At 64.5% G+C, this 115,343-nt stretch carries 91 protein-coding genes, 2 tRNA genes and 3 pseudogenes (2 of these 96 cut by a window edge); 58 read left to right on the top strand and 38 right to left on the bottom strand.

Annotation, left to right across the window (positions count from 1 at the left end; genetic code table 11):
• The 15 genes from J8F10_RS06470 to J8F10_RS06400 form a co-directional block, all read right to left on the bottom strand.
• Positions 1-728, bottom strand: partial view of a hypothetical protein gene (locus J8F10_RS06470; RefSeq protein ID WP_210653032.1) — the 5' portion only. Its footprint begins 589 nt before the window's first position; the window shows 728 of its 1,317 coding nt (coding positions 1-728); the start codon lies at positions 726-728; its stop codon lies off the left edge, out of view.
• 25 nt (positions 729-753) lie between these two features.
• Positions 754-1,695 (bottom strand): hypothetical protein, encoded by a 942-nt coding sequence (locus tag J8F10_RS06465; protein ID WP_210653031.1) that lies wholly within the window; start codon positions 1,693-1,695, stop codon positions 754-756.
• 11 nt (positions 1,696-1,706) lie between these two features.
• Positions 1,707-3,050, bottom strand: a complete 1,344-nt coding sequence (locus J8F10_RS06460; protein ID WP_210653030.1) for a hypothetical protein — start codon at positions 3,048-3,050, stop codon at positions 1,707-1,709.
• 297 nt (positions 3,051-3,347) lie between these two features.
• Complete coding sequence (locus J8F10_RS06455) at positions 3,348-3,713, bottom strand: hypothetical protein (protein ID WP_210653029.1); 366 nt, start codon at positions 3,711-3,713, stop codon at positions 3,348-3,350.
• A complete protein-coding gene (locus J8F10_RS40665; RefSeq protein ID WP_390891098.1) occupies positions 3,710-3,955 on the bottom strand; it encodes a hypothetical protein in 246 nt (81 codons plus the stop codon). Before J8F10_RS40665 ends, J8F10_RS06455 begins: the two co-directional genes overlap by 4 nt.
• 197 nt (positions 3,956-4,152) lie before the next feature.
• Entirely contained in the window at positions 4,153-4,563 is a 411-nt protein-coding gene (locus J8F10_RS06445; protein ID WP_210653027.1) for an HK97-gp10 family putative phage morphogenesis protein, read from the bottom strand.
• Positions 4,564-4,618: 55 nt separating this feature from the next.
• Positions 4,619-5,059 (bottom strand): head-tail adaptor protein, encoded by a 441-nt coding sequence (locus tag J8F10_RS06440; protein WP_210653026.1) that lies wholly within the window; start codon positions 5,057-5,059, stop codon positions 4,619-4,621.
• Entirely contained in the window at positions 5,059-5,655 is a 597-nt protein-coding gene (locus tag J8F10_RS06435) for a head-tail connector protein (protein WP_210653025.1), read from the bottom strand. Before J8F10_RS06435 ends, J8F10_RS06440 begins: the two co-directional genes overlap by 1 nt.
• Before the next feature lie 117 nt (positions 5,656-5,772).
• Positions 5,773-7,077: a phage major capsid protein gene (locus J8F10_RS06430; protein ID WP_210653024.1), complete on the bottom strand. Its 1,305-nt coding sequence runs from the start codon at positions 7,075-7,077 to the stop codon at positions 5,773-5,775.
• Between the two features lie 14 nt (positions 7,078-7,091).
• Complete coding sequence (locus tag J8F10_RS06425) at positions 7,092-7,652, bottom strand: HK97 family phage prohead protease (RefSeq protein ID WP_210653023.1); 561 nt, start codon at positions 7,650-7,652, stop codon at positions 7,092-7,094.
• On the bottom strand, positions 7,649-8,875 hold the full coding sequence (locus J8F10_RS06420) for a phage portal protein (protein ID WP_210653022.1): 1,227 nt from the start codon (positions 8,873-8,875) through the stop codon (positions 7,649-7,651). Before J8F10_RS06420 ends, J8F10_RS06425 begins: the two co-directional genes overlap by 4 nt.
• Positions 8,876-8,893: 18 nt before the next feature.
• Positions 8,894-10,477: a terminase TerL endonuclease subunit gene (locus tag J8F10_RS06415; protein ID WP_210653021.1), complete on the bottom strand. Its 1,584-nt coding sequence runs from the start codon at positions 10,475-10,477 to the stop codon at positions 8,894-8,896.
• Between the two features lie 243 nt (positions 10,478-10,720).
• Positions 10,721-11,044, bottom strand: coding sequence for a hypothetical protein (locus tag J8F10_RS06410; protein WP_210653020.1), 324 nt, complete (start codon positions 11,042-11,044; stop codon positions 10,721-10,723).
• Between the two features lie 120 nt (positions 11,045-11,164).
• Positions 11,165-11,668 carry a tail completion protein gp17 gene (gp17, locus tag J8F10_RS06405; RefSeq protein WP_210653019.1) on the bottom strand — a complete coding sequence of 168 codons (504 nt, stop codon included), beginning with the start codon at positions 11,666-11,668 and terminating at the stop codon, positions 11,165-11,167.
• Positions 11,669-11,685: 17 nt separating this feature from the next.
• A complete protein-coding gene (locus J8F10_RS06400) occupies positions 11,686-12,321 on the bottom strand; it encodes a helix-turn-helix transcriptional regulator (RefSeq protein WP_210653018.1) in 636 nt (211 codons plus the stop codon).
• A 220-nt stretch (positions 12,322-12,541) separates the two neighbouring features.
• Here J8F10_RS06400 and J8F10_RS06395 point away from each other — a divergent pair, with 220 nt between their 5' ends.
• The gene (locus tag J8F10_RS06395) at positions 12,542-12,724 is read left to right on the top strand and encodes a hypothetical protein (RefSeq protein ID WP_210653017.1); all 183 of its coding nucleotides are present in this window, start codon (positions 12,542-12,544) and stop codon (positions 12,722-12,724) included.
• A gap of 305 nt (positions 12,725-13,029) precedes the next feature.
• On the opposite strand, the gene J8F10_RS06390 is transcribed toward J8F10_RS06395, so the two are convergent.
• The 5 genes from J8F10_RS06390 to J8F10_RS06370 form a co-directional block, all read right to left on the bottom strand.
• Positions 13,030-13,242 carry a hypothetical protein gene (locus tag J8F10_RS06390; RefSeq protein ID WP_210653016.1) on the bottom strand — a complete coding sequence of 71 codons (213 nt, stop codon included), beginning with the start codon at positions 13,240-13,242 and terminating at the stop codon, positions 13,030-13,032.
• A 154-nt stretch (positions 13,243-13,396) separates the two neighbouring features.
• Positions 13,397-13,669 carry a hypothetical protein gene (locus J8F10_RS06385; protein ID WP_210653015.1) on the bottom strand — a complete coding sequence of 91 codons (273 nt, stop codon included), beginning with the start codon at positions 13,667-13,669 and terminating at the stop codon, positions 13,397-13,399.
• A 180-nt stretch (positions 13,670-13,849) separates the two neighbouring features.
• Entirely contained in the window at positions 13,850-14,116 is a 267-nt protein-coding gene (locus J8F10_RS06380; RefSeq protein ID WP_210653014.1) for a hypothetical protein, read from the bottom strand.
• 176 nt (positions 14,117-14,292) lie between these two features.
• Positions 14,293-14,481, bottom strand: a complete 189-nt coding sequence (locus J8F10_RS06375; protein WP_210653013.1) for a hypothetical protein — start codon at positions 14,479-14,481, stop codon at positions 14,293-14,295.
• A gap of 851 nt (positions 14,482-15,332) precedes the next feature.
• Positions 15,333-15,405, bottom strand: a tRNA-Phe gene (locus J8F10_RS06370).
• 484 nt (positions 15,406-15,889) lie between these two features.
• On the opposite strand from J8F10_RS06370, the pseudogene J8F10_RS40660 reads away from it, so the two are divergent.
• Positions 15,890-16,072: pseudogene (locus J8F10_RS40660) on the top strand (transposase); the annotation flags it as partial.
• 7 nt (positions 16,073-16,079) lie between these two features.
• Here J8F10_RS40660 and J8F10_RS38505 read toward each other — a convergent pair.
• Complete coding sequence (locus J8F10_RS38505) at positions 16,080-16,247, bottom strand: hypothetical protein (protein ID WP_246522967.1); 168 nt, start codon at positions 16,245-16,247, stop codon at positions 16,080-16,082.
• On the bottom strand, positions 16,244-16,594 hold the full coding sequence (locus J8F10_RS06360; protein WP_210653011.1) for a transposase: 351 nt from the start codon (positions 16,592-16,594) through the stop codon (positions 16,244-16,246). Before J8F10_RS06360 ends, J8F10_RS38505 begins: the two co-directional genes overlap by 4 nt.
• Positions 16,595-16,751: 157 nt before the next feature.
• On the opposite strand from J8F10_RS06360, the pseudogene J8F10_RS40655 reads away from it, so the two are divergent.
• The 3 genes and pseudogenes from J8F10_RS40655 (at position 16,752) to J8F10_RS38495 (ending at position 17,567) form a co-directional block, all read left to right on the top strand.
• Positions 16,752-17,064: pseudogene (locus J8F10_RS40655) on the top strand (transposase).
• Positions 16,962-17,213 (top strand): annotated as a pseudogene (locus tag J8F10_RS40650) (transposase); the annotation flags it as partial. The pseudogenes J8F10_RS40655 and J8F10_RS40650, both read left to right, overlap by 103 nt.
• Before the next feature lie 159 nt (positions 17,214-17,372).
• Positions 17,373-17,567 carry a transposase gene (locus J8F10_RS38495; RefSeq protein ID WP_246522963.1) on the top strand — a complete coding sequence of 65 codons (195 nt, stop codon included), beginning with the start codon at positions 17,373-17,375 and terminating at the stop codon, positions 17,565-17,567.
• Positions 17,568-17,762: 195 nt separating this feature from the next.
• On the opposite strand, the gene J8F10_RS06350 is transcribed toward J8F10_RS38495, so the two are convergent.
• Positions 17,763-18,116 (bottom strand): helix-turn-helix domain-containing protein, encoded by a 354-nt coding sequence (locus J8F10_RS06350; protein WP_210653010.1) that lies wholly within the window; start codon positions 18,114-18,116, stop codon positions 17,763-17,765.
• 689 nt (positions 18,117-18,805) lie between these two features.
• Between J8F10_RS06350 and J8F10_RS06345 the strand changes: the two genes are divergently transcribed.
• The 10 genes from J8F10_RS06345 to J8F10_RS06300 all read left to right on the top strand — a co-directional run bounded on the left by J8F10_RS06345 (position 18,806) and on the right by J8F10_RS06300 (position 31,424).
• Positions 18,806-18,877, top strand: a tRNA-Asn gene (locus J8F10_RS06345).
• Between the two features lie 111 nt (positions 18,878-18,988).
• Positions 18,989-20,344, top strand: coding sequence for a tyrosine-type recombinase/integrase (locus J8F10_RS06340; protein WP_210653009.1), 1,356 nt, complete (start codon positions 18,989-18,991; stop codon positions 20,342-20,344).
• A gap of 384 nt (positions 20,345-20,728) precedes the next feature.
• On the top strand, positions 20,729-21,031 hold the full coding sequence (locus J8F10_RS06335) for a DUF1580 domain-containing protein (protein ID WP_210653008.1): 303 nt from the start codon (positions 20,729-20,731) through the stop codon (positions 21,029-21,031).
• Positions 21,032-21,120: 89 nt separating this feature from the next.
• Positions 21,121-21,360 carry a hypothetical protein gene (locus J8F10_RS06330; RefSeq protein WP_210653007.1) on the top strand — a complete coding sequence of 80 codons (240 nt, stop codon included), beginning with the start codon at positions 21,121-21,123 and terminating at the stop codon, positions 21,358-21,360.
• A complete protein-coding gene (locus tag J8F10_RS06325) occupies positions 21,360-22,340 on the top strand; it encodes a hypothetical protein (protein WP_210653006.1) in 981 nt (326 codons plus the stop codon). The genes J8F10_RS06330 and J8F10_RS06325 overlap by 1 nt, the downstream gene beginning before the upstream one ends.
• An 83-nt stretch (positions 22,341-22,423) precedes the next feature.
• Complete coding sequence (locus tag J8F10_RS06320) at positions 22,424-22,747, top strand: hypothetical protein (RefSeq protein ID WP_210653005.1); 324 nt, start codon at positions 22,424-22,426, stop codon at positions 22,745-22,747.
• Between the two features lie 268 nt (positions 22,748-23,015).
• On the top strand, positions 23,016-23,549 hold the full coding sequence (locus J8F10_RS06315; RefSeq protein ID WP_210653004.1) for a P27 family phage terminase small subunit: 534 nt from the start codon (positions 23,016-23,018) through the stop codon (positions 23,547-23,549).
• A 755-nt stretch (positions 23,550-24,304) separates the two neighbouring features.
• On the top strand, positions 24,305-25,492 hold the full coding sequence (locus tag J8F10_RS06310) for an AAA family ATPase (RefSeq protein ID WP_210653003.1): 1,188 nt from the start codon (positions 24,305-24,307) through the stop codon (positions 25,490-25,492).
• Positions 25,492-27,906, top strand: coding sequence for a tetratricopeptide repeat protein (locus J8F10_RS06305; RefSeq protein ID WP_210653002.1), 2,415 nt, complete (start codon positions 25,492-25,494; stop codon positions 27,904-27,906). The genes J8F10_RS06310 and J8F10_RS06305 overlap by 1 nt, the downstream gene beginning before the upstream one ends.
• Before the next feature lie 1,037 nt (positions 27,907-28,943).
• Positions 28,944-31,424 (top strand): HEAT repeat domain-containing protein, encoded by a 2,481-nt coding sequence (locus J8F10_RS06300; RefSeq protein WP_210653001.1) that lies wholly within the window; start codon positions 28,944-28,946, stop codon positions 31,422-31,424.
• A gap of 419 nt (positions 31,425-31,843) precedes the next feature.
• Here J8F10_RS06300 and J8F10_RS39740 read toward each other — a convergent pair whose 3' ends face one another.
• On the bottom strand, positions 31,844-31,972 hold the full coding sequence (locus tag J8F10_RS39740) for a hypothetical protein (protein ID WP_261363047.1): 129 nt from the start codon (positions 31,970-31,972) through the stop codon (positions 31,844-31,846).
• A gap of 889 nt (positions 31,973-32,861) precedes the next feature.
• On the opposite strand from J8F10_RS39740, the gene J8F10_RS06290 reads away from it, so the two are divergent.
• A complete protein-coding gene (locus J8F10_RS06290; protein ID WP_210652999.1) occupies positions 32,862-35,831 on the top strand; it encodes a sigma-70 family RNA polymerase sigma factor in 2,970 nt (989 codons plus the stop codon).
• Positions 35,832-36,043: 212 nt separating this feature from the next.
• Complete coding sequence (locus tag J8F10_RS06285) at positions 36,044-39,127, top strand: RNA polymerase sigma factor (protein WP_210652998.1); 3,084 nt, start codon at positions 36,044-36,046, stop codon at positions 39,125-39,127.
• Between the two features lie 303 nt (positions 39,128-39,430).
• Here the strand turns inward: J8F10_RS06285 and J8F10_RS06280 are convergent, their stop codons facing one another.
• From J8F10_RS06280 to J8F10_RS06235, 10 genes are all read right to left on the bottom strand, one after another.
• Entirely contained in the window at positions 39,431-39,751 is a 321-nt protein-coding gene (locus tag J8F10_RS06280; protein WP_246522961.1) for a hypothetical protein, read from the bottom strand.
• A gap of 733 nt (positions 39,752-40,484) precedes the next feature.
• Positions 40,485-41,819: an IS701 family transposase gene (locus tag J8F10_RS06275; RefSeq protein WP_210652997.1), complete on the bottom strand. Its 1,335-nt coding sequence runs from the start codon at positions 41,817-41,819 to the stop codon at positions 40,485-40,487.
• Between the two features lie 1,136 nt (positions 41,820-42,955).
• On the bottom strand, positions 42,956-44,533 hold the full coding sequence (locus J8F10_RS06270; RefSeq protein WP_210652996.1) for an MFS transporter: 1,578 nt from the start codon (positions 44,531-44,533) through the stop codon (positions 42,956-42,958).
• Positions 44,534-44,556: 23 nt separating this feature from the next.
• On the bottom strand, positions 44,557-45,951 hold the full coding sequence (locus J8F10_RS06265; protein ID WP_210652995.1) for an HlyD family secretion protein: 1,395 nt from the start codon (positions 45,949-45,951) through the stop codon (positions 44,557-44,559).
• Positions 45,952-45,981: 30 nt separating this feature from the next.
• Positions 45,982-47,547, bottom strand: a complete 1,566-nt coding sequence (locus J8F10_RS06260; RefSeq protein WP_210652994.1) for a TolC family protein — start codon at positions 47,545-47,547, stop codon at positions 45,982-45,984.
• Positions 47,548-47,682: 135 nt separating this feature from the next.
• Positions 47,683-49,215, bottom strand: coding sequence for a CoA transferase (locus J8F10_RS06255; RefSeq protein ID WP_210652993.1), 1,533 nt, complete (start codon positions 49,213-49,215; stop codon positions 47,683-47,685).
• A gap of 85 nt (positions 49,216-49,300) precedes the next feature.
• Entirely contained in the window at positions 49,301-50,233 is a 933-nt protein-coding gene (locus J8F10_RS06250; protein WP_210652992.1) for a hypothetical protein, read from the bottom strand.
• A gap of 20 nt (positions 50,234-50,253) precedes the next feature.
• Entirely contained in the window at positions 50,254-51,204 is a 951-nt protein-coding gene (locus J8F10_RS06245; RefSeq protein ID WP_210652991.1) for a 3-hydroxyacyl-CoA dehydrogenase NAD-binding domain-containing protein, read from the bottom strand.
• A 68-nt stretch (positions 51,205-51,272) separates the two neighbouring features.
• Positions 51,273-51,761: a universal stress protein gene (locus J8F10_RS06240; protein ID WP_210652990.1), complete on the bottom strand. Its 489-nt coding sequence runs from the start codon at positions 51,759-51,761 to the stop codon at positions 51,273-51,275.
• Positions 51,762-51,771: 10 nt separating this feature from the next.
• Entirely contained in the window at positions 51,772-53,133 is a 1,362-nt protein-coding gene (locus tag J8F10_RS06235) for an NAD(P)/FAD-dependent oxidoreductase (RefSeq protein WP_210652989.1), read from the bottom strand.
• A gap of 349 nt (positions 53,134-53,482) precedes the next feature.
• Here J8F10_RS06235 and J8F10_RS06230 point away from each other — a divergent pair, with 349 nt between their 5' ends.
• The 18 genes from J8F10_RS06230 to J8F10_RS06145 all read left to right on the top strand — a co-directional run bounded on the left by J8F10_RS06230 (position 53,483) and on the right by J8F10_RS06145 (position 71,858).
• The gene (locus J8F10_RS06230) at positions 53,483-54,109 is read left to right on the top strand and encodes an RNA polymerase sigma factor (protein ID WP_210652988.1); all 627 of its coding nucleotides are present in this window, start codon (positions 53,483-53,485) and stop codon (positions 54,107-54,109) included.
• A gap of 12 nt (positions 54,110-54,121) precedes the next feature.
• On the top strand, positions 54,122-57,967 hold the full coding sequence (locus J8F10_RS06225; protein WP_210652987.1) for a serine/threonine-protein kinase: 3,846 nt from the start codon (positions 54,122-54,124) through the stop codon (positions 57,965-57,967).
• 315 nt (positions 57,968-58,282) lie between these two features.
• On the top strand, positions 58,283-58,492 hold the full coding sequence (locus tag J8F10_RS06220; protein ID WP_210652986.1) for a hypothetical protein: 210 nt from the start codon (positions 58,283-58,285) through the stop codon (positions 58,490-58,492).
• A gap of 45 nt (positions 58,493-58,537) precedes the next feature.
• Positions 58,538-59,029: a DUF2924 domain-containing protein gene (locus J8F10_RS06215; protein ID WP_210652985.1), complete on the top strand. Its 492-nt coding sequence runs from the start codon at positions 58,538-58,540 to the stop codon at positions 59,027-59,029.
• Positions 59,026-60,648, top strand: a complete 1,623-nt coding sequence (locus J8F10_RS06210) for a recombinase family protein (protein WP_246522959.1) — start codon at positions 59,026-59,028, stop codon at positions 60,646-60,648. Before J8F10_RS06215 ends, J8F10_RS06210 begins: the two co-directional genes overlap by 4 nt.
• Positions 60,645-61,106 carry a hypothetical protein gene (locus J8F10_RS06205; protein ID WP_210652984.1) on the top strand — a complete coding sequence of 154 codons (462 nt, stop codon included), beginning with the start codon at positions 60,645-60,647 and terminating at the stop codon, positions 61,104-61,106. The genes J8F10_RS06210 and J8F10_RS06205 overlap by 4 nt, the downstream gene beginning before the upstream one ends.
• A gap of 97 nt (positions 61,107-61,203) precedes the next feature.
• On the top strand, positions 61,204-61,986 hold the full coding sequence (locus tag J8F10_RS06200; RefSeq protein WP_210652983.1) for a hypothetical protein: 783 nt from the start codon (positions 61,204-61,206) through the stop codon (positions 61,984-61,986).
• Positions 61,979-63,769 (top strand): winged helix-turn-helix domain-containing protein, encoded by a 1,791-nt coding sequence (locus J8F10_RS06195; RefSeq protein ID WP_210652982.1) that lies wholly within the window; start codon positions 61,979-61,981, stop codon positions 63,767-63,769. Before J8F10_RS06200 ends, J8F10_RS06195 begins: the two co-directional genes overlap by 8 nt.
• Positions 63,770-63,871: 102 nt before the next feature.
• Positions 63,872-64,216: a hypothetical protein gene (locus J8F10_RS06190; protein WP_210652981.1), complete on the top strand. Its 345-nt coding sequence runs from the start codon at positions 63,872-63,874 to the stop codon at positions 64,214-64,216.
• Between the two features lie 174 nt (positions 64,217-64,390).
• Entirely contained in the window at positions 64,391-64,909 is a 519-nt protein-coding gene (locus J8F10_RS06185; RefSeq protein ID WP_210652980.1) for a hypothetical protein, read from the top strand.
• Positions 64,910-65,083: 174 nt separating this feature from the next.
• On the top strand, positions 65,084-65,398 hold the full coding sequence (locus J8F10_RS06180) for a hypothetical protein (protein WP_210652979.1): 315 nt from the start codon (positions 65,084-65,086) through the stop codon (positions 65,396-65,398).
• Between the two features lie 79 nt (positions 65,399-65,477).
• The gene (locus J8F10_RS06175) at positions 65,478-68,198 is read left to right on the top strand and encodes a hypothetical protein (RefSeq protein WP_210652978.1); all 2,721 of its coding nucleotides are present in this window, start codon (positions 65,478-65,480) and stop codon (positions 68,196-68,198) included.
• Positions 68,199-69,169: 971 nt separating this feature from the next.
• Positions 69,170-70,357 (top strand): DNA modification methylase, encoded by a 1,188-nt coding sequence (locus J8F10_RS06170; protein WP_246522957.1) that lies wholly within the window; start codon positions 69,170-69,172, stop codon positions 70,355-70,357.
• Between the two features lie 40 nt (positions 70,358-70,397).
• Positions 70,398-70,673 (top strand): hypothetical protein, encoded by a 276-nt coding sequence (locus tag J8F10_RS06165; protein WP_210652977.1) that lies wholly within the window; start codon positions 70,398-70,400, stop codon positions 70,671-70,673.
• Between the two features lie 11 nt (positions 70,674-70,684).
• On the top strand, positions 70,685-71,074 hold the full coding sequence (locus tag J8F10_RS06160) for a hypothetical protein (RefSeq protein ID WP_210652976.1): 390 nt from the start codon (positions 70,685-70,687) through the stop codon (positions 71,072-71,074).
• Positions 71,071-71,397, top strand: a complete 327-nt coding sequence (locus tag J8F10_RS06155) for a hypothetical protein (RefSeq protein ID WP_210652975.1) — start codon at positions 71,071-71,073, stop codon at positions 71,395-71,397. Before J8F10_RS06160 ends, J8F10_RS06155 begins: the two co-directional genes overlap by 4 nt.
• 12 nt (positions 71,398-71,409) lie before the next feature.
• A complete protein-coding gene (locus tag J8F10_RS06150; RefSeq protein ID WP_210652974.1) occupies positions 71,410-71,613 on the top strand; it encodes a hypothetical protein in 204 nt (67 codons plus the stop codon).
• Positions 71,610-71,858 (top strand): hypothetical protein, encoded by a 249-nt coding sequence (locus J8F10_RS06145; RefSeq protein ID WP_210652973.1) that lies wholly within the window; start codon positions 71,610-71,612, stop codon positions 71,856-71,858. Before J8F10_RS06150 ends, J8F10_RS06145 begins: the two co-directional genes overlap by 4 nt.
• 165 nt (positions 71,859-72,023) lie before the next feature.
• Here the strand turns inward: J8F10_RS06145 and J8F10_RS06140 are convergent, their stop codons facing one another.
• Complete coding sequence (locus J8F10_RS06140; RefSeq protein WP_210652972.1) at positions 72,024-76,085, bottom strand: PAS domain S-box protein; 4,062 nt, start codon at positions 76,083-76,085, stop codon at positions 72,024-72,026.
• Positions 76,086-77,185: 1,100 nt separating this feature from the next.
• On the opposite strand from J8F10_RS06140, the gene J8F10_RS06135 reads away from it, so the two are divergent.
• The 11 genes from J8F10_RS06135 to J8F10_RS06085 all read left to right on the top strand — a co-directional run bounded on the left by J8F10_RS06135 (position 77,186) and on the right by J8F10_RS06085 (position 97,971).
• Positions 77,186-79,423 (top strand): PAS domain S-box protein, encoded by a 2,238-nt coding sequence (locus tag J8F10_RS06135; RefSeq protein WP_210652971.1) that lies wholly within the window; start codon positions 77,186-77,188, stop codon positions 79,421-79,423.
• A gap of 10 nt (positions 79,424-79,433) precedes the next feature.
• Positions 79,434-79,874: a response regulator gene (locus tag J8F10_RS06130; RefSeq protein ID WP_210652970.1), complete on the top strand. Its 441-nt coding sequence runs from the start codon at positions 79,434-79,436 to the stop codon at positions 79,872-79,874.
• Positions 79,875-79,917: 43 nt separating this feature from the next.
• The gene (locus tag J8F10_RS06125) at positions 79,918-81,876 is read left to right on the top strand and encodes a response regulator (RefSeq protein WP_210652969.1); all 1,959 of its coding nucleotides are present in this window, start codon (positions 79,918-79,920) and stop codon (positions 81,874-81,876) included.
• The gene (locus tag J8F10_RS06120; RefSeq protein ID WP_210652968.1) at positions 81,873-83,801 is read left to right on the top strand and encodes a hybrid sensor histidine kinase/response regulator; all 1,929 of its coding nucleotides are present in this window, start codon (positions 81,873-81,875) and stop codon (positions 83,799-83,801) included. Before J8F10_RS06125 ends, J8F10_RS06120 begins: the two co-directional genes overlap by 4 nt.
• Before the next feature lie 704 nt (positions 83,802-84,505).
• Positions 84,506-84,664: a hypothetical protein gene (locus J8F10_RS06115; protein ID WP_210652967.1), complete on the top strand. Its 159-nt coding sequence runs from the start codon at positions 84,506-84,508 to the stop codon at positions 84,662-84,664.
• A gap of 781 nt (positions 84,665-85,445) precedes the next feature.
• Positions 85,446-89,729: a response regulator gene (locus J8F10_RS06110; RefSeq protein WP_210652966.1), complete on the top strand. Its 4,284-nt coding sequence runs from the start codon at positions 85,446-85,448 to the stop codon at positions 89,727-89,729.
• Between the two features lie 32 nt (positions 89,730-89,761).
• Complete coding sequence (locus J8F10_RS06105; protein WP_210652965.1) at positions 89,762-90,673, top strand: response regulator; 912 nt, start codon at positions 89,762-89,764, stop codon at positions 90,671-90,673.
• Positions 90,674-90,921: 248 nt separating this feature from the next.
• A complete protein-coding gene (locus tag J8F10_RS06100; RefSeq protein WP_210652964.1) occupies positions 90,922-92,121 on the top strand; it encodes a hypothetical protein in 1,200 nt (399 codons plus the stop codon).
• 840 nt (positions 92,122-92,961) lie between these two features.
• Entirely contained in the window at positions 92,962-95,034 is a 2,073-nt protein-coding gene (locus tag J8F10_RS38485; RefSeq protein ID WP_246522955.1) for a S1C family serine protease, read from the top strand.
• Positions 95,035-95,359: 325 nt separating this feature from the next.
• A complete protein-coding gene (locus tag J8F10_RS06090) occupies positions 95,360-97,276 on the top strand; it encodes an Hsp70 family protein (protein ID WP_210652963.1) in 1,917 nt (638 codons plus the stop codon).
• An 11-nt stretch (positions 97,277-97,287) separates the two neighbouring features.
• Positions 97,288-97,971, top strand: coding sequence for a J domain-containing protein (locus J8F10_RS06085; RefSeq protein WP_210652962.1), 684 nt, complete (start codon positions 97,288-97,290; stop codon positions 97,969-97,971).
• 681 nt (positions 97,972-98,652) lie between these two features.
• Here J8F10_RS06085 and J8F10_RS06080 read toward each other — a convergent pair.
• Entirely contained in the window at positions 98,653-101,202 is a 2,550-nt protein-coding gene (locus J8F10_RS06080) for a WD40 repeat domain-containing protein (protein ID WP_210652961.1), read from the bottom strand.
• A gap of 760 nt (positions 101,203-101,962) precedes the next feature.
• Between J8F10_RS06080 and J8F10_RS06075 the strand changes: the two genes are divergently transcribed.
• The 12 genes from J8F10_RS06075 (at position 101,963) to J8F10_RS06020 (ending at position 113,385) form a co-directional block, all read left to right on the top strand.
• Positions 101,963-102,454: a DUF2924 domain-containing protein gene (locus J8F10_RS06075; RefSeq protein WP_210652960.1), complete on the top strand. Its 492-nt coding sequence runs from the start codon at positions 101,963-101,965 to the stop codon at positions 102,452-102,454.
• Complete coding sequence (locus tag J8F10_RS06070; RefSeq protein WP_210652959.1) at positions 102,451-104,061, top strand: recombinase family protein; 1,611 nt, start codon at positions 102,451-102,453, stop codon at positions 104,059-104,061. The genes J8F10_RS06075 and J8F10_RS06070 overlap by 4 nt, the downstream gene beginning before the upstream one ends.
• Complete coding sequence (locus tag J8F10_RS06065; RefSeq protein WP_210652958.1) at positions 104,058-104,486, top strand: hypothetical protein; 429 nt, start codon at positions 104,058-104,060, stop codon at positions 104,484-104,486. The genes J8F10_RS06070 and J8F10_RS06065 overlap by 4 nt, the downstream gene beginning before the upstream one ends.
• 110 nt (positions 104,487-104,596) lie before the next feature.
• Complete coding sequence (locus tag J8F10_RS06060; protein ID WP_210652957.1) at positions 104,597-105,778, top strand: hypothetical protein; 1,182 nt, start codon at positions 104,597-104,599, stop codon at positions 105,776-105,778.
• Positions 105,747-106,703, top strand: coding sequence for a hypothetical protein (locus J8F10_RS06055; protein WP_210652956.1), 957 nt, complete (start codon positions 105,747-105,749; stop codon positions 106,701-106,703). The genes J8F10_RS06060 and J8F10_RS06055 overlap by 32 nt, the downstream gene beginning before the upstream one ends.
• Positions 106,704-106,876: 173 nt before the next feature.
• The gene (locus J8F10_RS06050) at positions 106,877-107,521 is read left to right on the top strand and encodes a sigma-70 family RNA polymerase sigma factor (protein ID WP_210652955.1); all 645 of its coding nucleotides are present in this window, start codon (positions 106,877-106,879) and stop codon (positions 107,519-107,521) included.
• A complete protein-coding gene (locus J8F10_RS06045; RefSeq protein ID WP_210652954.1) occupies positions 107,511-107,828 on the top strand; it encodes a hypothetical protein in 318 nt (105 codons plus the stop codon). Before J8F10_RS06050 ends, J8F10_RS06045 begins: the two co-directional genes overlap by 11 nt.
• A gap of 79 nt (positions 107,829-107,907) precedes the next feature.
• Positions 107,908-108,078 (top strand): hypothetical protein, encoded by a 171-nt coding sequence (locus J8F10_RS06040; RefSeq protein WP_210652953.1) that lies wholly within the window; start codon positions 107,908-107,910, stop codon positions 108,076-108,078.
• The gene (locus J8F10_RS06035; protein WP_210652952.1) at positions 108,075-110,909 is read left to right on the top strand and encodes a DUF3987 domain-containing protein; all 2,835 of its coding nucleotides are present in this window, start codon (positions 108,075-108,077) and stop codon (positions 110,907-110,909) included. The genes J8F10_RS06040 and J8F10_RS06035 overlap by 4 nt, the downstream gene beginning before the upstream one ends.
• Positions 110,906-111,385: a hypothetical protein gene (locus J8F10_RS06030; RefSeq protein ID WP_210652951.1), complete on the top strand. Its 480-nt coding sequence runs from the start codon at positions 110,906-110,908 to the stop codon at positions 111,383-111,385. The genes J8F10_RS06035 and J8F10_RS06030 overlap by 4 nt, the downstream gene beginning before the upstream one ends.
• Complete coding sequence (locus J8F10_RS06025; RefSeq protein WP_210652950.1) at positions 111,382-111,735, top strand: hypothetical protein; 354 nt, start codon at positions 111,382-111,384, stop codon at positions 111,733-111,735. Before J8F10_RS06030 ends, J8F10_RS06025 begins: the two co-directional genes overlap by 4 nt.
• Before the next feature lie 6 nt (positions 111,736-111,741).
• Complete coding sequence (locus J8F10_RS06020) at positions 111,742-113,385, top strand: DNA polymerase (protein WP_315854228.1); 1,644 nt, start codon at positions 111,742-111,744, stop codon at positions 113,383-113,385.
• Between the two features lie 243 nt (positions 113,386-113,628).
• Here J8F10_RS06020 and J8F10_RS06015 read toward each other — a convergent pair whose 3' ends face one another.
• Positions 113,629-114,951 (bottom strand): DUF1501 domain-containing protein, encoded by a 1,323-nt coding sequence (locus J8F10_RS06015; RefSeq protein ID WP_210652948.1) that lies wholly within the window; start codon positions 114,949-114,951, stop codon positions 113,629-113,631.
• A 213-nt stretch (positions 114,952-115,164) separates the two neighbouring features.
• On the bottom strand, positions 115,165-115,343 hold the 3' portion of the coding sequence (locus J8F10_RS06010; protein WP_210652947.1) for a DUF1553 domain-containing protein. The gene runs 1,330 nt beyond the window's last position; 179 of the gene's 1,509 nt are visible here — the last part of the coding sequence; its start codon lies off the right edge, out of view; it ends in the stop codon at positions 115,165-115,167.

The raw sequence follows: 115,343 nt of genomic DNA, 5'->3' as shown, positions 1-115,343 counted from the left end.
AACCAAAGCGTGTTCGTGTTCAATGTGCCCAGGCGAACGGGAACGAGAGCGCCAACGAAATCGGTTGCCGAATCCATGTCGGATCGGCGCGTCAGAACCCAAGGCGTGCTCACGCTGCCCAGGTCGGTGATTTTGTACACGCCGTTCCGCGAAGCGGTCGCTTCGGCAGTTATCAGTATTTCGTCGTTCAAGTTGGTGCTGAAGCCATCGGTGAAGGGAAAAGCCCCGTTGCTCGTGGCGGTCAGAGTAGCACCCACTCCAGAACTTCCATTGCTATAAGAATTCGCGGGAAGGGCTGCCGTAACGACCAGCCGAACCGAGTCCTTCAGGTTGTTCACGGCTGGAGCGCTGCCGCCCGCTTCGCTCTCTTGCACTACGAACACTTGATTCACAACGCTGCCACTACCCGAACCGCTTCCGCTGCCGCCCTCGGACACATCGTTGATACCCACATGCTGCGCGAGGTAACGCTTCCCGTCTTCGAGGGGCAAGTCATTGCAATCGAAGGCGACCGAAGTGCCCGTGAACTCCTCGAAAGTGCCACTAACCGTGTTGAACGCGATCGCTTTGCACGGGTAGAACCCGCTGTGAATCTCGTCGCCGGTCACCTCGATGAAGGTGATGAGGCGCTGAGTGGTGTTCGTGGTCGGTGATGCCAGAAGGGGAGCACCCTTTTGGAGCAGTGCCTTCAGTTTCTGTGCGGTTTTTTTCGATAACTCGTAACCCAAATTCCCTTCTTTGTTTTCAGAAAACTCAACTAAAGATCGTGCTAAAGTCTTGGCTCGGATGGGGATAGAACTCTAACTGGTACGGCGGAAAGCCGTCGGCTAGCGGAAGACCACCGCCGTTAAGGAATTTCACGGTGTCCAATGGAGCACCGGTTGCTTGATCCAAAAATTTCCGGTACACCTGCCGTCCGAGCACATCGAACTCACCTACTGCCTTAAAGGTGTAGCCAACATCGAGAAGTTTCCGCGTCCAGGTCGCTGGGTTGTATTCAAATTCAACCTCGCACGCTGTGAACCACGCCCCTTCTTCGTACTGGATCGTTCCGCTAAAAGCGTTGACTCTGAGGGTGTAAGCGGGGTACGCGCCAAAAAGCGGGGCTAATACGAAGGAGGCATCATTACAAGTTCCCAGGTACATCTGTTGTTTCGCTGAAATGTCTGTCACATTGCGATTAAACGAAATCGTAATTATCGATGTGTACTGCGTGCGAGTCTCGCCCTCGAAAGGTACATGACAACTGTTTGCGACCTTCTTCGCGCCGGACGGATCGTAGTCCAAAACGAAGGGCACTTCCGTCGAGTTGGAACTGAATTTTATTGTCGGTGGGCGTAGTAGGGGGTTCGGCTGAACGCTCGGGTCTGACTGACCCGGTTCAAGTGGACTGCCGCCAGCACCGCCAGTTTCGACATCTGCTGCCGTGCCGGAGTCCCACGGGTGCGAGGTGTAGGAGTAGGTTACATCGAAAATTCCGAGTTCGCTGTTAACCGGTGCGGACGAAACACCCACCGCCAACGCGCCAGAATCCGACGGAAAAGCGGAGAACCGGAGGATCGGTATCGTTGCGATACCAAATTCTGCACGGGAATCGGGCGCGAGTCCGTAAACACGAAAGACACGAGTGTAAAGACGGATGCCGTCGGCTGCGGTCGATGCTGTCCCTTCTGGTAACTCTACATAAGTTGCCACCTTCCCCCTTCTTAGATTTCAGGCGCGGAGCGATCCAACGCCCCTAACCCAATCACGATCTGTTGAAGTTTCTGAACCATTTCTTTGAGCAATTTTTCCTGGTTCATTCCGAACCGCCGATCTTCCTCGAATTTAATCTTGTTCTGCAGTGAAAACGCATCGGCTGAACCCGCCTGAATCGCCTTCAAGGGCTGGTAGGGCGTGTCCAATTCTTTCTTGTACGCAATCAGTTGCTTGATTCGCGCGATATGCTTTTCATCAATGCCTTTCTCTATCAGGTCTTGCAGTTGGATCTCTTCGCTTGATTTCTTGTAGAAACCCTTTATCAGCCCCAAGTCTTCTTCAAGGGAACGGGCGAAGCGCTGGGCTTCACGGTCGTTTTTGGCGAAAATTGCATCCTGCCCTTTCTGAATTTGCTCCGCAGTTAACTTGTGCTGTTCGGCGAGTTCGGTAAGTTTCTGCACGTCTGAATTCACATCCGAAGCGTACTGCGATGTGACGAATTTATCTAGTTCGTCGTTCGCTATCGCCATTTCTTTGTTGATTGCGGCGAGTCGGGCAGCACCGATATCAGCATTTGAAAACCCGAAAGCGTCCTTCAATTTCTCCAACTTCATAATGTCGGAATTCTCGGTCAAGCCTTTAACGGCATCGTCCATTTCGACAATGAATTTGCGGAGCGCGTTCGTGGCTTCGATCGATTGGGTCGGGTCTGCGATCTCTAACAGCCCCTTTCGCAACTCCTGCGCCCGCTCGAATCGCTGCTTGTAAACCGTTTCGATCTCGTCGAGTTTCTTCTGCGCTTTCAGAGCGAAGTCTTCTTTGCTGCCGATGAGAAACGCTTGCATCACGCCAGTGTCTTTTTGCCACACCGATTGCCAGCGCTCCACTTCTTCGCGTGCCTTTTTGAGTTGCGGGGCAGTGCTCGCTAACTGGTCGTCAAGAGTTTTGAGTTGCCGCTTTTGCGCTTCGATGCCTTGAGAAGTCCCAAGGATGTCCGCCATTGCTTCGAGTTCTTTGCGGCTTCGCTCGATGCCCTTGGCTACGACTTCACTCCAAGCAGCAGCGAGTTTTCCGCCCCTTTCGAGTTCGTTGTGAAACATCTGCGAGCGTGTAACCAACCCGCCCATGTTTTTCGCTAACTCGATCCCGCCAGCCACGAGCAGCCCGATAGCACCCGCCTTTCCGCCTAATTCCAAGAAATTCCCCAGGCTGCCGCCCACACTCGCGGTCATTTCCTTGGCTTGCTTCGAGAACTCGCTGAGCTTGGCGTTCGCCTGCTTCAACCCCGTAACGAGTCCGGTGCTGTTGGCGGTAAGAACAAGTGCCCCTTCACCGATCGAACTACCTGCCATCTGCCTTCCTTTGCTGACTCGCCGTTGCCCACGCCTTCAAAGCCGATGCTCCCTCTCGCCCGTTCAAAGTCTTCGCTTCACCGAAGTGCGGAATTAACTGCTTCACACTCACCTTCGCCCCGTGAACCTGACAGTTCGCAGCACCGCTCAGGGCAACGGCTGCTTCGATCCGCGTTTCCGGCAATCCTTCCCGACGCATGTACTCGCCCCAGAGTGGAATCTCGTCGTAAGGGAAGCACTCGCGGAAGTGCTTGAGCGACTGGTAACCCAGAGCCAAACACAACCGCATTTCGAGCATTACCCAGGGTTCTTCTTCGAGGATTTTTTTGCTTCGGAATCCCCCTTCAACCCGGCGAACACGCTGGCGTTGCTGGCGATCCAACTGAGCGTTGCGCCGTTCTTCTCCGCAAGTATCGGGAAGTCGTCGTCACTGAATACCCGTGTGCCGTCCGGCTCGGACAAGCAGTACAGGCAAATCCAGATGTTCGCATCGAGTCCGCGCGACTGCTTTTCGCACTCGACGATTTTGAGAAGGACCGAAGTCCATTCCTTGCCCTTCAGCGAACGTAAGTGCAGTCCCTTTCCCGCTTCTTCCCACTCGGGGACGGGGAAGGGCTTGACTTTGACATCGTTCAGGCTGGCTAGTTTTTGTTTGGTACTCATGCGATGGATACATCTCCGGACGGGGTAATTTCCAGCGAGATCATTACCTCTTCATCTGGCGCAAATGGTGTATCGATTTTTGTGATGAAACCTGAGAAGGTGACTACGGCTGGTTCGTCGGCGGGACATGTGATGCGCCAATCAACCATGTCGCGGAGCATACCGTGAAGTGTGGTGAAAGCGGATTCCGAGAATTCTAGTGACACACTAATTGCAGCGTTCGTTATCATGCCGGGCATCATCGTCTTCTGGTAAGAAGTCAGCCCAAGGTGCGAAGTGTCTATGCTAGTTACAGAAATCGAAGGCAGCGCGAGAGTCTTAACCCCCGCGAGTGCTACATAACTTGACCCGACAGCATATTCGATTTTGCTTGTTACTCCGAGTACTGGCAATGATCCCCCTAGTTTCGATTCTTGAAACTATATATGGGGGCTGTCTCTCACTTTCGTTTCGGGAGCAACAATTCGACTTGTCGCCTAAGTTCCAGAATCATGTCACGGCGGAAGAGTCGGCTGTAACTTTTGCGTATGAAGTGCCTGCCTCGGATGTGCCTTGTGCCCTGGTCAACCAAGTGCGAGTAGTTCGCGGGGCGGTGGTTCTTCGGCTGTCCCTTCTTCTTTCCGCGTTTGAACTTCCCTTTCTTCCTCACGAAACTCCGTGACGGACCAATGACCGAAACCCACACGCTTTTATTTTGATAGTTGGCTAAACGAATTTTCATCGATTTGCGAAGAAAACCGAAACGGTTCGGGGCTGCTGCTACGATCTTCGCTTTGACGGGTGAACTCGCCTTGTTGAGCGCAATGCGCATTGCCTTGTTTCGCAAGCCCTTGCTGAGTTTCTCCAGCACGGTCTTCGGGTCAGTTATCCACGTAAATGAAATCCCAATCGTTCCCCCTCTTGCTTCACAAAACTAGTAAGAGTGTTGCGGAATAATCGTCCGAAGAACCAAGAGGCGCACCGATGGTGAGATGTTGCCGCATCCGTGAAATCCCTACGATATGCGCAGCAATGCTAACATCCGTAGTGAGTTTGTCGTTACGGTACGCCTGCAGCGACAACTCGTTGTTTGCGCCGTAAATAGATTCGATGCGGTAGACCGTCCCCGATTCGTCTCGCAACAAATCGTCCGTGCTGACTGGCGGTGCATCCTTGACCAGTATTGTCACATCCGCACCGGGCTGCTTCGCCCCGTAGTCTGCAGTATTTCGACCGTTCGTTTCTTCCACCGACGCCCAAAGGTAGCCGTTCTCTTGAGCAGTGAGAACCTGTTGTCCCTGTTCGTCAACGGTTCGGTAGCCTTTTAGCCACTGGAGACGGCAATTATAAATTCCAGATTTCTGCATTAGACACCACCCAATCCTGTGAGATATTTGTTGCAAATGCGGGTGAACCCCATCGGCAGTTCCTTCAGCGTGTCGGTGGTGTGGCTTTCGCGGTTTGCGTAGTAATGTGCTGCAAGTTGGAGCACAGCGACACGCACCTCTGCCGGCAAGTAATCCACTCCGACCCAGCCCGCAGTGAACTCCACGCAAACCGGTCGCGGTCGTGTGAGGGACAGCGCGGGGAAAACTCCATCCGGGAAATAGGCGAGATCGGGGAAATTGACCAGTGCCGGTATACTCGTGAAGTCGGCATACCAGCCGTCTATTTCAAACTCGTCTTCGTTCTCGTCGAAGTAACTCACGGCTGCGACATTCGTAACCTTCCCGCGTGCGAGTTCCAGGCACTTTGCCCAACACGGGAAGTACTGTTTGAAAGTTGTCGAGAGTACAATGCGTCCGTCGGTTTCGTGCTCGAATGCGGACATGGCTGCATCAAGGAATACTTGGAGTTCACTGTCTTCGGAAGTGCCGTTATTGCTTTTGATGTGGGCTTTTAAGGCTTCCACGAGCGAGATCGATTCGCCCGGTTCAATAATTTCAAGTGAGTAATGGTGCATACCGTATTTAGGGTTCTTCTCTGCAAACTATGAAAACACGCAACCGGGGAAACCAAACCCGGTTGCGTGTAACCACTCCTGAGCACTGAATTCAGGAAGTGGTATTTCAGAAAGCTATTAGGATGTGAGCGCAATTGACTTGCATGCCCCGGTCGGGAAGTTCCCCATGCAGCCGAAATCCATCAAGCCGCAGTAGCCGAGCAACGGGTAAAATTTCTCTTTCAATACATCGAAGGATTGGGTGTCCTTGGTGCGAACAACGAAATAGTTCGGGTCGAAGCCCAGCACCATTCCGTCACTCATGTACTTCGACACGAAGATTTTCTTGCCGAAGAAGGTCGTGTACTCCTGATCGTTTTGAATGTTAATGTCGAAATATGAACGTTCATTTTCATCGACCAAGTCGGCTGCCATTTCTGCGTAAGTGGCTTCACTGACCAGAAGCACAATGTCGGCGCGGTAGCGGGTATCGAAACCAACAATGAAGTTCTTTAAGCCCGCGTAAGTCCATGCCCCGCCGCTGATCGGCGTTACGGTCGTATCGCAGGATAGTAACCCTTCCCGACCCGTCTCCCCGTTGCCATTTCCGAGAACGATATCCCGTTCGAGTTTGAGCGCGTGACGGGTTGCGCTCCATCGCTGGAAGTCACCTTCCAGCTTGACATAAGAATCGGAAAGTTCTTGTCGGGTCACCTTTTGGTAACCGCTGGTTATGGTAAAAATTCCACATTTCTTTTTGCCATCAGAGACATCCTTATCGGGGATCGTGGGCGAAAGTTCGCTACCACCCGAAGCGGTGATGTCCGTACTCTCATTTGCGGAGTCGTCGAGGGTGAAGTACGTGGTCGGGTTACCGTTGTCGGTCGATTCGATGTTGAGCACGGACAACAACGGCGACTGGAGCGCCATGATTTCCACGACATTGTTGCTGTAGTTCTCGAAAACCAAGTCGTTGCCGGGGTTTGCGCCCTTCGACAGTGTGCGGTACTGTTTGCGTTTCTTGGAATTAATCAGGCTGAAGTCAGTCTTAAATGTCACATTTGAGCCGATGTCGTAACCGGCGCGCTTCATTCGGTACTGGGTTTCGTTGTCGATGGGATCTCGGAAGCCGTGCCGTAGGGCACTGTGAAACAGTTCGCCCGGTGTCAGCACCTTTTTGGCTTGTGCGGGAACGGTGAACTTCGGAGCGGGGCGGCTCGGTTCTTCTTGACTCGCCCGAAACTTCTGAAGGCGCTCTTCGGCGGTCGCCAACTGCTGCTCCTGTGCCAGTGTTTCCAACTGGCTCACCAGTTCGTTCATCTTGCTGACATCTTCGGGAGTCGGCTCAGCGGAATCCCACTTGGATTTGATTGCGTCTACTTGTCCCTGGACTTGTGCGATTAGTGCGGAAACCTCTTCGCTCGCCCGAAATTGTTTTGCCATTTGTCTCCTGACTGTTAACGGTTAAATGTATGTAGCCGACTGATATTAAATTTCACAAGCCTCAATCTCGCGAGCAACGCATCGACCCGCGTGTGGGTTCGGAGATTCACTTCTGTGCCCGCGTAAGCCGGCTGCCCCGTCATCACGACGCAAACATCGAACAGCCGACCACTGCGCCACTGAACAACACCCGAATCGGTCGTGCTGTTCTCCCCACCTTCCCAACCGCACGAACAGCCCCAAATCGTTCCCTCTTTTACCCCGCTCAGCACCGCATCGCCCAACGGCGTTTCTGGCAACCAAAGGGATGCGAACACCCCGTGCGGGTCATTGGTTAGGAGCAGTTCCCCGCTGGTTCTTTTGGCGAGCACTTTTTCCGGGTCGTGATCTACCGTTGCAACGACTTCGTTCCTCGGATCGGCGAGCGATGCGGCGAACATTCCGGGCAGCAGCATTTCGCGGTAACTGCCGTTGCGCTGAAAAATCGTCGTCTCCTGATTCCAAACCACCGGATAGAAGGTAATCCGCCGGTTGTCGCTCAGTTCAAATTCCGTCCGCCGCTGGTGCTGGTTCATGGCTGGATTCCTCCGGGTGGTGTTTGTTCCAGTGGCATGGCATCCGCCGCACCCGTGACTACGGCTTGGTTCACTGGTCGGAGCGGTACGTCCGTACCTTCGACGAACGGTAAGTCGAGTTGTTCGCGAACCTCGGAGATGAGCATTACCCCGGACTGCACGTACCCGTTGAAAATGGCTTGCTGCTGGTCGGGCGAACCTCGGAGAATCGCCGAAGCCAAGAATTCGCAGTAGACATCCGGTTCGGAAGGGAACAATTTGGAACGCAGTTCGCTCTCTACTTTCACCAGGAGCGGGCGCAATGAGCGTTGGTAAAAGGCTTCGTTGTCCGCCGCGAGGTTTGAGTACGTGCCCCTCGTGAGGTCGGAGAGGAGCAGGGGCGAGACGCCGAACCAGCGCGAGCAATCGGCGACACTGCTCGAAAGCATCTCGATGACGCGGCTTTCTTCGGCGGTCGTGTTCGGGAACGCAACGATATCGGTGTTGAGCGATACGAATGGGGCTTTACCGCTGTTGCCCACTCCCGCGTACTTCTCGTTAAATTTCCGTTCAAATTCGGCGCGGGCTTCCGCAGTCCCCCATTCGCCTTTCACATACACGCTCGGCTTCGTAGCGTGTTTGTAAAACGCATTTGCCGATTGTTGAACTTGCCGGTGAAGTGACAGGTTGGACGCGGCAAAATCGATGATCGATCGCCCCCGCAGCCCGTCTTCCGTGTCTTTGATGATGTGAACAATTTCGCCGTCCGCGAACTCTTTCGTTCCGTCCGCCATTCGGATTTCGTAAACCTTCCGCCAGTTCTCGTCCCGTGTCACCTTCAACACGGTGTCGTTCGGTATCGGGTAGATCGCGAGCAATTCGCCGCTGTTCCTCGTTTGGACGAGCCCGAAGAACTCGCCGTAAAGGAAGTAGGCGTCAATCAGAATTTCAAAGAAGGTGATCGGCGACATCCCCGCGTTAATGCGGTCGTGGAGTACCGGGTAGGCAGGATGATTCCTTGCCCGCTCGCGCCCTTTTTCGCTTCGCCGGTAGGTCACCAGCGGGAGCGTGGACATGCTCCGCTTGTAGAGGTCGAGTGCCGCGTAAACGGGCGAAAGGGTGCGTGCGGTGTCGGGGCAAGTCACCCCGTATTGGTTCGGCTCTTCCCAGGACGAACCGGGCGGGCGCTCAACCGTCTTCCACCAGAGCCACTTCGCCAGCGTATTTCGGAACTGCTTTAACATCACCCGTATCTAGGGGCGTCAGTTCCAAATAATTTGGCTCTGCTCAACCGGCTTCTTCGACATGATTCCCAGGAGCGAGAGCAGTTGCGAGATTGCGCCGTCGATTTTGTCCACCGATCGTTTCCGAACGGGGTACACTTCGCCATACCGGTTCAGTTCCACACGCACATTTTGAAGGCAGAACTTGAGCCAACTGCTTCCGTCGTGCGAGTAGCGTTTTTCATCGATTGCCTTCCGTAACTCCACCATTGCCGGATTAAAAAATCGCGCTGAAGCCGGAACACGTTCGCACTTTACCCCTTCCTCGGACAGCCGATTCGCCATTACATAAGCCAATCTCGGATCGAAGTTGCAAACTTTGACATCATAATTTTTCGCGAGTGCGACGAGGTGAGCGAGAATCACCCGCTCGTCAATCATGTCGCCCTTCGTGATGCACATCTCCGGGAACTCGCGGTAGTGGCTCAGGTTGGATTTTTCCCTTTCGACCACTGCCTTTTCAGCAACCCAGCACCACGAGCGCGAGTAGTAACGTCCGGGCGAAAGTTCCCATGTGATCGTTACGGAAGTCGGGTCGGTCGTTTCGGAGAGGTCAACACCGATCGCAGCCGGTGCGTACTTCAGTTCTGCCTCGGTGGGTTCTGCCTTCAACTCATCGAACTTATTCACCTCGAAGTACGCCATTTCGTCGGGCTTCAACCAGCGCCCCAACCGCAACCGCTGGAAGTTCAGCCATTCACCCAACCCCGCTGACTTCGCCGCTTCCAAATCTCGACGGAACTGATCGGTAGGACACCACGGTGAACCGAGTAACGGGTTAGCCAGTTTCCATTGAGACGGGTCTTCCGGGTTTCCGTCCGCGTCCATCTCGTGGACGACGGCTAAGTGCGTGATGTCGAGGTCTTCGCCCGACAGAATACGCTTCGATTTGCTGTAAATTCGCTTGTGATACCAGTGTTCTTGCTGATCGCTCGCCGTGCTTATGACAACTATAAGCCCGTTCGGTCGGGCTGCCGGAGCGTAGCGGAGGGCATCGAACGCATCCGCGCTGCGTGTCCAGCCTGCTTCGTCCACGATTACGGTCGAACAGTTGAACCCGTGCAGCCTTTTCCCGTCACTCGAAACCGATCGGAACTTTGCGTTCAGGTCTTTGACTTCGATCTCTTTCGTGTGCCGTCGGCAATCGGTGAACGGGTCGAACGGTGAGTGCTCAACCGCGAATTTCAACTCATCGAAAACTTGCGAAGCGTTGGAGATCGATGCCGCGCAACTCACCACGAACGGACTGGGTTCACCAGAGCCGAATGTCTCGAAGTACGCGATTATTGAAACTAAAAGTGTCTTCCCGAATGACTTCTTCGGCACATGCAAATTGGCGAAGCGAAACCGCCTGTTACCGTTCGGCAGTCGCCAACCGTACAACCGCTGCAGGAACTGGGCTTGCTCGGGTGCGAGCGTGACTTGCCCGCGAATGAACTGACTGCGGAAGAATGTTCGCGTGAATTTTAAAATGGAATTTGCGTGCGGTTCACTCCAGTAACACCCTTCTTCGAGTGCCAGCCGATCGGCTGCGGTGACCACTGCCCAGTCTGGCGGGTTCACCGATCCTGCTTCGCGTGCAACCGTCCGTGACAGGTGGCGCACAACGCTCGGTAGTCTTCGAGGCTCAACGCGGGGTAACGCAAGTGGTGAGCGTGAGCAGAGAATTCGGTCTGGTTGCAGCAGCCGTGCCCGCATCCTTCGCACTGGCACACGGGATGAGTGGCGAGCAGTTCACGCCGCAAGTCCTGGTGTCTGCGATCGTAACCCCGCAACCACGAATTCGGTCGTTCTCGCTTCACCGGGTTAATTGGCTTCGCGCGGTTCATCTTGTCCGGCATTGAGTCCTTCTCGAATAATCGCTGCGAGGTCGCGGGGCTTCTCCACCAATTTCTTTGCGGTGATCCCGAACGCCATTCCTTGCCGCTCGAAGTTTTTGCACAACGCCACCCACTTGATTACCCCCGTCCGCTCGTCGGCTTCCGGGTCGAACTGGAGAAGGGCGTAAGTTCTACACAACAGCACGAAGGCATCCAGGGTGGCTTCATTCAACAGCCCCGCGTTTTCGCAGCGCCGCGCATGCCTGTCCCAGAACTTCGCCGCTTCCTTGCTCAAAACTGGTCGTTTCATTCTAATAGCCCTTATCAAATAATCTGTTTGAAGAAAGATCGCGTGCCGGTGGGGTTTCTTGGCTCTACGTTCTGAACATCGTTAGGGTATCCCCCTCCCGTCACGACATTCTGTCAAATATTAAAATATTGCGAGGTACTGCGAGTTAAACGGTTCGCTGAAATCTAATCGAGGTGCGCCGCCGGTAATGGTTGGCGTCCCGAACGCCTCGCCGCTCTCGATTCCAGCATCAACACGAACGCGCACGGTCTGTTCGTACCAAACGGTGAACTCGGAGACTGCGGAATACCGCTCTGAGTCCTCGTCCTTTTCAGTTGCCGAGTTGCCCCACATCGACCACTTGACTTGACCTTCGCTCCAACCGCTCAGCGTGCTCCGCAACGCACTCAGGATCTGCGTTACTTGAGTGTGCTTGTTGCCCCACACATCGAACAGAATGCCAGTCTTTTCCAGTGAAGACGGGCTGCCGTCGAGTCTGTAGCTGTTCTCGCTGCTGGTAATGGTGAACGCGACATAGGGAATTTGAGTGCCGTCCGTGCCGATGGCGGGTGTAATCCTACCGCCCACCAACGCATTCACAGGACTGTTTGTTAGTTTCGCGACTAATATTTCTGGCAAGCCCATGCCAGTATTTAGTGCTGCTAATGCAATTTATCTGCGAAAGCCCGTTCGCAGTCGAAGTTGTGCTTTTTGAGCCGGTAAGTGACGGTGTTTATCGCGATGCCGAACCGCTCAGCGAGTTGGGCGATTGTCACGGGCTGCCCCTGTAGCACGAACGTTTTGGGCTGAGATCCCGTTTTTCGGTTCGGGGTGGTGAACGCTTTGTTTGCGTCCCAACCGTACCGCGTCAGTCGTTCTGAAACCGTTCGTCGCGGCATGTTGAGGTGTTGCGCCAGTTGGGTCACAGTGAATTGCTTGCCTCGGTACTCTGTCGTCGTGATTCCCCCGTGCAATCGTTCCTTCTTGGGTTGCGGTGCTCGTAGTGGCTTCGGCTTCGATGCTCGTTGCGGTTTTGGTGGTTCGGTTGTGGGCGTTGGTGGTGCTGGAAGTGGTGCGATGATGGTGAGAACGGGGTTGCTGCGTTTCCACTCGATGAGTTGCCGAAGCCGTTCGGCGTCCTTGTCGCTCCACACGAGCCAACTGCCCTGCCTGCGCGTGGGCAGGGTGAAAAGGTCGGCTCTCACGAGCTTATTCAGCGTTTCGGGCAGGATGCCGAGTTCGAGGCATACGGTTGCGGTGTTGCGTTCGGGGACTTCGGGCTTCGGGGCGTAGTGCATGCACTATTTAGTTTCCAGGAAACGAAAAACCCCGCCAATTGGGGCGGAGTTTCAGTCTTCGTTGATAGGCGGGTTAGTCCTTCTTGCTTTAACGAATCTTAACTTGCGCATTTCTTCCAAGGTTCGCTCTATATTTATGCAATCGCAGACATGCACTGTCTCTAACTGCCCATCAATCTCTTTAGCGAGCGGCTGCGGCTCGTTGCCGCAGTCATCGCAAATGAAATTCCCAAAGAGATTCATTCGAGTGCTCACCGGGCTGGAGCGAAAGGAAAGCCCGGCTGCTACCCTAGCGATGCGCCGTCTGAGCCGCACTTTTATTGCAGCAGCCGAGCTAGACGGTAAAAGTACCGCACCCGCTTCGGTCGTGCGAGAGCTTTTTGAAAAAGTTTTAAAGAAATGATAGCAATGTGATTAAGAAAAAGCTCGACTGCCGCGAACTTGAGGTGTCGCCCAATTCACACTCAAGCTTCGGCAGTCGAGCCACTGGATATCGTACACGCTGAATTTTTATCAATCAAATCAATTCTTAAAAAACTCGACGATTATCTGAATGTATTTCAAAGATAAACCCCGCTGTGAAGCGGGGCGAGGTGTTCAGTGAAAAGTCCGACTGCCGCCCTCTTGTCGTGTCGCCCAAAGCACCACAAGGAACGGCAGCCGGACAGGTCGTCTTTTACCCGTCTTCGTCAGAGAGGGCAAGCCCACTCAGGTTGGCGTTTTGACGGCTTCGCCGATGAGGGTTATTTGTTCGTAATTGAGCAGGCTTTCTTCCTTGCCGCTGTCCCACCTGACGGTGTAGGTCAGGTCAGCGAATTCCAGACCGATATATCGATCGGCGCTGATGACCTTCCCGGTCTTGTTGCTGCGGTTGTGTCGGACGCGCTGTTCCGGCTTGAGTTCCGCGTTGGTGTTAAACATGTTGTCTCCCGTCCCGTTGGGATTGTGGGCGACGAGCGATTTTACGCTTGTTTTATTGTTTCAGATTGTGCGTCAGACTCCAGCCCAAACGCTCCAGAATCGCACAAGGCATCCGGCTCAACGGTGTTGCAGCGAAAAGTGATAGTGGTGATAGTTACTTCCGAATTCCGAATTGCTTCCGCACCCGGTCGTGATCCTGTTCCATCAGCCTCATTTCCTGTTCGTGCAGTTCCCGCGAGCGTTCCGTTTCGCGCTGAATCGCTCGGCTTTGAATCCCGTGAAGGGCGTTCACCACGACGAACAGCACCACGCAGCACACGCACACTGCGTAAATCTTCAGCCACTTCAGCCCCGTGCGTTTCCGCTTCCGGGGCTGCACGAGTTCGACATCGATCTCGTCGTCTTCGTAGTCGCGGTGGTTGCGCACGGTCGATACTCCCCTTGTGCGTTGGGTCGGATAATTGTTGATCCAACGATATTGAGATTAACGCGGGGTGGGGGCGGTGCCAAGCATGGTCGTTACAATCGGAAAATTGGGATGAATGGACAAAATAAAACACCGCCCATTAAGGCGGTGTTTTCAGCGCGGTGCTGGCGCTAGTGCTTTTTACGCTTGCTTCTGAGCATTTTGCCGTATCCACATTTTTGCGGACTCTAGCACGCTCTCGCGACTACCGTCAGCCGTTGGGTCGCTGATGACCTTGACCAGTTCGCCGTCTTTGAACATTTCTGCTCGAAACCGGGTAATCAGTACCTGTGAGGGCATACATTCCGGTGTGCGCGTCCACTCATCAAATACCTCGATCCTGAACCCTTCAAATTCCAGAGCTTTGCCCCTGGGCGTTGTCCCGAACTCTTCCGCTTCCTGCAACATGGCAGCCTCTCGCCTGAACGTGAGTTTATCCCCGACAAAGTTACCGGGGCACTCAGTTGTACTGGACCTATTGGCACTGCTTTCAATCATTTGTTCATAAATGGCAATTTGTTCACAATTCCACGGGCGCGCGAGGGGATTTTGGGGGGAAATAGTTTCCAGAAAGTCGAACACCGCTAACGGCGTTTCGGCTTTCGCTTTGCCGCTTTCTTTGGGTCTTCCGGGGGCGGGGTGTCACGAAAGGTGATCTGCAGCCCGAACCACTTCACCATGACGAAAGGCTTCGGCAGAACGATCTTTACCAGCCAAATGGCTGCGATGGCGAGAACGACGAGTGAGAGCAACCCGTAAAGCGTGGTGAACATGGGGCTTCCTCTGAGCGCAATTCGCCCTAAATGGGAAGCCCTGAAAACAATCTCCTTGCTGCCAGTCAGAGTGTCAAGACCGGTCGGAACATTCCGATGTTAAAATGTAGCGATTAAATCGAACGAACCGAATAATTCCGTCTGTGCGGGACAATCGAATGGTACGAACCAGCTTCATTGGCATGAGATTTACAAAATGGGATACTTGGGTAATTTGGGAGGCATCCTTTTTCGGGTGGTGCCCGGTTAATGTTGTAGAGGTTCGCGCTAAGCAAAGGTCGTGGGAATTGAGAAGTGAAGTGGGTCGTGTCGCGGTCGGTACTCGAAGGCGGCGGTCTTAACCAGCCATACGGCTTCAGAGCATGACCGGACTAGGGTTCTGAACAGATCGCCCGTTTACTCGACCGGAGCGGAAATCAACAAGTCGAGTTCACCGCGATCGACTCCGCGCTGGCACTGCTTTGGGTCACCGTTCCAGTGAACCGTGTACGTGAACCCGTGTCCGACTGTGCCTAAAGGTGTTGGGAAAACCTCGGCAACCACACCGATCAAGTCCGTGCCCGTGGCACGAACCTGATCACCGACTCGAAGTGGCTCATCCATCGCGTATCTCCAGAAACGAGAGGGTGATACGTTCACCACTCCCACCACGATTTTAACAGTTTGGCGATTGTTACACAAGCGAACCGATCTGCAATTCAGGCGGTCGCAAAAGGTTCACCCGTGTTCCGATTCGTGCCCCCGTGTTCCCGGTTAGTGGGGGAATAGTGGGGGATTTTGGCTTAGTGGGGGCGGAATTGAGAGTGGGTGGAAATGACACAACCCCTGGAATTTCCAGGGGTTGTGTTAAGTGGGCAGTCCCGGGGTTGAACCGGGGACCTAGCGATTTTCAGTCGCTCGCTCTACCAACTGAGCTAACTGCCCCAAGTGTTTGAATGTGAAGTTTATTTATAAAGCCGCAACGGATAAGCGTCAACTCCGCGCCCGCGCTTCTTGCAATTATTGGCGGTCACGCCACGGTTTGTGTGGTAACTTGCGTTGTTGGCTTACGAGGCCGTCGGGGTGTAACTGGCCATTTCCCGTTCCGTTGTCGGGGTTCGAGTACAACCATATTCACTGGCCAATGGTTTGGAGGGCGGGAGATTGATATCCGTTCGTGGATCTGATGGACCCCGGCGCCTGTTATCAGTTCCACGTCGCATTGCTCCATCTGCACAGGTTCCATTGCCCCCGGGTGCCAACGGGACGACCTGATGGAGATTCAGGCCCGGCACCGCGAACCGGTTCTCGACTACCGGCGTGTTAACTGATCATTTGTTCATATCCGGCGCCGGGGCGCTCTGAAGTTCCCCACGAATGGTAGACAGCGGGAAAGCGGTGTAAACTCGGATCACCAGGAGATACACCGATGGCAGGTAAGCGGAAGACATGCACCGCCGAGTTCAAGCTGTTCGCCGTGAAGATGGTGACCGAGCAGAAGCTGTCGGTCCCCGAGGCGGCCCGCCGGTTGGGTGTCGGCGAGAACCTGTTGCACACCTGGAAGAAGGCCCTCGCCAGGGACGGGGCCAACGCGTTCCCCGGATCGGGGCACTTATGCTTTACGCGCCCAGGAGTGACACATTGTTCCAGGTCTGGAAGTTGTGGGCTAACAGGGTCGCGAGCTTCTCTCGATGTTTGGTCGGCAGATCCGCGAGGCACCCGTCGATGGCACTCTGGAACCTCTCGAAGTCCTGATGGTGCCGACTGTTGAGCACGTCCTTCTTCACGAACTTCCACAGCGCTCGATCAAGTTCAGGTTCGGCGAGTACGACGGCAGGAACAGCAGCTCGATCCCCAGCTGCTTGGCCGCGTCCTGCACCAACACGCACCGCTGATACCGGGCGTTGTCCAGCACCAACGTGACGGGCACCGAGCCCGCCCGCGCGATCGTGTGAAGCAACGCGCACCGACGGGCGGTAATGTACGTGGTGTTGATCTCCGTCACCCGTTCGTGCGTGACCGCGTTCAGCGCGCCCCGCACGTTGTACCGCTGCCGACCACTGGCCGCGCACGTGCAACCGCACGAAGCACCACACCCAACCCAGGAACGACGCCAATACGAAGTGCGACGCATCCACGAAGTACACCGCCCGCTTAGTGACTGTCCCATATGCCTCGAAATCGCCGTATTTTCGAGTTGTCACCCACGATTTCTCAGGCTTTTTCGCACATATGGGACAGTCACTGAGTGACTGTCCCATAAGGGGCAGTTGGGGTGGGTAAAATGGTTCATGAGAACCCAATCCTACCCGAGCGATGTAAGCGACGAGCAGTGGAGGTTAATCGAGCCTCACATCCCGGTCTATCCGGGCGGTCGGCCCCGCACGACCGACCTGCGGGATGTCGTCGATGCCGTGTTCTACATCTTGCACCGGGTGCCAGTGGCGCTACTTGCCCAAGGACTTCCCGCCCAAGTCCACGGTCTGGCGGTACTTCGACGAGTGGCGTCACAACGGTACCCTCGACACCATACACGACCTGCTCCGCAAGAAGGTCCGCACCCAGGAGAAGCCGCGCCGCGCACCACGGCGAGAGCGTCGATAGCCAGTCGGTGGACACGACCTCCGGCGGCGAGCAGCGGGGCCGACAACGCCAAGAACGTCGACGGGCGGAAGCGCCACATCGTCGTGGATTCCTTGGGGTTGCTGCTGGCCGTGCTGGTGACCGCCGCGAGCGTGGACGATGCCCAAGCCGCGCAGGAACTGTTCCCCGCTTGGAGGGACAGCCGGTCGGCAAGGTGGTGCGGATGTACGCGGACAGCAAGTACCACAACTTCGCCCTCTACGCGTGGGTCGAGGACAACGCCCGGTGGGATCTGGTCATCGTGCCGCCCGGAGGGGTCGAAGGGGTGGGTGAAGCTGCCGATCCGGTGGACCGTGGAGCGCACGTTCGCGTGGCTGGGCACGTGCCGGCGGCTCACCAAGGACCGGGAGGAAAGCGTGATGTCAGCGGAGGCGTTCATCAAACTGGCCATGATCCACCTCATGCTCAACCGACTCGAACCCAAATATGCCGACCCCGAATTCCAATATCACAAAGCCGCGTGACAACCCCTTATGGGACAGTCACTTACCGCCCGCGCCTCCGCCAACTTCGGTTCCAGGTCCGCCTTTTAAAAAGTCCGCCTGCGCGGGGCGTGTTCCTCGACCGTCTTCTTAGTGACTGTCCCATATGTGCGAAAAAGCCTGAGAAATCGTGGGTGACAACTCGAAAATACGGCGATTTCGAGGCATATGGGACAGTCACTTAGGCGGGACCGGGAGCGGTGCCACCTTCAAGCATTTCATCCCCAGGTCGTCCTTGAGGAATTTGCGCACCCGCGACACGTTTCGTCGAACAACACCCGTCAGCTCCTCGATCCGCCGCGCGGCCTCATGAGCCGTGTGCGGCGGGTGCTGACGAAATGCGTCTTCGATCGTCGCGGCGTGCGGCGTCAGGGCACGGGGTTGGCCCTTCCACCCGAACGACCGGATGCCATCGAGGCCCTCGGCCGCGTAGATCCGCAGGGTTCGCTGGACCGTGGACCGCGACACGTTGGCGAGTGCGGCGATGCGCCCGTGGGTCTCGCCCTTGCTCTTGAGCCAGAGGACCGCCATGCGCCCTGAACGCGGTCCGGGTGCTCGTACCGATCACGCGCAATCGCTTCGACCACGACCTCGGAAAACGAATACGTGGGGCGCATCATGGCCCTCCCAAATGCCGAGCGCGGATGCCCTCATTCTCCTGGACGGGGCTCTGTTCCTCAAGAACGGATTGTGTCACACCAGGGCACGCCGAGAATAGATGCGTTGACCCTGGGCTCTTGAGTGGCTTCAGATGCACCCCGAGGACGCCCAGAAGCTTATCGGCGTCCCCCAGCGTGAATAACGGAACGGCCCTGTGGACAGAACCGACCGCAGCGGGGACAGGGTTGCTCGTGGGTGAGTTTGTGGGCTCGCGGTTGGAGTGCCCCTTGGGTCGGCCCTTGCGCGGCGCCGGCGGCGATTTGCTCGAAGGTGCGGACGTCGACATCAAGACCCTGCCCGTCGCCGCCGAATGCTCGCTTGGAAACAATTTGGCCCATTGAGCAGTAAGGTTGTGGAGCTCCTCAGGCGTAAATCGTGGGGTGGTCACGGCTCGCCCTGCCTTAAAGTTACGTCGATGACGACTTCAGGACGTCCTATGCCACAACCGAATTACCGCAAGCACCTACGCAAACCGCGACGTGACCTCGAAATCTAAAGGTACCACCCATCACCTCTTGTCGTGCTCCCCTCTGCAGCTTATATTTTACGTTAGTAATTGATCCCCGATAGCTCAACGGTAGAGCGAGCGGCTGTTAACCGCTAGGTTCCTGGTTCGAATCCAGGTCGGGGAGCTGGTCCTAAGTCTTTTCCGCCGAAGCAGTTAAGCTTACCCCTCGGTGTTCGGGGGTGCGGCCGGAGCAGTCAGGTTGTGGCGTAGCATTACGCCGAATCCTGGTGAGCCCATGCCGCCGAAGAAAAAATCCGTTCCCAATTATTCTTTTCACAAGCCCACCGGTCAGGCTTACGTCCGGTTCACCACCCGTGGCACCCGCCGCACGGTGTACTTGGGTAAGCACGACTCCCCCGAGAGCCACGCCGAATACGCCCGCATTCTCGCCGAACTCCGGGCCGGTCAGACGCCCGATGCGCCGGCAGCCAGCACGTCCGTCCCAATCGCTACAGCCCCTACGGTCAACGAAGTCCTGCTCGCGTTCCTGACGTGGGCCGAAACGTACTACCGCACCCCCGACGGACGGCCCACGCACGAGATCGTGGAATTAAAACTTTCGGCCCGCCCGGTCCGCGAGTTGTACGGACACACCCCGGCCAAAGAGTTCGGCCCGAAAGCACTTACTGCGGTGCGCCAGCAGATGATCGACGCCGGGCTGTGCCGCACGCTCATCAACCGTCGCATGGAGCGGGTGCGGCGCGCGTTCCGTTGGGCCGCGAGTGAAGAACTCGTGCCCGTGACCGTGTACGACGCCCTACGCACGCTCACGGGGTTGCGGCGCGGGCGGAGCACGGCCCGGGAGAGCGAACCGGTCGGACCCGTCGAAACCGCGACCGTGGACGCGACCCTGCCCTTTCTCGACACGCACCTGCGAACGATGATCGAGTTGCAGCGCTTGACCGGGATGCGGCCGGGGGAGGTGTGTGCGCTCCGGTTCGGGGAGATCGACCGCACGCCTGACGTGTGGTTGTACCGCCCCGAGCAGCACAAGACCGCGCACCATGATCGCGAGCGGGTCATTCCGATCGGCCCGAAGGCCCGGGCCGCACTGGTCGCGTTCCTGCTCCGCCACGGCGCCCCGCCGGACGGGTTCGACATCTCCGACTATACCACGCGCCTCGTTGCGGCCGATGCGTACCAAGAGGCCGGGCGCGAGCGGGACGCCGCACTGCTCCGCGACCTGCCCCGGCCGATCGTTCTCGTGGCCGGGTGCGTAGTCGATCCACTGGCGCCCCTCTTCAGCCCGCGGGACGCGCGCGAGGAACGGTTCCGCACCGCTCGAAAGAAGCGCAGGTCGAAGGTTCCCCCGTCACAGGTGAACCGCCGGAAGGTGAAACCGACCCGCGTCCCGGGAGCCGAGTTCACGAACAAGGTGTACGGGCACCGCATTCGGAAAGCCGCGCTCAAAGCCGGTGTCGAGAACTGGCACCCGAACCAACTCCGGCACACGTTCGCGACCAAGGTGCGCCGGGTCCACGGGCTGGAAGCCGCACAGGTCTTACTCGGGCACTCGCGGGCCGACGTCACGCAGGTCTACAGCGAACGGAACCTCGCACTCGCACTCAAGGTCGCTTCAGAAATCGGGTGACCCTGACTCACCGCCGAACCCTCATTGCACGCTCCGGAACTCTTCCGGGGCGTGCTCCTTTTTGGTGTCCTACACGAACATGGCCCGAACGGAAGAGATGCTCCAAATAACGATCGTCAAGGGACCGAAGGATTTTTTCTGGAAATTATTTTTGATTCATGCCATTCAGTTCAGACCCCGGGCGTGAGCATAGAAAACGCTTGAAAAGTCTGGACAACATCACAAGTGTTCAGGAAATAGAGAAAAAATATTATATCGGCCGACTGGTATTGCCACCCAGTATTAACCGGGTAGATCCCGCAAATCGCCGACTGCATCTGTATAAAGATCCGCGGCGAACGCGCTACATATTCACGGTGCATAGCACATATACGAGATCGCGCCATGAGTGACAGAAATAAGCTACTCCCCCTCGCCAAGGCTTCTCGCAAACATGAAAAGACGACAAACAATCACCCGGCCACCATCCGGCGCTGGGCCGATGCGGGCCTAGTGCGGGACGGAAAGAGGTTTACGCTCGCCGTCGAGTTCATCGGCGGACGGCTCTTTACATCGCTCGCCGCCATTGATGAGTTCTTGGTCGCGATCAACGCGAAACCCGGGGAAACGCTGGCCCCTCGATCCCTGGCTCAACGCAACAAGGCAAGCGAGCGGGCCGAAGCGGAATTGATTCATAGAGGAGCGTGAAGAGCGATTTTGTACGGGCTGTACAAAATTGAAAGTGGGCCGCGGGCGTTACCAGCACCCGCGGCCCGAATCAAACTGAGGCAATATCGATGATAGATATTAATACTGACTACGTCAACAGTTTCCCAGGAGATGTAGCCGAAATACTTAAGCAGGAAAATACACTACACCTCATAGATGACATGGGGCCGACTCCGCAAGGTGGAAGTATTAATTTCAAGCTGGATGCACTAATCCCGCTTGAGAATCTCTACTGCGAGTTTGGTCGCCTGGGCTACTCGGTCTCGATCTCAACAACTCTCTACCTCTACAAACCGGGGGTGGAGTGATGTTCGACCCGAACCAGATTCCCGACTTGAGCGATGCCCCAACGCGCGAGCACGATTACCGGGAGGAGATCTACGTAATAAGCTGCGCCCATCCTGAAGCCGATCGTTACCCCTGGCTGCTCGACGGCGAACTCCTAGAACTCGCCGAAGACATCGGCTCGAACGGACTGCGTGAATCGATCAAGAGGCTCCCAGACGGGCGCATCCTAGATGGGCGCAACCGCGAGTTAGCGTGTCGCATCGCGTGTGTCGAGCCGAGCTACGAGGTCGTCGATCTTAAAGAGGATGAAATACTTGCTTTCGTTCGCTCACTGAACGTCCACCGTCGGCACTTGAGCGCGGAGGAGAAGCGGCAGAGAATCGAAGATGTGCTACGAACGGACCCGGAGAAGGCGAACAACGCCATCGCCGCCGATTTGGGGGTGAGCGACAAGACGGTAGGCGACGTTCGGGAGCGCTTAGAAGGAACTTCGGAGATTCCGAAGTTGGACAAGACGCGGGGCCGGGACGGGAAACTGCGCACGGCAAAGCATTCAAAGACCTGTGCTCCGAAGTCGGGGGCGAAATCCGGGGCAATACTCGATCAACGACCGAAACCGCTTGTTGAACCAATCGAACCGCCTCCTCATCCTTTTGCCGCCGAGAAATCTGCGGTCACAAACACTGCGCGCTTACTCACTCAAGCTCTCGGAAGAGGCGACGATTTCGGTCGAAAGCTCCAAGCCATTCTGACTGCCTGTGGCCTTGTCGATCACAAACCGGGCAAGTTCGAGAACGGTGAGGTGCATGAACCGAGTGCCTCGTTCCTGCCCCTCAGAGGGATTCACGCACTCATCGACCTTGCGGGGCAACCGGGACCAGTCCCAAGTGAAAAGGTGATTCGCAACGTCTGGGATAAGGCGTCGGGTGTGTTCGTTCCACCGCTTACGGCCTTGCGCCGAAGGCGGAAAAAACGACCAGCGGAGGGCGCTGAGGCATGAGCGGTTCCGCACCTCGCGGACCGCGCAAGCTGAGGCGCACGCCCCATGCCGGATTGGTCACTGCCTGGAGGCGGTGCCCACTGATGCCCGACCCGATCGGGCTGGACGCGATCCGCGGAAACAACCGGAAGCAACTGCAACTGTTGGCCAAACTGATCCATTGCCTGTGCGACGGACAACCGGACACCAGGTTCTTTCTCGGGAGCGTGTCCGCGGGAATGCTGCTCGGGAAGCCTCACCAGACGATTCAGAACTGGATGCGACAACTGACAGAACGAGGTGTGGTTCGACGAGTTTGGATCGGCCGGCCGTGCAAAAAGGACGAACGCGGGAAGCCGCTCCCCGGCGGCAGGATGACAGACCGAGCGAGCGAATACGTGTACTTAGGGCTGCCCAATGGGAACTAATACGAGGCAAAACTTTGCACCAGTGTATTAATTTTTTCAAGGCATCCAGGAGAGAAGGAAGACAGGAAAACCAGATATCAGCCCCCAGAACCGACCCGGGCAATCCCTACCCCATCGGCAGATTGCCCGGGGTGAGGCACCGGGTAGGGGGTTTTCGAGAAAGGCCCTCAACCCTGTAGACCGTCACAGCTGCTCCGCAGATTTTTTGCCAACGGCTAACGTGATTTTTGCTTCGCCCCAACCAATTTTAGCAGTGAAAGGATCGGCCATGCGAGGCGGCAACAATCGCATTCCCCCATCTGAGCACCTCGCGCGGGGGACGTACCGCGCGAACCGGCACGGCCAACTGCCGAACGACCCGATTTCACACCCGCTGCTCCCGGCCGATCCGCCGCCCGGAATGCGGCCCGACGCCGTGCGGGTGTGGAACGACCTGTACCCTCTCGTGACAGGACAGGGGATGGTCACCCTCGCAGAACGCGAGTTGTTCGCGATGTACTGCCGGGCGATGGGCGACTACCTCGAAGCCCGGGAGCACGTGAACAAGGAGGGGTTCTTTAAAAAACCGAAATGTGGCGAGTCGGGCGATGGGGTCCAATACTCCCGGTGGTACCGGCTCATGTGCGACCGCGAAACCGTGGCCGCGCGACTGGGGGCACAAATCGGCCTGACGCCCGTGGACCGCCATCGGGTCGCGAGGGCCAAAGTCTCGGACGCGGTCCGCAAGGACGTGACCAACGTGAAACCGATGACAACTTTGGACCGGCTTGGCCAGATCCGCCTGTTACCGAAGCCCAGTTGATTTTGTACGGACCGTACAAAAATGGGGCGGGGTCCGGGGCGGATATTTCGTCAACTTCCTCTTCGGGGTCGTCTTCGGAAGCGGCTCGGCGCGCATTTGGCACCGGTGCCGCGATTGGTCATGCTGGGAGCGGTTCCAAGGGGCGACCGATGACCAAAGCGGAATGGCTAGCGGCGACCAACCCGGGAACAATGATTCATTTGCTTCGCAACAGTTGAGCGATCAACAGTTTCGGCTCCTCGGTTGCGGGTGCTACCGAAACCTCTGGAACCGATCCTTGGCCGCAGAACTGTATCGGGATGCCCTCCGCATTAGTGAGGATTTTGTCGAGCAACGCATTTCGAAGAACCAATTCAAGCCCATATGCAAGAAAGATAATTGGCAGAAGGCATTACACGTGTCTGGAGAAATTTAAAGGGTGGCATGGAATTCGGCTTCGGCTTACTGCGGCGACTGACACGATTTGAACCCGCGGCACCCAGATTCCCAATCGCAGCCAGCAGCCCCAAAAAAGCTCCTAACTAACACATTTTTAGCACTTAAGTGTATCCGATTCGCGTGCGAAGGTTCAACATTTAAACGCAGAGCTTCGCATAACTTCCGTAATGGTCTTTGGAGTGGTGTAGAACCCACCCACGTATTCGCTCCTTAGCTGGACCTCTACTCGCCACCAGAAACGTAATTTTCCATTGACTTAAGTCGATTTAAATACACAATAAATATATCGTAAATCGAAACCAGCCCGGAGACGGTACGTGAAAGCTGTTCCTGGTGGCAGTGTTCCGCTCAATGAAATCTTCGGTCGCGACTTGCTCATTACCGAGTTGTGGCGAGCGCTCGAAACAAACAGTCTGCGACTCGAAGCAGAGCGGCGCATCGGCAAAACTAGCATTCTGCGCAAGATGGAATCGCAACCGGCAAACGGCTGGGAAGCGGTGTTCATGGATGTCGAAAACGTCCACTCCGCTGACGAGTTCGCTGAGCGCGTGTGCGAAAAGGTTCACGAGCGGCTCACCGGTTGGAAGAAGCAAGGCAAACGCTTCCTCGGCATGCTCGGGCTCCTCGGCGGTACACACGTCGGCCCGATCAAGTTCCCCGACAAGAAAGCCCGACCGGACGGTTACTGGAAGAAGCTCCTCGCTAGTGCCGTCGAAGATCTCGTCGAGCAACAAGCGGCCACACAGAAGCGCGTCGTGTTCTTCTTCGACGAAATGCCTTGGATGCTTTCAGCCATTGCCGACCCGAAGCGAGACGGGGAGCAGACGGCGATGGAAGTACTAGACGTACTCCGTTCGCTCCGCCAGTCCCCGACTACCGGCGCCGGGTTCCGTATGGTGCTGTGTGGCTCAATCGGATTGCACCACGTTCTCGGCGTTCTGCGCGCGGGCGGGTACCGGAATCAACCCGTGAACGACATGCAACTCGTCGAAGTACCTCCGCTCGAACCGGCCGTCGCGGCCGACCTCGCCGGCCGACTGTTGACCGGCGAGGGGCTCCAATTCGCCCCGGAAGTGCCCGCACACATCGCGACCGAAACCGGCGGGTTCCCATACTACATCCACAAGGTCGTTGCCGACCTGCGGCTCCGCGGCGCGGCGGTCACCACCGCGTCGGCCGCTGGCATGGTGCAGCAACTCCTCACACAAGAGCACGACCCGTGCAACTTCCGACACTTCCGGGACCGCATCGACGGATACTACCCGAAGCAGGATAAAGTGGCGCTCGCCCTGCTCGACCACGCCGCTGCAGCAACAGCCCCGCTCGCGCTGGCGGAGTTGCTCAATGTGGGCAAGAGCGCCGGCGCGAGCGACGACGAGCGTGTGCGCGACCTAATCCGGCTACTGTCTATCGACCACTACCTAAGCCGCGACACGAAGGGCCGGTACACGTTCCGCCACACCTTGCTTCAGCGGTGGTGGAAGATCGAGCGGGGGATCAACTGATGGCCGGGCGCGCGTTCGTCTCGCGGTTCAGTCCGAACCGCACCGACCCGAAAATTCTCGAAGCGATCTTCGTCCAGCGGCACAAACTGGCGGAGATTTGGTTCGGGCGCCTGCGCGACAGCGCCCTGACAGAAGTCAAACACCACTTACTCGCTATCGGCCCGCGCGGGTGCGGTAAAAGCCACCTCGTGGCGCTGCTCGTCGCCCGCCTCCAAAACGACCCACAGGTCGGGGAGCGGCTTCGCATCGCTTGGCTCCCCGAAGACGAAACCACGCCGTCGTTCTGGAAGTTCCTACTTCGCATTCTCCGGGCGCTGAACGCCCGGTACGGCAACGAGTTCCCCCCTCCGCCGCGCGAGGAGTTGGAGGGCGCGAGCGACGAGCACCGGTCCCGCGCGTTGACAGAGCATCTCCTGAAGGGGCTGAACGGCCACACCCTCTTAGTTGTCGTTGAGAACCTCGATGACGTGATGCGAGGGCTGAAGAGCGAGGGGCAGAAACGATGGCGGGCGTTCCTCCAAGAGCATTCGGTCGCGGCCACCCTGGCGACTTCGCAACAACTCACCGAGGACGTGTCCGAGCGCGACCGCCCGTTCTTCAATTTCTTCCAGATCGAGCACCTTAGCCCACTCACGGCTGACGAGGCTCTATTGTTACTCCAGAAGATCGCGACGCAGAGCGCGAACACAGAGCTGTTGGCATTCCTCCAAACGCCGACCGGCCGCGCGCGCGTGCGCGCCATTCGCCACGTCGCCGGCGGCGGGCACCGGGTGTTCATCATCCTCTCGGAGTTCGCGACGCAGGAGCAGTTGGATAACTTGGTAGCCGCGTTTGAAGAACTGCTGGACGAACTGACCCCGTACTACCAGGAGCGACTCCGATGGCTGCCTGATCAGCAGCGCGAAATTGTCGAGTTCTTGTGCCGACAATCGCGAACGGTGGCCGTGAAGGAAATCGCCGCAGAGCTCTACTTATCGGAGCAAACGGCGGGGTCACAATTGAAGGGGTTGAAGGAGAAGGGTTATGTAACGGGCGCGACCGTCGGCCGGGAGTCTCGGTACGAACTCGCCGAACCGCTAATGCGGCTGTGTATCGAAGTGAAAGACCCACGGCGCGAACCGATCAAGCTGATCGTCGATTTCCTCCGCATCTGGTACGACCGGGAACAGTTCACTTCACTCTGCGAACAATTCGAGCGGGATGGCGAGTTAGGGCGATACATCGACGCCGTTTTGAAAGGTTTCGACCAAAAAGGCTGGGGGCCTGTCGACCAAGCTCTTTTCCATGATCTCAATGGGGTAGAAGAAGGTAAGGATCCGCAACACCTCGTGCGAATTGTGGAAGAAATTGTCAGCACCACGACCGTGGCAAAATTGTGTATGACCGGCGGGTTCAAACTCCTCAGCATCCAGAGGAGAGCGGAGGCATTGGGCGCGTTTAGACGCGCCTGTGAGCTGGAACCTGAAGAGTCAAATGAGTGGATGGCTCTATCGGTGGCGCTCAGTTTACTTAACTGCCGAGGTGAGTCGCTCCGAGCAATCAACCGAGCAATCCAAAGTCAACCGACAGAGAGTGTCGCTTGGGGTATAAAAGGGTACATGCTTGCGAGTTTTGACCGGTACGAAGAAGCTGTGGAAGCCTTCGACCGGGCTACCGAACTCGAGCCAAAGGGCCAATACTGGAACAATAAGGCTTTTGCGCTGAACTCGCTCGAACGATATCGAGAAGCAATTGAGGCTTGCGATCGTGCGATCGAGTTGAAATTCGAGGGAGCTTACCCTTTGTACAATCGTGGGCGGGCCAAACTTGGTCTTGGTCAGGTCCGAGAAGCTCTGGACGACCTCCGCCGTGCGGTCGAGTTGAACGGGAAGTTGGGTAACGCACGAGAGGGATTGGCTGAAGCACACATCGTTGCAGGTGATTGGGACGCAGCCGAGCGGGTGCTCGCCGAAAAGTTCGACCTTCCGCTTTCAAATGACAACGATGCTCGAGCCTGGCACCTGCCAAATGTCATCGTTGCCATCTTTAGCGGGGCGGCCGACCGCCGCGTGTGGTTGCATCGCGTTCGCCGACTGGCGGAAGTCGCGGCGGCGGAGCAAGCGCGGCGCCCCGACGGAGACACCCGCCCCAAGCCCCTCACTCAAGTTGGCTATTCGCTCGTGCAGAGCCTGACCCAATCGGCCTACGCTCGTGCTCACGCCGACGCGCTCGGTGCATGGGTGGAAATGTGGCAAGAAGCCGCGAAGGCGCACCCGGACCTGTCACTGTCGGCGCGCCTGTTTGGGGTCGGCGTGCGCTACCTTCGCACGAAGGACGAAAGGGTACTGTTAGATCTGCTCCAGGAGGAGCGAGCGATCCTCCGCGAACTATTCAAACTGGATGACGAAGTTCACAACCAAACTATAGCGGAGTAACCCGGAGCAGAGTCTCGTGCAGTTCCGGAAAGACATTTCGCTTCTGGTCGGAGCCCGAGACGTTTCGACGGCGCACAAAGCCACCGTTCGGTGGACCGCCATCGGATCGCGAGGGCCAAAGACTCGGATGTAGTCCGCAAGGATGTGACCAACGTGAAACCGCTCACGATGTTGGACCGGTTTGGAGCGATCCGGCTGTTACCAAAGTCTAGTTAATTTTGTACGGCCTGTACAAATCGGGCGTCTCACAGATCTCCAACGTTCGGGGCTGATATCTTTCGCATCTTTCTACTTCTCTCGGGGCGGTTTTGAATACGCCCGCCCCTTCACCCGGGAGGCCTTATGCTGTGGTTCGGAAGTGTCGAAAAGCCCTCGGTCCTCCTACCGCCCCCGCTACCGAAGTTGACTGACGACCCGGCATATAAGCAGGTGCTGGACCAGGGCGGGCGCACTATCTAAATGGTTGATAAACAAAGGGTTGCGGAAAACAAGAGTCGAAAATAGCCTCAATTTTAGCCTTTCAATTTCCGTAAACCCCTATGGGTTCAACACTTCGATAGTGCGCCCGCCCTGGGTGCTGGACTGGCACGACAAACTCGCCGGGATTAACGCGCCGGTAGCATAGAAAGTCCATGTTCAAGGCCGGTCGAAAGAAATCTGAACTCTCCATCAGGTATCGGGAGTTGGGTACTCACAACGTCGCGGAACTTCTTTCTGGCGACGTTCTTGTATCACACAGTGAAATTGAGGTCCGGGGAGGTGTCCGTGCGACCAAGAGTGCGCCGCGCAGAGCGTGTAGGGATTCGGAATAGATTTTAACGGGAAGCGAGCCGCCGCATGATGCGAGAACACACGCCCACGAGCCGACAATCCGGCGCGAATCTCGTTAGGTGTACTTGCGGTCGCCGTCAGGTAATAACGGGAAGGTTCACGTCGCGAGAGCACGCCACATGAAGCGGTTCAGCGTTCTACTCCTACTCCTGCTATGCGAGTTTCCAGTTTCGGCGGCTCCAGTTCCGGAGAGGGTTCTTGATCTGGTGAAGACGCTGAAGAACGGCAAGCCCGGCGAGCGGGTCATCGCCGCAGAAGCGCTCGGCGATCTCGGCCCGAAGGCTGAAATCGCGGTTCCGGCGCTGGTAGAAGTGATCTGCGACACACCGACCCCGGTTCCGATCTTATTCCCGAGCGAGGCCAAGTGGTCCCGGGAAGAGTCCGCGGCGGACTTCCTGCTCAAAGCGAGTTGGGACGCGCTCGCACGAATCGGACCAAAAGCGGTTCCCACACTCATCGACTTGCTTGCGCATCATGACGTCGAGATTCGTGGGCGCGCCACTGCGGCTCTAAAGACTATCGGGCCAGACGCCTCTGATGCAGTACCGGCGCTCATCAAGCGGTTGGGTGAGGGCGAGAACCAGTGGGTGTGCTTGAACGCGCTCGAAGCACTCGCGGCCATCGGCCCGAAGGCTGAAGTCGCGGTTCCCACGCTGATAAAAACCGTCCTCGATCCGAAGGCGACAGTTCCCAAAGGGAATCCGTTGGCACCAATCGGGTCGTATTGGATCTATCAGTTACCGTTACGCAAGGCCGCGGCGCAAGCGCTCACGGCCATTGGCCCGAAGGCGCTCTCGGCGGTTCAGAAAGATCTGTTCCCGGCGATCATTAAAGCGCTCGACGACGCCGACGACCACGGACGGTTCCTCTCCGGTTTTGGGTCGGAGCACGCGTGGTCCGTGTGGGAGCCGTTCGATGCGGACGCCGCTCCGCTCGTCCCGGCAATCGTGCGATACCTGAGCCGGCACAGCAATAGTCGGCTCGTGCTGAGCCTGCTAGAACTCGGTCCGGACGGCCAAAAGGCTTTGGCGGATCTGCTTACAAATAAAGACGAACGAATCCGCAATGAGCACTTCAACTTGCTGTGCAAACACGCCTTCGGGGTTTTCGTGTCGGAGAGCGGAGCCCACTGCTGGGCAAAAGCCGATCTCCGCCCGATCGCACCGCAACTGATTCCGTTCCTAACAGATAAGGATAACGGTGTTCGCCTCCGAGCGCTCGCGGCTATCAACCAAGGCTGTCGTCCCATACCGCCGGAGGCCGTGAAGGCCGCGCTGCCGCTCCTCGACGACCAGAAGTTCCTGAAGTATCTGGATAAATTTGACGAGAGCAACGCCGCGGGGCTCGCCATTTTTTGCCGCCCCGCGGCAGGTCCGAAGCTGCTGGAACACCTGAAGTCGGACGATACGAAGCTGCGCGAGTTCGCGGTGCGAGCGCTCAAGGAGTTTCGTGGCCCCGGCACCGAAGCGCTGCTCCCCGCACTGCGCGAACTGGCCGCGGGTCGAACGGAGCATCCCGAAATGACGCCTTTAGATGCGGTGAGATCCGCGATCCGGATCAGCTTGGACCCCAAAGACGTTGAACTGCTCGTACCGTTCTTGAAGAGCGACGACCGAAAGGTCCGGTTTGAAGCGATTCTCGAACTCCGTCGGTTGCGGCACCTCGCGCGCCCGCACCTCAAGCACCTGTTCCCACTTCTGCGCGATCCGGACGTCCGCTGGAACGCTGCGCTGGCGATCGACTCCATCGATTCGTCCGACCCCGACGTGTGCGCGGCGCTGGCCCAATGGATCATCGATTTCGGTGACCGCAAATGGCTCGAGCGCACCAGCCCGTTCGCGAAGGAAATCGCACCGGCCATTCCCGCAGTGCTCAAGAGGCTCGAGCACAGGGGCGGCGTCGATCTGGTTTGGCGGATCGGTCCACCGGCGAAGGGCGCGGTTCCGCTCCTGTTGACGTCTCTTACGCGCGCGCCCGATCCCAACAAGCCGGACGCGGACCGACGCGACCCAAAGTATATCCTTGGCGCGCTCGGCGCGATCGGACCGGCGGCGAAGGTCGCCGTGCCCACGATTCGCAAGCAATTAGCCAAAGCCGAAGACGGGGAGAAACAGTGGTACCTGCTGTGCCTCGCAGACATCGGGCCGGGCGCGAAGGACGCGGTGCCGGACCTCAAAGAGTTGCTCATCGACCCGGACCCGAAGTTGCGGTTGCTCGCGGCTTGCGCGCTCTCGAAGATCGAAGCCGATTCCGCTGCGTACTGGGCTACGTTCGCGCGTGCGATCCACGAGCGCCCGAGTTGCGCCTTTTGGGACGTGCCGTTCGTGTTCGGCCGCATCGTGACGGACTGCCCGGAGTTGGTGCCCGTCGTCGTTCGTGGCACCATCTCGCGGCACCGCATCGAGCTGAGGGTTACCGATAACGGTTACGAAGACGGATACGAACACGTGATGCGGGTGTTAAAGCGGAACACATCGGCAGCGAAGGCCGCGCTCCCCGATCTGGTGAGCTACCTAAACAAGCCGCCGTCTTGGGGCGTGCAGACGGAATTCATTGAACTGCTCGGCGCGATCGGCCCGGACGCGAAAGCCGCGCTCCCAAAGTTGCGCGAGCTGCTCGACGGCCCTGACTTCGATCTCGCCCTCGCCGCACAGGAAGCGATTCAGAGGATCGAAGCGAAGAAGTGAGAAACGAACTCGTTCAAAACAGCCTTGGTAGTTCGGGGCGGCAAGCACGGCCACTCACGCCGCAGGTCAGAGGGTAGACCGGTTGCACCCGTCGGGACAAGTATAATGCCCTGTTCGCGTGGTCAGTTTAGTTCGTCGCTCTGCGACAGGCTGATGTTGCGTCAGCCGAGCACGTGCCACTCCACTCGTCGCGGGGACCGCTGTTCCAGCACCGCTGTCGGGCTAAGGCGTACCTGCTCAACAGCTGCTGGAACAACCCGCGGATCGTGGTCCAACTATTGAGCAGGCATGCCTTAGCCCGGCGTTGCCGTGAGCGTTTCGTGCCCCAGGTCGGGAAGTAGATACCACGGGAATACCACGGGCCAGAGAGTGATCCCTGGCCCGTGTCGTTTCGCGTTTTAGAGCGATCGGTACAGCCGCTATTCCTTGCCCAGCACCCGATCGACGACCCAGCACCCGCGCACGTGTGGCCCCGGACCGCGGCAGTGATCGAGCACGTCGGCGCTGTCGCACCCGGCGTCCTGGAGCGCATCTGCGAGTATGGGCATCGCGCTGAAGTCCCGAGACTCGTACATCTGCGATGCGAGCGAGAGAACGGTGGAGTTGTGCCACGAGGGGGAGAAGGCTACAGGGTGGAACGGGTTTCCGAAGATGTCACCGACTAAGTCCGCGGCGCCCCAGGTTTCGGTACGTTCTGTGAATGCAGGAAATTCGTTCAAGACCCATCTGCCTTCGGCCACAGAGCGGACCACTTCCGCAGCAAGACATTGCGATTGATGACGTTCGGACAACTGAGACCATTCGGGCGATTGGAGATCCGGGGGCATCGACTCAAGACAACTCGTCGAATTGGATACCTCCAGGTACGCAGCGAAAGCATCCGAAGCCGCCTCATACTCGGCGCTCTCGTTCGGTTCGTCGGCGTACTGCTCGACGCGCTCAATCACAACTCGACTGCGTGGGTCAACGAGTAGAGGCCACACGGCCCGGCACCACCCACACCCGAAAAGTAGTTGCTTTCGCCGGGACACATTCCCGGAACAGAAGAGGGCTGTGGCCAGTTCGTCGCCGAGTTGTTTTTCAGTTCCCATCTTCGCTCACCTCCCGTCTCAGCATGACCGATCGGTGTGCCGGTGCCAAGTCCGCACTGAGCCGGTTCCGAAAACGGCCCCGAGAGGAAGAAGACGAGATATCCGCTCCGAACCCCGACCCGTTTTGTACAGCCCGTACAAAATCACGCGGTCCCAGAGCATTTGCCTTCTGGGGCTGATATCTTCGCGTCTTTCTTTCGAGGGGTCTTTTCTTGTTTGCTTCCATTCACAGTCACGAGGCACTTTAACGCGGTGTCGAGGCTGAAACGATCTGGATAAAAACGCGCGCTCCGGAACCCGCGTCCCGGCATTATGCTGAGAGCCACCTACCTTCGAGGCGCCAATCGTGTCGCAGCACGCGCTGACCCAGATCGTTCGGAAGTCGGGCGAGTTGACAGACGAGATCGACGCCCAACTGATCGCCCGGTTCGTTGGCACCCGTGACGAAGCTGCGTTCCGGGTGCTCGTGCAGCGGCATGGCCCGGCAGTGCTCACCGCCCTCCGTCAGGTGCTCACGGACCCGGCCGACATCGACGATGCGTTCCAGGCCACGTTCCTGGTGCTCTTCAAACGCGCCACGAGATCCGCCCCGTTATCGGTCCCGCTCCGGGGCTGGCTGTTCGGCGTCGCCCACCGCGTGGCGGTCCGGTGCCGCGCCGATCGGCACCGGCGCACCGTCCGCGAAACCGAAGCAGCTCGGCGCGCCCAGCCGACCACGGAATTGCCCGACCTGTCCTGGCGCGAGGCGACTGAGATCCTGCACCAGGAGTTGAACGCGCTGCCGGACAAGTACCGGCTGCCCCTGTTGCTGTGCGGCGTGCAGGGGCTGACTCGTGACGAAGCGGCCGATCAGTTGGGTACCTCGCCCGGCGCACTGCGGGGCCACTTGGACCGCGGGCGCGCCCTACTGGAGAAACGGCTCGCGCGACGGGGCATCGTACTTTCGACCGGTTGGCTCGCACTCGTCATTGACAGTTCACGGGCCGTGGAGGTGCCATCGGCCCGACTCATCGACCTCGCGGCACGAGTTACGGCCGGGCAATCTGCCCGGGGCGTTACCGCCCTTGCCGCCGGAGTTCTTCCCGTGAACAGATTACTCAAGCCGTTTACCCTCACGATCACGGTTCTTCTCATCGCTGTCGGGCTCGGATTCGGCTTCGCCTCCATCGCCCCCCAAGCGGACGAGAAACCGGTACCCAAGGCCGCAGCGCCCGCGCCGCGAGCTGAAAAAGCCACTCTGGAACCTGCACCGAAGGAAGATACGAAGGAACTGCGAACGATCACCGGTAAGGTACTCGATGCCACCGGCAAACCGGTTCCCGCCGAGCTGTCGCTGGTATGGTCCACGGGGGCGCCGGAACCGCTCGGACGGGCCGGTGCGGACGGGACGTTCGCGCTCACGGTCCGGTTCAAGCGAAACGGCTCCGGCGGGCGGTTCGTGGCGAAGGCCCCGGGCCACGGAATGGACTTCCGACCGCACGGGCTCAGCAGCGTTCCCGAATCGATGTCCCCGGCCGTGGAATGGACGTTGAAGCTACCCAAGGAGCGGGCGATCCGGGGCCGGGTTCTCGACCACGAGGGGACCGCCGTGGCCGGGGCGACGGTGGTGGCCAACTTCTTCTCGGCCTGTGACACCGAGGCCGCGATGGACCGACGCCTGGAAGAGTGGGCTGCTCGGGAGTATCACGGAGCCCCCCCGAGCGGGGACCGCACGTTGTGGTTCCCGGACGCCGATCGGACCCGGGGTTCCCCGGACGAGCGCTCTCCGTACACTGCGACCACCGACAAGGACGGGCGATTCGAGATCACCGGCGCCGGGGTCAACCAACTCGTCGGGTTGCGTATCCGGGGCGCGGGGTTTGCGGACAAGGAACTCGTCACCCTGAACCGCATCGGGTTCAACCCGACCGCGCTCAACCAGGTCGCTCGAAACAGCGAGAGCAAGGACGACTCCTATGCGGGCAAGTGGGCACTGCACGGCCCCGCTCCCCTCATCATCCTCGAACCCGAAAAACTCATCCGCGGGCGGGTAACGGACCCCGCAGGCAAGCCCCGAGTGGGGGTCATGGTGCGGTTCAGTCGCACGAACAAAAACGACCTGAACCCGGACGAGAACCGGGCGGTCACGGGTCCGGACGGGCGGTACGAGATCCGCGGCGCCCGCAAGCACAAGGGCTACATGGTCGAGATCCCACCCGACCCGGACGCCGGGCTGCTCCCGTGTCAGGGGTTCGCCGAGGACACCCCGAAGTACGAGCCGGTTACCATCGATCTCAAGTGCGCAAAGGGGGTCGTCGTGACCGGCACTGTGACGAACAAGGCAACTGGTAAGCCGCTCGCGGCCGAGCTCGTCACGCGGATACTGGCGGACAATCCGTTCGTCGATCGGTACCCTCCGTTCTTGCACAGCGCTTCGCAATTCAGCACGCTCACCCAGCCGGGCAGTGGGCGGTTTCGACTCGTGACCGTCCCCGGCCCGGTGATCCTGATGGCCGGGCCACAGAACGGCAAGGCATACGAGTTCAAGCCACCCGTGCCGGACCCGAATTTCGCGAACCGGTTCAACAAGGAGCCGGCCGGGCCGTCGTTCAAGATCTACGGTGGAGGTGCTGCGTACTTGTGGGGGTGCTGGTGCCTGGTGCTCGACGCGAAGCCCACGGACGGGGAATTGACCGTAAACGTGGAGCTCGAACCGGCCCCGCGCACGCTCGTGAAGGTGGTGGACACGGACGGCAAGCCGGTAACTGGTGTGATCGCGACCGGGATAACCGCCCCCGAACACAGCTTTCCGGGGCTCAGCTACCTGTTCTCGTTCCCTGACACCGACACCGTGAGCGTTTTCAATCAGGAACCGGGCAAGGATCGGTTGTTGGTGGCCGGCCACGTGGGACGCGAGCTGGTCGGCGCTCTGGTGCTTAAAACGGGTGACAAGTCTCCGATTGTTACACTCGGTCCCGGCGGGCGAATCACCGGGCGCGCGGTGGACGAGAACGGGCGCCCGCTCGCCGGACTGAAGGTAGAGGCATTCTTCCTCCGCAGTGATGGTCCGGTCAGAGGGACTTGGAACCTCGGTGAGTTGAACTCACAGACCACCGGCAACAACGGCGAGTTTCAAATTGACACAATGCTCCCGGGGCACTCGTTTTTACTCGTGTTCAGGCAGGAGTGGCAGTTTTATCAGCCCGTTCCTCAGCCGGAGCGCTCAACAGATTGGGGGCTGAACGGCCTTACGATCGCGAAGCACGGTGACACGCTCACTCTCGGCGATATCAAACTCAGGCCGCAAGACTTGCCCGGCCGAGGCCCTAGGAAGTAGCCGCCCATACCGGAGAATCTGACACAGTCGCGTGACAGGGTGGTCGCCCCGCTCCGGGCGTACCCGCGGGCCGCACTCGATGCCAAGGACGCCCGCGACCTGTAAACGTTTCTCACGAAGGTCCTGAACCAGGCCACTGAGGGAATTGGCGCGACGCGCCGACCCACCGGCGCGCACTATTGGTGCGAACAGTCATACCCGAGGGTCGGTTCATGTCCCGTCCTGCCGTTGCGCTGATGCGGTTTGCGACTTCTGCACCGGCCCCCGACATCCAGTTGCTCCGGGCGTTTGTCACGTCTCGAAAAGAGGATGCTTTCAGCGAACTGGTACGTCGGCACAGGCCGATGGTCCTCGCGGCGTGTACCCGGGTGCTGTCCGACGCGAACGACGCCGAGGACGCGTTCCAGGCCACGTTCCTCGTTCTGGCCCGCCGGCCGAGTGCGGTGCGCGGGACCAACCTGGCTGGATGGCTGTACGGCGTGGCCGTGAGGACCGCGAGGGCGGTGCGCCTCACGCGCGACCGGCGCCGGAAACGCGACGTGAAGGGAGCGGGGAAGAGTCGTCGGGGGCGGATCGATCCGGTCCCCGCGCCCGACCTGTCGCTCGCGGTGACCGAACGGGCCGCGATCATTGACGAGGAGCTCGCGAAGCTGTCGGCGCCGCACCGCGACGCGCTCGTGCTGTGCGAGTTGCGCGGGCTGTCGCGCAAGCAGGCCGCGGCAGAACTCGGCATTCAGAGCGGGACGCTGTCCAGCCGGCTCGCTGCGGCCAAGCGGAAACTCGGCGAGCGGTTGGCGGCCCGGGGGCTGGCCCCGGCGGCCGCGGCCCTGGCCGGGGCGCTGGTGCCGACCCGACTCCCGGCAGCCCTGATCCAGGCGACGGCGGTAGCCGTCCGCGGGGCGGTTGGTGGAACGGCGAACGCGGCGGCGTCCGCGGTGATCAAAGCGATGTTATTCGATCGGCTCCGAACTACCGCGCTAACGGTGTCGATGTGTCTGGTGTGCGTGGCCGGCGGGCTGACCATGACGGGAGGGGGTGCTGCGCCCGCGGGTGATACGGCGCCCGCCCCGCGCCCCGTTGAAGACGAGGCCTTCGTGCTCGTGAGGCGACTCGGCAGCAGCGATTTCGCCGAGCGCGAGAGCGCCGAGAAGGAACTGCGCGGGCTCGGTCTGAAGGCGGAGAGCGCGTTGAAGACCGGATGGCGGTCCGAGAACCCGGAAGTACGTGCCCGGTGCGCGGCGCTGCTCGCCGCCGTTCGCAAAGACGCCCTCGACGCTTTGGTAAAGGGCTTCGATCCGAAGGCCGATCGGGTGCCCGATCACCCGGTCTGGAGGCGGTTCAAGGCCGTCGCAGGTGACACCCCGGCCAGTCGCGACATCTTCACTCGGATCATCAGCAACCGGCGCTGGCTCCAACAACTGGACCGCGTAGAAGCGAATCCGGAGAGCGCGGCCCAGGCGTACCGTGAGGAGTGCATTGAGATCGGGCGACAGGTCATGACCCCACACCTCCGACAGCCCTATCCCTCCTGGGATCGTATCGAAGGGGCCGCGTTCCTTTTAATGCTCGGTAGTTACCCCGGCACCACCTTGGCGAGTCCGAAGAACCCTGGCCGTGACGCCGAACTCGCTTCCGTTGGCGATGTTGAAATCTCGGAATGTATGGGATTGGAAAACGGGCGTCGAGGGGAACAGGTTAGCTACGGCGTAACGCCGGACTACCCAAAGCCGCCAGAATTGAAGGCCGCCGTACCGGGGACCGACCGTGTGTTTATGAGGCTGCTCGCCGCGTGGCTGCCGCTGCGTAACGATCCCAGGATCCTCGCAAACGGTTTTTCCTACGCGCGCAGGTGCAGCGAGGGTGAGTCGTTCCTGTTTCCGTTTGCCCGAAAGTACGCCTTGAGCCCGTCGGGAACGGCGCATGCCAAATGTGCCGCGTTAGGGGTGATTGCCGAAACGGGCACGTCTGCAGATTTACCCCTCTTCGAGGCGATTTTCGACGATCGGGAGGTCTGTTTCGCGCTTGATACACCAATACCAGGGACTTTCCCGTCACGTGCGACAGTGGTCCAGTATCGCGACGTCGCAGTCGCCCTCGCCCTCTTGCTGTGTGATCGGGATCCGCTCGAGTTTGGTTTCGAGAACGCAACGAACCCGTGGGCCGTTGATGGGCGGAAGCGAAAAGTTGCGAATTACGAGAGCACTTTGTTCGGCTTCTCCAATGATAATCTTCGGAACGCAGCACATGCCAAGGCCCGCCAGTTCTTCGATCGACGAAAAAAGCAGCCAATTCCCGTAAACGGAGCGAGGTTCTGGCCGCGATTTGCGCGGTGGGTCGGCGATGACAAGATGAGCCGCGAGCTGTTCGACCTCATGGCATCTGAACCGAAGAACCTGGAGCTACTGGAGCACGTTGAGGACGTGCTCCAGAAAGGGCTTGCGCTCGACGCCTCTCCCGAGCTCCTGTCCGGCCCCGAGAAGCTGTACCGGACCCGCTGCGACGAACTCAACGGGCTTGCCTCCGCAGGGAAACCCTTACTACCGGCGGCAATTTGCGGGTGGATGTACCTGGGGACGTTTCCGCGCACGAGCCGCCCGTCCAAAGAGGTATGTGGGCTGAGATTCATGCCGTGGGGTGATCACGGACCGGACCGGGTCGAGTTGGTCCGACACTTTACGGGTCCGGGCGCGGCCGCGTGGGGTCGGCTGCTCGGCGCCTGGGCCGAACAACACGTTTCGGACGACAGTTGTCGCCCCGCACTGGAGTTCGCCCTTCGACACGACATTAAAGAAACCTTCAATGCGTCTCGAAAGGTTCTCGAAACGTGCAGGGGGCCGTTTAGCGAATTGGAGCGACGGAAGATTGCGAGTGCGCTCTTGACCGTTGGGAAATACGGCTACGAAAATGATGCCTACTTCCTGACGTTATACTCGCGTGAGACCGACCTGTGTTTCGGGCGCCTGTATAACGCACACCGGCTGATTACTCGTTCCGACTCAAAGGAAACAACTGGCGTCACGACTCAGTTGGGTGATGTGGCCTTCGCCGCGATGATTCTCCGGTGCGGGGGCACGCCCGAGGATTTCGGGTTCATCTGGACGAAAACGGGTGCGCGAAAGCTGGTTCCGTGGGCAGACCAACTCGGGAGCGAGCTGCGAAGTTGGGAGGCGATCGGTTTTAGCCGCGCGGCCGATCGCGCGGCCGCGCGCCAGAAGGCGGCCACATGGTTGGAACAGAAGAAGAAGTGGGTGGGAGACCTCTTGCAAGACAAACGTGAGGGGCAACATCAGAAGTGACGGTGCGGGCCGTTCTTCGACCCACTCACCACCCCACCTGGCCGGCCAAATCAACAGTTCAATGAGACGTTACTCTATCAAGTTATCTTTCGGTGCCTCACGCGACAGGTGGGCACCAAAACCGGACCAACGCACCGCACGGGTCGAAACGAGAGGCTGTGTGCCGAGTCTCAATCGACCCACTTCAGCCCACTTTGTTGCGGCACTTGGGGCCAATGGTACTCTGCCGAACCAAACGAGTATGCCCCCGTTCCCATGATCGATTTAGCTCATCGCTCTGTGAGAGATTGTTGTTGCGTCACCTCATTCATTGGCGAGCACGAGATCGACGACCCAGCACCCGCGCACGTGCGGCCCCGGCCCGCGGCAGTGATCCAGCACATCGGCGATGTCGCACCCGGCGTCTTGGAGTGCGTCGGCCAGAGTCGGCATCGCGCCGAAGTCTCGCGACTCGTACATCTGGGACGCGAGTCCGACCGCGGTGGAGGTGAGCCAGTCCGGGGAGAGGGCCACGGAGCGGAAGGGATTGCCGAAGATTTCACGGAGTACGGGCGGTTGGTGGGCGCGGTTGAGTTTACTAGCCCACCCGTAGTGATACAAAAGACAGTCCCGCAACGCGGACATGTGCATGTGTCTGGAAGAAGTCGCAATAAACGCCCAATGCATTGGAGCCCGAATTTCTACCGGGGTGGCATTCCAAGACGGTCGTTCACTGTCCCGGATGAATAACGTCCCGACCAGACTATCCACTCGTCTCACCGCGGCGAGTAGTGCGTCTTGCCCCACGGTCCCGTCGCTCGCAAGCTCGGCCACGTCGACGGACTCAGCCAGCGCGGGGTCGGTTATGTCGCCCGAGCACCGGCGGGCAACCGCAACAGCGAACAACCGCAACTTCCGGTCACTCGGCTTGTCGCTCAAGAATTGCAACATCGTCTGCGGATCGCTATCCGCCAGCCATTCCGCTTCGGTCATAGGTCGCTCCCGGGAACGGCTCCCATCATGACCGATGCCGCGCGCTGCCAAGACCTCACGGCGCCACTTCCGAAGACGGCCACGAGAGGAAGAAGACAAGATATCCGCCCCGAACCCCGTCCCAATTTGTACGGGCTGTACAAAATGAGACCGGACGATCGATAGCCATTTCCGATCAATTCTGGCGCAATCGATAGGAATTCCCCGGCAACTCTTGGTTTTGGGCTGATATCTCGTGCCTTTCCTTCCCTTCGAAGTTGTCTTGCCCCAAGCCTCACCAGATCGCATTAGCGTGCGATGGCGGTCCGAACGCCCTTCTGGACACCCTTTCACCCGTTTCCGGCCCGTTCAACGGTAGACTGCTCTTTGCGCAACTTCATCACCATTAAGCGGCCAAGTCGAGTAGTCGTTCGGCGGCGACTTGTAATTCGGCCTCGTTGATCCCGGGCCGCAGAACCGCCTGAATTTCGTTCCGCAGTAGCTCACGGCGCCAGGCGCGGCGCTTATCCGCGTGACTCGGTCGCCGTTCCCCGTCGTCCCATGGACTTGCGGCCCGGTGCCCGGCCAACGCCTTGGCATCCCGATTCCAGGCCCAAGCTTCGGTCATCGTGAGCGCCCACAGGCACACGTGGAACGCCCCGACGTTGGCCCGCACGAGGCGCACCTGCTGCTGACCCGCCCCGACAACTTCTTTCAGATCGCGGAACGCGATCTCCAGGCTGAAGCGACTCGCGACACTTCCGAGGATGTCGCCCACCGGCGCGGCGGTGTCGGTGCAGAAGAACGCCACCCACCCGGTGGGCTCGTCCACCAGAACGACGCGAATCGCCCCACCGGCCGGGCGCCAGGTGGCCACGAACGTCTTGTACTTCTTCTCCGTCGGTTTCCCGTACAAGTCGAACGTCCCGGTGGCCCACCCGCGGGTCTGTCCGGCTCGCTTGGCCAACTCGATTCGCTGGTCCCCATAGGTCCGGTTCGGTCCGCGCTGGTGGGGCGCCCGCGGGCCGGGCACGGACCACAGGGCCGAGTCCTTCCTCAGTCGGCTCACCACCGTCACCCCGAGCTCCCGCAGGGGCTTGAGTACCGGGGCCTTGGCGTACGCCCCGTCGGCCACCACCCAGAGGGGCTTGCCCAGGTGCCCGAGCCACGAGGCGGCCCACCGCACCAACTCGACGGCCAGTTCCAGCTTGGTCCGGAACCCGGGCCGGGTCCTCGCCGGGATCCCCGGAAGGTCCTTGCGGCGCACGTACAACCGGGCCAGCAGCGGGAGCGCAACGATGCCCCAAGAGGGGTGCCGGGCCAGGAGCCCGAGGACCACCCACACGTGCCCGTACACGAACGGTCCGCCGGCCGGCCCGGGCGTCGGGTTGTGGTGCACCCCGGCCCCTTGTACCGTTGCCCCGTATCGTTCCGTTGGGGTGTCATCCAGGGCCAACGTGAGCCGTCTGGCCTCCGCCGCCAGGGGCCTCACGACCTCCCGCAGCAGGTGTGACGCCGCGCGGTCGGTCCGGCCCCCAAGCGCGGCCACCGTGGTGTAGCACGGGCGATACTCATCGCTCAGCCCGGCGGACCGAATCCAGGTCGTAACGGTGCGCCGGCCCCGAGCCAGAACGGCTCCGACCAGCAACCATGCCAGCCGCGGAGCCGATCGTGGGTCTAACGCCGCCGCGAGAACCGAAAACCAGTGGCACGACGAGGGTAGCGGATGCGATGATGGCATGGCCGCGTCCGTCCGGGGCGAGGGTGGTGTGGTAACCCCATCGTCTCGGACGGGCCGGCGCCTGTCTACACGCTAAGCCTCAGCCGCTCGAATACAGGAAGTCGCGCAAAGTACAGGGTAGAGCGAACGGCTGCGATTGAATCGCTCTATCGTTCGGGAACAGCCCACTTTCGACTACACCCCACTACGCCACATCGAACCCGCACTAGCCGAATCCCTGTGTATTCTTGTGTATCTTTGCGCCCGATGCGCTACTTGCACCGGAGCAGTGAGTGTGTTAAAACGCTTGAATTCCCTGATGTTCCGGCATCTCGGTAGGGATTCGGGGTAGCTCCTGTTAACCGCTAGGTTCCTGGTTCGAATCCAGGTCGGGGAGCTGAGTCAGCAGGTGCGGAATAAACGCACACAGGGGTTAACTCGTACAGCCGGGAGTGAGTGCTCCCGACTGCCGTCGTTTTCTGCACGTTTTCAGGCACTTTGGCCCACATTCCAATCGCGGCAAAAATCTCGGGTTCGAGCGAGACATCTCGGGGTCCGAGCCGAAACGCTAGGGTTCGTCTCGGACCCCGAATTTCTCTTCGGAAAAGTCTCGGAGTCTCGCCGAGAGACAAACACACGAGTTAACACCGGGTTTGGCTCGCGCCCCGAGCGAGATACGAGCTCACGAGCCGTTGTTTGGAAGTGGCGATTGCGAGTCTTGTGTTGAATTCGGGTGGCCCCGACGCCGAGTGAGCGGAGCCACACTGCTCGATCCCTGTGAAACTTCGCCCACAGTTCCTGAGAACCGTGGGCTTGTCGCGACAAATCGTGCCGAGGAGTCTCGTCGAGCAGATCGGTTCGTATTCTCGCGCGGAAACTTCGCTGTTGCATTCCGCCACGGACGCATTCAGGCGAGTTTCCACGCTGACCTGTTTTGCCCGCGGTGAGCGCACCGGCTTGGCCGGGTTCCGTTCGCCCGTTTTGAAGCCCAAGGTCGAGGTGACCGAAGCAGGCAAGAGGTCGGGCTCTGAACACATGGTGACTACGATGCGTCCGAAGTTCCGCTCTTGCAGTTCGCATCACGGAGTTCAATGTGGTTTTGGTCAACCGGGTCGTCGCCGAGTTGCTCCTGGACCTCGACGAGCCGGGAATCGTACTCACGGGGTGATCTTCCGCAGAGGCGTGCTCGGGGTGAACCATCGTAGCAGGCCGATGACGAGCCCGAGGACACCGGTGGTCAGGCTCAGGAATCGGAGGCCGCCGCTCACGCCGCGGGCCGTGGATTCAAACTTCACGGACGCGCCGAGAGCGACGCCGGCAAGTTGCTGGGCCTCGCCCGGGGTCGCCCCGCGCTGTCGGTAGTCATCGGCCAAGGCCGCGGCCGCGTCCCGGACCGCCGGGCGCTCCTCCCGCAGGTTCTGCCGCTGAACGTCCACCGCACGGTCCGTCCACTCCGAGACGGCCGTCTGCGTGGCCGTCGGGACCAGCACCAGCGGGACGATCAGACACACGGCTCCCAGCGCCCCGGCGTAGAGGGCGTCCCGCGGATCGATCACCTCCACCTCGTCGGTTAGGAACGCCGGTGGCAACAGCCCGACGAACCCGCCCCACACCGCGAGCATCAGCGACAGGTCTTCCTTCGAAGTGAAGTTGTCGACCGACGACATCCACCAGACGCACGCCGCGCTGCCCAGCGCACCGACCAGCAACAAGAGCGGCCGGAGCGCCCGGCGGTGGAACACCGTGGTCAGGAGGGTCGCCGCCGCCATTGGGAGCGACGCGGAGGCGAGGACCTCGCCGGCCACCTCTCGCGGGTAGTCGCGGAGGCCGGTCATGTACACCGCGAGCAAGGTCAGAACGGCCAGAAGGTTGACCAGCAGGAGCATCCGGGTGCCCATCGCGATCACGTAGCCGCGGACCTTCAGTACCCGCTTCAGGTGTTCGTCCGGGCTGGCCCCGCCCCACACGCGGGCGACGAGCGCGACGGGGAGGACCATCGCCGCGATCGCGACCGCCGCGAACTCGTCCGACGACCACCCGCCCCACTTCCGGTACCACCCGAACGCGAACGCCAGGCTGACCACCCACCCGGCGAGCAGGGTGACCGCGAGCCAGTCGATCCGAAGGGGCAGCGGTTTGGGCGGGCGGTCGGGCCTGAAGAACGCGCGGACCAGAACCAGTCCGGCGAGAGCGACCGGCACGTTGACCCAAAAGATCCACCGCCAGGACAGCGCGTCGTTGACGCAGGCCGTGAACAGTGGGGTGGTCGGCCGGGTCGCGTAAGCGAGGACGCCGTAGATCCCGATCGCCACGAGGACGGCTTTGTCGAACTGCTTGTACAGGGTCGAGCGGCACAGGACGATGACCATCCCCTTGCCGATGCCCTCGACCAGCTTCGCCCCGCACAGGGTGTCCACGTCGGCGGCGGCCCCGCACAGCAGGTTGCCCAGGGCGAACACGGCGAGTCCGACCGTGAGGCCGGACCGCGCCCCGTGCCGGGCCATCCACGCGATGCCGCCGAAGATCCCGTAGAGGACCGACACGCCCCACGCGACGTTCGTCCAGATCATCTGGTACGAGTCGCCCTCGATCCCCTTGCGGACCGCGTCCGAGGTCACGTCGGTTAGGACGAGCGTCTGGTAGACGCTAAAGAGGACGGGCACAACCGCCACGGCCGCCAACAGCCGCTGGACGTGCTCGGGCGTGGGCGGAGACGGCGGCGCGACGGTGCTCATGGTGCCGCCCTTGGGAGTTGAGATCACCGTTCCGGGAGGTTGAACTTGGCTTCGAGGGCGGTCATCTCGCGGGCCGCCTTGTCCGCCCATGCCGGGTCGCCCGGGCCGTGCTCGATCACCACCCGCACCGACAGCCCGGCGCGCAGTTGCGGCCACCGCTCGTCCTTTTCGATGGCGATCCGCACGGGAACCCGCTGCACTACCTTGGTGAACTCCCCGCTCACCACGTTCCGGGGCATCAGCGAGAACTGCGCGCCGGTGGACTTGTTGACCCACACCACCCGGCCGCGGAACGGCTCGGGGAACGCGTCGACGTCGAGCCGCACGGCGTTCCCCGGCGCGACGTCACGCAGACGGGTCTCCTCCAGGTTGGCGGTGACATAGAGCAGGTCCGGGTTGTACAGGCTCAGGACCGCGACGCCGGGCGAGGCGAAGTCACCCAGGTTCCGCGCCCGGCGGACGACCACGCCGGGAAACGGCGCGCGAATCCGGGTGTAGCCGAGCGTGTTCTCGGCCGCGGTCAGCGCGCGCCGCGCCTCCTCGACCGTCTGCCGCTTCACCACGGTGAGCTGTTCGGCCTCGGCGATCTGCGCGTTCCCGGTTTCGGCCAGGCTCACCGACTTTTCCGCCTTCCCGACGCCCGTCTCGGCCCCTTCGAGCGTCTTCCGTGCGACGGTTACCTTGCCCCGATCGCCCTTGGCTTTCGCGAACTTCGCTTCGACCAACCGGACGTGGGCCGCCGCCGCGTCCCGCGCCCGGGTCACCTCCTGCCACTTCCGCTGGGTTACCGCGTTCTGCTTGTAAAGGTCTTCAAATCGGTCGTACTCGATCTGGGCCAGCGCGAGATCGGCCTTCGCCGCGTCCACGGCCGCCTTGGCCTCTTCGATCCCGCGCTCGACCTCGTCCTCGGTCACCTTGATCGACTCGTCGGCCTTGGCCCGGTCGGCCCGGGCGCCCGCGTGCGTCTGCTTCGCGATCGCGATCTGGAGCGGCACGTCGATCTTGAGCCGGGCCAGCGAAATCTCCTGCCGCTTCAGTTCGGCCTCAACCGTCGCCAACTTCGCCTTTGCGAGTTCGACCTGATCCCGGTACGGCGTCGGATCGATCTCCGCCAATATTTGCCCGGCCTCGACGCGGTCGTTCTCGTCGGCGGTGAACCGAATCACCCGCCCCGACACGGCCTCCGGGGCCACGTTGACGATGTGAGACTCGACGAACGCGTCGTCGGTGAGCGAGTGGCCGCGGCGGAACGACACCCACTCGGTCGCGGCCGGGATGAGTGCGACAACAACCGCGCCGACGACAAGGATCGCCCCGACCCGCTTCGGCCAGCGCCACGGTGAGGCGTGTGGCGCGGGAGCCGCGACCGTCGGCGGTGGCGCCGGTCCAGACGGGCCGGGTACCGGAGCGCTACTCATGGGGTGCCTCGTTGGTGGAGTGCCTGTTCGTCAGGGCCGGCCGGGCGGCGCGGCGTCCGGCGGAACCGACGAGCGCCCGATGGCGAAGTTGAGCCGGGCCAGGGCGATGAGGTAGTCGTACGTCGCGTTCAGGTAATCCTGCTCGGCGTGCGTGAGCGCCGTCTCGGCTTCGGTCACCTCCGCGGCCGTCGCATCACCCCTCGCGGCCCGCGCCCGGAGCAACCGGTACGCTTCCCGCGCTTGCTCGACCGCCGGCTTCGAGCGGTCGATGCCCCGCCGCGCGACGGTCAGTTGGCGGTACGACTCGTTCACCTGGAACGCGATCGTGTCGGCCAGCGCTTCCGCCTGCGCCGCGGCGGCCCGGAGTTTCGAGTCGGAGATCCGAACCTCGCCGACCCGGCGCCCGCCCTCGAACAGGTTCCACTCCAACTTGATGAAGCCGACCGCGAGGTCGGTGTGCCCGCGGGGCGCGGACTGCTGGAAGTCAAGGAGCGAGCCGCCGGCCGCCACCTTCGGCCGGAACTCGGCCCGCGCAACCTTCCCGCCGAGCTGGGCCGACTGGATCGACAACTGGGCGACTTCGAGTTCCCGGCGGCGCGAGACCGCCTGTCCGAGACAGTCCGCGAGGGAGAGATCGAGCTCCGGCAGGTCCACCGGAGTGAGTACCTGCGTCGCGGCGCTGATGTTCAGCCCGATCGCCAAGTTCAGGGCCGCGACGGAAATGCCGGCCCCCGCCTCGGCCGCGTCCCGGCCGCGCTGCGCCTGCGAGAGGAGCACTTCGGCCCGCAGCACCTTCTCCTTCTCGATCACCCCGCCCTTCTCCAACTTCTTGGCGACGTCGAGATCCTCCTCGGCCCGCCGGACCGCTTCCTCCGCGATCCGGCGGAGGCTCCGGGCGCGGAGCACCTGGTAGTAGGCGAGGGCGACATCGTTGGCGACCGTCTGGTACGCGCGATCGGTCTGGAGCCGGGCGATGTCCACGCCGAGTTCGGCCTGCCAGTACCGGCCCATCCGTCGGCCGAAGTCCGCGAGGAGCCACTGGACCCGCAGCTCGGCCAGTTCGTACCCGGTGTTCAGGTTCAGCCCGACCGGAACCGCGCCGGTGAACGGCAGGAACGTGAAGTTCGGGGTACCCGCCCCGAACGGAACCGGCGCCCCGCCGGCGTTCAGGTCGAACCCACCCACCGAATAGCCCGCGACGGCCGTCGGCAGGAACGGGGCGACCGCGACCGTCTCTGCCCCCTTCGCTTGAACAACCCCCTCGAGGAACACCTGGAGCCGCGGCTGGAGGCGGTGCGCGAGGGCAACGGCATCGGGGAGCGAGAGCGGCCCGGCGGCCGTGCGCCCGTCGGTGACCGGCGGTGCCGGCTCGCCCGGCGAAGGAGACACGGGGTCGGTTACGGGAAGGTCGGCCCGCACCTGTTTCACCGCACCGTCGGGAGATCGGGTCGGCGGCTGCCTCGTCGCAACGGACGGCGGCAGAACCCGGTGGTCGAGGGACGAGCGGTAGTGTTCCGGGCCGCCGCAGCCTGTCGCGGCCCCCGCCGTGACCCCGGCGAGCAGCAACCTCCGAACGCTGATCGCCCAGTACGTCATGGCCCGGCCCCGCGATACGTTAAGATTAGCTGGTCGATCTGATGACCGGCTTCATATTTATCGGTAAACCCAGTCGAGGGCTTTACACTGAGGACGTCGATTACGCGTGCCCCGCGGCCCTTGCCGGCAGCCGCCTCATGAAACCAACCATTCGGGTTTGCTCGAGCCCCGGGGCACAAGAACGGTCCGGTACGAGCCCGGGGTCAGCGACAGGACCACCTGGTCCGTCATCCCCTGATAGGTTCCGCACGGCGTTTCCGCAGTGAACAGGTCCGGTTCGGCGTACCGGTGCTCGTCGGTCGAGCCGGCGGCGGCCTGCGCGTAGGCCTTATCGAAGATGCCGAGCGAGAGCAGCCACAGCACGGTCCGCGTCAGCGAGACCACGACCCGGTAGCTGCCCCCCTCGACGGCGCGACGGCGGAGGGCGGCGAGGATGCCGGTGGTGCCCAGCCAACCGACCACGTTGTCGGCGATCGGCACGATCGGCGGGTGGCCCGGCTTGGTCGGCGTTCCCTCGATAGTAAAGACGCCCGCGACGGCGGCGCCGATCTCGTCGAAACCCGGCCGGTTCGACCAGGGGCCCTTCTCGCCGTGGAGGACGACGGTGGCGTGGATCAGGCCCGGCTTCCGCGCGCACAGCTCCTCGGCGTCGAGGCCGTGCTGATTCAAGAACCCCGGGCGCTTGTTGGCGAAGAAGACGTCGGCTTGCGCGAGCAGCCGATTGAACTGGGCACGATCCTCCTTGGAGTCGTCGAGTATCGTTGATCGCATACCGACCTGGGTGTCCCAGGCGAAAGCCTCGACCTCCGAGTCGCGCGGCCTCCAGATGTTCAGCACGTCGGCACCGTACAGGGCGAGGTCGCGGCCCATGGCGGCACCGGCGATGACGTGGCCCATTCCGAAGGCGCGGACGCCCGCAAGGGGAAGGCCACCGCTCGGCTTGAGCGGCACCGGCTCGCTGTCCCCGATCTTCTCCACGGTGATCAGCGGCATCTTCGAGAGCACCTCCGTGTACTGGAGTTCTCTGCGGAATTCTTCGTTCGTGCGCACCGTGGCCAGCACCAACCCGGCTTCCGCCGCCGCCTCTTCCAACTCTTCCGCCTTCCATTTCAGGATGGCGTTCTGGATGGATTCGATGCTCTCGCTGCAGCGGAGCAACGTGAGCGTGCGCGCGCGGAGCCGGGGATAAAAGTCGAGCGCGATGACGTGGCGCCCGTCGCGGGTTTCCCGGAAGAACGGAACTTTCAGGAACGGGCTGACGGCGTAGCCGCCCGGGGCCGGGGGCCGACCGTTGATGGTCTCCCACTTTCCGTCGAAGAAGCCGCAGAAGCGCCGCAGCGCCTTCCGCACGTCCACGGAGATGTCCTGTCCCTCACCCGTCGCCTGCTTCCAGAGTGCGGCCAGCGCGACGCTCCTCGCGGCCAGGCCGACGCTCGCCATCGTTCCGAAACGGAGCCGGCTGGGGAGAATTGGATCGCGTCCGTAGAACGTGAGCTTGCCGCCGCAATCGGCGGCCGTCATGCCGAGGTCCGCGAGGACCTGATTCACCGCCCGGTGCAGGTCGAATTCCGGCGAGGTCGCGGGCCGACTCAGTTGTGTTTCCAGCGCTTGCGTCAGCGGGTCGGTCGCCCCGCTCGTTTCAACCGACCGACGGGTTGCGGTACTCATCGTTTTTCTCCGCTCTGGGTTTTCGTTTCATGGTCGTGTGGTTGTTTTGGCCGCCCTTGGTCGAGGGCGACACCGCCGATCCGAACTAACTCGCCGCGGGCAACTCTGCGTACGCAATGCCCGTCAGGTTGCCTTGTGCCATCAGCAGCGTTTTCCGGTTCGAGCCGTCAAAATCGGCGCTGTAGACCGAGCCCGCGAGATCGGTAACGAACATCCGGCGCCCCTTCCGGTCCAGGGCCAGGCCGATTGCCTCCATCAGGTGCTCGAACACGATTTCGGGAGCCGGGCGCTCGCCGGGCGGTGCATCGAGGGGGGCGCGGTTCACCGTGTTGCCGCGGGGCGGGTCACCCCGGTCCGTCCAGTACAGGGTGCGGGTCGACGGGTCGATCTCCAGGTCGATCGGCTCCGGCAGGGCGTCGTAGACCAGCTCGATGTCCCGGCGGCTCGAAGCGCTCTGGCCCGGAGGGACTTCGATGCCGGAGCGGAACAGCCGCCCCCGTCCGGCCTTGGTATCGCCCTTTTGCGTCCAGTAGACCTTTCCGCCGTCGACATCGACGGCGACGCCCACGCACCACTTCGTCGCGTCCGACCCCGGCCGGTGGTCACCTTCGCTCGTGTCGACTAGGGTCTCGACCGCCGACCCGTCGAGGTTGGCGCGCATCACGCGCATGCCCTCCCGGTCGCACCAGTACAGCTTTCCCGCCCGCTTTTCGATCTGGAGCTGTTTGGGCGTGAACGTGCCTCCCGGGGGAACGATGGTCGTCACGTTCCGACCGTCGAGACCCGAGCGGAGGATGGAGCCGTCGTTCGCCTTGGGGTTTCCCATGTTGGTCCAGAAGAGATGCCCCGCGGTGACGTCGATCGCCAAGCCGTCCGGAATCTTTCTGCCCTCCACGATAATTGTCCTGAGGTCGGACCCGTCGGGATTGGCGGACCGCACCCGACCGCCCGCCGCGTCGAGAAAGAAGATGCGACCGAGGTTCGCCGTGTTCTGAGTGTTCGTGGGTGTCGCGCTCATGGTCGGGTCTCCGTTGTGTGTCAGGGAAGCGTGCTGCCGAACTCGGCACGCAGTGCGAGAAGTCCCAGGAGCACGGCGTTCTCCGCCTCGGCGAGCTCCTCGACTGACCTTCCGCGCGCCTCCTTCACCACGTCGTCGATGATCGTTTGCTTCAGTGCCGGGGTAACATCGGGCATCTTGAGGTCCTTCATCATGGCTACCAGTGGGCCCATGAGATGGTCCATGAAGTGGTTGATGCCGCCCGCACCTCCCCCCAGGTGCCATTGCAGGCTCTGGCCCATCACCCCCCACCGAAGCCCCGGTCCGTAACACACGGCGACTTCGGCGTCCGCCACACTCAGTACGCCGTCCTGAATGAGGTGCAGCATCTCCTTGTAGACGGCCGCCTGCAGACGGTTGGCCGCATGGCCCGGGAGCGCCTTGCGCAGCCGGATCGGCTTCTTGCCGATCGACGCGTAGAACGACATGGCGCGGTCGATCACCTCTTCGGACGTCTTCGCGCCGCCGACCACCTCGACGAGGGGAACGATGTGTGGGGGATTGAAGGGGTGGCCGATCACGCAGCGCTCGGGGCGCTTGCAACCCGACTGCATGACGTCCATGGTGATGCCGGAGGAACTCGACGCCAGGATCGAGTCCGGAGGGGCGGCCCGGTCCATCTCGGCGAAGAGCTTGACCTTGAACTCGGGTCGCTCCGGGGCGTTTTCCTGAACGAGGTCGGCGTCCGCGAGCGCCCGGCCCATGTCCGCCGTGAAGGTCAGCCCGTCGCGGGAAGCGCCGGCTGCGAGTCCGGCCTTGGCGAGCGCCGGCCAGGCGCTGTCAACGTACTTGTGGAGGTTCGCTTCCGCGCCCGGTGCCGGATCGGTGGCGACCACGTCGAACCCGCGTGAAAGGTAGTACGCGGCCCAACTCGCGCCGATCACTCCGGTGCCGACGACGGCGATGCGGCGAACAGGCTGATGAGACGGCATGCTGGTAACTCCTGTGATGCGAGGTGCTCATGGAGCAATCCTCGGCAGTTGTTGGCGGGCGGCACGGTTCACACGACCCGGTCGGACTGGGTGGTCACTGATTTCGCCGGTGCCGCCCGAGCGGCTGGGGCCTTCACGACGAGCACCGGGCAGCGGGCGCGGCGCACCACGCCATCGGTGATGCTCCCGCGGAAGAGCCGCCTCAGCCGCCCGTGCCCGTGAGACCCGATCACGATCAGGTCGCACCCGAACCCCTCCAGCATCCCCACAATCCCCGCCGCCGATGTCCGCCCGGCCACGACGACCTCGTGCGTGACGTGGACGCTCGGGTCGCCCGACACGGCCGCCCGGAACTTGCTCCACAGGTTGAGGGGCTTGCCCGCGGCACCACCGGGAGTGACCTGACCGTTCTCGACGACCACCGCCGGCATCCGGGTGACGTGGGCGACGACCACTTCGCCCCCACAAGTGCTGGCGAGCGCGACCGCGGTTCGGAACGCCTCTGCGGCCACCGCCGAGAAGTCGGTCGGAACGAGTATCTTCTTGAACGCGGGCACGGGTTCTCCTTCACGAGCGGGCTGTGGTGGTTGAAGTGGGGTCGACACCATTGACCGCATGCTGCTGATCGGGCACCAGCGGGGAGCGGGCGCCCCGCGTAGACCCGGGCTCGATAATGAGCCGCGCGAGTCGCTGGCGGGTCAGGACTTTCCACGACCACCGGTAAAGCGTCCCGATTCGGCTGCTCGTCAGGACCAGGAACTGAATGTGAACGAAGGCCCACACGAGCTTGGCGAACAGCCCGGCGGTGCGGATACCGAACGCCTCCATGACGGCAAAGTTGCGGCCGACCGTGGCCAGGTTCCCCTTGTTGAGGTACTTGAACGGGGGCGGGGCGGGTTTCCCCTTCAGCCGGCCCGCGATCAGGCGGCCGACGTAGCGGCCTTGCTGGATCGCGACCTGGGCGACGCCCGGCAGGGGCTTGCCGCCCTCCTCCAGACAAGCCGTGTCTCCCACCACGAAGATTTCTGGATGGGCCGGGACCGAGCAGTCGGCGAGCACCTTGACGCGACCGGCTCGGTCCGCGTCGGCCCCCAGCCAGTGCGCGGCCGGAGACCCCTTCACCCCCGCCGCCCAGAACACGTTGCCGGTCCGGATCCGTTCCCCCTGCACGAGGACCCCTTCCGCGTCCACCTTCTCGACCCGGGCACCCGTGCGAACGTCCACTCCCAGTTTCGTCAGCTTGGCGGTCGCGGCCGCCGCGAGCGCTTCGTCGAACGAAGGCAGGATGCGGGGTCCCGCCTCCACGAGAATCAGCTTGAGCGATGCGGGGTCGAACCGGCGGAACTCGGCGGCCAGGGTTTGACGCGCCAACTCCGCGATCGCCCCGGCCAGTTCCACGCCCGTGGGGCCGCCACCGACGATGACGAACGTCAACAACTCGAAATGATCTCGGGGGACGGGGGTCCGTTCGCAGGCCTCGAACGCACCCAGAATCTTGTTGCGAAACTGAACGGCGTCGGTAAGGGTTTTCAGGCCAGGGGCGTACTCCGCGTACTCGTCGTGACCGAAGTAGCTGTGCTGAACCCCGGTCGCCAGCACGAGGTAGTCATAGGGCAAAGGGAGCGGCACGCCGTCCACGAGGCACACCTTCTTTTCGACATCTACCCCGGTGACTGCGGCCTGGATCACCGTGGTATTGCCCTGCCCGAGCAGCACGTGGCGGATGGGGGCCGCGACATGTTCGGGTGCCAGAATCGAGGTCGCTACCTGGTAGAGGAGCGGCTGGAAGACGTGGTGGTTGGTCCTGTCAATGAGCAGCACGCGGGCCGGAGCCTTTCTTAAGGCGCGAGCGGCGGCGATCCCGCCGAACCCCCCGCCCACGATGATGATCCGCGGCGGGGAAGCCCCAGTCCCTGAAGTAGAATCCATCGTCAATTGCTCCGGGCAACGGCATCATTGGTGCCTGAATGCAAAATTCCTCGCGACGCCGAATCATTCGGTGATCCCCTCGCGTGCGAGCCGCGCGACGATGTAGTCCGCAACTGTCAGCGGCTCGTTCATTGGATGCCCTCCGGATGCGGGCGTGCCAGGGATCACCGAACGGGATACAATCCGATTCGGGATCGAACCTTGGGCGCGACGACGCAAACCGCACCGCCCGTTCGCGGCCGTTGGGTCGCTCACCGCTTCTCCTCCGTCACAAAGCTAAGCGTTGCGGCTTTTCACCCGGCGGTGGAATGGGCGGTGTTCCTTTTGGAACGCTCCGGCCGGAGTTGGCATGGAAGAGGAAAACACGACCACCGCCGTTCAGCGCTACCTGGACGAGTTGCCGCTCCCGGACGGCGATTCCCGCCCCGAGCCCGCGGTGCGGGCCCTGCTGGGTCGCTCGGCCCACCGGTTGCACCGGCTCTGTGTTTCGCTCCTCTCAAAGAGCTACCCGCGCCTGGCCCGGCCGCCCCTGAACCTCCAGGCCGACGAACTGCTCGGGGCGGTGGTCGAGCGGCTGCTCAAGGCGCTGCGCGAGGCCCGGCCGGCCGACCCGCGGCAGTTCTTCGCGCTGGCCAGCCAGCACATGCGCTGGGAGCTGAATGAAATGGCCCGCCGCTTAGATGAACAGCCCGCCGCCGCCGCGCTGGGCGACGAGTCGTGGCCCGCCCCGGCGGGCAGCGGCTCCGGCCTCACCCCGAACGCGCGCCGGATGCTGGAGGCGATCGAGCGGCTGCCGGAGGACGAACGCGAGGCGTTTGAGCTCGTGCGCATCCAGGGAATGTCGCAGACCGAGGCCGCCCGAGTGGTCGGGGTTTCGGTGGCCACGGTCAACCGGCGCCTGGCCCGGAGCCTGCAACTGCTGGCTGACGAGCTGGGTGACCTGTACCCGGATGAAGAGGATCCTGCGGAACTCTGACGGACCCGCACCATGACCGACGACCCGCGCACCCAGCAACTACTCGATGAACTGCTCGCTTCGGACGCCACACCCGAGGCGGTCTGCGCGTCGTGCCCGGAGCTCCTGCCCGCGGTCCGCAAGCTGTGGCGGCGGATCCGCCGCCTCGGTGCCGACCTCGACGCCCTCTTCCCGCCGCCCGATGCGGGGGCCACGCTCCTGGAGGAGACGGAGCTGCCGCTGATCGCGGGCTACGAAGTAGAAGCGGTGCTGGGTCGTGGCGGAATCGGCATCGTCTTCAGGGCCCGGCACCTGCGCCTCAACCGCATCGTGGCGATGAAGATGCTGTTAGCCGGCGCAAACGCCGCCCCGCACGAGCGGGCGCGCTTCCAGCGCGAGGCCGAGGCGGTGGCCGGGTTGCGACACGCGAACATCGTCCAGATTCATGACGTCGGCGACGTGGACGGCCGGCTGTACTTCACGATGGAGTACGCCGAGGGCGGCAGCCTGGCCCACCAACTGGCCGGAGCGCCGCAGCCGCCACGCCGGGCCGCCCACTTGGTGGCAACCTTAGCCGGAGCCGTGCAGGCGGCGCACGAACGCGGCATCGTCCACCGCGACCTCAAGCCCGCCAACGTCCTCCTGACCGTGGACGGCACCCCCAAGGTCACCGATTTCGGGCTCGCCCGCCGCCGGGACGACGAGGCGGGCCTGACCTTGGCCGGCGTGGCGGTCGGGACGCCGAGCTACATGTCACCGGAACAGGCCCGCGGTCATTCGGACGCGATCGGGCCGGCGGTGGACGTCTACGCACTGGGCGCGATCCTCTACGAACTGCTGACGGGCCGGCCGCCGTTCCGCGCCGCGACGGGGGCGGAAACGGTGCAGCAAGTCATCTCCCTGGAGCCGGCGCCCCCATCTCACTTGAACCCAACCACGCCGCGGGATCTGGAGACTATCTGCCTCAAGTGTCTGCACAAGACGCCCGGCCGACGTTACGTCACCGCTCGGGATTTGTCTGACGATCTGCATCGGTTCATGGACGGCAAGCCCATCCTCGCCCGTCCGGTTGGCGCCGGTGAGCGGGCCGTGAAGTGGGCGCGCCGACGTCCGGCCGCGGCGCTGCTGATCGCCGTATCGATCGTCATGCTCGGACTGGCCGCGGGAACCGGCCTCTGGCTGCGGCACGAGGAGGCCGGCCGCCGGGCCACGAAAGAACAACGGCAGGGGCAAGTTCGTGAAGTCGTCGAAACCGCTCTGACACGGGCCGGCGGCCTCGCAACCGAAGAGCGTTGGAAGGAGGCGCTGCTCGTTTTGAAGGATGCCTCCCCGCAGCTCGCCGATGCCGACTCGCCGCTCCTGGAAACGAGACTCAACGAGGCGCAATCCGCCTTTCAACTCGCCGCCGTCCTCGAACGGGTGCGCCAGAGCAACTCGCACCAGCCGAATGGCACGACCGACCGTGAGCAATTGAACGCGGACTTCGTCCGGGCGTTCGAGGGCACGCTGCGGATGGACGAGGAGCCGGAACAGATCGCCGTGAAGGTGCGCATCTCCCCCATTCGCGCCCAACTCATTGCCGCATTAGAGGACTGGGCGGTCGTCGCTCTCTCGCGCCGGGACGGGCCGTTGGTCGAGCGGCTGTTGCAGATCGCCCGGTTGGCCGACCCGGAGCCGCTCTGGCGGGACCGATTCCGCGACCCGGCCACCTGGAAGGACAAGACGCTGCTCAAGCGCCTCGCTGCTGACGCGTTTGCGCCATCGGCGGCGCCTACGGAACATCAGTTGGCGCTGCTCGCTCGGCTGCTCGTGGGAATGGGCGCCTGGAACCAGGGTACTGAGTTACTGGCGGAAGCGTGCCGTCGCCAGCCCAGGAATTATTGGGTCCAGCGCGAGATGGGCTCCTCTCTGACCCATGAAGGCCGGTACATGGAAGCGGCCGGCTACTATCGTGTCGCGGTGTCGCTGCGACCGGATGACGCCGCCTCTTACGAGGGACTCGGCCTCTGCTTGACCTGGCTCGGTCAGTCCGCTGCCGCGATTGCCGCGTATCGGGGAGCGATGGACGTCGCCCCGGACAACCCTCGTTCCCGTGCCCGCCTCGTCGGCGCGCTGGCGAGCGCCGGCTACTGGAAGGATGCCGAGGCGGAATGTGACCGCGCCCTCAAAGCGGACCCGGGTAACTTTCTTCCACTGCTCAATCTCGCAAAGGATCTTCACCGGAACGGGCGAGTTAACGAGGCGATCGTTATGGCCCGAAGGGTCTCGGCGGTCGCGCCCAACGCCGTCGAGACTCATATCACCCTAGGCCACTTCTGCGCGCAGGCGGGTCGGCACGAAGAGGCCATGAAAGCATTCCGCCGGGGGTGGGAGATGAAGTCACGGAGCTACCCGCTGGATCAACAATACGCGCGCGAACTGGGAACCCTGGGACGTTGGGACGAAGCACTTGCCGTGATTGAAGCCGCCGCCGCCCGTGCCCCGCAAGACTCCGCGTGGAACCTGGGAATAGGCATCATTTACCGGACCCAGGGAAAGCCGGATAAGGCGGTGGAAGTCTTGCAAAAAGCGGTGGCCCAAAACCCGATAGACCCCAGGCCACTGGAAGAACTGGCAAGAGCGCAACTCGAACTGGGACGCTTTGCAGAGGCGCGGACAGCGATCGAGTCGCGGCTCAAACTGACCGCGGGCGACGCAGAGCGTCGCGCGCAGCGGCGACAGCTCGAGTTGTGTCGTGCCATGGTCGCTGTCGAGAGCGACCTCCCGGCCGTTCTCGCCGACAAGAATCGACCAACGCCACTTGTGCAACGTACGATCGCGGAATGGTGCCTCAACTACAAACGGCGGACGGCGACGTCCGCGCGCCTCTTTGCCTCCGCCCTTTCGGCCCAGCCGTCACTCGCCGATGATCCGGAGGCCGGGACCCGATATCAGGCCGCGTGCGCGGCGGCGCTCGCCGGGTGCGGGGTGGGTGGGGACGTCACGGAACTCGGCGACGAGCAGCGCACGGCACTGCGCCGGCAGGCGCTGGACTGGTTGACGGCCGAGTACGATGCCTGCGCTCGACGGCACGCTACGCCGGCGGACCGGGCCACTGCGGCGGCAGGTGTGCGGTCCTGGCTCCGGAACGAAGACTTGATTGGCGTTCGTGACGAGCCGGCACTCGCGAAGCTACCCGCCGTGGAGCGGCGAAACTGGCAAGAATTCTGGCAAAAGGCAGGGTCGCTCGGAGCGCGCGACCCAGCCGCGAAGTTCGCAGAAGCCCGCGCTTACGCCGCCCGCGCGGAGTGGAAGAAGGCCGCCACGTGTTACGCCGAGGGGATGGAGCTTGAGCCAACGAACGACGACGACCTCTGGTTCGAGTACGCCGCGGCACAACTCCTTGCGAAGGATCCATCCGGGCACCGCCGGACCTGTGAGCACATGCTGGCTCGCTGTCAGCCGGCGGGACCGATGCGTCCCTACCTCGTCGCCCGCGCCTGGACGCTGGCCCCCGCTACGATCTCCGACCTGACGCAGCCATACAGGCTGTCCAAGAATGAACTGGATCGCTCCGCGCGCGACTACTGGGCTCTCACCGAGGTCGGCGCGCTGCGCCTCCGCAGAAACGATCCCTCGGGAGCTACTACGTTCATGGAAAAGAGCCTCGTCGTTGACGGTCGTCCCGGCCGAGCTGTCTTGAACTGGCTGTGGCTGGCACTGGCCTACCACAAAAGCGCCAGTCCCAACGAGGCGCAGCCGTGGCTCGATAAGGCCACCAACTGGTTGAACCAGCAGGAGGGCCTGATGCCTACGGACGAACGCGTCATGGGGTCGCACCTTCACAACTGGCTGGAGGCCCACGTGCTGCGCCAGGAGGTGGATGCCCTCCTCCGGTAGCTTCGCATGAAGTTTATCACAATCAATGGGTCAAGGTTGCGCGCGTCGGTCCGACACACCGGATTGAGCATCTCGTCCGACGAGGGTTACCCCGGGCACGGCAGCATCCATCATTTTTTCCCCTGCGTCATTCAGGTTTTGGTTGACGCCAAGAGAGTGGACCACGGTCGTTGGGCGATCGGCACCTCGATCGCACTTCTCTGAACACTTCGAACGCGTTCGGTGTAATTAACGGGTAGAGACTTTTCTCTTGTTCTCCCGCCAGCCCGCCGGTCGCGACGCGAAGGGCGCTGGGGCCAACCACCCGGTGCCCCGATGCCATCCACCCGCAACCCTGCTTCCCTCACGCCCGAGGAACGCACCCGCGAGCTCGCGCGCCTGCTCGCGACCGGGCTCGTGCGCCTCGGCTCGGACCTCCTCGCACCCGCGTCGTCTCCACCATCGGCCCCAGAAGAATCCTCGGAATCCGCCGCGAATGGACTTGCTGTGGTGCCCCAGAAGAGCGTCACTGTGACTGGTGGTTAACACCGCCGAGGACACGATTCCACAGGATTTTCGAGGAGGGCATGGGTGGAGATCAATGTCGCCAAGGAACTCGCCGCGCTCGCGCGGCTCACGATCGCCGAGCTGCGCACCCGGTACGCCGAAGTGTTCGGGGAGCCCACGACCACGGGGAACCGCACGTGGCTCGTGCGCCGCATCGCGTGGCGCCTCCAGATGCTGGCCGAGGGCGACCTCTCGGCCCGGGCCCGGGCACGAGCCGCGGAGTTGGCCCGGGACGGGGACATCCGACTGATCCCGCCCAAGGGAAGTACCGCCCCCGCCGGACCCGTTCACACGGGCACCGTGCCCAGGGACACGAGCGACGCGCGCCTGCCCCCGCCCGGGAGCGTCATCACCCGCGCGTACAAGGGCACCACGGTCCACGTGAAGGTGCTCCCCACCGGGTTCGAGTACGACGGGCGCACGTTCCCCTCGCTCAGCGCCGTGGCCAGGGCGGTCACCGGCTCGCACTGCAACGGGTTCCACTTCTTCAAGCTCAACAAACCGGAGCGCGCATGACCTCGCACACGAACCGACTCAACCGACCGCAGCCCAAACCGAAGCCCGCGGACCGGGAACCGGTGAAACGGGTGCGGTGCGCGATCTACACGCGCAAGTCCACCGAGGAGGGGCTCGAGCAGGAGTTCAACTCCCTCGACGCCCAGCGCGAGGCCGGGGAAGCGTTCGTCCGGTCCCAAGCGGGCGAGGGGTGGGCCCTGGTGCCCGAGAAGTACGACGACGGCGGGTACACGGGCGGGAACACCGATCGCCCCGGGCTCCAGAAGCTCATGGCCCACATCGACGACGGGCGCATCGATTGCGTGGTCGTGTACAAGGTCGATCGCCTGTCCCGGTCGCTCCTCGACTTCGCCCAACTCATGCGCACGTTCGAGACCCGCACGGTCGCGTTCGTCTCGGTGACTCAGCAATTCAACACCGCCACCTCGATGGGCCGGCTCGTGCTCAACGTCCTGTTGTCGTTCGCCCAGTTCGAGCGCGAGATCATCTCCGAGCGGACCCGGGACAAGATCGCGGCCACGAGGCGCAAGGGCAAGTGGGCCGGGGGGCACCCGGTGCTCGGGTACGACATCGACCCGGGCGGGTACAAGCTCACACTCAACACCGCCGAAGCCGAGCGCGTGCGCCAGATCTTCGCACTGTACCTCGAGCACGGGGCGCTCGTGCCCGTGGTCGCGGAACTCGAGCGGCGCCAGTGGACGACCAAGCGCTGGGCCACGCGCAAGGGTCCGGAGCGGGGCGGCAAGCCGTTCGACCGGACGAACGTGTACAACCTGCTCACGAACCCGCTGTACGTGGGACACGTGCGGTACAAGGACGAGGTCCACGCGGGCGAGCACCCGGCCATCGTCGATCCAGGCGTGTTCGCCGCGGTGCAGCGCGCCCTCACGCGCAACGGGCGCACGGGCGGGGCGCTGGTGCGGAACCAGTTCGGGGCGCTACTGAAGGGACTCCTGCGGTGCGGGCCGTGCGGGTGCGCGATGACTCCGAGCCACAGCACCAAGGGGACGAAACGGTACCGGTATTACGTGTGCGGTCACGCCCAGAAGCGCGGGTACCGCGCGTGCCCGTCCAAATCGATCCCGGCCGAACCCATCGAGGGGTTCGTGGTCGAGCGCGTCCGCACCGTGGGGCGCGACCCCGAGTTGCTCCGTCAGGTGCTCGAACAGGCCCGGGAAAAGGGCGCGGCCCGGATCAAGGAGCTTGAGGCCGCGCACCGGGGATTGGAGAAGGACCTGGGCACGTGGCACGGGGAGGTGCGCCGGCTCTCGGTCCAGCTAAAGCCCGGAGAGGACAACGGGCCGCTCGTCGCGCGCCTGGCCGACCTGCACGAGCGCATCGAGGCGGCCGAGCACCGCGCCGCCAAGGTACGCGAGCACCTCACGGCGGTGACCGATCAGTTGATTTCTGAAGAGGATGCGGCACGGGCTCTGGCTGCGTTCGACCCGATCTGGGGCACGCTCACCCCGCTCGAACGGGCCCGGGTGATCGCACTCCTGGTGGAGAAGGTCGAGTACGACGGGCGCGACGGGAATGTCACCGTGTCGTTTCACCCGACCGGGATCAAGGCCCTCGCCGACGAGTTCGCCGCGCGCCACGACGAACGGGAGGTCGCATGAGCACGGGTACCACCACGAACCCGACGCCCGCACCGAGCACCTTGACGGTGGCGGGCACGATCCACTTCGCCCGGCGCGGGCGCACCAAGGAGTTGCGTGTCGGTCCCGCACCGGTCCCGCCCGAGCCCGGGCGCGTCCCGCGGGTTTCGCGCCTCCTGGCGCTGGCCCTGCGGTTCGAGGACCTGATCCGGTGCGGCGAGGTGACCGACCACGCGGAACTCGCGCGCCTGGGGCACGTGACCCGGGCCCGGGTGAGCCAGATCATGGCCCTGCTCCACCTCGCGCCCGACATCCAGGAGGCGCTCCTGTTCCTCCCCAAGGTGAACCGCGGGCGCGACCCGCTGGTGCTCAAGGACGTGCGCCCGCTCGCCGCCACACCGGACTGGCCCCGCCAGCGCAAGATGTGGCGCGCCCTTCTCCAACGGTGCGTGGCCGCGCGAACAGAAGAGGCGAAATAGTCACCCGAATCGTCACTACCGACATTGTCTGCCGCGCTCGCAACTGAAAATATACTTGCGTATATTTCTGAACTAGTGAACCCGGGATCTGTCGCCTATGGGAAGCATCCGACTCGGAGCCCTGCCCGATACCAAACCCTGGCACGCCGTGATCGGCCGCATCGCCGATGGGTCCAGCGTTGCGGCCGTCGCCGGCGCAACCTCGGCCGCGGCCGTCCGTGGCCTCCGACTCTCCAAAGGCGACCACGGCGTCACCCGCGTTATCTACCTCCTCGCGCACACCGCGCTCGCTGCACGCCGGACCGATTTCGCCGCCGCACTCGGCGAACTCCACATCGCGGTTCCCGACCCGCCCGGCCTGTTCGACCTGACCGCCGGCTTCGCCGCCGCGGTCCGCCACTGGCACCTCGACACCCGCACCGCGCAAACCGACCTCGGGCAGATCGCCGCACTCGCCGCGACCGAGGCGCTCACCCACTGCGTCGGCGGCCGTTCCGTCACCCTCTTCCCGACCGGACAGGAGATCCAGGACGCCACACGCGACCTCTCCACCCAAAACGGGTTCGCGCTCCTGGCCCACGAGTTCTACGCCCGGTTCACGCGCCGGTTCCTCCTCTACCACCTCGCTCGCGAACTGTCCCAGCACGTCGGCGGCAACGGGCGGTTCGCCACGCCCGGTGAACACAACGCGTTTCTCGCCGACCTCGACGTCCACTGCCACGAGGCCGCGATCATCGTCCGCACCTACGCCGGTGGGTGGTACTCCAAGTCCAAGTTCGAGACCGGAATCACCACCGAACAGGCCGGCAAGTTCTCGGCCTACGCGCTGACCAAACTGCGGCGCGAACTCGAGGTGCGGGGGGAAGCCGCCCATGGCTGACCCTCAACTGGTCCTCTGTGGCGACGTGCGGATGGCGCACGCCCCGCGCGAGTGGCGTGACCTGAAACACGCGCACGCGCTGGCGATCGGCGACGGTCCCCGGGATGTCCACCTCGAGATCAACCAGTTGTCCCGTGCGATGAGCCGAGGACTCAGCGACCTGGACGCCGACCTGTTGGAAGTCGCGGCCTACGTGTACACGATCGACCAGGTGCTGACCCGCGGTGGCACGGTCGTGGTTGATTACGGGGCCCGGTGGCGCCGGCACCTGCGGCTCGTGATCCCGGTCCGCTGCCCGGGCGTGTGGGGACAACCCCAGGTGAGCGCGGCTCTGCGGGCCGCGCTCGTGTTCCTCACCGACGACGCCGAATGGGAGTTCGCGTTCGTTCTGGCGCGCGACCCGATCCCGTGTCAGCGGTACGTTACCGACCTCATCGACTCGCCCGACGGGACCGAGTTTGAAGAGGTCGTGCTGTTCTCCGGCGGACTCGACTCGCTGTGTGGAGCGGTCGATGAAGTGCTTGTGGGTCAGCGCCCGGTGGTCCTGGTGAGCCACCGATCGGTGAGCCGCATCCAGGCGCGGCAGGACGCGCTGCTGGCCGCGCTACGGGAACGGCTCCCGCGGTCCGAGATCAGTCCGCTCCACGTCGGCGCGACGATCAACAAGGGTCGGGAGCTGAACAACGAGTTCAGCCAGCGGGGCCGGTCGTTCCTGTTCGCGGCGGTGGCCGCGGTGGTGGCCCGGCTCGCCGGGCGCCGCCGGTTCCGGTTCTACGAGAACGGAGTCACGAGCCTGCACCTGCCCGGGAGCCGCGAACTCGTCGGGGCCCGCGCCTCGCGCACCACCCACCCGCAGACGCTGCACCGGTTCGGGGCGTTGTTCTCCGCGTTGTTCGACGGGCCGTTCGAGGTGCAGAACCCGTACCAGTGGACGACCAAGGCGGGGATGCTGCGCCGGCTCCGGGCTCAGGGCCACGCGGACCTGTGCGCCCGAACGTGCAGCTGTGGCCACGTGTGGGGCCGGGAGGAGCGACACCCGCACTGCGGGCGGTGCTCGCAGTGTGTGGACCGCCGGCTCACTACTGTAGCGGCTGGGTTGAGTGACGCCGAGGACCCACCCCAGCGGTACGACAGCGACGTACTCACCGGCGAGCGCACCGGCCCCGAACTGACCCTGTGCGAGCGGTACGTGGGGTCCGCGCTGGACATGGAGGCGGTGACGGACACCGTCACGTTCGGACAGCGGTACGCGGAGATCAATGACGCGCTCCCGTTCACCGGGCGCCCGGCAGCCGAGGGCGCCCGGGCGATCTTCGAGTTACACCGGGATCACGCCGCCGAGGTGCGTGGCGCTCTGCACGCGATCCTGGCCGCCCGCGCCGAGGACCTCGTGCGCCAGTCGTACCCGGCCAAGTCACTGCTCGGGGTGATCGTCGGGCGCGTGGAGCGGACCGGCGACGCCCCGCCCGCGCACGCTGCCCGGCGCTGGATCGTCGAGCGGAGCCGGTTCGAGGTGTTCCTCGACAGGCGCGAGTGCTTCCTGGGGAACTCAAACGAGTTCCGCGTGGTGGAGCGCTTGACCGAATCGCTCGGCCAGTACGTGTCGGTCGAGACGCTCATCGAAGACGTGTGGGGCAACGCGCGGACGACTCGCAACACCGTTCAGCAGACCATGAGCAACATCCGACGCCGGTTCCGGGACCGCGAGTTCACCGGCGTGCGCCTGGACGGTTCGCAGGCGGGCTTCTACCGCCTCGTCTTGGGCGCCGAAGAAAAGTCGTAAATCAGCGCGGTTTCAGCGCCACCCCCAGCGCCGGCTCAGCGGCCCGTGCGATCCTGCCCGTGCCGAGCCACTCCCGGCTCGGACGACCACGGAGCATCGCAGATGACCACATCGTCTCACGTCCGCCCAGGCAGCGAACCCACCAAGCGTTCCCTCTCACCGGCACGACAACGGATCGTCGAACTGCTGCAACAGCTCAATTTCGGACGCGTCGAGAACCTCGTCGTGCGCGGCGGTGAACCCGTCCTCGACCCGACGCCCGTTGTGATCCGTGAGTACAAGTTTGCGAGCGAAAACGGGCCACATCCTGAGTCCGGGCGCCCGGACTGCCGGCTCAAGAACCAAGTCGCGGACCTGATGAGCCTGCTCGACGACATCGGCGACGGCACCATCACCGTGCTGAGCGTCAAACACGGGCTCCCGTTCCACGCCGAGTTACCCGGCTGACCGGGCCACCCGCCGCTTCCGTTCCAATCCATCACCCGACTTTCAGCCGGCCGCTTTGCGGAGGCGCTTGTGGGCACCACCCGGTGTTCGCATCGCCCCCGCATTCGTTGCGGGCTTGCGCGTCCGGGTCCGCGCCCACGCCCTCCGCTCCTCCCGGCCGGGAGGAGTTTTGCCTTGTCCAATTCTCACAGCCGTCCCGATCCCGCCAACCCGATCGACCCGACCGTTGCCGCCATCATCCGCGGAAAGGCCGACCGCATGGTGGGCGGCGCCGGACTGCGACCGCAGGACCGTGAGGACATCGAACACGAACTCGTGCTCCGGGTACTCGCCCAGCGCGATCGGTTCACCGAAGGGCGCGGCACCTGGCCCGCCTTCGTGTGGTGCGTCGTCGAGCGCGCCGGCAACAACGTGCTCCGGGCGCGCCGGCGCGTCAAGCGCGCGGGCGCCCCCGGAGCACTCCCCGCGAGCGCCGCATGCCGCGGCGACCCGGACGACCTGGCACGCGCGATCGACTTGGCGGACGCGTTGGCGGCCCTGCCCCCCGACCTGCGCGACCTCGCCCACCGGTTGGTCACCGACACCGTCGCCGACATCGCGCGGGCGTGGGGTCTGTCCCGCACAACGGTCCACGCGCGCGTCGAGGAACTGCGCGCCCGGCTCGCGGCCCGGGAACTTGGCGACGATCCGTAAACTTCGCCCGACAGGTCGCGCGCGATTGGTGTAATTAACAGGTAGAGGGCGTTCGTGCGCGTGTGGTCGGCTCGGTGCGGGACGCGACGCGGCAACGATCCGGAGCAATGACCGGACACTTCGTTTTCGGACGGGGTAGTTCCTTGATCGAGACCCATCACGCGAGGACGTGCGATGTCGAGTGACGTGTACCGCTACCACTTCGGTGACCAGATCCCCGCTGTCGAGGTCGAGACCACACTGATCCTCTCGATCTTCGGCACCGAGGCCCTCCACGGCGAGGCGCAAACGCGACTGGACGCGGGCCACGCGTTCGATGCCAAGAAACGCACCGTGGTGATCGACGCGGGCACCCCCGTGGGCCGCGACCTGAACCGCTTGTTCATCGGGTTCATGACCCGCGAGTTCGGGTCGGGCTCGTTCCGCGTCGCGCGCGTCGAGCGCCCGTCCGAACCGAAGCAACCGCAACCCGAAACTGTGACCGCGTAACCGACCGCTCAATCCGCGCGCACCGAAACAACCGGCCGCAAGGCGGGGGCGTGGACGGTGCGCGCTGCGAGGATCTCTCGTGTCCGAACCCCAGGCCCCGGGCGACCCGACCCCGCGCTCGCGCACCCGCGCCGAGGCGCTCGCACTCGTGACCGACTGGTTGCGACTCCTCGTCGCGCCCGGCCAGGTCGTCGAACTGCGCGCCCTCAAGGTTCGGCGCGGCACCGGGCGCCCCCACACCGAGGCCGGGTTCTTCGATTCCGAGCACCTCACCGAGATGGCCCGGGCCGCATTCGATCTCACGGACCGCGCGGGCGGGGTGTACTTCACGCTCAACCCCCTGAACCCCGACCTGTTGGCGCGGCGGCGGTTCCGCACCGACTGGGCCGACGGGGGCGAACTCGCCAAGGACAAGGACGCTCTCACCCGGCGCTGGCTCCTCGTCGACGCCGATCCCAAACGCGACCCCCACATCAGCGCCACCGACGCCGAGAAGCTCCGCTCCCGCGAAACGGCTCACGCGGTACGCGCGTTCCTGCGTGAGCGCGGCTGGCCCGAGCCGATCCTGGCCGACAGCGGCAACGGGTACCACCTGCTGTATCGCGTCGAACTGCCGGCCGAGGACCGTGGGTTGGTGAAGCGCGTGCTCGCGGCGCTGGCCGTGCGGTTCGACTCGGAACACGTGACCATCGACCGCTCGGTCTTCAACGCCGGCCAACTCTGCAAGTTCCCGGGCACGCTCGCACGCAAGGGCGACCGCACCGAAGACCGACCGCACCGCCGGGCCAAACTGCTCGAGATTCCCGATCCGCTCGTGTTGGTCCGCCGCGAGCGGATCGAAGGGCTGGCCGCCGAAGCCCCCGGCGCACCCGAACCCACGCACCGCACGACCCGAACCGCGTCACGCGAGACGACCGGCACGAGTTTCACGTCCCGGCTCTTGGTTGACCGGTGGCTCACCGACTGCGGGGTCGCGTTCCGCGTGAAACCCGAACCGGATGCGCGCGGGCGCGCGGTTTACGTTCTCGCGGCCTGCCCGTTCGACGCCACGCACGCCGATCCCGACGCGTGCGTCATGCAGGCGGCCGACGGCCGACTCTCGGCGCACTGCTTCCATAACGGGTGCACCGGACACGGGTGGCAGGCGTTCAAGCGGCAGATCGGCGCACCCGAAGCACGCCACTACGACCCGCCGCTTGCTGCGAGCCGTGGGCGCGGGCGCAAGGACAAGAGCCGCCCGAAACGAACCGCACCGTCGGCGCCAGGACAACCGCCGAACGATCCGACCGCGGGCGGCGGTGGGGACGGAAACGAAAGCGCAGGTGAAGGCGCGGCCGAGGACCCGGGGGTCGTGATCGACGCGGCGTCCACCCCGGTGGGCCGTACCATGTCCTCGATCACCGACGTGCTGGTGGCCGCCGGGGACTGCTATTATCGCGCCGGGCAACTGGTTCGCGTCACCGGAACGACCATCACGCCCGTTCTCTCCCCGCCGGAACTGGCGGGGCTTCTGAACCATCACACCGAGGTCCTCGTTGTCGGCGAGAAGGGTTCGGAATACAAGCCCCTGCCGGTCAACTACGCCAACACCTGGCTCAACCACCCCGGCGAGGCCCGGCGGCTCCCCGCCATCACCCTGTTCACCCAGAACCCGGTGTACACCACCGACGGGCGCCTCTCGCCGCCCGGGTTCGATCCCGCGTCGGGCATCTACTACGCCGGACCCGCGATCGAACCCCGCGCGGGAACCTCGTGCCTCGATGCGCTCCTCGCGGACTTCTGCTTCCGCGCCCCCGGGGACCGCACCAATTACGTCGGGGTGCTCCTGACCACGGTCCTGATGCCCCGGTTCGTCGGGTCCAAGCCCGCGGTCCTGTTCAGCGGCAACCAGCCCGGCCTCGGCAAAACGATCCTCGCGCAGGTCATCGCCACCCTGCGCGACGGCAAGCCCGCCGAGACCGCCACGTACAACCCCAACGACGAGGAGTTCGAGAAGCGCCTCGGGGCCGTCGTGCACCGCGGGGCCACCACCATCATCGTCGACAACGCCAAGGGTAAGGGCCGAGCGGCCCGGATCGACTCCGCGTGCCTCGAGCGCTCCATCACCGACGCCACCCTCTCGTTCCGGCTTCTGGGGCACTCGCGTGAGATCCGGGCCGAGAACTCGCACGTGTTCTGCCTGACCGCCAACACCCCCGAGGTGAGTCGCGACCTGGTCACCCGGTGCGTCCTGGTGGACCTGTTCCACGAGGGCGACCCGGCCCGACGCGCGTTCACGTACCCGGACCCGGAAGGGTACGCCCGGGACCACCGGGCCGAGCTCTTGGGCGAGTTGGTCGGCATGGTCGAGCGCTGGCGCGGGGCCGGGAGCCCGGAGGCGGACGTGGCGTCCCGGTTCAACAAGAAGGGCTGGGGGCGGATCGTGGGCGGGATCCTGGCCCACGCCGGGCTCCCGGGGTTCCTGGCCAACGCCGAGACCGCGGCCGCCGAACTGGACGACACCCGACGCGAGTTCGCGTACCTCGTCGGCGTCCTCGCCGATCACCCACAGGGCACTTGGACCGCGGCCGAACTCGCCGCGCTCGTCCACGAGCACGGACTCTTTCCCACCGAGTTCAAGGACCTCTCGCCGCGCGCCGTCGCAACCCGGCTCGGGATCCTCGCGGGCCGGTACGTCGGCGTTCGCTTTCCGCTCTCACGCACCCGCTGGGCCGTGTTCCACCGGTCCGAGGAGCGCAAGGGCAACGTCTATCGCGTGGCCATCACCGACGAGACCGACTCGGCCACGAGCGCCGCCTGAGCGCGCGTTCGACACATCGGGCCGCGCCGGTTCCCGCCCGGTTCCCCGAACCACGCCTCATCTCTCGTCCGCGAGCCGGGCCGGCAGCTCCGTTCGTATCGGTTCTGCCGACCGTTCCCGAGGTCCCGCCCCGAGAGCATTTCTGTCTGCCGAACCTACCGCACGTTTGCCGGACGTTGCCGGACGTTGGGCCCGCCAAACGTTCGGCACAGTTAACATCTTGCCGAGTAGTCGGTTACGGCACGCCTGCCGAACGTTGCCGAACGTTTGCGGTAAACGGCCCCGCGTGCGTGTGTGCGCGGGCGCGGGCGCCCGCGCGTGTATGGGTACGGACCAACGTTCGGCAACGTTCGGCAGACGTGCCATAACATCTTGCGAGCATGCCGGTTAACGTTGCCGAACGTTTGGCGGAACCAACGTCCGGCAACGTTCGGCACGTTCGGCACCCGGAGGTGACGGGTGTTGCGCCGAGGAGACCTCGCCCGCCGCTTCGCTGACGTTGCCCACCTTGGGCGAAGAGCGGGTGGGTGAGCGTTCGTGCTCGAACGCGAAAGGGGCCGATCTGGGGCCGTTGTGTGCGAAGGATCGGGCCGTGCGGGTCCGGTGCGGAACAACGCACTCGTGCATTTCGGGCCTACCGTCCGGGATCGTGGGTGCCTCTTCGGCTGCGCGGCCGGCGACGTGGACGTGCTCGCGCCCTTCGGCTCGAGCTCCGCGGTCTTCGTGGCGCCCTCGGCCTTCGTCGTGGGCACGGTCTTCTCCGGTTCCCGGGACGGGCGATTCGAGGTGTCACACCGTTACCTCGCGTTCCCACAACCATCCGGTCCGTTCACTGATTCTTCCAGCATTTCGTGATTGCGTCCACGGGGCGAAAAATGCCGGCCGGAAATCCCCACACTTCGCCCGACAGTTCGCGCGCGTTCGGTGTAGTTCCTTATAGGCGCATGTCGCGCGCGGCTCCTGGGAGGTGAATGATGGACGTGGTGATGCGGCCGGTCGGCTCGATCAAACGCTACGAGAACAACCCGCGCACCAACGACGGCGCGGTTGACGCGGTTGCGGCCTCGATCCGCGAGTTCGGCATGAGGCAGCCCTTGGTTGTAGACGAGTGCGACGTGATCATCGTGGGCCACACCCGGTACAAGGCCGCGCTCCAGCTCGGACTCACCGAGGTACCGGTGCACGTGGCCCGCGGGCTCACGCCCGAACAGGCCCGCGCGTACCGCCTCGCGGACAACCAAACGGCCACACTCGCGACCTGGGACGACGACCGCCTCGCCCAAGAGCTTGTCGCGTTACAGAGCGCCGATTACGACGTGTCGCTCACCGGGTTCCCCGAGGACGAGCTGCTCCGACTCCTGACCGCACCGACCGCCGAACCCACCGGCGACCCCGACGACGTGCCCGAGCCGCCCACCGAGCCCGTCACCCGTCCCGGGGACCTGTGGCTCCTCGGGCGCCACCGCCTGCTGTGCGGGGACGCCACCAAGCCCGAGGACCTGGCCCGGCTCCTGCCCGACGGTCCCGCCGACACATTGCTCACGGACCCGCCGTACAACGTCGCGTATTCGGGCAAGACCGCCGACGCGCTCACCATCGCCAACGATGACATGACTCCCGAGCAGTACCGCGCGTTCCTGGCGTCCGCGCTGGGTACCGCGTTGCGGCACCTGAGTCCGGGCGGGGCGTTCTACGTGTGGCACGCGGACCTGGCCGGGCTCGACGTGCGCCTCGCGTGCGCGTCCGCCGGGCTCACCGTGCGCCAGTGCCTCGTGTGGGTCAAGTCCGCCCTCGTGCTCGGGCGACAGGACTACCACTGGAGGCACGAGCCGTGTTTATACGGGTGGGCCGACGGGGCCGCGCACACGTGGCTTGCCGACCGCGCCCAGACCACGGTATTGGAGTTCGACAAACCGGCTCGGAACGCGGACCACCCGACCCCCAAGCCCGTGGCCCTGTTCGAGTACCTGATCAATAACTCGTGCCCGAACGGGGGCGTGGTGCTGGACCCGTTCGCGGGGAGCGGGACCACGCTCGTCGCGGCCGAGCAGACCGGGCGCACGGCGGCCTTGGTCGAACTCGATCCGCGATACTGCGATGTAATCGTCTCCCGGTTCGAGTCGCTGACCGGGAAGGCGGCCGAGCGCGTGGCGGCGTAAACCCTGACGGAACGCGGAATAAAGGTGACGGGGGCGCGGGATGAGCCTGACGAACCGACTGGGCAAGGTGGCAAAGGCGCTGGTCCACCGCCTGCCCCCGGACCAGTTCCACGTGATCGAGGCGATCCCGGTTGATCGAGCCGAGGGGCGGAAACCGGGCCTGTACCGAGACGGCGCCGAGGGCTCGCTCGCGGGGCTCCTCGTGTACGACCCGGCCAAGGGTGAACCCGTGGTGCCCGAGGGCAAACTCGCTCCGTTCGGGCTTCTGATCGTGTGCGGGCCCGAGTACATCGAGCCGCCGGATGATGTGGCGTGAGGGAGGTGCGTATGGGCGCGGGCCGGGTGAAGAAGAACGAGGACCAGTTGCTCCTGGCGCTGGCGTGCGGAGCCACCGTGGACGCGGCCGCGAAGCAGTGCGGGCTCACGGACCGGACCATCTACCGGCGCCTCGCCGAGCCCGCGTTCCGGGGCCGGTTGCAGGGGCTCCGGGCCGACATGGTGCGCCGGGCCGCGGGGCTGTTGACGGCGGCCGCGGGCGAGGCCGTGCGAACGCTCCTGTCGTTGCAGAAGGACTCGGCACCGCCGGCCGTGCGGTTGGGGGCTGCCCGGGCGATACTCGAGTTGGGGATCAAGGTGCGCGAGCTAACGGACCTGGAGACCCGGATCGCGGAGCTCGAGCACCGGGCCGGGCTCCCCGAAGGGGGCAACCGCATATGAACCTCGGAAGCCGCGTGGGGAAATTGGAACTCGAGATCCCGGTGCGGCGGGTAACCGCGGCGGTGCCGGACGCCCCGGTGGCGTTCGCGCGCGGGTTGTTGGCCGGGGAATTCGGGGTCGAGGACCTCGATCGCACGAACCCGAACCACACCGGGTGGCTCGCGCAGTTGTGTGCGTTCCTGCAGACGCTCGAGCCCGAGCACCAGGCGTGGCTCCGACTCGTACACGAGCGGCACCCGGGTTCGTACCCCGACGCCCTGTTGCTGCCCGCGACCGACGAGCAGGTGTGGGCGGCACTCGACGACGTAATGCGCCGGGGTTGAGCGGAGGGAGTTATGCGGCTATCGGCGCGGGTGCAGAAGTTGGAGGATTCCGAGCCCCGGTGCGACGCGCGCGTGCTGCGCCTCGCACCCGAGGGTCACGTGCCGAGCGACGCGGATCGGTGCCATCGGTGCGGCGGGTGCCACGTGCTCGTCATCGAAGAGGAAATCGTTGAGAGTGTAGACCCACGGGAGTACGAGGCGGAGGTGCGGTCGTGAACTGGAGCCGGGTGGCCAAACTCGAGCACTGCGCCCGCAAATGCCCGTGCCCGGGGTGCGGTCGCGTCGAGCGGCAGGAATCAGTCGGCGAGAACCCGTTGGCGCGCCTGAGCCCCGAGGAGCGCGCGGAATTGAGCGGGATCCTGCGGCGCGGGGCGACGCCCCCGTGCACCCGGTGCGGCCGGGCCGGGCACGATCCCGCGCTCCTGACCGACGACCAGAAGCGCCGCGTGGCTCTTCCGTAAGAATCTCTTCGGTGACGGTCCGAAGCCGGGTTGATACGCGTCCCGGGTCCGGCGCGACCCGAAGAATACAGCCACCGTTGGCGACCGGGGCAGGCGTCGAGCGGGTATTCACGAGGGGAGCCGGAGACTGGGGGAGAGTCGGGACCGATCCTGCGTCGGCGCGTATTATGCCGACATCGCTTCTCTGTCTACTGGAATAGTGAAGAAAAAGGTCGCGCCGCGGCCGAGTTCGGCTTCGGCCCAGACCCGGCCGCCGTGCCGTTGGACGATCCGCTGGACGATGGCCAGCCCGACCCCGGTGCCCTCGTACTCCGAGGCCCGGTGGAGCCGCTGGAATACGCCGAACAGCTTGTCCGCGTACCGCATGTCGAACCCCGCTCCGTTGTCCCGCACGAAGTACGTCGGCCCGTCGGGGCCGAGGGTGCTTCCCACCTCGACGACGGCCGCCTCCCGCTTGCCCGTGTACTTCAGGGCATTGGCCAAGAGGTTGAACCAGACCTGTTTGAGAAGGGCCGGATTGGCCCGGCAGTCCGCGAGATTGCCCACCCGGACGTCCACCTTCCGGCCCGCGACCGCCGGTAGCAGTTCGGCCAGGCACCCCTGGACGAGGTTCGCGGTGACCACGGGCTGCCGGGCGACGAGCTGGTTTCCCAGGCGGGAAAACGCCAAGAGATCGTCCACCAGTTGGCTCATCTGTCTCGCGTTGGAGAGGATGAGCTGAAGATACCTTGCCGCGTCCGGTGGGAGGGACGGCCCGAAGTCCTCGGTCACGATGCGGGAGAACCCGTCGATGGCCCGGAGCGGGGCGCGGAGGTCGTGCGAGACGGAATACGAGAACGCTTCTAGGTCCTTGTTGGCGTCTTCGAGTTGCGCCGTCCGCTCGCCGATACGTTGCTCCAGTTCGACGTTGAGCCGGCGGATCTGTTCCTCCGCTGTCCGGCGCTCGATGGTCGCCCAGCAGCGCTCGACGACGTCCCGAATGATAGCGATCTCGCCGCCCGTCCAATCGCGCGGGGTGGTCTGGTGCACGGCCATCATGGCGCGGAGACCGCCCTCCTTGACGAGCGGACAGGTGACGATCGCTTTGATGCCGATAGCGTTGAACGTGTCCGCCCCGTCGTCGGGACAAAGCTCCTCGTCGACGTTGCGGACGATGAGCGTCTGCCCTGCGATGAGAGTGGCCACAGCCGCCGCGCCGAACAGAGACAGATGGTGCTCGCCCACCGTGCTCGCGCACCCGTCGGTGTAATCGTGGAGGATCGTGAACCGATCGCCGTCGGCTGCCACCTCGGCGTACGCACAGCGGGAGGCGCGAAGGTACTCGCTGAGCATCCGGGCCGTCACGGCCATGATCTGAGTTGGATCGGCCAGAGAGCGCGTCGCCTCGACCAGGTCGTGGAGAAAACGAAAACGCTCTTCGCTCTCCCGGAGCGCGTCTGCGGTCCGCTTGCGCTCGCTGATGTCCTGCACCTGGCCGACGTAGTGGTGCGGGCGGCCGGCCGGGCCCCGAACGAGTGACACGTTCGTCAGCCCCCAGAGTTCGTGCCCGTCCCTGTGCCGGTACCGTTTCTCCGTCTCGAAGAAGCTCGTGCCGGTGGCCAACAGCGCCTCGCGCTGCGCGTAACTCTCGGCCAAGTGGTCCGGGTGGGTGAGGTCGGCCAGTCCCATCGTCAGCAACTCCGCCTCCGTGTAGCCGAACAGCCGCACGAACGCCTCGTTGACGCGGACGAACCGGTTGTCGTAGTCGGTCAGGACCATCGCGACGTTCGTGTGCTCGAACGCCCCGCGGAACCGCTCTTCGCTCTCCTGGAGCGCCACTTCCGCCCGCTTGCGTTCGGTGATGTCGAGCAGGAAGCACACGCCTTCGTCCGGGCTGTCTTCGAAGATCGCCGCGCCCAACAGGATCGGCACGCGCGAGCCATCCTTCCGAACGTATTCTTTTTCAAATGGAGTGCAGATCCCTTCGGTGGCGAGTTCCCCCAGGGCGCGTCGGTCGAGGTGAGCGTATTCCGGCGGCGTCATCGCCGCCCAGTCGATGCGCCCGGCCTCCAGGTTCTCACGGGTGTAGCCGACGATGCGGAGGAAGGCGTCGTTGGCCGCAGTGATCGCGCCTTTGGTGTTCCAAAATATCACGCCTTGGGCATTGGAATCGACGAGCCGTCGCAAGCGCCCCTCGGTCCGCTTGCGCTCGGTGACGTCCATCACCGCTCCGTGAAACGTCACCGCGTGGCCCGCCCCGTCGCCCTCGACCCGCCCCTTCGCCTGCAGCCAGTGGAGTTCGCCATCTTGTTGTCGGACCCGGTACTCGATGTCGTAGTGGCCGCAGGACGCAATGGCGCTCGCGAGACCGGTCGCAATGCCCGGCCGGTCTTCCTCCTGCACGGCCCGGAGATAGACTTCCGCGGGCAGGCCGTTTGCCGCCGCATCAGGTTCGATCGAGAACACGCGGGCGGTGAACTCGTCCGCAGTCAAACGGTCATTTATGATGTCCCAGGTCCACGTCCCGATGGAACCCGCCGTGAGCGCCGAATTCAGCCGCGCTTGCGAAGCATGCAGCGCGTCCTCGGCCAACTTGCGATCGTGGATGTCGAGTAAGAACGCAGCGAGCCCGTCGCCCGTGGGAAAGAGCCGGATGTCGAGCCAGCGTTCCGCAATCGGCGAGAACGTCACGAACGAAACGGGCACCCGGTCCGTCATGGCCCGGTGGTAGTGAGCTTCCATCGGGGTACCGACGAGCCGGCCGAACACGTTCCAGATTGGCTCCCCAAGCATGTCCTCGCGCCGGTAGCGGAGAAGCGCCTCGCTACGGTCGTTGACGAACGTGAACCGCCATCCGGCGTCCAGGACGAAGCACGCTTCGGACATGCCCTCGACGAGTTCCGCGAGCCGCCGGTCGGTGGCGCGGAGTTGTAACGTCCGCTCCCTCAGTTCCTCCTCGGCGCGCTTGCACCCGTCGATCTGGAGTCGGAGCGCCACGGTCACGGTTTCCAGGCCGGCCGTTCGCTCGACCACCCGCTGCTCCAGCTCGTCGGTGTGACGCCGCACCAAATCTCGCAGCCGGTCCTGTCGGAAGGCGATCACCAACTGCTGGGCGACCTCATCGGCGACTTGTTGATGTCCATCGGTGAACGCCGAGGAGCGCGGGTCGGTGAGGAGGAGCACCCCGAACAACCGCTCTTCAGCTCGAAGTGGCACCACCACACAACTGCGCTGGCCCGACCGGAACAGGAACTCCTGAACGGGGGTTCGCTCGGTGAGCTGGGCCAGGTCGGCAATCGCTTGCGGGAAATCCCTCCCGGAAAGCGCTGGGAACGTTTCGCCCGTCGGGTCGGCCATTTCCCAGAACGTATCGGTGCGGGCGATCACTTGAGTCGGTCCAGCGCCGGGATCGAACACGACCACGAAGGCGTGTCGGCTGGGGACGACCGGTTCCATCAGGCGGAGCGCCGAGCGGGTCAGTTCGGGCAGCGGATCCGCCGCCAGAGTCGCCCTGTCGATCTCGTGCAAGGCATCGAGGCGTTGAGCCGACGTGTACAGGGCCCCGGCCTGGGCCACGACTGCGGCTTGGGAGTGCTGATAACTCGTCACCACACTCAGCAATTGGCGCCGGATCATCCAAGCCAGCCCGCTGCCGAGTACCAGCGCCAGTGTGAAACTCGCCCCGATAACCGCCCAGGTTGCTCGTCGCACCGTTCGGGCCCGCTCCTTTCGGCGTTCCTCCTCGACCCGAATGAACGTGGAGACGCGCGCCCGTATGGCATCCATACGACGCTTTCCTTCGAGGTTGCGAACGGGGGTCAGGTAGTCGCCGCCTTCTCGGTGCAACTTGATCATCCGCTGAGCGAAGGCCTGCCAATCAGTGTGTTGGCTTTTCAAAGCCGTGAGGCGTTCGCACTGAGCGGTGTCATCTGCGACCAGTTCGTTCAGTTCCTCGAACACTGGGGCGGTATGGGCCTCTTCGACGCGATAAGGCTCGAGAAACACCGGATCGCTCGTGATCAAATAGCCCCACATTCCCGTCTCGCCGTCCACGAATGACCTGAGCAGATAATTCGCACGATCGACCGCCCGATCGGAATGATCGACCCGCTTGGCTGCTGACAGCAGGTAAAGGATCTGGCCGAGAAAGATGAGGGCGACCAGGCCGAAGAGAAGGGGCGGCGTCAGAACGGAGCGACGAAGGGTCCGCCGGAAGACGGTTGGAGTAATCTCGTCGAGAGCAATCATGCGTCCCTTCTTCCGCCACGAGTCCTCCGTCAGCGGTCGAGCATCGTACCGAAGCGCGAAGTGACACGAGTGGAACGACCGCGGGAGCGGTTCGGGTACATCTCGAGTCGTTTTCTGGTAAACCCGGCTCTCCAACAGGCCGATGGTATCTGCCCAGCGCGGCCGGCACGAGTTCCACGACTAGCCAGCTCATCATATGCCTGACTCGCCCTGGTTGCTCTACCATCTCCCGCGCGACGGCCTCTTAATCGACTTTCGCTCCCGCCGCTCGTGCCGGTTATTGACGTAAGGCGGCTCAACCGATTTCTCGGGTTCGAGCTTCACAGCCCATCCAGGTCCGCTCAACAGATCGCATGCTGAGGAGTAACCGGTCGCACCGCAACGGCGGGGGTTCGCATCCGAATGGTCGGCCCTATGTGTTCATCCGTGAAGCCGGGTGGGCGGACGAAGGGCTTCATCTCGACGCCGTCTTCTGCGCAATCAGTGGTTTACATCCACAAGGGCACCCGCAACAGAATGATCTTGCAATTTTACGATCGCAACCTGATTGCCGACTTGGCTGTACTGTAGCCTTCGGTGAGGCCGCCCACCGACTCCGGGAAGGCCACGCGCCGAGAACGCCTGACGCGCAGGATGGCACTGGCCGTGTTGAAGAAAGCCGTGGATAACACCGGCATCAGGAACAAGCGACTCCAGGTCGGCTGGGACGAGACGTTGGCTAACACCCCCTTTGGAGCACGAACGGGATTGCACAAAAATATGCCAAATATTTAGCATATTTAATTTGAATGCCCTGCAGTTGTGTTACCGTAACGAATGATTAAATCCGTGATGATCTGGCGTGGCGTTACTATGAACTGAATCAGAAAGATAGTTATATTATGATTAATTATAGATGTTACTATTGTAAATATTATTTTATAATTAATACTATATTTTACTAAAGATAGTTTGCACAAATGGACTACGAGTGCGGTGCGGCTCCCGAGTCACGTGGCTTAAAAACCGGATGGGCTTTCAACGGCCAGGATCGGGTGGAAGGAACCAAACTACGTTCCATCAAAAAGGGTCGAGTGACGAGCCCGAATCGAGAAGTTACAATGCACCCACTCCGACCAAGAACGAACCGGCTCCGCGACCTAATGCCCTACGCCTGGGCGGTCCTGACCGTCGCCGTTGTCGCCATCGTTCGCGGGTTCCTCGATCCCCTCCTCGGGCAACAACACGCCTACATTTTTTTCCTCTTTCCCACACTCATCGTCGCCAATTCCTTCGGCGGGAAGCCCGGCTGGTTCGCTCTGGTGCTCGGGATGATGACGGCCAACTACCTGTTCCTGAACCCTCGGCTCTCGTTCTGGGTCGAAGAACCGATTCACCAAGTTGGGCTGCTCATCTTTCTGGTCGTGGGAGGTGCAGGCATTTTCCTGGCCGATTCTCGGCGCTCCGCCCAAAAGAGAGCCGGGGCGAGTGAAGCAACGCTCGTGCGCTCGGACGCTGAAATCGCCGCGCTGGAGCAACAGGCGCGGGATCTGGCTGTTTCCGTGGAAACGCTGCGTGAACAGGCACGCTGGCGTTCGGAAGCAGAAATCGCCGCGCTGGCCCAGCAGGCGCAGGATCTGGCCGTTTCCGTGGAGACCGTGCGGGAAGTGGCGCTGCTACAGTCGGACAACGAGATCGCGGCGCTGGGGCAGCAAGCCGGCGCGCTCGCCCGGTCGGTCGAAACGGGGCGCCAGCAGGCCCTCACGCGATCGAACGAAAGAATCGAGACGCTGGAACAAAAAGCGCGCGATCTGGCCGGGTTGGTCGAGACCGCCCGGCAACACGCGCTCATTCAATCCGACAAGAAAACAGAAGGGTTGGAGCAGAAAGCGCGCGACCTGGCCGATTACGTCGAGACTCTGCGAAGTAAGGCGCGATTGAAGTCGGACGCCGAGATCGCGGCGCTGGGGACAAAGGCTCGGGACCTGGCCCTGTTCGTCGAAGCTGCGCGTAAAGAAACCCGGCTGCAATCCGAGACGGAAATCGCCGGGTTGCAGCAACAAGCCAGGGATCTGGCAGTTTCCGTCGAAGCGGTCCGCGAAGCGACCCTCTTACATTCGGACACCGAGATCGCCGTGCTGGAGCGGGCCAGCGACCTGGCCCGGTCGGCCAAAGCCGTCTCCGATGAGCACCGGTTGACGGAGCAGCGCGCCGAAGTCAAGTTCCGTCTGGCGATCGAATCTGCCCCCAACGCGATGGTAATGATCGAACGAGACGGCAAGATCGTCCTGGTGAACGTAGAGACGGAGCGGCTGTTCCAATACCCCCGCGAGGAGTTGCTCGGCCAACCGGTCGAGCTGCTGGTGCCCGAGCGGTTCCGGGACAAGCACCCGGCCTACCGCACCGGCTTCATGGCCAAACCGGAGGTCCGAGCGATGGGCGTGGGCCGCGACCTACACGGCCGGCGCAAGGACGGCACCGAGTTTCCCATTGAGATCGGGCTCAATCCCCTCGTGACCGACGAGGGGTTTTTCGTCCTCAGCGCCATTGTGGACATCACGGAACGTAAGCGGGCAGAAAACGTACTCCACCATGCCCACGAAGAAATGGAACGTCGCGTGCTGGAGAGGACCGGGGAGCTCGAAACCGCCAACAAGGGGCTCGAGGCCTTCAGTTACTCGGTCTCACACGATTTGCGGGCCCCGCTCCGGGCGATCGATGGCTTCTCGCGCATCTTGCTGGAAGAACATTCCGCCAGTTTGCCGGACCAAGCAAAACTCTACCTGAAACTGGTGCGCGATAACGCGCGCCAGATGGCTCAGTTGGTGGACGACCTACTCGCGTTCTCGCGCCTGAGCCGCCTGGCGCTCAACAAGCAAACTGTCGAGCCGGGCAAGTTGGTGCGCCTGTGCCTGGCCGAGATGCAGAAAGAGCAGGAGGGCCGGCACCTGGAGATCGTCATCGGCGACATGCCGGCCTGTCAGGGCGACCCGACGCTGCTCAAACAGGTCTGGACGAATTTGCTGTCCAACGCGCTGAAATACACGAGCAAGCGGGACGCCGCGCGAATCGAGATCGGCTGCACCACGGAGCCGCGGCCGACCACCGGTGGGTCCGCGTCAGGCCCCGCGGGTGGCACGAACGCGGTCTATTTCGTCACGGACAACGGCGCCGGCTTCGACATGAAGTACGCCGACAAGCTCTTCGGCGTGTTCCAGCGCCTCCACCGCGCGGCCGATTACGACGGTACGGGGGTGGGACTGGCCATCGTGCAGCGGATCGTTCACCGGCACGGCGGCCGGGTCTGGGCCGACGCCCGACTCAACCAGGGCGCCACGTTTTCGTTCACTCTCGAATAAGGACCCAGCGATGAACGAGATCACCATCGAAATTCTGTTGGTCGAGGACAATCCCAACGACGAGATGCTGGCGCTGCACGCGTTTAAGAAGCACAACTTCGCCAACAAGATTCACGTGGCGCGCGACGGGGCGGAGGCGCTGGAGTTCATCTTCTGCACCGGCGCCTACGCCGACCGTCACTTCGAGAACCCCCGGGTGATTCTGCTCGATAAGAAATTGCCGCTGGTGGACGGCCTGGAGGTGCTGCGCCAGATCCGGGCGGACCCGCGCACGCGGATGGTCCCCGTGGTGATGCTCACGTCCTCGGCCGAGGACCGCGACATCATCGAGAGCTACAAGCTGGGCGTCAACAGTTACATCGTCAAGCCCGTGGACTTCGAGCAGTTCAGCGAGACCGCCCGACAACTGGGCTACTACTGGCTGCTCATCAACCGGCAGCCGACCGAGTGAGTTCGTCGCGATACGAACGGCCCTACCCCACGGGTACACGACCATGACCACGCCGCTCCGCCTCCTGATTCTGGAAGACAACCCCGCCGACTTCGAGTTGGTGCTGCACACGCTGCGCCTCGCCGGCTACGATCCGATCGCCGACCGCGTGGAGACCGAGCAGGATTATCGGGACCACCTGGACCCAACTCCCGAGATCATTCTCGCCGATTTCTCCCTGCCGGAGTTCGACTCGTTGCGCGCCCTGGAGATCATGCAAGAGCGCAAGTTGGACATCCCCTTCATCATCGTTTCGGGCACCATCGGCGAGGACCGCGCGGTACAGGTCATGCAGCGCGGCGCGACCGATTACATCATCAAAGATCGGCTCGCCCGCCTGGGGCCGGCCGTCAATCGCGCGCTGGCCGGCTGGCGGCTCAAGGAGGAGAAGCGGGCGGCGGAGCAGATGGCCGTCCGATTGGCGGCCATCGTCGAAACGTCCGGCGAGGCGATCGTTGCCAAGACCCTCGACGGCGTTATTACCAGTTGGAACCCCGCGGCCGAAAAGCTGTACGGGTACCCGGCGCAGGAAATCATCGGTCGGAACGTCTCCGTTCTCTTCCCCGACCGCCGCCGCCAATCCGACCCCCCCGAAGACCTCCGGGACAATGCCCTCCGGCTGCGGGCGGGTGAACACATCACCGACTTCGAGACGGTGCGCGTTCGGAAGGACGGGTGCCGGATCGAGGTCCGCCAGAGCATTTCCCCCATCCGCGAGGGGAACGGGCCCGTGACCGGGGCATCGACGATCGCGCACGACATCACCCAGCGGAAGCGGTCCGAGCGCTTTCTGTGGGCGGAGCAGGCGGTCACCGACATCCTGACCGGGGCTACCGGTTTGGAAGAGTCCGGCTCGCGGGTGCTGCAGACGATCGCGGAGTGCCTGCGCTGGGAGGTCGCCATTCTCTGGACGGTCGACCGAAAGGCCGACGTCCTGAACCGGCTCCACATCTGGCACTCCACCTGGGCCGAGCCGCGGTTCATTGAGGCGCTGAGCCGGAAGACGGTTCTCGAACCCGGTGCGGGCGTCGCCGGGCGCACCTGGGAGACGGGCCGGCCCGTTTGGGAAGCCGGCATCCGGTTCGACGGCCCGCCCGCGGGGCACCCGGCGGTGACGTTCGACGGGTTGCGCGGCGGCTTCGGGCTGCCGATGCGCCAGGGCGCGGACACGGTGGGGGTCATCGAGTTCTACAGCCCCGAGCTCCGCGAGCCGGACGCGCCCCTGCTCGCGACCCTCGACAAAATCGCGAGCCAGATCAGCCAGTTCTGCGAGCGCCGGCGGACCGAGGGCGAACTGCGCGCGAGTGAAGAGCGAACGCGCAGCTCGCTCCGGGAGAAGGAGGTGCTGTTGAAGGAGATCCACCACCGGGTCAAGAACAACTTGCAGATCGTGTCCGCCCTGCTCGACCTCCAGTCGCGCCAGACGACGGACGCGGCGGCGGTGGAGATGTTCCGGGAGAGCCGGGGGCGGGTCCGGTCGATGGCCCTGATCCACGAGCGCCTGTACCGCGCGCAGGACCTGGCCCGGGTGGACTTCGCCGAGTACACCCGGCAACTCGCCAGCGACCTGTTCCGCACCTACAAGGTGACGGGCGCCGTCCGGTTGGAACTCGACGTGGACATCCCGTCGCTGACCATCGACATCGCCATCCCGTGCGGGCTGGTCCTGAACGAGTTGATCTCGAACTGTCTCAAGCACGCGTTCACGAGCACCGCGGCGGGGTGCATCCGGGTGTCCCTGCGCCGGGACGGCGGGGCCAACGTCCTGACCGTGGCCGACGACGGCACGGGGTTCCCGGCCGGCACGGACTTCCGCAACGCCACGTCCTTCGGGCTGCAGTTGGTGAACACCCTCGTCGATCAACTCGACGGCGAGAGCGCCATGACCGCCGACCGGGGGACCACGTTTACGGTCCGGTTTCCCAAATCCGCGAGCCGCGGCCCCGGAGGAGTACGCACATGATCCCGTCCACTGTCCTCGTCGTCGAAGACGAGAGGATCATCGCCCTGTGCATCGAGACGCAACTGAAGGAGCTGGGGTACGTGGTGGCGGGGTCGGTCGCGACCGGGGAGGACGCCGTCCGGAAGGCGCTCGAACTGCGGCCCGACGTGATCCTCATGGACATCAACCTGGGCGCCGGGATCGACGGGGTGGAGGCGGCGGGCCTGATCCGCAAGCAGCTGGACGTCCCGATCGTGTTCCTGACCGCGAACTCGGACGGCCCCACCCTCCAGCGGGCGAAGCTCACCGACCCGTTCGGGTACGTCCTGAAACCGTACGAGGACAACGACCTGCGGACGGCGATCGAGATCGGGCTGTACCGGCACCAGATGGAGTGGCGGCTGCGGGAGAACGAGCAGTGGCTCGCGGCCACCCTGGGCAGCATCGGCGATGGGGTCATCGCCACCGACGCGCGGGGCCGGGTCCGGTTCCTGAACGGGCTCGCCGAGCACCTGACCGGCTGGAGCCAGACGGACGCGCTCGGCAAGCCCGTGCACGAGGTCTTTCAGATCGTCGAGGAGAAGAGCCGCCGGCCGGTCCCGAACCCGGTCCTCGAAGCGCTCGCCAAAGGGACACCCGCCAAACTGCCCCTCGATACCGTACTGATCGACCGGGGCGGGGCGGAGCGCTCCATCGACGACAGCGCGTCCCCGATCCGGGACGTGACCGGGACCGTGTCCGGGGCGGTCCTGGTGTTCCGCGACGTCACCGAGCGCAAGCAGCTGGAGGGGCACCTGCGCCAGGCCCAGAAGATGGAGGCCATCGGGCGACTGGCGGGCGGGATCGCCCACGACTTCAACAACATTATGACCGTCATCACCGGGTTCAGCGAGCTGCTGCTCGCGGACGGTGTCCTCTCCGAACCCATGCGCCCCGCCGAGCGAATGGAGTCGTTACGGAACATTCACGACGCCGGGATGCGGGCCGCGGCCCTGACCCAGCAGATCATGGCGTTCAGCCGCAAGCAGGTTCTCGTCCCGTGCGTGCTGAACCTGAACGCGATCTTCCGAGACATCGGGGTGATGATCAAGCGGCTGATCGGGGCGGACATCGAGTTCGTCACCGACTTGGCCCCGGATCTCGGCCACGTGAAGGCCGACCCGACCCAAATCGGGCAGGTGATCCTGAACCTGGCGGCGAACGCCCGGGACGCCATGCCGAAGGGCGGGCGGCTGGTCGTCACCACGCGGAACACCGAGTTGGACGAGGCGACCGCCCACCGGCACCTCGACGTAGAACCGGGCTGGTACGCGATGCTGTCGGTACGCGACACCGGGTTCGGGATGTCGGACGAGGTCCTGGCGCACGTGTTCGATCCGTTCTTCACGACGAAGGGGGTCGGGGAGGGGACCGGGTTGGGCCTCGCCACGGTGTACGGGATCATCAAGCAGAGCCGCGGCCACGTCGAGGTATCGAGTTCGGTCGGGAACGGGTCCACGTTCCGGGTGTACCTGCCACTGGTCGTGGAGCCGGCAACGCCCCCGACCACACGGGAGCAGCGGCTGTCGGCGAAGGGGCACGAAACCATCCTGCTCGTCGAAGACGAGGAGACGGTGCGGCTGATGACCAGGATGATGCTCGAGCGGAGCGGGTACAAGGTGCTGGAGGCGCCGGACGGTCTGGAGGCGGTGGCGGTGGCCGAGAAGCACTGGCCCCCGATTCACCTGCTGATAACCGATCTGGTGATGCCGCACCTGTCGGGGCGCGAAGTGGCCGAGCGGCTGACGGCCCTCAAGCGGGGTCTGCGGGTGCTGTTCATGTCCGGTTACACCGAGGACACGATCGTGCAGCAGGGAGTAGAGTCGGCAGGGATCGACTTCTTGCACAAGCCGTTCAGCCTGAGCGCCTTAACGGGCAAGGTGCGGGAGATCCTGGACCGCCCGTGAACCGATGCGTCGAACCCGCCCGATCGAATCAAGTGCGAGAGTGCCACTGCACCCCTCGCACGGTCCTCGCGTGGGACGGCGTCGGCCCGGCAGATGGAGAACGAGAGCGAGGCGCAGGTACCGATCCGTCACGTTCCGACCGGTCGTGGATATATAGGGTTGGAGACGGCCAAAGGGGAGCAGGCGTGGGATCGCGCCGAGCCCGCGGAGAACCCGGCGTTCCGATCCGCCCACGTTCAGGAGCTCGGCGCTCGGGCGGAAGTTTGGTACCCCCGGTGGGGACCCGTGAAAAGTGCCCTGGACGCCGAACCGGATCTGCCGGTGTCACTTCACGCCGGCTTCACCGAAGGAACAGCCGCGCGGCCCCCCCGGTCGTCAACGCGATCACTCGTCGGGCGCGCGCAAGGCCAAACAGTTCTAACAGACGCTGACAAAACCCCGAAATTGCCTTGGAAACGGTCCTTATCAGGGGTTTTGTCAGCGTCTGTAAAGCACATCGCCCTCGGACCCAACGAAGTTCTACGACATCGGGTGGGTCGTGAGCAGCGTGAAAGCTCCCGAGGCGGCGGCGGCCGCCGACCCGCTCGACTTCCGAGAGGGCGAGGGGGATCCTTGCCAACGAGCGCAGGGCACTGGGTATCGATCACTGCGCCGTCGGGTACCAGTTCGCGATCCGAAATTTGCTACCCGAGCCGCTCGTCCGAGTGATCCTGAGCCACCATCGCCCGCAGGATGAGAAACTCCAGTGGGAACTCGTCCCGCTCTTGGCGGCCGCCGACACGTTAGCCAACTACGTTCAGCACAAGCACGAGGTCGCCGAGTTCACCCCCGGGTGCCCGGCGTTCTCCTTACTTTATGACTAACTGGGATCCCGATCGCCGGCAGAAGGTGCGCAACGCCCTCGCCGTTGTTGTGGTCAGGGCGTTCCGAGACATCCGGACGATGCTCAAGACCTTGGCTCCGACCTCCGTTAGGTGAGCCCGCCGAACGCAAACCGCCCCGGCCGGGATTGCCTCAGCTCCTGCAAGTACCGTTCATTTCGGACGCGCGGGGAGAAATCGCCGACAGCGGCAGGTTGCGATTCGCGCCCGCACCCGGGTTCTCACCCGGGCGTCCCAACTCGTGCCCTCGGGGCTCGCGATCCGCATTCGGCGGTTGGATTCTCCCGAACTCTTGCCCGGCATGAACTAGCGTTCCAGTGCCGCTAAGCCACATCAATATCCACGGCACCACAGTATAAGGGCGCGGGTGCACGCGCCGGGCTGCGGCACGGTCTTGCCGACATATGCCTCTTGCCAAGGGGAGTGACTGTAGTGTGCGAAACGGTCGTTTGGCTGGTCGGTTTCACCTTTTGAGCGCGATCACGGCGGGTTCTGAATTTGGGAGAGATTCCGCGACGGGCTGACCGGAGCCCCGGGCGCGCGGGTGAAAACTCCGGCCGGCACGCGATCCTGGATCGGGTGGGTGGGCGGCCTGGAACTCCCGCGGCTCCGGTCTTCCGATGTCATTGTTCGCAGGTGACAGGGGACGCGCTCAACGCGGGTGCTAAAAGGCTCTGACAAGACCCCGAAATCGCCTTGAAAACGGCCCTAGTCACGGATTTTGTCAGAGCTTGTTAAACCGCGAGCTTGAGGAGGGACAAGTATGCCAGAGCCCACGGGCGCGGGGACTGGGGCGCGGGTGCGGGAACTCGCCGCGTCTTATCGCGGCGCGATCTGCCGACGGACCGACCGGATGTTCGCCAAGTTACTCGTGTTCCAGTGGGTGGGGATGGTCGTTCTCGCGACGTGGGTCACCCCGCTCACGTGGGCCGGGGCCGACAGCCGGATTCACCCGCACGTCTGGGCCGCCGTCTTCCTCGGCGCCGTCGTGGTGGCATTCCCGGTGTTCCTCACGCTGGCCCGCCCGGGTCGATCAAATACCCGGTTCGTGATCGCCGCGGCTCAGATGCTCTCTTCAGGATTGCTGATCCACCTCAACGGAGGTCGGCTCGAGACGCACTTCCACGTGTTCGGCTCGCTCGCCTTCCTGGCACTGTACCGCGACTGGCGGGTGCTTTTGATCGCGTCGTCGGTAACGGCGCTCGATCACATCGTGCGAGGGGCGGTGTGGCCCGAGTCGATGTACGGCGCGACCGCCGGAACCGACTGGCGCTGGGTGGAACACGCCGGCTGGGTGGTGTTTATGGACGTGTTCCTCGGGTTCGCGTGCTGGTGGGGGAATGCGGATCTGGTCAGAACCGCCGAGCGCGAGGCGGAGTTGGAGGCCGCACAGGTCACGGTCGAAAGGCGCGTCCGTGAGCGGACCGCGGAACTGTGGCAGACCCAGGAGCAGTTCCGCCGGGCGTTCGACGACGCCGCAACGGGCATGGCACTCGTCGCACCGGACGGACGGTTCCTGCGGGTGAACCGTACCCTCTGCGAAATCGTCGGCTACCCCGAGGCCGAGCTTCTCGCCCTCACGTTCCAGGCGATCACCCACCCCGATGATCTGAAAGCCGACGAGGATCAGGTTCTCCGGCTCCTGACCGGAGCGGCGCGGGCCTACCAGATGGAGAAGCGTTACTTCCACAAGGAGGGACACGCGGTCTGGATCCTGCTCGGGGTCTCCCTTGTCCCGGACGCGGCCGGGAACCCGCTCCACTTCGTCGCCCAGATTCAGGACATTACGGCACGGAAACGGGCCGAGGCCGAGCACCGTGCCGGCCAGGAACAGCTCCGGCTGTTCGTCCACAACACCCCGGCCGCGGTCGCCATGTACGACCACCAGATGCGGTACCTGGCATACAGCCGCCGGTGGCTAACGGACTACCGTCTCGGAGAGGCGGACTTGATCGGGCGGTCACACTATGAGGTCTTCCCCGAGGTCCCGGAACGGTGGAAAGAGATCCACCAGCGGTGCCTCAATGGCATACCGGAGAAGTGCGAGGCGGACCGGTTCCAGCGGACCGATGGGACGATCGACTACCTCCGGTGGGAGGTCCAACCGTGGCGCGACGCAGCCGGCGCGGTGGGAGGGGTGCTATTCTTCACCGAAGTTATCACGGAGCGCGTCCGGCAAGCCGCGCATGCCCGGGTGCAGCTTACCGCCACTCTCGCCCTGACTGAGGCCCCGACAGTCGTTGCCGGAGTCGTGAACCTGCTCCATTCAGCGTGCGAGGAACTCGGCTGGGAGGCTGGTGAATTCTGGGAGCCCGCGGACGATGTGTGCGAGCTGCGACGCACCGGCGAGTGGCACACCTCGACCGCGGCCGGGTTCTCGGAAGCGAGCGCCGGGATGGCATTCGCTCCCGGCATGGGGCTCCCGGGCCGGGTGTGGGCGAGCGCCCGGCCCGAGGTCATCCCCGACCTGGCAGCCGATCCCGGCTTCCTCCGTAAGGAAGTTGCGGCCCGGGCCGGGCTCCGCACCGGGTTCGCATTCCCCGTCGTAACAGGCGGCCGGGTTGTGGGGGTATTCAATTTCTTCGGCTCCCGGACCGTGCCGCCCGATCCTGAAGACATGGTGCTCATGGCGGGATTAGCCGGGCAGGTGGCGCAATGCGTCGAGCGCCGGCGGGCCGAGGAGGAATCGCGCCGGAGTCGGGTCCAATTGATGGATGCGATCGAGAGCCTGGACGCCGGATTCGTCATGTTCGACCCGAACGAGTGCCTGGTGACCTGCAACACCCGGTACAAGGAGATGTATCCGGCCGCAGCCGAGTTCATGGTCGCCGGCGCTCGGTACGAAGACATTATCCGGCGCGGGTGCGGGGCCGGCCTTCACCTCCAGAGCGGGTTGTCGGTCGAAGGTGCCGTAGCCGGGCGATTAGCCGCGCACCGCAACCCCGGGCTGCCGAGCGAACAGCGGATCGGTAAGCGGTTCTTGCGGATCGACGACCGCCGGACGGCCGACGGTGGGGTCGTATCACTGCGGACCGATGTCACTGTCCTCAAGGCCGCCCAGGAGGCGGCCGAGGCGGCGAGCCGGTCCAAGAGCGAGTTCCTGGCCAACATGAGCCACGAGATCCGTACCCCGATGAACGGTATCCTCGGGATGACGGACCAGATCCTCGAAACGCCCCTCACGTCCGATCAGAGGGAATCCGTCGGATTGGTGAAGTCGTCCGCCGACGCGCTCCTCGCGCTCCTCAACGACATCCTCGATTTCTCCAAGATCGAGGCCGGGAAGCTGGACCTGGACCCGCTCCCGTTCTCGGTTCGGGACATGATCGGCGATACGCTTAAGGCCCTCGCATCTCGGGCACACACGAAGGGATTGGAGCTGACGTGGGAAACGCATCCGAACGTCCCCACAGTAGTCCTCGGTGACGCCAACCGACTGCGGCAGGTACTCACCAATCTGGTAGGAAACGCGATCAAGTTTACCGAGCGCGGCGAAGTCGTTGTCTCGTGCGGACGGAGCGCCGAACCGGGTGACGCCGTGCGGCTCACGTTCCGTGTAACAGATACGGGGATCGGGATCCCGGCGGACAAGATCAAAGCCGTGTTCGATCCCTTCACTCAGGCCGACGGGAGCACCACGCGAAAGTACGGCGGCACCGGTCTGGGGCTCAGTATCTGTCAACGGCTAGTCGAACTGATGGGGGGCCGGGTCGGCGCCGAGAGCGAGCCGGGCAAGGGTAGCACGTTCTTCTTCGATGCTTCACTGGAGCCGACCTCCGCGGCGCTGCAACCGGTGTCCGGGGAACCCGCCGACCTGCGCGGGCTGCCGATCCTGATCGTGGACGACAATACGACTAACCGCCGAGTCCTGGCCGAGACGGTCCGGCACTGGGGCGCCCGACCCACGTGTGCGGCCAGTGGCCCGGAGGGATTGGACGAGTTGCGGCACGCGGTCGCAAACGGCACCCCGTTCCCGCTCGTCCTGCTAGACGTCATGATGCCGGACATGGACGGATTCACGGTCGCCGAGCGGATCGGGCGCGACCCAGCACTGGCTGGGGCAATAATACTCATGCTCACCTCCGCCAACGGGCCGGGGGACGCGGCTCGGTGCCGCGACCTCGGGGTGGCCGCGTACCTGGTCAAACCGATCAAGACGAACGAACTAAATCGCGTCCTCGCGGCCGCGCTCCAACGAACCGGTACAGAACAGTGCCCTCTGCCAGAAGTCGCATCAGCACCGACGGGCGCGGCTGGTATGCTGCCGGGCCGAACGCTGCGCATCCTGGTGGCCGAGGACAACCCGGTGAACCAGCGCGTCATCGTCGGCATCCTGGGAAAATATGGTCACACCATCACCGTAACGGGGGACGGGCGCCAGGCGCTCGCGGCGTTCGCTCGCGAGGCGTTCGATGTGGTGCTCATGGACGTCCAGATGCCGGAGATGGACGGTTTCGAGGCGACCCGAGCGATTCGGGCGCTGGAGAAAGGAACCGGGCGCCACGTTCCGGTGGTGGCTATGACAGCACACGCCATGAAGGGCGATCGAGAGCTGTGTCTATCGAAGGGGATGGACGATTACGTGAGCAAGCCACTACAGCGGGCCGAGATCGCCCGGATACTGGCGCTGGTCACCGACAGGGGGCAACCTGTTCCCGTCGCCATTCCCGATTCGCCCCCGGCGCCCGAGCCCTCGACGGCGGTGTTCGACCGCGTGTCCGCCGTCGCGCGAATGGGTGGCGACGAAGACCTCTTCGCCGAGATTGCTGGGGCCTTCTGCGAAGACGCACCGAGGTTGCTGGCCGAGTTGAGCCGGGCGGTCGTTGGGAACGATGCCACGACCGTTCGCCGAGCCGCGCACGGGCTGAAGGGCGCCGCTGCCCACGTCGGTGGAGAGCCATGTGTAGCGGCCGCCGCTGCCCTTGAAAAAATCGGCGCCTCGAGCGACCTGGCCAGCGCTGCCAGTGCACTGGGCTTACTGATCATTGAAGTGAGTCGACTTTCGACCGCCCTCGTCGGGCGACCCGAACCGCACAACGTGGGCTGATCCGACTCGGAACTCTTGATGAGGCTTTATTCGTGGACGCCACTGACGTCACCATCCTTGTCGTCGATGACATGGTCGTGGACCGGCTCTTTATCCGCCGTCTCGTTGAGAAGCACGACGGCTGGCGCGTCGTGCTGGCCGCGGACGGGGTCGAAGCACTTGCGGCCATCGCCCGGTCGGCCCCGGCCGCGGTCCTCACCGACCTTCAGATGCCCAACATGGACGGGTTGGCTCTCGTCGAACAGGTCCGTCAGCGGTTCCCCCGTGTACCGGTGGTCCTGATGACCGGGCACGGGAGCGAAGAGATCGCGATCGCGGCCCTGCGCGCCGGGGCGGTGAGTTACGTACCCAAGTGCAATCTGAATAGGGACTTGTTCTCGACGCTCGAGCAGGTTTTGGCCGCGTCGCAGACAGACGACCAACGGACCCGTGTGCTCGGCGCCCTCACCGAGCGGTCATCGCGGTACGTGATTGAAAACGATCCCGTGCTTGTTTCCCCGCTAGTGCAGGTCTTACGCGAGGAAATGGTCGCCTTCGGGCTGTGCGACGCGACCGGGGCGACGCGCGCGGGGATCGCCCTCGAAGAAGCCGTTCTGAATGCGATCTATCACGGTAATTTGGGTGTGAATTCGGACCTCAAGCTCGCGGGCGACGGGTCGTTTGAACGGACAGCCGCCGAGCGCCGCAGTGTCGCCCCGTACCGTGACCGGCGCGCGAGTGTGAGCAGTCACGTGACTCCCAACGGGGCGACTTTTGTCGTTGCCGACGAGGGTCCGGGGTTCGATGTCAGCTCCCTTCCAGATCCGACCGACCCGGCCAACTTGGAGCGCCCCAGCGGTCGCGGTATCTTGTTCATGCGCACCTTCATGAACGACGTACACTACAACACGGCCGGCAACCAGGTAACGCTCGTGAAACTGCGAGAGACGGTCCTACAGCCATAGCTGTTAGGAATCACTTTGTTCTGTGGAGTTTAAGCCGACTCTGGAACAGTCTCTGGCAATTCCGCGTGACGAGCGAAACGATTCCTAATAGCTACGGCTGTAGAATTAGCTTGATAGTTATGAGCTCCCCGTTGCACGCACTTCTCCATTTAGGGATCATGGACGATTTGGCCGAACCCGTTCGTGTGATCGCGAGCATGCCCCCTAGGTGAAGGCATGCCCGAGAACCCCACACCCAGGAGCCGCCCGTGGTCCGCCTCTTACCCCTGGTCATCGCGTGGGCGGCGGCCACCCCCGCCCCGGGCGCCGAAGCACCCCCGCCGGCCGAGAAGTACCTGCACGAAGGCCGGCTCGCTGACGGCGAATCCGCGTCTCTGCGTGCCTTGGACGCGGCACCGGCCGACGACTCGGCCCGGTTCGGGCTCGGGGTCATCCAGTTCGCCCGAGCGGTCGAGAACTTGGGCCGGGCCCTATACGAGTACGGGGCCGAGGCGAAGAACACGAACGTGCCCTTCCTGCGCCTCCCGGTGCCCAAGAACGACAAGCCGTCGGCAATCAGTTACCGGTCTCTCGGGCGCGTGCTGGACACGTTCGCCACGGACCTCGGGCGCGCCGAGGCCACACTCGCGGCGATCCGGGATGACAAGGTGGGGCTGCGGTTGCGATTGGCCAAAGTGTCGTTCGACTTCACCGGAACCGGGGCCGACCGAACCACACTGGTGCAGGTTTTGGAGCGGCTCAACGGCGGCCGGTTCGAATTCTTGAAAAAGAACCCGGAGTTCGAGGTGCGGTTCGATCGCGGGGACGTGGCCTGGCTGCGCGGGTACTGCCACCTCCTGTCGGCAATGGTGAATGGGTACCGGGCGGTGGACGAGGAGATCGGGTTCGAGGACCGGGTCCGGGGCATCTTCCCGAAGGTGGAACCGGGAGCGAAGAAGTTCGACGAGCAGGACCCGGTGGGCGGGCTCAAGGTGGTGGACGCTCCGCGCCTGCGCCGGGCCCGGTTGCACCTGGTGGCGGTGTGCGAACTGAACCGGGAGACGTGGAAACACGTCCTGGCCGAAACGGACGACGACCACGAGTGGCTGCCCAACCCGAAACAGACGGATCAGCTGGGACTGCCGATCACCAAGGCGCAGATCGACGGCTGGCTCGCGATGATGGAGCAGTTGGAGGGCCTGCTCAAGGGAGAACGTCTGGTACCCAGTTTCTTGCTCGCGTTCGTCTCCAACAACCACGGCGCGGGGATGGGACTGAACCTGAAGACACTACTGGACGATCCGCCGCCCGATCTCCTGAACGAAAAACGGATCCGAGAAAAGGGGCTTGAAGCCAAGTACCTGGAACCGGAGAAGGACAAGAAGGCACTCGACCTCAACGCGATTCTGAACGCGGCCCGGCTGTTCGACGGGCCGTTCGGGTTCGCCTACGCCGCCCGGTTCAACTGACCCCGGTCGCGGGCCAGACGCTCTCACGCGGTTAACCGATCCAGTGACAGTTTTTCTGACATTACAACCGAACCTGCCGGTTAACCGCGGTGAGAGTGAGAGAGGTTCGAGGAGTGTCCATCTTGGTCATTGAACGAGATCCGGATTCGCGATCACACAATAGCACACGTCCGTACCCGCTTCGCACGAAACACTACGATTTTTAGTGCTTCGACGAGGTGTGTCACCGAAAAGCCTCTCGCGTGCAGAGGTGTGCGAGTTCGAGGAGTGTTGTGCTCGGGGAGCTGAGTCAGCGGGTGCGGAATAATCGCACACAGGGGTTAACGCGCACGGCCGGGAGTGAGTGCTCCCGGCTGCCGTCATTTTTTGCACGTTTTCAGGCACTTTGGCCCACATTCCAAGCGCGGCGAAAGTCTCGGGTTCGAGCGAGACAACTCGGGGTCCGAGCCGAACCCTAGCGTTTCGGCTCGGACCCCGAATTTCTCTTCGGAAAAGTCTCGGAGTCTCGCCGAGAGAGCAACACACGGGTTAACACTGGGTTCGTCTCGCACCCCGAACCACATACTCCAAATTCGCTGGCTTTCGTGCCTGCAACACGACGCATAACCGAAAAGATCCACGTCAAAGACCGGGCCCCACATGTTCCCACGAAACGTGCGGGCCCGGCGATGGATGCCGAAGGTAGGTCGGCGCCGGCGACGGTCCTCTAAACGGCCGATCCGCCAAATGACCGGACGGGCGGAACTGCGGCACTTCGGTGGGCCCGTAATCCGGTTGACAGGCTCCGGTACGGCACTGATACTCACATCATTCGCGACATCCCACTACCGGACGCCACGCATGCTACGCGCCCTCGCGCTTTCGGCCGCACTCGTCGCCCTCAGCGCCCCGAACACACGGGCCGACGACACACTCGCACCAGAAACCGTTGCTGCGGTCAAAAGGGCCTCGGTGTACGTCCGGGTCGAGGGCGACGGGTGGAGCGGGTCCGGATCCGGGTTCGTCGTCGCGGCCGATAAGGACCGGGTGCTTGTAGTGACCAACCACCACGTCGCCGTCAAGCGGCCTCCCGGAGCCCGCGCGAAGCCGCCCGAGGTCAGTGTGGTCTTCGGCAGTGGTACCGCGGCCGAACGGGAGTACCCGGCGACCGTAGTCGCCGCGGATGAGGAGCGCGACCTGGCGGTACTCCGCGTGACCGGAGTGAAGGACCCACCCAAGCCGATCGCGTATACGGACCTGCCGAAACCGGTCGAGACGATGGGGGTGTTCTCATTCGGGTTCCCGCTCGGGCAGGCCCTGTCGGTCCGAAAGGGGTTCCCGGCCGTTACCGTCGGTAAGGCGTCGGTCTCGAGCCTTCGCGAAGGGGACGACGGTGAGTTGGCCATCATCCAAATCGACGGGAACCTGAACCCGGGAAACAGTGGCGGACCGGTCGTGGACGCCAAGGGGCGCTTGGTCGGGGTCGCCGTGGCCCGGGCCCGGGACGGTCAGGGGATCGGGTTCATCATTCCGGGGGCCGAGGTCGACCGGTTGATGGTCGGCCGCATCGGACGGGTGCGGGTCATTTCGGGCAAGCGCGCTGATGGGAAGCCGAGCGCCCGAGTCGAGGCCGAGGTGATCGACCCCGCGGGCGAGCTTCGGTCCGCGACGGCGTACTACGTCATCGTCCCCCCGAAGGGACGGGTTCCGGACGCCGCGGCCCTCGACAAGCACCCGGACGCGCGCGCGCTCGAACTGAAGGTGGATCGGGGCGTTGCCGCGGGCGAACTCACGATCGAGCGGGCGGAAGGGGCCGTTGTGGTGCAGGTGGTCGGCACTCGTGGGGCCGGCACGGATCGGGTCGCCACACGAGCGCGGGCGTTCGCGCTCGCGCCGGGGGCGAGGCCCGAGGACCTCGCCGGTCCGGCACCGGCCGGATGGAAGGGGTACAGCCCGCCGGGGAAAGCGTTCGTGGTCTGGCTACCGGAGCAACCGGCCCGACAGGGCGAGGACCGGCGCGACGTCCCACTGGCGGGCGAGACCGTTCGCGCGAACGGGGTGTTCGGGAAGGCCGACGACGGGCTGCTGTACCGGGCCGAGGTGATGGACCTCGCGCCCGACCTCGCCCGGCTCGGGGCCCGGCTCTACCCGGCGTTCCGTGCGACCTTGCGGGACGAGACGAAGGGGCGCATCACCGAGTCGGTCGAGGCCCAGTCGGGAACGCTCAGCGGGGCCGAGTACCGGCTCGAATCCGGGTCCGAGGTGACCCGGGTGCGGGTGTACGTTCAGGGCCCGCGGATCTACACGGTCCGGGTGACCGGGACCGCGGACCAAGTGGCGGGGGTCGGTGCCGAAATGATCCTCATGTCCTTCCGCCGGCCGGGCGAGGTTCAGGCCCAGGCACCGGGTGGCCCGTCGAAGGTGATCGCGGTGGGGAAGGAGCCGTACATCCTCGGCTCGATCGAGCACGACCCGAAGTTCAAGACGGTCGGGCCCGTTGGGGCGCTGGTGGTCGGGGTCGAGGCCCGGTTCGGGAAGTTCGGGAGCACCGACATCGTCCGCGCGGTGCGCCCGATCTACCGGGTGAACGGTAAGGAGGAGTTCGGCAAGCAGTTCGGTACGGACCTGACCGGGTCCGTGACCCTACGGGCCAAGGACGGGTACGCGGTCGGGGGGATCAGCGGCAAGGCCGGGTGGTGGTGCAACGGGTTCTCGCTCACCTTCATGAAGGTGAAGGGGGACGGGACCCTGGACCCGAAGGACCGTTACGAGAGCGAGTGGGTCGGGTTCAACGGCAAGGGAGACGTGACCCAGGTGATGAGCGACGGGGCGCCCGCGGTCGGGATCGTGGGCAAGATCGTGGGCACCGAGACCACCGCCCTGGGGCTCCTCTTCAAGGGGCAGGAGAGCTTCGACCCGAACAACAAAAAATGACCCGGAATTCACCTCGCCGCTCTGTTCGTGCTCTTCTGTGAGCATTTCGAGCGGGTCGGCTGTAATTAACGGGTAGTGTCTTCGTTCTCTTCTCCCGCCAGCCCGCGCGGTCGCGGTCCGAGGGCGACGGGCCGGGCTTCACGGGAGGGTCGTCGGGACGCCTCGAATTCCGAGTGTCGCGGAGCCCCAAGCCCGGAAGCGGATTACCCGAGTGGGAAATGGTGAATTCGTCGCAACTCCGCAATCGGCCGGTCCGATTGGAGTCGGGGGTCATCGGCGGTATCATGAAACTCGATACAGCAACACCCACCGCGTCGAGGGGCCGATGGAGAAGGTCAGCGCCGGGATCGACCTCGGCACCACGAACTCGTGCCTGGCGGTCCTGGACGGCGACCGCCCCGTCATCGTCCCGAATGACCTCGGTGCCCCCGTTACGCCGTCCGTCGTGGCCGTCCTTCCCGACGGGACCGTGGTCGGGAAGAAGGCGCGCAGCCGCCTCCTCACGCACCCCGCGAACACGTTCGCGTCCATCAAGCGGCGGATGGGCGAGCGGTACTCGCGTGCCGTCCTGGGCACCGAGTACACGCCCGAGAGCGTGTCAGCTCTCGTATTGGCGCACCTGAAGGAGTACGGCGAGGCGAAGCTCGGGCGGCCGATCGACGAGGTCGTCGTGACCGTGCCCGCGAACTTCAACAGCCGCCAGCGGCAGGCCACGAAGGACGCCGGCGAGATCGCCGGGTTCGACGTGCTGCGGGTGCTGAACGAGCCGACGGCCGCGGCCCTGGCGTACGGCCACCGGCACCAGCTCTCCAGCGTCTTGGTCGTGTTCGACCTCGGCGGGGGGACGTTCGACATCTCCGTCGTCGAGGCCGGCGGTGGGCTGTACGAGGTGCTGTACTCGACCGGCGACAACAACCTCGGCGGCGACGACTTCAACCACCGCATCGTGCAGTGGGTCGTGCGCGAGTTCGGGGCGGAGACCGGGCACGACATCCGGCGGGACGTGCCCGCGATGTGCCTCGTCCACGAGTGGGCGATGGCAGCCAAGCACGCCCTCACCCAGGCCCCCGAGGTGCGGGTGCGGATCGAGAACCTGTTCGGTGGAAAGGGGTTCGACGCGGTCCTCACCCGCGCCGCGTTCGAGGGCATGTGCCGCGACCTGTTCGACCGCCTCCGCGCGATCGCCTGGAACGTGACCGAGGAGCTCCGCAAGCCGCGGTACCGGGACGCCCACCCGGACGTGTTGGAGAACCAGCTGGAGGGGTGCGACATCCTCCTCGTGGGCGGCGAGACGCGGGTGCCGGCGGTGCGCCAGTTGGTGGGCAACATCTTCCGCGGCCGGGTGCGGGCGGACGTGAACCCGGACGAGGCGGTGGCGCTCGGCGCGGCGGTGCAGGCCGGCATCATCCACCGCAAGAGCGCGGTCGAGCGGATCGTGCTCGTGGACACGACCGCGCTGTCGCTGGGCACGGCCGTCCAGGGGACGATGTTTTCCCGCGTGATCGACGCGAACACCCGCATCCCGTGCACGCGAACGAACGAGTACGCCCCGGTTGCCGACTACCAGCGGTCGGTGGCGATCGGAGTGTACCAGGGCGAGAGCGGGCTGGTCGCCGACAACCTGAAGCTCGGCGAGGTCGAGTTACTATTCGACCCGCCCCGGCCGCGCGACGCGGCGGCCGTGGACGTCACGTTCCACCTGGACGCGAACGACATCCTGCACGTGACGGCGAAGGACCGCGCCACCGGCGCGAGCCAGGGCGTGACCATCAAGGACTCACAGAACCTGGACCGCGAGACCGTGGACCGACTAAAGCGCGAGGCGCGGCGGTCGCGGCCCGCGGCGCGGGTCGAAGAGGAACGAGTCCGCCGTCGGCAGCAGTGGGCGGACCTGCTCGCGGACGCCGAGCGGCGGCTCGCGCGCACGCCCCCGAGCGCCGAGGAACACAGTCAGACGGCCGCCGCGTTCGCCCGCCAACTGGCGACCGCGCTCCGTGCCGGGGACGACGACCTGGCCGCGATCGCCGCCCGGGACCTGGACGCGGCGCTGCGTGACCTGTCGGCGGGAGCCGGGGCACCCTCCGCGGAGGGTGCGTGCGGGAACTGCGGGGCGGCGATGCCGCCGGGGTTCGCGTTCTGCGGCAAGTGCGGTGTGCCGCTGAAGAAGGACACGTGCGGGAACTGCGGCGCGGCGCTCGTCGAGGGGTTCGCGTTCTGCGGCACGTGCGGCGCGAAGGCGTAGCGAGGAACACGATGAACAAGCTGAACCGCGCCCTCCGCGGAATGTCGTCAGTGAAGTTCACCGGGTTGCTCATGCTCGGGCCGATCGTCGCGTGCGCCGGAACCGCGAACCCGTTCGTCGGCTTGGTCGGGGTGGCAGCGTTCGGTCTCCTCTTGTACCGCTCAATGACCAACCCTTCTTCGGGCTGGGCACCGAACGTCCGCGGCGAGAACCCGTACCAAATCCTCGGCGTAACCCAGGGCGCGGACGCGGCGACGATCCGCCGGGCGTTCCGCGAACTGGAGCGCGCCCACCACCCGGACGCGGTGCCGGAGGACCGGAAGGCCGACGCAACGGCACTGTTCATCCGCATCAACCAGGCCTACGAGCTCCTGAGCGACCCCGAAAAGCGGTACGAGTACGATCACCTGTTGGAGATGTATGACGGGGTAATCCCGCCGTTCGACGAAGCGTTCCGACAAATCAAGGACGTGGACAAGCACGAGATGTACGCGGTGTTCGACGAACTCCACCCGCCCGAGCCGACCGTCCCACCGGAGATCCCCGCCCCGCCCGCCCCGTTACCGGGACCGGTGGTCGCGGAACCGCCCGCTCCCGTGGAGGTCGAACTGCCCGACTCGGTACGGGAGGCGCTGGGCCTGCTCCCGCGGCCGGATCCCCCCGGAAGCGGGAGCATCGAGGACCGACCGGGTTGAGGTCGTCCGCAACCCGGTCGAGCCATCGCCGTGTGCGCCCCGCTCGACCCGTTAACCGGCTTCGGTCCGATACACCGGTCTGAGTATGTCGCCAGACGATGGTTACTCCGGGCGCGGCCGGCGCTATTTCTCCCCGCGCCACTCGGGTTCGGTTGACGCTGAGAAAGTGGACCACGGCCGCCGCGTGATCGGCGTCTCTCGATCGCACTTCTCTGAACACTTCATCTCGGTTCGGTGTAATTAACCGGTAGAGACTTTTCTGCTGTTCTCCCGCCAGCCCGCCGGTCGCGACGCGAAGGGCGCTGGGGCCAACCACCCGGTGCCCCGATGCCGTCCACCCGCAACCCCGCCACGCTCACACCCGCCGAGCCGTGTGCTCGGCGCGACAATTGCTTCGCATTCTCACGCGGGAATAACTCTGTTGCATTCCCCCACAGGCCCATTCTGGCGAGTTCCCGTGCGGACCGGTTCGGCCCGCGGTCAGCGCACCGACTTGGCTGGGTTCCGTTCGCCGCTTTGAAGCTTGAGGTCGAGGTGACCGACGCGAGCAAGGGCTCCCGCAATAAAATGCATGGCCGCGCTCAAGGGTCACACAAGGGGGCGGTGCGCTCGGTGGCCTCGTCGCCCGACGGCAAGACCCTGGCGTCGGGCGACGAGGCCACCGAGTGTGCCCGGTCTCGACTACCGCGCGGACAATCTCTTGAGTGCCGCCTGTGCGTCCCGACGCAGGCGCGACTCTCCGGCCGCCTGTGCCAGCGGCTGCAGCACGTTCCGGGCTTCCGCCGTGCCTAGAAGCTCGAGTACTTGGACCGCCCGGCCCTGGCGCAGCTCGTCCGAGGCGAGCGGCCGCTGCCGCAGCTCCGCGAGAAGCCCCTCGATCCGCTTCCGCAGTTCGAGCGTCGGCTTGTTCCGCAGCGCCTTGAACAGTGCCTCTTCCGCACCCGCGCCGAACGTCAGAAGTTCCTTCGCTGCCGCCTGGCGGGTCGCGAGCTTGTCGCTGTCCAGGTCGGTGATCAGGCCCGAAATGCGATTGGGGTCCGGCCCCGGCGTCGCGCGCAGCCGCTCCTTCAGAAGCGCCACCGCCGGTTCCCTCGCCAGCACCAGAGTCCAGACCGCCCGGTGCGCCCCAGCCGCGTCGTCCCCCGCGAGGTCGCTCCAAAGTTGGTCGAGATCCTTGGCGCCCAACGTCTTGGCCTTCTTCTCCAGTACTCCCCGCTCCGGCACCAGATCCCAGATCAGACCGGTGGTGTCCGTGCTGCCGGAGAGCAGGTTCCGGCCGTTGGGGAAAAAGGCCAGCGCGGTCGTGACGGCCCCGGGTGCGCCGAGGAGTTGCAAGACTTCCTTTCCGCTGGCCACTTCGCTCACAACAATGCCGACCTTCCCTCTGGTGGCCATGAGCCGGCCGTCGGACGAGAACGCGACCAGGCCGGGGTCTCGCCGGTTCCGCTCTTGCCGAGCGCCGAGGCCGCGAAGTTCCTGACCGGCCTGGACGCTCCAAAACTGTACGGGCGGCTCGCCCGGTGCAGCGCTGGCGAGCACCTCGCCGTCCGGGGAGAAGAACAGGGCGGACGGTGGCGATTTGTCGGGTCGGAATTTGCGGACTTCCTTGCCGGTTTCGATGTCCCAAAAATGGATCGTCTCCGTCGACTCCCCTCGCTCCCGATAATGTCCCGGCGAACTGCCGGTCGCCAGGATGTTGCCGTCTGGAGAGAATGTCAGGGCGGAGACGACGACATCGCGAGAGTCCGGTCCTTGCGGGCGCAGCCGACGGATTTCCTTGCCGGTCGTCAAGTTCCAAACTTGCACCTCGCCCTCGCGACGGGCGGCGAAGGCCAGGGTCTTGCCCGCCGTCATCGCCAGCGCCGTTCCACCCTGATCCCGCTTCAGGACGGCGCGGCCGGTATTGACTTCCCAGACCGCCGTCCGCCACGGGGTCGTGGCCGCGACCAGTTCGCCGTCGGACGAAAAGCGGACCGCGCCGACGCCCGTCGGACCGGTATGAGACAGGTTGTATCCGAACTGCCCCCCCCACAGGCTGTAGTCATCGGAGAGGGAAAACGTGCGCAGCTCCTGACCCGTGGCCGTACCCCAAACGCGCACCGTAGCGTCGTCACTTCCGGTCGCGATCAACTGGCCGTCGGGCGAGATGGTCGCGGCGTGGATGTGGAACCGGTGACCCGGCCTCTTGACCGCCTCCTCACCGCTGGCCGCCTTCCACAGGTACACCAGACCGTCCGCGCCGCCGGCGGCGATGTGCTGACCGTCCGGCGAAAAAGTCAGGCACATCAGCCACGGGTTGTAGACGCGGAACGGCCTCCGCTCTTGCCCGGTCGCGGCGTTGTACAGGCGAACCCCGTCCTTGCACCAGGCGATCGATTTGCCGTCCGGTGCGAACGCGACCTTGTTCGTGCGGTCCGCGAAACGGTCGATCAATTTGCCGCCGGCCACGTCCCAGAGGCAGCCGCGGTAGGGACTGGCCGAGGCGAGCGTCTGACCGTCCGGAGAAAAGGCGAGATCGTAGACCCAGCCGAGATGGGCCTTGGGCATCTGGTGCCGGACTTTGCCCACGGCCGGATCCCAGAGTAGGATGGTGCAATTCCCATCCTTTTCTTCGGTCTGGCCCACGCCGGCGATGTCGGCCGAGTCCGCGGAAGCGATAGTCTTGCCGTCGGGCGCGAACGCGACGCAGTAGACCTTTTGCTGGTGCTGCTTGAACTGATACCGTTCTTTACCCGTGGTCGGGTCCCAGAGGCGGACCGACCGATCGTGGCTGGCCGTCGCCACCGTCTTGCCGTCCGGGGCGAAACAGAGTGACTGGATCACGTCCGTGTGCCCGTCGAGGCTGAGCAGTTTCTTCCCCGTCGTCGCCTCCCACAGTTGGGCGCTCTTGACTTGGGCGGTCGAAGCCAGCGTCTTACCGTCCGGGGAAAACGCCACGGACGTGACGTAATAGCCTTGCTCGGGAGCGGTCCAGAGCCGCTTGCCGGTCGCCACCTCCCAGACGTTGAGCGTGTAATCGTAGCCGCCCGAGGCCAAGAGCTTGCCGTCGGGCGAGAAGGCCACGGCGCAGACGTAGTGGCCGTGCCGCAGGCGCGTGGTTCCCAGACGCGCCACCGCTCCTTCCGGGAGCGGTTCGTCGAGGGGCGGCTCCGCGGCCTCGGCCCGGAAGCCGGACGCCAAGTAGCAAGCGAGGACGCCGACCAGGGACAGTTTTCGCGTGAGCGAACGCATGTGAACCTCCTCGAAAGATCCGACCGCTCAAGAGTATCCACTCTCAAGACGACGGAGGGCGCCAAAAAGTCGTACCGGCGGCCGCGCGGCCACAAACCGCCGGAGCAGGACTTCGTCGGCGCAGTCCTTCAGCCGGGAGCCGTCCAGCGCCCGGCACATGAATTCTCGGAGGGGACGGATCACCGCGAAGACCTCGCGACCGTGGGAGGGACCGGTTCCCGAGGTGCCGTAACGTGCGTCGGTCCGACACACCGTATTGAGCATCTCATCCGACGGGGGCTACCCCGGAGCACACCCCCTCCAGCAATTATTCCCTGCGCCACTCGGGTTTGGTTGACACCGAGAGAGTGGACCACGGTCGTCGGGCGATCACTACCTCGATCGCACTTCTCTGAACACTTCGAGCGCGTTCGGTGTAATTAACAGATAGAGACTTTTCCTCATTCTCCCGCCAGCCCGCCGGTCGCGACGCGAAGGGCGCTGGGGCCAACCACCCGGTGCCCCGATGCCGTCCACCCGCAACCCCGCCACGCTCACCCCCGAAGAGCGCACCCGCGAGCTCGCGTGCCTCCTCGCGACCGGACTCGTGCGCCTCGGCTCGGAACTCCTCGCGCCGTCCACCGATCCACCTCTGACCCCAGAAAAACCTTCAGAATCGGCCCCGAATGGACTTGCTGCGAGCCCTCGGAAGAGCGTCACTGGGACCGGCGGTTAACACCGCTGGAATCAGAGATTCCCAGGATTTTCGAGGAGATAGCGGGTGGAGATCAACGTCGCCAAGGAACTCGCCGCGCTTCGGCGGCTCACGCCCAAGGACCTGCGCGCGCGGTACGCCGAAGTGTTCGGAGAGCCCACGACCACGGGGAACCGCACGTGGCTCGTGCGCCGGATCGCGTGGCGCGTCCAGATGTTGGCCGAGGGCGACCTGTCGGAACGGGCCCGGGCACGGGCCGCGGAACTGGCCCGGGACGCGGACCTGCGGGTGATCCCGCCCCGGGACCGGGCCGAGTCCGCGGCCCCGCGAACCGCCGCCCCCGAGACCGGGTTCGCGAGCGACGACCGGCTCCCCCCGCCCGGGAGCGTGATCACCCGCGCGTACAAGGGCGCCACCGTTCACGTGAAGGTGCTCGCCACCGGGTTCGAGTACGACGGGCGCGTGTTCCCCTCGCTCAGCGCCGTGGCCAAGGCCGTCACCGGCTCGCACTGCAACGGGTTTCACTTCTTCAAGCTCAACAAGGCAGGTGTCGCATGACGCGCCCCGCTCCCAATCCCAAGGGATATCCCCGCGCCTCGGTGCGCCTGACCCGGTGCGCGCTCTACACGCGCAAGTCCACCGAGGAGGGGCTCGAGCAGGAGTTCAACTCCCTCGACGCCCAGCGCGAGGCCGGAGAGGCGTTCGTCCGCTCGCAGGCCGGCGAGGGCTGGGTCGTGCTCGGCACCCGGTACGACGACGGCGGGTTCACGGGCGGCAACACGGACCGACCCGGGCTCCGCCGGCTCCTCGCCGACATCGCGGACGGGAAGGTGGACTGCGTGGTCGTGTACAAGGTGGACCGGCTCAGTCGCTCGCTGCTCGACTTCGCCCAGATGATGCACACGTTCGAGCACCACCACGTCGCGTTCGTTTCGGTCACGCAACAGTTCAACACCGCCTCGAGCATGGGCCGGCTCGTGTTGAACGTGCTCCTGAGTTTCGCGCAGTTCGAGCGCGAGATCATCGGGGAGCGCACGCGCGACAAGATCGCGGCCACCCGGCGCAAGGGCAAGTGGGCCGGGGGGCACCCGGTGCTCGGGTACGACATCGACCCGAACGGGTACAAGCTCGCCGTCAATCCCGACGAGGCCGAGCGCGTGCGGCAGATCTTCGCCTTGTACCTCGAGCACGGGTCCCTGTTGCCCGTGGTCGCCGAGCTCGGGCGCCGGGGCTGGCGCGCCAAGCGCTGGTGCCCGCGCAGCGGACCAGAGCGCGGGGGCAAACCGTTCGACCGCACGAACGTGTACAACCTGCTCACCAACGTGGTGTACGCGGGCAAGGTGCGGTACAAGGACGAGGTCCACCCGGGCGAGCACCCGGCGATCGTGGACCCGGGCGTGTTCGAGCGGGTCCAGGACCGGCTCCGGCGCAACGGGCGCACGGGCGGGGCACCGGTCCGCAACCAGTTCGGGGCGCTGTTGAAGGGACTCCTCCGCTGCACGCCGTGCGGGGCCGCCATGACCCCGACCCACACCACGCGCGGGGAGAACCGCCGTTACCGGTATTACGCGTGCTCCTCGGCCCAGAAGAACGGGCACGCCACGTGCCCCACCAAAACCGTTCCGGCCGGCCCCCTCGAAGCGTTCGTGGTCGAGCGCATCCGGGGCGTCGGGCGCGACCCGGCCCTGCTCCACCAGGTGCTCGCGCAGGCCCGGTCCCAGGACGAGGCCCGGGTCGCGGCGCTCGGGGCCGAATCCGCCGGGCTCGAACGGGACCTGCGCGCGTGGCACGGCGAGGTGCGGCGCCTCTCAACGCAGTTGCGCCCCGGGGACGACAACGGTGAGCTGGTCGCGCGCCTGGCCGAGCTCCACGAGCGCATCGGGGCCGTCGAGGGGCGCGTGAAACGGGTCCGCGACGACATCCGAACCGCCACCGGGCAGCTGGTCAGCGACGACGACGCGGCCCGCGCGCTGTCCGCGTTCGACCCGGTCTGGGGCTCGCTCACCCCGCGCGAGCAGGGGCGCGTCATCGACCTGTTGGTCGAACGGGTGGACTACGACGGGGCCGCGGGCACCGTGGCGGTCACGTTCCGCCCCACCGGGATCAAGGCCCTCAGTGCCGAACTGCGTGAGACCGAACTACAACCACGAGGGAAGCGGGCATGAGCACCGACGAATCGACCAGGCTGACGGTATCGGGGGCGATCCACTTCGCGCGCCGGGGCCGGGGCGGGCGCCAGGAGTTGCGCCTGGGCCCGGCCCCGCGAGCGCCCGAGCCCGGGCGCGTGCCGCGCGTGTCCCGACTCATGGCCCTGGCCCTGAAGTTCGAGGGCCTGATCCGGGACGCCGTGGTCACCGACTACGCGGAGCTGGCCCGGCTCGGGCACGTGACCCGGGCGCGCGTGACCCAGATCATGAACCTCACGCTCCTGGCCCCGGACATTCAGGAGGCGCTCCTGTTCCTGCCGCCGGTCGCGCGCGGGCGGGACCCGTTCGTGCTCCGCGATTTGCAACCCCTGGCAGCAGTCACCGACTGGGCCCGGCAGCGCAAGCTGTGGGCGAAGTTGCGCCGCTCGTCCGGATCGGGGTGATTTTTCCTTGTGCGCGCATCGGGGCGGATTTAGTGTATATTAGTTCTGTTAACTGATGTACACACCCAGCACACGACCCGACCGCCACGACCCGCACCCCGAGGCCCCACATGTCGCGCGTGTTTTCCATCCCGACCGTGCTCCGGATGGTACCCCACGACCTCCTCCGGCGCTTCTTCGAGCGCCTCGGCCACACGGACCTTCCGATCCCCTGGGCCCAGCTCAAGAAGCGCGACCCGCGCCCCGTTCTCGCGGCGGTCCAGGGCCTCGAGGCGGCCCAGGTCGACGCGATCGAGGCGGCCCTGCACACCGTTTTTGACCTCGCGTGCGACACCGGGCTCGCCGCGATCCGCGAGTCCGCCGAGTTCGACGACGGCCCGGCGCCCCTGGCCGACGTGCCCGACGACGCGACCCTCTATCACCACGCGATGGCCGCGTGGGTCGCGAACCCGGACGTGATCGGGCGCGCCATGCGGATCCACCAGGTCGAGCGCCTCACGTGGTGGCGCAAGCGCCGGGACCTGCCCCCGGGCGCGCTCGACGGCTCGCGCGGGGCCCTCGACCGGTTCGCGCGCGAGCTCTCGGCGCTGCTCCTCCTGTCCGAGGGGCGCGGGCGCAACTGCACGGTCGAACACATGACCCGCAAGGGCACCGAGTACGTGTTCGCGCACCCCGACGACTTCGCCCAGAACGTGACCGCCCACACCCGGGACGGCGAGCTCGTCCCCCGGACGTTCCGACACACGTTCCCGATCATCTTCGCGTTCCACCCGGGCGAGGGCACGCTCGAGACGTTCGCCAAGCTCCCGTCGAAGACCAAGCCCAAGGTCGAGGCCCTGTTCGCCCAACAGTTCCTGGGCGTCGAGCACCTGCCCCGGTGGCCCCGGCGCCCGACGTACCACCTGGACCAGCTCAAGCCCCGCGCGTTCGACCTCGACACGGACCCCGCGGACCGGGTGCGCGCCGAGGTCCGCCACATGCGCCTCCGGTACCCGAACTCGCAGCGCCAGCTGAGCTTCACCGGGGACCCGGGGTTCCCCCGGGACACGCACAGCCTCCTCGACGACGCCCTGAACCAGGACCGGGTGCCGCTCACCGACCTCGAACTCACGATGGTCACCCTCGAGTTCGTGTTCCTCGACGGCAGCGACCCGCCCGCGGTGTCGCTCGACGTCGCGTGTCCGAGCAGTTGCAGCCTGCGCAACCTGCCCCCGAACCGGGCCGAGCTCGTTCAGAAGTACTTGCGCCGATGGGGGATCGATGCTGACGGCGATGTGGCAGCGGCTGGATAGGGACCCGCCCGTGTTTTTCGAGGATCAGTTGGCCCCCGCACTCGGTGCGGCCCGGGAGCGCGTCTTCGCCCTTGGGCTGCTCCGCCCGACGGCCCCCTCGGGGTTCGCCCCGTGTCGCGAGTGCGGGACCGGGTACGTGGGCCGCGTCGAGTGGCTGACGAGCGCCCGGACGGGCGCCCGGGACGCGTACATCCCGTGCCCCGCGTGCGGACCCGTGCGCATCGACCCGGACGCACTCCGGCAGTGGCGCATCGACCTCGGTGCGGTCCTCGGCGCGGTCCGCGCGGCCGGGCGCATTCACGGCCCCGTCACCGAAGTGGTGCCGGGCCACGCGTGGCACCTGGGGAGCGCGAACTGGGCCCGGCGCCGGCGCGAAGCGTACTTCGTGCGGTGCGTGTACGACGGGACCCGGGCCCGGATCGCCGCGGCGCTCGCGACCCACCCCAGAGCCGTCCTGTTGTTCCCGACCGAGGGCGCGGCGCACGCGTGGGGCCGCGCGACCGAGAACCCGGTCGTGGCTCTGAACTCGGTCGCGGCGCTCGGTCCCGAGGGAATCACTTTTGACACGGAACGGGTCGAGGGGCACGTGGTCGACTCGGCCGCGGAACCGGTCCGGAAAAAGGCGCCCCCCAAACGGGCGAGCCGGGTCGAGAAGATCTCTCGACTCACCGCAGAAGTGATCGAGTTCCTGCGCCGGGCCCGGAGCCACGCGTTCGCGACGCTCCGCCTTTCCAAGGAACCGGCGCTGCTCCCGCGCCCGACCAAGGCCCAACTCGGGAGATCCGTCGAGTTGTCCAAACCCGAGGTGACCCGGTGCTTTAATGATCCCGACGCGCGAGAGCTGAACCTGTACTGGGACATGGCGGCCGATCTGGACGCCGTGATGGCGTTTCAGGGACCGATCTCGGCCGGCCCGAGCGAATAGCGCGTTGCAGTTGCAGTGATTTCGTGCAACGGCAACACGTCTCTACCTCACTCCATCTCTCGGCGGTGCAACCACTTGGGCGCACCGCCGATTTTCGTTTGCGGTTTCGTGCAACTCCGCCGGGGGCCATACGCCGCGTACAGGATGCGGCGGGTCCGATCCCCGGACACACTGTGCATCCCGATCCCCAGCCCCCCCACCAGCACGCCCTCGACGACGCCACGCGCGCCCTGATTCGCGTCAAGGCCCGACAACTCGCGCACCGGTTCCGGCTCCCGCCCACCGACGTACCGGACCTCGAACAGGACCTCGCGCTGCACGTGTGGTCCCGGCTCGAACATTTCGACCCGAACCGCCAACCGGACCACGGGGCGTTCGTGCGCATGCTCGTGGGGCACGCCGCGGCCACCGCGTTCCGCACCCGGGTGCGGCGCACCCGACACGCGCCCCGGTCCCTCGACGCGCTGCTCCGGGCCGCCCGGTGCCCCAACGGCCCGGACGAGCCCGCGGCCCCGGGATCCGGCCCACGGGCCGAGCACACGCGCGCCCTGTCCCTGGACGTCGCGGCCGTGCTGGCGACTCTGCCGGGGCCGCTCCGGCGCGTGGCCGAGGCCCTCAAGACCCGGCCCGTGGCCGCCGCGGCGCGCCACCTGGGATTATCCCGAACGGCCCTGTACCGGCGCCTCGGGTCCCTGCGCGCGGCGTTCGCGGGGGCCGGGCTGGAACTATTTTGTGCGCCCCGCGCGGACACTCGGCGCGCGCCCGGGGTAGTTCTTCAGGGGAAGGCCGCCACTGCGAGGACGAGCGATGTCGAGTGACGCGTACCGGTACCACTTCCAATCCGAGATCCCGGCCGCCGAGGTCGAGGCTACCCTGATCCTCTCGATCCTCGGGGCCGAAGCGCTCCACGGCGAGGCCCAAACCCGGCTCGACGCGGGACACGCGTTCGACCCCAAGAAACGTGTCGTGGTGATCGACGCGGGCACCGCGGTAGGACGGGACCTGAACCGCCTGTTCCTCGGGTTCATGACCCGCGAGTTCGGCCCCGGCAGCTTCCGCGTCGAGCGCGTCACACATGAACCCGAACCGGGTTCGCACCCGCGGACCGAAACCGTAACCGCCTAACCACCGATTCGACGTGCCGTGCGGAACCGACCTGCCGTTGGCGGGCCCGGGGACCGTGCGCGCGTGGAGGAGCGCACCCGTGTCCGAAGATTACGTGAGCGAACTGGACCTGAAGGAGCTGGGCGTCGACCCGGCGCTCGTGCGGATCTGGTGCCCGTGGGCGATCGCGCTGGTCGGTCACGGCGGTATTCGGTGCTGGTCGTGCGCCGATCTCGCGCCCCTGTTCGGTGCGGAAGGGGGTGAGCGATGAGCGCGATCACCGAAGCCGTCGAGCGGTACCGGGCGCGCGGGTGGTTCACGGTCCCGGTACACCGGCCCGACCCCGACGCGGGCACGTGCTCGTGCGGGAAGGCCGATTGCGCCAAACCCGGCAAGCACCCGGACGCACGGTTCTGGCCCGACGGCAGTGCCGCACCCGCGCACTTCGCCGGGCGTAATCTCGGGATCAAGCTGGGCCCGGTCTCGGGCAATCTGACCGACGTGGACCTCGACTGTGGCGAAGCGGTCGCCGCGGGACCGTACCTGCTCCCCGCCACGCGCGCCGCGTTCGGGCGGAACGGGCACACGACCCACGCGCTCTACACCGTTCCCGATGGTGGCGCCGCGTTCGCCAAGCTCCAGGACCCGGTGCTCACCGGGGACCGGGCCACCATTGTCGAACTGCGCTGGCCCGAGTGGGACGACACCGAACAGCGGCACAAGCACCTGCAGACCGTGTTCCCTCCCAGCCTGCACTTCAGCGGGGTCACCCTCGAGTGGACCCGGGACGGAGAGCCAGCCCCGGTCCCGGGTGCGGAACTCCGTGCCGCGGTGCGCCACGTCGGGGCCGCGGTCCTGGTGGCCCGGTACGCCAAACCGAACGAGCGCCACGCCCTGGTCCTGCTCCTCGCCAACCTGCTCGTCCGCGCCGGGTGCGAGAGCGACGCCCGGGCCGTCGCGTTCATGACGGCCGTGTTCGCGGCCCGCAACGACCCCGACAAGGTCGCCAAGATCACCGACGGGGAGGGCGCGGGAGCGGTGGCCGACGCGCGCAAGCGCCTCAAGAACGGCAAGTCCATGACCGGGCTCCCGGCGCTCCGCGCGATGCTCGACCCGGCACTCGACGGGGCCACCGCAGACCAAGTAGTCGCCCGGGTCAAGGAGTGGCTCGGGGTCTCCGACCCGCCCGCCCCGGGCGCCGGGGCAACGCCCGGGGCGCCATCCCCGGGCCCGGTGTGGGAGCCACCGGTTCTGCTCCCCGAGCCCGAGGCCGCGCCCCCGTTCCCGATCGAACTATTCCCCGCTCCGGTGACCGAGTACTGGGCCGCGGCGGCCGCGGCCCTTCACGTGCCCGTTGACTACGTCGCGTGTCCCGGGCTCGTCGTTCTCGGGGCCGCGATCGGGCGCGCCCGGGCCGCCGAGGTCAAGCCCGGGTACGCCGAAAGCCCCCTGTTCTGGATCGCCGTGGTCGCCCCGCCCGGGTCCGCCAAGTCCCCGGCGCTCGCCCGGGCCCGGGCCCCGCTCGATGCCGCCGAGGCCCGCTGGCGCGCCGACCACGAGAGCGCCCGGGCCGCGTTCGAGGCCGAGCACGCCCGGTACGAACTGGCCCTCAAGGACTGGAAGAAGGCCCCCGAGGGGGAGCCCCCGACCAAGCCACCCAAACCGGCCCTGCGCCAATCGGTGCTCGACGACACGACCACCGAGGCCGCGCGCCGGGTGCTCCGCGACAACCCGCGCGGGACCGCGGTGCTCATGGACGAGCTCACCGCGTTCACGCGCCAGCTGAACCAGTACCGCCAGGGCGGCCGGGGCGCGGACAAGACGTTCTGGCTGTCCGGGTGGAACGGGCGCGGCACGTGCAAGAACAACCGGGCCGGGACCCACGACGAGGGCCCACTGGTCGTGTCGGACCCGTTCACCGCGGTGGGCGGGATGCTGTGCCCGGACAGCATCGGCGAGCTCCGCGAGGAGCTCCGGCGCGGGGGCGCGGCCAACGACGGGTGGGCGGACCGGTTCCTCCTCAGCTTCCCGGCCCCGCACGCGGCAGCCGAGGAGTCCTGGGCGACGGTCCCCGAGCCCCTGGCCCGCGGGTACGCCGAGGTGCTCGAGGCCCTGCTGGCCCTGGAGCTCGTGCCGGTCGAGGGCGCACCGGCCGGGACCTGGCGCCCGTACTACGCGCGGTTCGACGGGGCCGCCCGGAGCGCGTGGCAGGCGTTCACCCGCGACGTCGCGGCCCGGGCCAACGCGCTCGCGCCCGGGGACGCGTACCGGGGCGTCCTGTCCAAACTCAAGCACTACGCGGTCCGGTTCGCGGCCCTGTTCCACTGTCTGGACGCGGTGTGCGCGGGGCGGCCGACGGAGGCCCCGGTCGGGGAACCGAGCGTGGCGCGCGCGGTGCGCATCGTGTGGTACTTCGAGGCCCAGGGGCGGCGCTGCCTGGGGGTCGGGGCCCCCGAGACCCAGGCGGCCCGGCTCCTGGTCCCGGCACTGGCCGCCTGGGCCGGGGACCGGTTCACCAAGCGCGAGTTGCACCGCAAGGTCCGGGGCCAGTCCGCGTTCCGCCGGGCCGGGCACCTGGACGGGCCGCTCAAGGAGCTCGCGGCCCACGGGTACGTGCGTGCGCTCGAGGCCCCGGGGGCCGAGCGCGGGCGCCCGAGCGAGGCGTTCGCCCTGAACCCGCTCTGGGACCGCTCCGCCCCCGGGGGCGCGGCGAGATCGGCGGCCCCGGGCGCACCCGGCGGGAGCTTTTTGGGCACGGACAAAATCATTCTGTCCGGGGTTGGCCATGACGGGCCCGGGACCGCGAATTCAAGCACTTCGGGCATTTTTGTCCATATTGTCCATGCCCCTCCTGGGGGGATCTTGCAACCGCCCCCTCCCGCCGCGCCCACGACTTGTCCCCCCGGGCCCGCACCGACCGCGGAAAACGAAGGCCCCCATCGGGGCATGGACAATATGGACAAAAATGCCCGAACCGCTGAGTTTCTCGGCGATCAACCCGACACGGCCAACCCCGGACAGAATGATTTTGTCCGTGCCCAAAAAGCTCCCGAGCCCGATTCACCCGGTACGGACGAGTACCCGTTCGAGGAAGTTCTATGAGTACGCCACTGGCGATCCGCCCCGACGCGGTCGACATCGTCGCCCCGCTCATTCGCGGGGCCTACCTTCCGTCGGCCCGGCGCGTTACCGCCCGGTCCCCGCGGAGCCACCGCCGGGCCGTGTACCGGCTCGCCGAGTACTGCCGGCGCGAGATGGGGTACGCGCTCCAGTACGGGTACGACGGGGAGGAGGACGATCCGGACCACGTCGCGTTCCTCTGGCCCCACCCCGAGGCCGTGGGCGCGAGCGGGACGTTCCGGGTCCCGTGCGTCGGGGCCGCGTGCTTCCGGCTCCGGGACCACGGGTGGGCCCTCCAGTGGGTGTGGATGCACCCGTACTTCCGGCGCCACGGGCTCCTGTCCGGCGAATGGCCCGCGCTCGTTTGGGAGTTCGGGGCGTTCGCGGTCGAGGGGCCGCTCTCGCACGCGATGACCCGGTTCCTTGCCAAATCTGCCCACCCCGGAGACGTGGTATGACCGTTCCCGACGCACCCGCACTGGTCCGGTGGCTCGCCGAACGGGGCATCGTGCTGATCCCCGAGGGCGCGGCCCTTCGGGTCCGGTCCCGCGCGCCACTCGGCGCCGCGATCCGGGACCGGATCCGCGCACACAAGCCGGCCCTGCTCGCGCACCTCACGCGACCGGTCCCGGACGCCGGTTCACACGTCCGCAACCGAACGGCCCCCGAACCGGTCCCTAATGCTGATCTGCCGTCCGAGGGACGGGCGTCGAATATTCGGCATTTTAGGGCGGAAAATTCGGGTCCGACGGGTTCGGGACCGGTGCACGTTGTAATCAACGACCCGGCCCGGCTGGCCGAACTCTAGCACGCGCTGCGCGGGGCCGGGGTCCGGGTCGGTCTGGACCTCGAAACCACGGGCCTGTCGCACGCTCGGGACCGGGTCCGATTAATTTCCCTCGCGACACCCGCCGGCACGTTCCTCGTCGACCTGTTCGCGTTCCCCGAGCCCGGCGCCGCACTCGCCCCGGTGTTCGCGGCCCTCGCCGGCACCGAAATTGTCGGCCAGAACTTGGGGTTCGATCTCCCGTTCCTGATGCGCCTCGGGTTCGTGCCCGGGCGCGTGCGCGACACGATGCTCGCGAGTCAGGTGCTCCACGCCGGGAACCGCGCGATCGGGCATTCGCTCAAGGAACTCGCGCACCGGCACCTGGGCATCACCCTCGACAAAGAACTCCAAACGGCCGATTGGTCCGGGGCGCTCACCGGCTCGCACCGGGAATACGCGGCCCGGGACGCCGAGGTCCCGCTCGCCCTCTGGGACAAGCTCACCGACGAACTCGCGCGGTCGGATCTCACGAACACGGCCGATACCGAAATGGGCGCGCTGCCCGCGGTCGCGTGGGCCGCAACGCACGGGGTCGGGTTCGATCGCACGGCCTGGGAAGCCGCGGCCGATGGCGCCGAAGCCCGGGTTCGGGACCTGCGGGACCGGCTCGATGCGCTCGCGCCCAACGCCGGGAACCTGTTCGGGGTCACGAACTGGAACTCGGTCGATGAAGTTACGGACGCCTTCGCCCGGCTCGGGATCACCCTGAGCTCCACCGGTGACGACGCGCTCGCGGCCCTGGACCACCCGATCGCACCGGTCCTGCGGGCGTACCGGGCCGCGGCCAAACTGTCCGGATCGTACGGGCGCGAGTGGCTCCGGCACGTGGCACCCGACGCGCGCGTGTACGCCACCTGGAAGCAGATCGGGGCCGGGGCGTCCGGGCGCATGAGTTGCAAGGAGCCCAATTTGCAGCAGCTCCCGCGGGACCCGCGGTACCGCCGGTGCTTCGCGGCACCGCCCGGGCGCGTGCTCGTGAAAGCCGACTACTCCCAGATCGAGCTCCGCATCGCGGCACGGATCACGGGCGACCGGCGCATGCTCGACGCGTACCGCGCGGGCGAGGACCTGCACACCACCACGGCCCGGGCCGTGCTCGGGAAAACCGACGTCACGAAAGACGACCGGCAGCTCTCGAAATCGCTGAACTTCGGGCTCCTCTACGGCATGGGGGCACGGGCACTGGCGGCGTATGCGGCCTCGAACTTCGGGGTGGCGCTGACCGAGGCCGAGGCGGGGCGGCACCGGGACACGTTCTTCCGCACGTACCCGGGGTTGCGCGCGTGGCACCGGGGCGTGCCCAACGGGACCATCGAGACGCGCACCCGGGGCGGGCGCCGGCGCGTCGGGGTGAGTGCGTTCACGGAGAAGCTGAACACGCCCGTGCAGGGCACCGGGGCCGACGGGCTCAAGCGCGCCCTGGCCCTGTTGTGGGAACGCCGGTCCGCGTGCCCGGGCGCGTTCCCGGTGCTCCTCGTGCACGACGAGATCGTGGTCGAGTGCGGCGCGCCCCAGCAGAGCGACGTCGCGGCGTGGGTGCGGGGCGCGATGGTGGACGGGATGGCCCCGCTCATTGACCCGGTCCCCGTCGAGGTCGAGGTGAAGGTCGGCGCGACCTGGGCCGGGTGACCGGACCCGCGGGTCCTTCCGTGCGCTGATCTCGAGGGGCAGGCACCGGGAACTGTCGGGCTTCGGGACACCGTTTGTTTAAGAGTAGGCTCATGAGGTACAGGGATCAAACCACATTGGGGGCTTTACTGGCGACCCGGTCACGAGAGTGCCGTGCTTTCGCGGCCGGGTACAGTTGGTGTGGGCACGCGATTCGGGTGTCGGCCCTCCCCAAGTGGCGCTCGTAACGAGGCGTGGCAGCAATTAACCGAGTAATTCTGCAACCGGTTTGGCGGCGGAATCGACGACCGGGATGGGGCGCCCGGTGTTCGATACGTTCTGCGTTTGCGGGTCGATGCCGAGGGCCTTGCACACGGTCGCGAGGAAGTTCGGCACAGTCACCGGGCGCTCCTCGACCGCGGTGCCGTCCGTGCTCGTTTTGCCGAGCGCCTGGCCCCCACTGATCCCCCCGCCCGCCAGCGCCGCGGACCACGCATAGGGGAAGTGGTCGCGGCCCTTGCTGCCGTTGATCTTCGGTGTGCGCCCGAACTCGCCCATCCAAACAATTGTGGTCGTATCGAGAAGCCCCTTCTCCTTCAAATCGTCCATCAGCGCCGACCATCCGGCGTCGAGCGTCTGGCTCAGTTGCTTGACGCGATCAAAATTGTCCGTGTGCGTGTCCCAGCCCACCCCGCCCGCGCCGCCGAGCGCCACTTCCACGAACGGCACGCCGCTCTCGACGAGCCGCCGGGCGAGCAGGCACCCCTGGCCGAAGACGTCGCGCCCATAGGCGTCGCGGAGTTTGGCCGGTTCGTCGTCGAGCTTGAGCGCTTTCGCGGCGGTAGAGCGCATGAGTTTCGCGGCGCGGTCGTAGGCCGTGTGGTGGCTCTTGGCCGCGGGGTCGGGGCGCTCCGCGGCGAACTCGTGCTGGAGTTCGGCCGCCAGCTTCCAGCGCGCGTCGAACCGGTCCGCGGCGATCCCGCCGGGTAGCGCGAGGTCTTCGACCTCCATTGCCTGGTTCGCACCGCCCTGTTGGGGGGCGAGTGGCCTCGATTCGCCCACCGCGAGCGGCGCGTAACGCGGGCCGAGGAACCCCGGCTCGTGGGCGGCCGGGCTGAACGCCCGGAACGGCGCGACGCTCACGAAATTCGGTAGCGCCGCGTCGTCCGCCCCGAGTTCCTTGGCCACCACCGAGCCGAGCGACGGGTAGCGGATCGGCCCGCGCGACGAGTACCCGGTGTGCGCGAGGTACGTGGCCAGCCCGTGGTCGCCTTCTTTACTGGTCATCGAGCGCACGAGCGCCACGTGCTTCATGCGGGCCGCGATCTTCGGCAGGTGCTCGCTGATCTTCACCCCGGGTGCCGCGGTGCCGATCTCCTTGAACGGCCCGCCGTTGTCGTGACCCGGCTTCAGATCCCAGAGGTCGATGGTGCTCGGCCCGCCGTTCATCCACAACAGAATGCACGCGCGCTTGCGTGCCGGTTCCTTTGCGGCGGCGGTAGCGAGCGGCGCCAACCAGCCGGACATGCTGGTCCCGACGCTCAGCGCGCCGGCGCGAAGGAAGTAACGGCGGTCGATGGGTCGCATGGGAACTCCGTAGTTAGCGCGATTCACATATGGGCGCGGTTCGGACTCGGTCGTCTTGTGGGATCAGCGTGTTCGGCCTTTTGGTCTGGTGGCACAGGCCTCTGGCCTGTGTGAGCGCCTCCACAGGCCAGAGGCCTGTGCCACGGACACAAGCGCTCGTTCCGCTCGCGGACTGCACTGCCAAGTTTCTTTCCTACGCCGTCGGGCACCGAACTAATGATTCACCGCGAACTCGGTGCTGTTGAGCAGCGCCCAGAACACGTCCGCGAGCGCGGTTTGTCGGTCCGGTGCCGGTCGGTCGGAACCAACGAACTCGGTCACGCGCTTCAACTCGGGCGCGGTGGGCTTGCGCGACAGCGTCACCAAGAACAGTTGTTCGACCTGCTCCGCGA

Origin of the sequence: Gemmata palustris (assembly GCF_017939745.1) — a bacterium.
GTDB classification, from domain to species: domain Bacteria; phylum Planctomycetota; class Planctomycetia; order Gemmatales; family Gemmataceae; genus Gemmata; species Gemmata palustris.
This window is presented reverse-complemented; position numbering and strand designations above follow the sequence as displayed.

What these genes read in the sequence shown, in the direction of transcription:
- J8F10_RS06045 (WP_210652954.1), top strand. Translation starts at nt 107,511, where the DNA reads ATGTCGAGTGACGCGTACCGGTACCACTTCCAATCCGAGATCCCGGCC.
- J8F10_RS40665 (WP_390891098.1), bottom strand. Translation starts at nt 3,955, where the DNA reads ATGATGCCCGGCATGATAACGAACGCTGCAATTAGTGTGTCACTAGAA.
- J8F10_RS06125 (WP_210652969.1), top strand. Translation starts at nt 79,918, where the DNA reads ATGACCACGCCGCTCCGCCTCCTGATTCTGGAAGACAACCCCGCCGAC.
- J8F10_RS06210 (WP_246522959.1), top strand. Translation starts at nt 59,026, where the DNA reads ATGACCTCGCACACGAACCGACTCAACCGACCGCAGCCCAAACCGAAG.
- J8F10_RS06035 (WP_210652952.1), top strand. Translation starts at nt 108,075, where the DNA reads ATGAGCGCGATCACCGAAGCCGTCGAGCGGTACCGGGCGCGCGGGTGG.
- J8F10_RS06015 (WP_210652948.1), bottom strand. Translation starts at nt 114,951, where the DNA reads ATGCGACCCATCGACCGCCGTTACTTCCTTCGCGCCGGCGCGCTGAGC.
- J8F10_RS06380 (WP_210653014.1), bottom strand. Translation starts at nt 14,116, where the DNA reads ATGTTGCAGGAAGCGGAAGAGTTCGGGACAACGCCCAGGGGCAAAGCT.
- J8F10_RS06225 (WP_210652987.1), top strand. Translation starts at nt 54,122, where the DNA reads ATGACCGACGACCCGCGCACCCAGCAACTACTCGATGAACTGCTCGCT.
- J8F10_RS06400 (WP_210653018.1), bottom strand. Translation starts at nt 12,321, where the DNA reads ATGCACTACGCCCCGAAGCCCGAAGTCCCCGAACGCAACACCGCAACC.
- J8F10_RS06250 (WP_210652992.1), bottom strand. Translation starts at nt 50,233, where the DNA reads ATGAGCGCGACACCCACGAACACTCAGAACACGGCGAACCTCGGTCGC.
- J8F10_RS06130 (WP_210652970.1), top strand. Translation starts at nt 79,434, where the DNA reads ATGAACGAGATCACCATCGAAATTCTGTTGGTCGAGGACAATCCCAAC.
- J8F10_RS06055 (WP_210652956.1), top strand. Translation starts at nt 105,747, where the DNA reads ATGCTGACGGCGATGTGGCAGCGGCTGGATAGGGACCCGCCCGTGTTT.
- J8F10_RS06455 (WP_210653029.1), bottom strand. Translation starts at nt 3,713, where the DNA reads ATGAGTACCAAACAAAAACTAGCCAGCCTGAACGATGTCAAAGTCAAG.
- J8F10_RS06320 (WP_210653005.1), top strand. Translation starts at nt 22,424, where the DNA reads ATGCCCGACCCGATCGGGCTGGACGCGATCCGCGGAAACAACCGGAAG.
- J8F10_RS06390 (WP_210653016.1), bottom strand. Translation starts at nt 13,242, where the DNA reads ATGTTTAACACCAACGCGGAACTCAAGCCGGAACAGCGCGTCCGACAC.
- J8F10_RS06235 (WP_210652989.1), bottom strand. Translation starts at nt 53,133, where the DNA reads ATGGATTCTACTTCAGGGACTGGGGCTTCCCCGCCGCGGATCATCATC.
- J8F10_RS06030 (WP_210652951.1), top strand. Translation starts at nt 110,906, where the DNA reads ATGAGTACGCCACTGGCGATCCGCCCCGACGCGGTCGACATCGTCGCC.
- J8F10_RS06220 (WP_210652986.1), top strand. Translation starts at nt 58,283, where the DNA reads ATGCCATCCACCCGCAACCCTGCTTCCCTCACGCCCGAGGAACGCACC.
- J8F10_RS06245 (WP_210652991.1), bottom strand. Translation starts at nt 51,204, where the DNA reads ATGCCGTCTCATCAGCCTGTTCGCCGCATCGCCGTCGTCGGCACCGGA.
- J8F10_RS06160 (WP_210652976.1), top strand. Translation starts at nt 70,685, where the DNA reads ATGGGCGCGGGCCGGGTGAAGAAGAACGAGGACCAGTTGCTCCTGGCG.
- J8F10_RS06460 (WP_210653030.1), bottom strand. Translation starts at nt 3,050, where the DNA reads ATGGCAGGTAGTTCGATCGGTGAAGGGGCACTTGTTCTTACCGCCAAC.
- J8F10_RS06140 (WP_210652972.1), bottom strand. Translation starts at nt 76,085, where the DNA reads ATGATTGCTCTCGACGAGATTACTCCAACCGTCTTCCGGCGGACCCTT.
- J8F10_RS06360 (WP_210653011.1), bottom strand. Translation starts at nt 16,594, where the DNA reads ATGCGTCGCACTTCGTATTGGCGTCGTTCCTGGGTTGGGTGTGGTGCT.
- J8F10_RS06110 (WP_210652966.1), top strand. Translation starts at nt 85,446, where the DNA reads ATGCCAGAGCCCACGGGCGCGGGGACTGGGGCGCGGGTGCGGGAACTC.
- J8F10_RS06315 (WP_210653004.1), top strand. Translation starts at nt 23,016, where the DNA reads ATGCGAGGCGGCAACAATCGCATTCCCCCATCTGAGCACCTCGCGCGG.
- J8F10_RS06325 (WP_210653006.1), top strand. Translation starts at nt 21,360, where the DNA reads ATGTTCGACCCGAACCAGATTCCCGACTTGAGCGATGCCCCAACGCGC.
- J8F10_RS06330 (WP_210653007.1), top strand. Translation starts at nt 21,121, where the DNA reads ATGATAGATATTAATACTGACTACGTCAACAGTTTCCCAGGAGATGTA.
- J8F10_RS06280 (WP_246522961.1), bottom strand. Translation starts at nt 39,751, where the DNA reads ATGTCCGCGTTGCGGGACTGTCTTTTGTATCACTACGGGTGGGCTAGT.
- J8F10_RS06190 (WP_210652981.1), top strand. Translation starts at nt 63,872, where the DNA reads ATGACCACATCGTCTCACGTCCGCCCAGGCAGCGAACCCACCAAGCGT.
- J8F10_RS06090 (WP_210652963.1), top strand. Translation starts at nt 95,360, where the DNA reads ATGGAGAAGGTCAGCGCCGGGATCGACCTCGGCACCACGAACTCGTGC.
- J8F10_RS06025 (WP_210652950.1), top strand. Translation starts at nt 111,382, where the DNA reads ATGACCGTTCCCGACGCACCCGCACTGGTCCGGTGGCTCGCCGAACGG.
- J8F10_RS06205 (WP_210652984.1), top strand. Translation starts at nt 60,645, where the DNA reads ATGAGCACGGGTACCACCACGAACCCGACGCCCGCACCGAGCACCTTG.
- J8F10_RS06335 (WP_210653008.1), top strand. Translation starts at nt 20,729, where the DNA reads ATGAGTGACAGAAATAAGCTACTCCCCCTCGCCAAGGCTTCTCGCAAA.
- J8F10_RS06195 (WP_210652982.1), top strand. Translation starts at nt 61,979, where the DNA reads ATGGCTGACCCTCAACTGGTCCTCTGTGGCGACGTGCGGATGGCGCAC.
- J8F10_RS06165 (WP_210652977.1), top strand. Translation starts at nt 70,398, where the DNA reads ATGAGCCTGACGAACCGACTGGGCAAGGTGGCAAAGGCGCTGGTCCAC.
- J8F10_RS06340 (WP_210653009.1), top strand. Translation starts at nt 18,989, where the DNA reads ATGCCGCCGAAGAAAAAATCCGTTCCCAATTATTCTTTTCACAAGCCC.
- J8F10_RS06080 (WP_210652961.1), bottom strand. Translation starts at nt 101,202, where the DNA reads ATGCGTTCGCTCACGCGAAAACTGTCCCTGGTCGGCGTCCTCGCTTGC.
- J8F10_RS06350 (WP_210653010.1), bottom strand. Translation starts at nt 18,116, where the DNA reads ATGGCGGTCCTCTGGCTCAAGAGCAAGGGCGAGACCCACGGGCGCATC.
- J8F10_RS06070 (WP_210652959.1), top strand. Translation starts at nt 102,451, where the DNA reads ATGACGCGCCCCGCTCCCAATCCCAAGGGATATCCCCGCGCCTCGGTG.
- J8F10_RS06230 (WP_210652988.1), top strand. Translation starts at nt 53,483, where the DNA reads ATGGAAGAGGAAAACACGACCACCGCCGTTCAGCGCTACCTGGACGAG.
- J8F10_RS06255 (WP_210652993.1), bottom strand. Translation starts at nt 49,215, where the DNA reads ATGAGTACCGCAACCCGTCGGTCGGTTGAAACGAGCGGGGCGACCGAC.
- J8F10_RS06265 (WP_210652995.1), bottom strand. Translation starts at nt 45,951, where the DNA reads ATGAGTAGCGCTCCGGTACCCGGCCCGTCTGGACCGGCGCCACCGCCG.
- J8F10_RS06150 (WP_210652974.1), top strand. Translation starts at nt 71,410, where the DNA reads ATGCGGCTATCGGCGCGGGTGCAGAAGTTGGAGGATTCCGAGCCCCGG.
- J8F10_RS06270 (WP_210652996.1), bottom strand. Translation starts at nt 44,533, where the DNA reads ATGAGCACCGTCGCGCCGCCGTCTCCGCCCACGCCCGAGCACGTCCAG.
- J8F10_RS06305 (WP_210653002.1), top strand. Translation starts at nt 25,492, where the DNA reads ATGGCCGGGCGCGCGTTCGTCTCGCGGTTCAGTCCGAACCGCACCGAC.
- J8F10_RS06435 (WP_210653025.1), bottom strand. Translation starts at nt 5,655, where the DNA reads ATGCACCATTACTCACTTGAAATTATTGAACCGGGCGAATCGATCTCG.
- J8F10_RS06420 (WP_210653022.1), bottom strand. Translation starts at nt 8,875, where the DNA reads ATGTTAAAGCAGTTCCGAAATACGCTGGCGAAGTGGCTCTGGTGGAAG.
- J8F10_RS06395 (WP_210653017.1), top strand. Translation starts at nt 12,542, where the DNA reads ATGAAATTCCCAAAGAGATTCATTCGAGTGCTCACCGGGCTGGAGCGA.
- J8F10_RS06060 (WP_210652957.1), top strand. Translation starts at nt 104,597, where the DNA reads ATGTCGCGCGTGTTTTCCATCCCGACCGTGCTCCGGATGGTACCCCAC.
- J8F10_RS06285 (WP_210652998.1), top strand. Translation starts at nt 36,044, where the DNA reads ATGTCCCGTCCTGCCGTTGCGCTGATGCGGTTTGCGACTTCTGCACCG.
- J8F10_RS06430 (WP_210653024.1), bottom strand. Translation starts at nt 7,077, where the DNA reads ATGGCAAAACAATTTCGGGCGAGCGAAGAGGTTTCCGCACTAATCGCA.
- J8F10_RS06425 (WP_210653023.1), bottom strand. Translation starts at nt 7,652, where the DNA reads ATGAACCAGCACCAGCGGCGGACGGAATTTGAACTGAGCGACAACCGG.
- J8F10_RS06180 (WP_210652979.1), top strand. Translation starts at nt 65,084, where the DNA reads ATGTCGAGTGACGTGTACCGCTACCACTTCGGTGACCAGATCCCCGCT.
- gp17 (WP_210653019.1), bottom strand. Translation starts at nt 11,668, where the DNA reads ATGGGCTTGCCAGAAATATTAGTCGCGAAACTAACAAACAGTCCTGTG.
- J8F10_RS06410 (WP_210653020.1), bottom strand. Translation starts at nt 11,044, where the DNA reads ATGAAACGACCAGTTTTGAGCAAGGAAGCGGCGAAGTTCTGGGACAGG.
- J8F10_RS06440 (WP_210653026.1), bottom strand. Translation starts at nt 5,059, where the DNA reads ATGCAGAAATCTGGAATTTATAATTGCCGTCTCCAGTGGCTAAAAGGC.
- J8F10_RS06375 (WP_210653013.1), bottom strand. Translation starts at nt 14,481, where the DNA reads ATGTTCACCACGCTTTACGGGTTGCTCTCACTCGTCGTTCTCGCCATC.
- J8F10_RS06155 (WP_210652975.1), top strand. Translation starts at nt 71,071, where the DNA reads ATGAACCTCGGAAGCCGCGTGGGGAAATTGGAACTCGAGATCCCGGTG.
- J8F10_RS06135 (WP_210652971.1), top strand. Translation starts at nt 77,186, where the DNA reads ATGCACCCACTCCGACCAAGAACGAACCGGCTCCGCGACCTAATGCCC.
- J8F10_RS06200 (WP_210652983.1), top strand. Translation starts at nt 61,204, where the DNA reads ATGGGAAGCATCCGACTCGGAGCCCTGCCCGATACCAAACCCTGGCAC.
- J8F10_RS06065 (WP_210652958.1), top strand. Translation starts at nt 104,058, where the DNA reads ATGAGCACCGACGAATCGACCAGGCTGACGGTATCGGGGGCGATCCAC.
- J8F10_RS06170 (WP_246522957.1), top strand. Translation starts at nt 69,170, where the DNA reads ATGATGGACGTGGTGATGCGGCCGGTCGGCTCGATCAAACGCTACGAG.
- J8F10_RS06085 (WP_210652962.1), top strand. Translation starts at nt 97,288, where the DNA reads ATGAACAAGCTGAACCGCGCCCTCCGCGGAATGTCGTCAGTGAAGTTC.
- J8F10_RS06260 (WP_210652994.1), bottom strand. Translation starts at nt 47,547, where the DNA reads ATGACGTACTGGGCGATCAGCGTTCGGAGGTTGCTGCTCGCCGGGGTC.
- J8F10_RS38485 (WP_246522955.1), top strand. Translation starts at nt 92,962, where the DNA reads ATGCTACGCGCCCTCGCGCTTTCGGCCGCACTCGTCGCCCTCAGCGCC.
- J8F10_RS06120 (WP_210652968.1), top strand. Translation starts at nt 81,873, where the DNA reads ATGATCCCGTCCACTGTCCTCGTCGTCGAAGACGAGAGGATCATCGCC.
- J8F10_RS39740 (WP_261363047.1), bottom strand. Translation starts at nt 31,972, where the DNA reads ATGCCCATACTCGCAGATGCGCTCCAGGACGCCGGGTGCGACAGCGCC.
- J8F10_RS06275 (WP_210652997.1), bottom strand. Translation starts at nt 41,819, where the DNA reads ATGCCATCATCGCATCCGCTACCCTCGTCGTGCCACTGGTTTTCGGTT.